The following is a 115,343-nucleotide window of genomic DNA, read 5'->3' as shown; positions in this document are numbered from 1 at the left end:
TCCTCGACGCCGACGACGAGTTGTTACCCGACTACCTCGAGGCGCTGACGAGCGCCTGCGACGCGGATACCGACATCGTGGTGTGCGGCCACGTCGTCTCCGTCGACGGTTCCGAGGATCGCCCACGAGCGAGCCGCGACGCCGGACGGATGGATGGGCGCACGGCACTGCGCGCGGCACTGGCGGACCGCATCACGCCGTTCCCCTGGGACAAGCTGTACCGCCGGAGCCTGTTCGACGGCCTCCGCTACCCGGAAGGCCTCAAGCGGTTCGAGGACATGGTGGTGAACCTCGCCCTCTACCCCAGGGCCCGGCACGTCGTCGTTCTGCAGCGCCCCCTCTACCGCTACCGGATCTCCGCAGGCTCCCTCACCTGGGGCCGTGTGCCGTCCAGGGACGACGTAGGGCGGGCCCTCTCGTACCTCGATCTCCATCTCGACGCCGCCTTCCGGCACGGCCGGTTCCAGGCGCCGTACCAGGCGACTTTGACGCTCCTGACGCTCCTGACGGCACAGAGCGCCGCGACGTCCGGCTCCACCGCGACGGGGAGACTCGACCTCCGGCAGTACGGCGCTGACCTGACGCTCGGCCGCCTGGCCGGCTGCGCCAGGGCGCGTCCCGACCTCGCCGCGGCGGGGATACTCCTCAAGGTGGCGCCCGCGCTGTTCGGGGCGGTATACCGGCGCTACGCGCGGCGTTCCTACGGCGCGGAGTAGACGGAGCGCACACCCGACCAGCCGGGTACGCGCGCCGCGGTGGGGTAGATTAGAGGTCATGCCCAAAGCGCCCTATTCCCGCGCCCTCGTCATCATGCCCGCGTGGAACGAGGCCCAGACCGTAGGCAACACGGTCCGTGAAACGCTCGCCATGGAGCAGCAGTACGACGTGCTCGTCGTCGACGACGGATCTACGGACGGGACCGCGGCGGAGGCGGAGGCCGCCGGCGCCACCGTCCTGCGGCTGCCCTTCAACCTCGGTGTCGGCGGAGCCATGCGGGCCGGCTTCAAGTACGCCGCCCGCACCGGCTACGACGCCGTCGTCCAGGTGGACGCCGACGGCCAGCACGACCCCCGTGATATCGAGCGGGTACTCCGCGGGCTGGAGAACGCCGACATCTCCATCGGTGCGCGCTTCGCCGAACGCGGCGAATACCGGGTCTCCGGGCCTCGCAAATGGGCCATGCAGTTCCTCGCGGGGGTCATCTCGGCCCTGGCCAGGACGCGCCTGACGGACGTGACCAGCGGTTTCCGGGCCGCCAACACCCGGGCGATCGCCCAGTACCTGGACCACTACCCGGCCGAGTACCTCGGCGACACCATCGATTCGCTGGTCGTCGCCATCAAGTCGGGCTGCCGGGTGGTCCAGGTCCCCGTGGAGATGCGCGTCCGCCAGGGCGGCACTCCCAGCCACAATCCGACCAAGGCGGCCATCTACCTCGGCCGCTCCGTCTTCGCCCTGCTGTTCGCCCTGACACGCAGGAAATCCGGCCCAGTTCACCTCATGGGAGCCTGACTCTTGGAAACCATCGCCGCCTTCGTGCTGGCCATCATCATCGTCGCGGTCATCCTCGACCTCCTGCGGCGGAAGAAGATCCGGGAGAAGTACGCCGCCCTCTGGCTGATCGTGGGCGCAGCGACCGTGGTGCTCGGCGCATTCCCCCAGCTGCTGGCCATCGCCGCGGAAACCGTGGGCGTCGAGGTCCCGTCGAACCTGCTGTTCGCCCTCGGAATCCTCTTCGTGCTCGGCGTGCTGCTGCACCTCTCCGTCGAAATCTCCTCGGTCGAGGACGAGACACGGGCCCTCGCCGAGGAAGTGGCGATCCTGCGGGCCCAGCTCGAGGCCCTTGCCCCTGAGCGCGCCCTGCCTTCCGACAAGGGAGCCGCCGGGACCCTCGCCGCACCGGCGAAGAACCGCGTCCCGGACCACGGATCTGCAGTCCCGGAGCATGGATCTCCAGGAGGGAAGGGCGCATCCGCCGCGCACCCTCCGCAGAAGCAAAAACACCCCTGACATCACGATGACCGGCGGAACCCTCCGCCCACCCACCACGGAAGGCCTGCCTACCCATGCCACTGGACATTTTCATCCCCTACTGGGGAGATCCCGGCTATCTCAAGGAGACCGTCCGGAGTGTCCTGGCGCAGGACTCCGGCGACTGGCGCCTGACCGTCGTCGACGATGCCTATCCCGACCTCACGGTGAAGGAATACTTCGACGGGATCGATGACGAGCGGATCACCTACATCCGCAAGGAGCAGAACGAGGGCATCACCGCGAACTACCGGACCTGCGTCTCGCTGGCGACGGAGGAGCTGATGACGATCCTCGGCTGCGACGACGTCCTCCTGCCGAACTATGTCGACACGATCCTCGCCGCGCACCGCCGGTTCCCCGAAGCAGCGATCATCCAGCCGGGCGTGCAGATCATCGACGAGGCGGGCACCGTCGTGACGACCCTCGCCGACACGGCCAAGCAGAAGCTGGTCCGCCCGCGCGGTACCGGACTCCAGCTCGTCTCGGGTGAGGCCATCGCGGCGAACCTGATGCACGGCGACTGGTTGTACTGGCCCTCCCTCGCTTTCCGCACCGCCAAGATCCGCGAGGTCGACTTCCGCGAGGGCTTCCCCATCATCCAGGACCTCGCCCTGGTCATGGACATGATCTACAAGGGGGACCAGCTGCTCATCGAGCCCACGCTGTGCTTCTCCTACCGGCGCCACTCCGCCAGCGCCTCGTCCTCCAAGCTCGTCGACGGCTCCCGGTTCGCCGGGGAGCGCGAGTACTTCAGCCTCGCTGCCGGCCAGGCGAAGGAACTCGACTGGAAGCGCGCCGAACGCGCCGCCCGGCTCCGCCTCACCTCCCGGGCCCACGCTGCGACCCTGCTGCCCGGCGCCCTCCTCAGCCGCAACCACACCGCAGCGAAGGCGCTCGCGCGCCACATCTTCGGCCTCTAACGGCCCCTTCAGGAAGGCTCACATGACCCACCCCCCACGTTCCGGCGAGCCGGAACAGACAGTCCTCGTCACCGGCGGAGCCGGTTTCATCGGAACCGCCATCTCCAGCGGCCTGGCGGCCTCCTTCGGCCGCGTCGTCGTCGTGGACAACCTGCACCCCCAGATCCACGCCACGGGTGAGCGGCCGGCGGAACTCCACGCATCGGCGGAGCTGGTCCGCGGCGACATCACCGACGCCGAGGTCTGGGACAGCGTCCTTGCCACGGTGACTCCCGACGTGATCATCCACCTGGCCGCCGAGACCGGCACGGGGCAGTCCCTCGAGGAGTCGACGCGGCACACGATGACCAACGTCGTCGGCACCTCGCAGATGCTCGATGCGCTCAACCGGCACAAGAAGCTGCCGCGCCGCATCGTGCTCTCGAGCAGCCGCGCCGTGTACGGGGAGGGCGCCTGGCGGCGCACGGGAGCGGACGCACTCTTCTACCCGGGCCAGCGCACCAGCGCGACGCTCGACCAGGCCCAGTGGGACTTCCCCGACGCCGAGCCCACTGCGATGAAGGCCTCTGACGTCTTCCCCGCCCCGGTGAGCGTGTACGGGGCCACCAAGCTCGCCCAGGAGAACATCCTCGTGGCGTGGGGCAAGTCCTACGGTGTCGAGACGGCCGTCCTCCGGCTCCAGAACGTCTACGGGCCGGGCCAGTCGCTCATCAATCCCTACACCGGCATCATGTCGCTGTTCTGCAGGATGGCGAAGTCCGGCACCTCCATCCCCCTGTACGAGGACGGAGAGGTCCGCCGCGACTTCATCCTGATCGACGACGTCGCCTCGGCCCTCGTGGCCGCAGCCACCTCCCCGACCGTCAGCGACACGCCCCTCGATATCGGCTCCGGTGAGTTCCAGACGATCGGAACCGCGGCGGCGATCATCGCCGGGTACTACGGCGCCCCGCAACCCCACGTCACCGGCCAGTACCGGCAGGGCGACGTGCGGCACGCCTGGGCCGACGTCAGCGCGGCCAACGAGGTGCTCGGCTGGACCCCGCAGTACAACCTGGAGCAGGGCATCTCCCGGCTCGCCCAGTGGATCGATTCCCAGGCCAACGTCCAGCCCGCCTGACCTGTACGGCAACGAGGGCAGGGCCCTCGAGGAAAGCCTCCGCGTAGTAGAGCGCGGGGGCTTTCCTGCTGTTCCGGGGCTTTCCTGCTGTTCCGGGCCTTTCCGCTGTTCCGGGTCTCTCCGTCGTCCGGGACGACGCCGACCTGCCGGCAGCCGAAGCTCCGCAGGACGCGCTATGTGCCTGTCGCTCGGGTCCCGACGATCGAGGACCGCTGCGGGACGAGCGGGTCCCCCTGCAGCCCCGGTGACGTCGTCTCCCCGGCCGCCGCAGTTCCCCCGACCGGCACGTTCTCCTCAGCCGGCGCAGTTCCCCCGACCGGCTCGACCCCCTCGACCGGCGCTGTTTCCGCTGACGCGGTTTCATCGGCCGGTGCTGTTCTCTCCGGTGCAGCAACGGCCACGGGTGCGAGAGCCGGTTTCTTCCCGTGCCGGCGAACGGCGCGCATCACGGGCCGCTCGACGAGCAGCCAGCTGGCGATACCCGCCGCGACCGTGAGGACAGCGGCCACGAGCATGTACACGACGAGCCCCCGCTCATGGACCCCGTGCACCGCGAGCAGCTGCTGGATCGGGAAGGCGTAGATGTAGACGCCGTAGGAGACGTCGTTCTTCCGGATCAGCATCGGCGAGGGCAGCAGCGTCGAGATCCAGAGGGTGGCGTACGCGATGAAGACAGCCGACGCGGCGCCGCCCCAGCCCGGCACCAGGGCCGTGACCACCACGGCGGCCACGGCGGAGGCGGCCCCCGGGAGCCAGTGGATGCCGATCCGGTCCTTCCATGCCAGGACGACGGCTCCGCCGAGGAAGAAGGGCAGCAGGCGGAACAGCAGGTCGAAGTCGAAGTTCCCCTGGGTGTAGGGAGCGACATCCTCGATCGACGCGTGGGCGATCACGCTGGCGACGAAGAGGATGGTCAGGGGCCAGGGAGACTTGCGGATGATCGCGAAGATCCCCAGGAAGGCGAGGATCGCGTAGCAGTAGAACTCGTAGTAGAGGCTCCACAGTGAGCCGTTCCACGCGCCCGGGTAGGGGACGCCGGCAGGGGTTCCTGCCACGTCGTATCTCAGCATCTTCAGCCCGAGGTTCGAGAAGACGTAGTTGAACGGCGTCGTACCTGTCGTGAAGAAGCCGTCGAGGCTGCCCTTGGCGGCGAGATACCCGAGCGGGGCGAAGAAGCCCGCGACGACGACGAGGCAGACGATGAAGGCCGGCATGATGCGGGCGACGCGGTGCACCAGGTACTCCCCCAGGGAGTGGCTGAACCGGCTTGCGGCGATGAGGTAGCCGCTGATGACGAAGAAGCCCGCCACGGCCCACCCTCCGAGGGTGTCCCCGGCGAAGGCGGGTTCCTCGGGGCGTCCTGACAGGGGCCAGCTGTGATGCACGAGCACTGCCAGCGCAAGCACCAGGCGGATCAGGTTCAGGCTGTTGTTCCGGGTATCGAATGGTCGGCCGAACCACAGTCCGGACGGGTTTTTCCTCCGTGGCACAATCTCTCCATCAGCACGACCGACACTAGGGCAACCCAGTCATCCTACCCCGGAGCCCTCGCGCGGCCGCTGGAGCGATTTGGCGCCGCAGTGCCGCCGGGCAATAATTCGCAGTATGCGTGGAATCATCCTTGCCGGGGGTACCGGATCCAGACTGCACCCGATCACCCTGGGAATCAGCAAACAGCTTGTACCCGTGTACGACAAGCCGATGATCTATTATCCGCTGTCCACGCTCATCCTTGCGGGCATCAGGGACATCCTCATCATCACGACGCCGCAGGATGCGGACCAGTTCCGGCGCCTGCTGGGCGACGGGAGCAGGTTCGGTGTCTCCCTCACCTACGTCCAGCAGCCCTCCCCCGACGGTCTCGCCCAGGCGTTCATCCTCGGCGCGGACCACATCGGGGATGATTCCGTGGCCCTCGTCCTGGGGGACAACATCTTCTACGGGCAGGGCATGGGAACGCAGCTGCGTCGTTTCGCGCAGGTGGACGGCGGAGCCGTGTTCGGCTATTGGGTCGCCGACCCTTCGGCCTACGGAGTCGTCGAGTTCGACGAGACGGGAAAGGCCCTCTCCCTCGAGGAGAAGCCGGCCCACCCGAAGAGCAATTACGCCGTGCCCGGCCTGTACTTCTACGACAACCACGTGGTGGAGATAGCCGGCGCTCTCAAGCCCTCACCCCGCGGGGAACTGGAGATCACGGACATCAACCGCGTGTACCTGGAGGCCGGGAAGCTGCAGGTGGACATTCTCCCCCGCGGCACCGCCTGGCTCGACACCGGTACGTTCGATTCCCTGAGTGACGCATCGAACTTCATCCGGACGGTGGAGCATCGGCAAGGGCTGAAGATCGGAGCCCCCGAGGAGATCGCGTGGCGGCAGGGTTTCCTGGACGATGCCGAACTCGAGGCGATCGCTACGCCGCTCGTGAAGAGCGGCTACGGATCCTATCTGCTGTCCCTGCTCGCGACGTCGTCCAACTGACCGCCCGCGGCGCTCGCCGCCCTCGATCCGGCAGCCTTCGACCCCGGCAGGCCTAGTCCTGGCAGACGGTGACCTCGTAGAGCTTCGCTTCGCCCTGCTCGTCGATGAGCCGCACCGCGTCGGAGTCCTCGAGGTCGTCGAACCCGGGGAACAACCGGGACGCCCCGTTCTCGACGAGGTACTGGGTACCGAAGTCGAGGACGTAGGACACGCCCGTCTCACGGATGGCGGCGCAGGCCTCCTCGTCCGTGGCGGCGTCGTTCAGGGACTCCGCGACCTCCTTCACCGCCGGCGACTGGGTCTCGAAGAGATGATAGGAGAGCACCTTGCGCCCGGTGAACGCGAAGGCGAGGGTGCTGCCGTTCCACGGGTTGCCCGCGATGACCGCATCCTCCGGAAGGGTCTCCTCGGCGCGTTCGAGGAGGGTGTACTCGTCGGAGGAGACGATGGACGTCGGAGTGTCCCGGAGGTAGTAGAGCTCTCCCCCTTCCAGATACGTGTCGAGCGGCTTCGTCTGGGTCGCCGAGGCCACCAGGACGGCGACGACTCCCAGTCCCACCAGCGACGCAGCCCCGCGCACCAGGGCGGGCCGCGAACGGACTCCGCGCGCGAGCGGCGTACCGACGGATGTGCGCCGCACGACGTCGCCCAGCCAGGCCAGCACGGCACCTGTCCCGATCGCACCGAACACGACGCCGAACATCGGCAGCAATGCCGCGAGGCGGTTCGTGTCCGCATACCAGATCCCGGTGAGCATGGCGCGCCAGAGTCCCCGCTCCAGCCCGGCGTCGACGACGTAGAGGTACCCGACCAGCGCGAAGCTCACCAGCAGCCACCGCTGGTCCCCGCGACGCAGGAGGTGGATCATCCCGGCACCCGCGAGCAGGGACACGGCGAGCGACACCAGGGGGAAGCCCATGGGTGAGTACGCCAGCACCTCTCCGACGGCGCCTCCGGGGGTCTGATGCGGCCCCCACACGTCGTAGGGCACCGGACGGAGCTTGAGCCACAGGAGGACGGACACGCCCAGCGCGACCAGGCCGAGGACCGCCCTGAGGACGGCGCTCGCCCTCGCCGAGCGGATCCTGCTGCCGGCACTCCTCTTCGTGACGAGGGCGACGACGAGTGCAGGGAAGCTGAACAGCACGAGGCTGTTGACCGAGCTCATGTGCGACAGCGCCAGCGCGGCGACCGCGACGAGGACCACCAGGACCGCCGGGAGCGTGGGGACGGCCAGGTGCCGGCCCATCCCCAGGAAGAGGAGGACCGCCCCGAGAGCGGCCGGCAGGAGTGCAACGGACAGCATGTAGGGGAAGAGGGGCCCCCACACCATCATGAGGTAGGGGAACCCGATGAAGGCCGCCGAGAGGACCCCGGCGGAGAGGAGGACGGCCCGGCTCCGGCCTGCGACCACCCTCGCCAGGAAGACGACGGACAGGGGCCACACGACCGCCGCGACGACGATGTTCAGCGCGTTGACGGCCACCGGGACGGAGGTGCCCGTCAGCTGCACGACCAGGGCGGCCAGGGAATGCCAGGCAGCGGGATAGACCGCCGCCGCACCCGTGTTGCCCGTCATCTCCCCGAGGGTGAGTGATGAGCCGTCACCGGTGGTGACGATGTACTCCACGGCGTTGAGGTGGAACACGTTGTCGAAGCGCTGGGCGATGTTCTCGGGGTTGCCGATCAGCGTGACCGTCCGCCAGGCGATGAGGCCGGAGCCGACCAGGAATCCCGCCCCTGCCGCCACGAGGACTCCCCACCCGTCGGGGGCCGGAGCGCCTGCCTCAGCCGCGACCCGCGAGCGTCGTGTCAGGAAGTAGCCTGCAGCGGAGAAGACCAGCGCTGCCCCGGCTACGAGCCAGATCGACCAGGGGATGCCGACCAGTGAGCCGAGCACCGCTGCCACGCCCGCCGTGGCCACTGTCAGGAGCGGCGCCACACCGACCGCGGCCAGCCGGCGGAACCCGAGCGAGAGCGCCAGAAGCAGTCCCGGCAGCACCGTCACCAGGACGGTCACCGCCAGGATCGGCGCGATCGACCACCAAGACACATTTCCTCCATTGGCAGCACGAAGGCCGCATTGTTTCAACCGGGCGGCCCTACGGGCGCACGGCGCTCTCGCTCTTGCCGCCAGGGACTAGTTGGACCGGAGCCGCTCGATGACGTCGCGGACCGGGCCGTCCATCAGCACGTTGCCGTGGTCCAGCAGGACGCCCCGCTCGCAGATCTTGGCGACCATGTCGAGGTCATGGCTCACGACGACGAGCGTCTTGCCCTCCGCCGCCAGCTCCCGGATCCTGGCGATGCACTTCTTCTGGAACGGTTCATCGCCGACGGCGAGGATCTCATCGATCAGGAACACTTCCGGATCGGTGTGGACTGCCACCGCGAACGCCAGCCGGAGGTACATGCCGGACGAATAAAACTTGACCTCGGTGTCGATGAACTGACCGATCTCCGAGAACTCGACGATCGAGTCGAACTTGGCCTCGATCTCGTCGCGGTCCATCCCGAGGATCGCCCCGTTGAGGTAGACGTTGTCCCTCCCGCTGAGATCCGGGTGGAATCCTGCTCCGACCTCGATGAGGCCGGCCACCCTGCCCCGGGTCCGCACGGACCCCGAGTCCGGCCGCATCACTCCGGACATGTGCTTGAGGAGCGTGGACTTGCCCGACCCGTTGAACCCCAGGAGCGCGACGGACTCCCCCTGTTCGACCGTCAGGGACACGTCTGACAGCGCGTGGAAACGCTCGGACAGGTCCCCCTTGCGCCCCTTCATGAGCCAGACAAACGCTTCCTTCATGGAACGGGTGTGGCGGAGGACGAACTGCTTGTTGACGTTGCGTATCTCGATGGCGGTGGTCATCACAACTCCTGGGCGAAACGGCCCTCGAGCCGACGGAAGACGAGCTGGCCGATGATCAGCATCAGCCCCGACGTGACGAGCGCGACCGGGATCCACAGCGAGAGGAGGTTCGGCGGAATCGCTTCGGCCCGCTCGGTGGTCGGTAGCCAGAAGGCGAAGTGGAACGTCTCCACCGCCACGGTGATCGGATTGAGCTGGTAGATCAGAAAGAAGGTCTCGCCCAGCTTGTCCCGGACCAGCAACCACGGGTACAGGACCGGCGAGGCCCACGTGGCCACCATCAGCAGCATGTCCACGAGGTTCTCCGCGTCCCTGAAGTACACGTTCACCGCGCCGAAGAGAAGCCCGAGCCCGATCGCGAACATCGTCACGATGAGGAAACCGGCGCACGCCGCTGCCAGCTGGAGGATGGTCGGCGACCATCCGGAGAACAGGCAGGCCACGACGAGGATGATGATCTGGGGCACGAAGTGCACCGCCGACACCCAGGTGGACGCGATCGGGAACAGCTCACGCGGAAGATAGATCTTCTTGATGAGCCCGCCGTTCGACACGATCGCCCGCGATGCGTTGCCGAGCGCCTCGTTGAAGTAGTTGATCAGGACGATCCCGGAGAACAGGTAGATGGCGTAGTTCGGCAGGCCGGCCGGATTCCGCTCACTCTGTTCGAGGCCGAGGAACACGCCCAGTGCGACGTAGAACACCACGAACTGCACACCCGGCTTCACGTACGACCAGAGCAGCCCCAGCACCGATCCCCGGTACCGTACCCGGAGCTCCTTCTGGACGAGCAGCTTCAGCAGGTAGCGGGAGCGGACGACGTCGCGCAGGCCGTGGCCGTAGCCCGGCACCACGAGGTCGGCCCGCGATGCGCCTCCCGATCCGGCCCTGTCCGACACACCAGTCACAGGACCGACTTCCCTACTCCTTCGGCCGGGTGTGCGTTCTCGAAGGTCTGCGCCCAGGCCTGCTGCGACGTGAACTCCGGCAGCGCCTTCTGGTACTCCTCGGCAAGGGTGTCCCATCGGGCGAGGAGACGCTGGTGCAGGATCATGCTGCGCTTCAGCATGGACTGGAACTGGTCCGAGTCCCGCTTGTACCAGGACGCGCCTGACCCGTCGGCCGACGAGACGAGGGCGGAGTCGAGCTGCGACAGCCGCCACCACCGTGCGTCCATGGCGGGTACGTTCGCTTCGGGCTGGACGCCGGCTTCGGGGCGCGCAGGGCGCATCTGCCGCAGTGCGCCCGTACCGGCCTTGATCAGTGCGCCCTTGAGGGTGCGCGGCGGGGCGGGTTTGATGCCCCGTTTCGGCGGCTTGACCCTCTTGACCTCGGGGAACTCGGCGATGTTCTTGCTGACGCGGGCGTCGTCGAACTCGGCCCTGCGCCTGCGGATCTCGGGCAGCTTCGCACCGATGGTGCTGTGGAGGTGCGAGGGTCCGTCGAGGAGGTCCTCCAGCGCGTTGAGACGGAGTGCGACCGCGGAGTACTGCATGGACAGCAGGTGGCGGACGTCGACCATGAAGCTCTCCCGCGGCATCCGGCCACCGTGCTTGTACGGCGAGTAGAGCATGGCGGCGAGCCAGCGGTTGCGCTGGTGGTAGTAGGCCTGCCAGTCGATCGTGTCGTCCTTCTCGGTCCACGGCATGTGCCAGACGGCGGCACCGGGCAGCGAGACGGTGCGGAAGCCGTGCGCCTTGGCGCGGATGCCGTACTCGGCGTCGTCCCATTTGATGAACACGGGCAGCGCCAGGCCGATCTCACGGATGATGCTCGTCGGGATCAGGCACATCCACCAGCCGTTGAAGTCGACGTCGATCCGGCGGTGCATCCAGGGCGTGGTGCGGAGGTTGCTCGCCGAGAAGTCGTGGGCTTCGCGCGTGTTGGTGACGGGCCCCCAGAAGTAGCGGTACTCGTTGATCTCCTCGCCGAAGCTGTGGAGCACGGAGCGCTCGTAGAGGTTGAACATGTGGCCACCGACGATGGTCGGCTTGCGGGTGAAGTCCGCGAAGTTGGCGGCCCTCAGGATTCCCTCGGTCTCGACCAGCACGTCGTCGTCCAGCAGGATCACGTACTTGCTGCGGCCGTCGTTGACCGTCTCGTGCATCCCGCGGGCGAAGCCGCCCGAGCCGCCGAGGTTGCCCTGTTCGAGGAGCGCGAACTTGTCCCCGAGGCGGGCAGCGGCCTCGTCGAATCCGTCCTGGTCCCGCACCTTCTGGGTGCCCTGGTCGGTGATGATGAGGCGGTCGAGCACATCAAGCAGTTCCTGGGACTCGGCGAAGGTCGACAGGTGGCGGACGCAGTAGTCGGGGCGGTTGAAGGTCGTCACCGCGATGGAGATGGTTCCGGGTTCAAAGTCCTCGGGCTGCGGGACGGCCCACTCAGCCCGCTGCAGCGTGACGTCCGTGTCGAGGGCCACGAGGTCGAACCAGTACCAGCCGCCGTCCCCGAAGGCCGTGATGGGCAGGTCGATGCTGGCAGGTTCGTCCGCGCCGACCTGGATGCTCTCCACGCGATTCGAGGTACCGCGTGCGTTGGAGCGGTAGATGACGACGGTCGCGTCTCCATCGACCTCCACCAGCAGGCGCACCTGCGCCACGTCCGTGTGCGCACGCCAGTAGCTCGCGGGGAACGCGTTGAAGTAGGTGCCGAACGAGACCCGGCGGTAGGCCGGAAGCTGCAGCTGACGCCTGTCGACGATGAAATCGGACCGCTGGGCGCGGTGCTGGGCCACGACGGCCGTCGTACCCGCCCCGGTCCGCTCGGTGCGGTGCTGCTCGTCGACGACCCTCTGTGCGGCATTGAAGTCCACGTAGAGGGGCAATGTGTCGGTGTCGCCGTCCGTCGGGAACACGACCCGGTGCACCGTCTTCCAAACCATTGCGCTGTCCTGGTCCATGACGGCCTCCTTGACCTCTGAAGTGGCGCTCATGCGTCCACTCCGCCGCTCTCGAACGTCTGCCCGCTCGTGAAATGGGGGGTGATCTTGTTGTCGAACATGGAGAGGGCCGATCCGATGGCCATGTGCATGTCGAGGTACTTGTAGGTTCCGAGGCGTCCGCCGAAGAGCACCGACTTCTCGCCCTTCGCAAGGTCGCGGTACGCCAGCAGCTTCGCCCGGTCGTCCGAGGTGTTGATCGGGTAGTACGGCTCGTCGCCCTTCTCCGCGAAGCGCGAGTACTCCCGCATGATGACCGTCGCGTCCTTCGTGTAGTCCCGTTCGGGGTGGAAGTGACGGAACTCATGGACACGGGTGAAGGCGGCGTCCTCATCGGGGTAGTTCATGACCGAGCAGCCCTGGAAGTCCTCGATGGGCAGGACCTCCTCCTCGAGGTCGATAGTGCGCCAGGAGAGGTCGCCCTCGGCGAAGTCGAAGTAGCGGTCGACAGGCCCGGTGTAGACGACGGGCACCTGCCCGAGCGTCGTCGACCGTGAGTACTCGTGGCCCTCGTCGAAGAAGTCCGTGTTCAGCTGGACGTCGATGTTCGGGTGATCCGCCATCCGCTCGATCCACGCCGTGTAACCGTTGACCGGCAGGCCTTCGTACTTGTCGTTGAAGTACCGGTTGTCGTAGGTGTAGCGCACGGGGAGGCGGGAGATGATCTCGGCCGGCAGGTCCTTCGGGTCGGTCTGCCACTGCTTGCCCGTGTAGTACTTGATGAACGCCTCGTACAGGGGCCGCCCGATGAGCTGGATGCCCTTGTCGTTCAGGTTCTGGGGGTCCGTGCCGGCGAGCTCGCCCGCCTGCTCCTGGATGAGGGCGCGGGCCTCCGCCGGGCCGAGGGCCGAACGGAAGAACTGGTTGATGGTGCCGAGGTTGATCGGCATCGGGTACACCTCGCCCTTGTGGCGGGTGTAGACCTTGTGCACGTAGTTCGTGAACTCGGTGAAGTTGTGGACGTAGTCCCACACGCGCTCGTTCGAGGTGTGGAAGAGGTGCGCGCCGTACCGGTGCACCTCGATGCCGGTCCGGGCCTCGTTCTCGCTGTACGCGTTGCCCCCGATGTGGTGGCGGCGGTCGAGGACGGCTACTTTGAGGCCGAGTTGGGTGGCCGCCCGTTCCGCTATGGTCAGGCCGAAAAAGCCCGATCCAACGACGACGAGATCAACGTTCACAGAAACTCCTGATTGATTTGAACTACAGACATGCCCGCTCAAGGCTACCCGACACGGCGCGTGGGCTTTCCACCGGCCGCCGCCTCCGGCGGAGGGCCGAGGGTGCCGATGAGGCGCCCCCGGACCTGCGCGGGGTGACCGGGATGGTGGCCTACGCCGCTTTCAGCACCGCGGTATCGGCGATCCGCTCCTCGAATCGGGACACCATCGTGCGCCAGTAGGTGGCACTGATGTGGTTGTTGTCGATGTAGACGTACACGTTGCCGATGATCGGCGGGCAGGCGTTCCCCGGGCACACCAGGTCGTTCATGTCGACGGAGGTGTACAGGGCTGTGCCGGGGTCGAAGGACTCCAGGGGGGAGACGGCCGGAAGCACCTGGTCCTTCGCCGGGGTGCACAGTTCCAGGGCGTCCGCGTGCTCCTCCGTGCACTCGGGCATGTTGAAGTCGAAGCGGGGATTGTCGCGGACCCCGATCACCTCGATGCCACTGTCGGTGAACCGCTGCACGGTGCGTTCGAAGTCGGGCATCAGGGTCTCCGCGTTCGAGCCGAACTGGGTCCGCGTCGCGATGGTGAACACCGCATCAGGGGCCAGATGCTCGATGTAGGCCGTGGACCGTTCGTAGAAGTCCGCACATTCGGGGGTCGTCCCTTCTCCCGCCGGACCGAAGGGGCAACCGAGCGAGATCAGGTCTATCACGGTCCAGTTGTACTTCTCCGCGAGCGCGACGACCGCCGTCGACATGTGCTGGGCGTGGCTGTTCCCCACCACGACCACGGTCTTGCTCGCCTCCCCTTCGGCGAGCCGCTGGGTGCAGGAACCCGCCAGGTCGGAGGGGATGGATGTCGACTCGACGCTGCACGGGTCGAGCCGGGGGAAGTCACCGCGGATGGTGCTCAGTTCCGGCAGGATCACGGCGTCCTCGGAGACCTCGTCGGTGTACCCGGGCAGCAGGGAAACGGCACCGGGATTGTCGGCGCTCGTCTGTGATTCGGCCTGCTCCGCCTGCTGGCGGATGACCTGCTGCCAGCCGGCCAGCGGCGCGGCGACCAGCCCGAGACACACCATCAGGACGATGACGGCACGACGACGACGACGGTCCGCCCACGCCAGTGCGCGCATCGGACGCTCGACGAAACGCATCGTCAGGTATGCCAGGACCAGGGACACGCCGATCACCAGGAACCCGCCCAGCACACCCGGCGCCGCCCTGTCCTGCCAGATCAGGGCCAGCACCAGGACGGGCCAGTGCCACAGGTAGAGGGCGTAGGACAGGTCTCCCACCTTGACCAGCGGCCGGGACGACAGGAAGCGATCCGCTCCCACGGGGCTGTCCGTCTGCCCGGCGACGATCACCAGGGCGGCCGCGACCAACGGCCACAGCGCGACGTAGCCCGGGAACTGGCCCTGCACGTCGAGGACGAACCCGCCGCTGAGCATCGCCGCGACGCCTACCCAGCCCGCGACGACCCGCACGAAGCGCGGCAGCCGGATGAACGGCAGGGCGAGTGCCAGCAGCGTCCCGAAGGCGAACTCCCACAGACGGGCCCGCGTATCGAAATACGCGAAGGCCTGATTGGTGTAGGTCTCCCAGACCGAGAACGCCAACGACCCCACGAAGAGCACGCCGAAGACGAGGAGGACGACGCCCCGGAACTTCAACCGGTAGCGCCGCGCCACCACCGCACTCGCGAGGAACAGGAGCGGCCAGAGGATGAACACCTGGCCCTGGACGGACAGCGACCAGAAGTGCTGCAGCGGGCTGGCCTGGCTGTGGTCGCTGGCGTAGTAGTCGACGGCGTTGGAGGCGAGGACCCAGTTCTGGGCGTAGAAGAGGGAGGCCCAGGACTGCTCGATGACGTCGGACCAGCGCGACTGCGGAACCAGCACGTAGCTGGCACCGAGTATCCCCAGGATCACGACGACGACGGCAGGCAGGAGGCGCTTGAACTGGTGCAGCCAGTGCCGCCCCAGATCCAGGGGACGCCCCGACTCCACTTTGCGGAGGAACGAGAGAGCCAGCAGGAAAGCCGAGATCAGCAGGAAGACATCGACGCCTCCGGATACCCGTCCGAACCAGACGTGGTAGGACACCACCATCAGGACGGCCAGGGCACGCAGGCCCTGGACCTCGGGCCGGAAGCCGCGATCAGCGCTCGTCCCACCGCCACGGGGCGCGGCAGGACGGCTCGCTTCAAGGATTGCCATTGCAGGCTTTCAGAGTAGACACGAGGACCGATTGTACCGGCGGCATCCGGGTAAACCCGGCAGGCAGGGAGCCGACCCGGCGGGCGCCGTCCGGCGATGCAAATGTCGGCGAGGTCCCTGTTGTCCACACAGCCCGCCCGGTTCCGCGGCGCCATCCCCAGGCCCTCTAGCCTTGGATGCAGCCATCGCCCAGGAGGTCTCCGTGGAGTTGCACGTCACACTCGCGAGTGGTCCCCCGACGGCGTTCCCTTCCCGGGAGATCGTCGTCGACACGAACGCCCTCCCTACGGGCGCCGCCCTCGCCGGCCGCCTCGAAGCTGCCGGCTACCTCGGCCCGTTCGCCGTCGAAGGCGTCCCGCTCACCACGTTGGTCCCACACATCGGTGGACTGGTGGACGGCGCGATCATCGTCGCCGGTGGCCGCCCCGAGCCCAGCTGTCCTGCCGACGTTCCCCCTCTGGTCTTCGTCGTCCATTCGGGCCCCGACGCCGGCCAGGTGATTCCGCTCACGCGGGGCAGCTACACCATCGGCCGCGGTGGAAGCGACATCGTGGTCTCAGACCCTGCGGTGTCCAGGAACCATGCCCTCCTCACGGTGACGGAGGACTCCATCGTCCTGGAGGACCTGGGCTCGGTGAACGGGACATTCGTCGACGGCGCAGGCATCACCCGTGCCCCCATCACGGTGGCGGCGAACCTTCGCCTCGGAGCGAGCCGGTGCCGGATCGAACTCATCGACGACGAGGGATGGAAGGCCGTGTCCATCCCCGATCTCCTCGAACCGTTGCCCGTCGGTGCGGATCCACCCCACCAGCCGTCCCGCGTCCTGGTCCTGACGGCACTGTTGCCGCTCGTCGTCGGTGTCGTCCTGGCACTGACCACCGGCATGTGGTTCTTCCTCGCCTTCAGCGCCCTGTCCGCTGTCACGGGCCTGGTTCCCCTGCTGACGTATCGCCGGGCCGCCCGGACCTTCGAGGCCGCCGTGCATCGTGCCGCCGGGCAGGACACGGTACGGCGCGCAGGAGCGGTTCCCGATCCCGGGCAGACGGCCCTCGATGCCCTGCGGGCCTGCCGGCAAGGACCCCGACGACCCGGCGGAGCACCTCCGGCCCCGGACGTGCTCCTGCTGCGGCTCGGGACGGCGCACCAGCCGGCGCACCTCTCGGTCGGCAGGGACGAGGGATCCTTTACCCCTCCGGTCCTTCCCGACCTGCCGTTCGTCCTGCCCTGCACGTGCCGCGGGAAGGACACCGGCAGGCCGGATTTCACCATCGCCGGGGACACGGGGGCGGTGCAGGCGCTGGCGCGCGCCGTCCTGCTCCAGCTGGCCCACCCCGAATCGGGCGCCCCGCCCGTCCTCTGCTGGGGATCTGCAGCGGATGTTCCGCACTCCGCCCGGTTCCTTCCGAACGTACGCCTCACACGGGACGCCGGGGTGCTGGCCCCGCTCATCGGGCAGGCAGGCGTGTGCCTGGTGCTCCAGTTCTCCGGCGACCTCCCCCACCTTCCGCGGGTGCAGGGCGTGTTCGTCCTCCGTTTCGACGGCGGGCGGGGCAGCCCCCCGAACGCGCCGGAAAGCGGTGCAGCAGCCGGAGGGGTCATGGCCGGAGCGGACATGACCCTTGCCGGGGGTCGTGCCCGCGCCCGGATGGATGGGCGGGAGTACGACGTCCTTCCCGATGGAGTGTCTGCCCGGACGTTCGAACGGGCGGCGCGCACCCTTGCTCGGGCAGCCGCGGGCACCGCGCGGCCCGCTGCGCCCGGCGCTGCCGAGGGGAAGGTCGCCGTCCCACCGCGGTCCGCCTCCCTGTGGTCCCGCCAGGGAAGCCCTGATGACCTGGCGACGACCGCTGCGAGCCGGTGGTCCTCGGCCGACGTCCGGCGCCCGGGGGCGTACCTCGGTGAATCAGGCTCCGGCCCGGTGTCCCTCGACCTCGTCCGGGACGGTCCGCACCTCCTGGTCGCCGGCACGACCGGCTCAGGGAAGTCGGAGTTCCTGAGGACGTTCGTGCTCGGACTCGCCCTCGACCAGGCTCCCGAGCATCTGACCCTGCTCCTGATCGACTACAAGGGCGGATCGGGCCTCGGCACCCTCGCGGGGCTGCCGCACTGCGTCGGATGCCTGACCGATCTGTCGTCCGAGTCGACCGGACGTGCCCTGATCTCGCTCCGCGCGGAACTCCGGCGCCGCGAGCAGCTGTGCGCCGAGCATGGCACCGACGGCCTTGCGGAGCTGCGCCGGGTATCCCCGTCCTCGTGTCCACCGAGGCTGGTCGTCGTGATCGACGAATTCCGGATGCTGAGCGATGAGGTTCCGACCGCAGTCCCGGACCTCATGAAGATCGCCGCGCTCGGCAGGTCGCTCGGGGTCCATCTGGTGCTCGCCACCCAGAGGGCGCAGGGTGCGGTCACGCCGGACATCAGGGCGAACATCACCTCGTCCGTGCTCCTGAGGGTCCAGACGGCTGGGGAGTCGCAGGATCTGCTCGGGTCCGGGGCGGCAGCAGACATCTCCATCGATCTTCCGGGCAGGGCGTTCCTGCGCCGAGGGACCGAGCCGCCGATCGCCTTCCAGGTGGCGTCGTGCTCGGACCTGCCTGCACCGGCGGGTTCGCCCGGCTGGCAGGATCTTGCTGCCTATCTCGGAGGCGGCCATCGGCACGGTCCTCGACCCGCGACCGATGGCCCCGCTCCTCCGGGCGACGGCACGGGCGACGGCACGGTCGACAGCACGGGCGAGAGCGCGGCCGGGATCGGCAGCCGCGACCCCTCGGACACCGCGGAGCACAGCGTTCTTCAGCGGGCGGCCGGGAACATCGCCGCTGCCGCACTCGGGTATGCCGGGACGCATGCCCGATCGCACTCTCCATCAGGTCCCCGTCTCCCCGTGCTGCCGCCCCTGCCCGCAACGCTCTCCCCCGCCGAATGTTCGGCGTTCCTGCCTGCCGATCCGCCGTCATCAGCGACCTCTCCGCGTCCCGCCGCCATCGCGCTCGGCGTCGCCGACTTCCCCGACCGCCAGGAGCAGCGCCTCCTGCAGTGGCGGCCCGGGGACCATTCCCACCTGGCGCTCGTCGGGCTCCCCGGCAGTGGAGCGAACAAGGCCCTCGGGTCGGCCGTGGCGTCCCTGCTGTCCGACCCGCACGTCCACCTGTACCTGCTCGACGGGGACGGGACCCTGGCGGACCACGCCTTCAGCCTCCAGGTCGGCGCCCACGTGCAGCCCCACGAGACGAAGCGGGCGGGCCGGGTGCTCGAGCGGCTGTCGGCCCTGCCCGTGGGGCGGCAGGACGACAAACCCTCCATCGTCCTCGTGATCACCGGGTGGGGACGGTGGAGCAGCCAGTTCCGCACCGGCAGGTTCATCCGCGCTGAGGACGACCTGCACGCCGTCGTCCGGGACGGTGCACAGAGCGGAGTGACGGTACTCGTCGACGGCGACCGCGACCTCACCTCGTCACGGTTCTTCGCCCTGCTGCCGAACCGCATCTACCTGCCCCTCGGTGCACATGCGGAAATGACGATGACCTGGCCGAAGATGCCGCCGGTCGACGCCGTGGCAGGGCGGGGCCTCGCGCAGGGAAGGATCACGGGCAGCTGGGGTGACGGCGCCTGCCAACTGGTCCTGGACTCCGAGACCGTCCTGCTTCCGGCTCGCCCTCCCGGCAAGCCGCCGTTTCCGGTACACCCTCTTCCATTCTCCGTCCCCTTCGGACGACTCGCGGCGCGCCGGGAGTCCGGGAACGAGCGCGACGGGCTGCTGCTGGGTGTGTGCGGCGACGACCTGCGCCCCTACTCCGTCGGCGTGCGGCCCGGCGAGGTCTACCTGGTGCTCGGACACGCGTCGTCAGGACGTACCAATGTCCTCCGGGTCCTTGCGGCCTCGGCCGCCCTTCCTCCGCGGCGTACCGTCCTGGCGCCGCCGGAGGGCACCGGGCGGGAGGGGGCGGCGGCGTTCTGGCGGGGACTCGGCGAGCGCCGCGCCGGCCCCGCCCCGCCGGAGCGCTGCATCCTGGTGGTCGACGACGTCGATCAGCTGCCCGGCGACGTCCAGCAGGTACTCTCGGGGCTCGTCGCCTCCGGTGCCGCCGCGGTGCTGTCCGCCACACCGAACCATGCGCTGCTGGCTCGGGTGCCGCTCTCCCTCCTGGCCCGCGGGACGGGGCGCGGCTTCGTCCTGTCGCCGCGATCGCCCGGGGACGGTGACTTCTTCGGGGTACGGCTCGATGTCGACGGGCCCTCGATCCCCGGACGGGGCTATGCCTGCGATCCGGCGCACATCGTCGAGGTCCAGGTGGCGCTTGCTCCGGGCGCCGACGCGGCGGGACCCGACGGACCCGGCGGACCCGGCGGACCCGGCGGACCCGGCGGACCCGGCGGACCTGCCGGACCTGCCGGACCTGCCGGACCTGCCGGACCTGCCGGACCTGCCGGACCTACAGCGTTCTATCGTTCCCGATCGTCCGCGCCGTGAAGTCGACGACGGGTTTCGTGAACAGGGTCATGATGACCGCGGCGGCGGGGACCAGCAGCAGGAGCCCGATGACCGGATTGCCGGAGGAGAAGTAGGGGAAGGCGAGGATGACCAGGAAGAGCTGGACGACGAGGGACGGTGAGCGCGCCCACCGGAAGCCCGCCGCGAGCTTCCGGGCAAGGGCACCCAGGAACGCCGCGACCAGCAGCAGCAGGACGACCAGGAAGGCCGACCCTCCGACCGAGACGGGGTCGGCTCCGAAGATGGCCGCGAGGGAGCCTGCTGCGAGGACGACGAGTGCGACCGCCTCCAGTAGCAGGACTGCGGCGATCAGGAGGACGCCGCGTGGTCGGTTCGAGGGATCCGGGGCTGGGTCTGTGGCCACCATCGAACCCTACCCGACCGCTTCGGGACAGCCCGCGCAGTGTAAAGGATGGGTCGCTGTGACATACCCCTCACGCATCAAGCCAAATAGAACGGTAAAACCCTTGTTTACCCGTTGGTAACGTGACAGCCTTAAATGCAGTGCAAACCCGGGGGCCGAAGTCGGCCCCTTTACTATGAGCCCCCTCGTGAATGTTTTCACAAACACACGAGAAGCGAGGCTAGAGGAGAATGTGATCACCATGGATTGGCGTAGTCGCGCAGCCTGTCTGGACAAGGACCCGGAACTGTTCTTCCCGGTCGGTAACACCGGACCGGCGCTTCTTCAGATCGAGGAAGCGAAGAGCGTCTGCCGCCGCTGTCAGGTGCAGGATACCTGCCTGCAGTGGGCCATCGAATCCGGGCAGGACGCCGGAGTGTGGGGTGGACTGAGTGAGGACGAGCGCCGTGCGCTCAAGCGTCGGGCCGCAAGGGCGCGCCGCGCCTCATGATCGACGCCGGGGCGCACCCGGCGTAACCAGGCAGTTGGACAGATGACGAAGGGCCGCCCTCCGGGCGGCCCTTCGTCGTTTCCGGGAACAACGCCCGCGGGTCAGCTTCCCTGGTTGAGGCGCAGGTCCGTCTCGAGAGTGACGGAGGTACCGCCGCCGGGGCGGGTGCTCCATTCGATCGTCCCGCCCAGCTCGCTCGTGACGAGGGTCCGGACGATCTGCAGGCCCAGTCCCTCCGCGTGCCCGCCGGCGGGCAGTCCGACGCCGTCGTCCTCGATCGTCACGCGGAGGATCTCTTCACCATCGGCCTCGGTCCTGCGGTTGGCCATGAGCCAGACCGTTCCTGCCCGCCCGGACAAACCGTGTTCGACCGCGTTCGTGACGAGTTCGTTGATCACGAGGGCCAGCGGCGTCGCGAGGTCGCTGGGGAGTTCCCCGAAATCGCCGCTCCGTTCGGTGCGCACCGCCTGGGACGGCGACGCGACTTCCGCGGACAGGCGGAACTGGCGGGAGATGAGCTCGTCGAAGTCCACGCTCTGCGCAAGACCCTGCGACAGCGTCTCGTGCACCAGGGCGATGGTCGACACGCGGCGCATGGCCTGTTCGAGGCCGAGCTTGCCCTCCTCGCTGACCATCCTGCGGGACTGCATCCGCAGCAGCGCCGCCACGGTCTGCAGGTTGTTCTTCACCCGGTGGTGGATCTCACGGATGGTCGCGTCCTTGGACACGAGCTCCATCTCCCGGCGCCGCAGCTCGGAGACGTCCCGGCACAGCACGAGTGCTCCGAAGCGCTCCTTCTCGTCCCGCAGCGGGATGGCGCGCAGCGACAGGCTGACGCCGCGGGAGCCGATCTCGGTGCGCCAGGGCATGCGTCCCGTCACGACCAGGGGAAGGGTCTCGTCGACCATCCGCCGATCCTTCAGGAGGGCGGTGGTGATCTCCGCGAGCGGCCGGCCCTCGAGGGTCTCGACGTCGCCCAGCCGGCGGAAGGCGGAGACGCCGTTCGGACTGGCGTACTGGACGATGCCGTCGACGTCGAGCCGGATCAGCCCGTCGCCCACGCGGGGGGCGCCGCGCCGCGACCCCGTGGGGGTCGCGAAATCGGGCCACAGTCCCAGGGTCCCCATCCGCAGCAGGTCGTAGGCGCACTGCCGGTACGTGAGCTCCAGCCGGGACGGCATCCTCGAACTGGACAGGTCCATGTGGGTCGTGACGACGGCGAGCGTCCGGCCGTTGCGGACCATCGGGACGGCCTCGACGCGCATCGCCATCTCCGTTGTCCAGTTCGTCTCGCCAGAGCGCTCGATCTTCTGCGACTCCCAGGCGAGATCGACGAGCGGCTGCAGGTCCGCGCGGATGCGCTCCCCCACGAAGTCGCTGTGGAACACGGTGTGCGAGGTGGACGGCCGGGCGTGGGCGAGCGCCACATAGCCGCCCCCGTCGAGGGGGAACCAGAGCGCGAGGTCCGCGAATGCCAGGTCGGCCACCATCTGCCAGTCCCCTACCAGGAGGTGGAGCCACTCGGCGTCACCGGGCTCGAACCCTGTGTACTCGCGGATGGGGTCAGTGAAGATAGCCATGGAATCTCTCTATTGCTCGGGTGCTCGGGGCCGACACAGCGACGGGCTCCCACGCCCGGCGGCCGACGACGGACCGGACCCGCGGGACGGGGTGCCGCAGGTCCAGTCTGTCACTCCCGATCCCCTGACGCTGACCGGAGGGGGTCCCGGGCTACCGCACGATGGAGCGCAGGAGGCGGAGAGCCACCGAGAGCGACGAGATGTCGTCCTTCTCCAGCATGTTCACCTCGGCGAACATGTTGCTTGCACGCTGCAACTGGTCCGCGTTCTGCTCCTGCCACGCGAGCAGCCGCTCGCCGGCGTCGCGGTCCTGCATGTCGCTGGTGGCCCGCATGACCGCCACGCAGATGTCGGCGACCGTGGAGTAGAGGTCGTCGCGCAGGGCCGCCCGGGCGAGGGCCTGCCAGCGGTCGGTCCTGGGCAGCTTCGTGATCCGCTCGAGCAGGTTATCGACCTCGAAACGGTCGTAGACCGAGTAGTACACCTTGGCGATGTTCTCCACCGGTTCGTCGACCCGGCGTGTGCTGTACGCGATGTCCAGCAGCGGGAAGGACTCGAACTGTTCGGCCCAGTGGCGGCCGAGTTCCTTCGGCAGGTTCCACGCCCTCGCCGTTGCCATGCCGTCGCGTGCCCGCTCGAGGTCGCAGCCGCGCAGGTACTCCGAGAGCCGCGCCCTGAAGGGAGCCACGAGCGGTTTGAAGGCGTCGATGTCCTCGCTCACCGACGAGCCCGGCTCCACATGGTTCACGAACCAGCGCACCGCCCGGTCCAGGAGACGGCGCAGGTCCAGGTGGACCGTGGTCCAGTGATCCGTCGGGAAGTCCGCGGGAAGGACCGCGAGCGCATCGACGGTCTCGTCCAGCGAGTAGATCTCCCGCAGTGCCACGAAGGCCCGTGCCACCACCGGTTCGGGTACCGAGGTCTCCTCGATCACGCGGAAGGCGAAGGTGATCCCACCGAGGTTGATGATGTCGTTGGCGACGACGGTGGAGATGATCTCGCGGCGCAGGGGGTGTGTGTCGAGCAGGTCATCGAACCGCTCCACCAGCTGCCGCGGGAAGTACCGGCGAAGGGTGCCCTTGAAGTAGGGATCGTCGGCGAGGGTGCTGGCGGAGAGGACCCTCGTCAGCTCGATCTTCGCGTAGGCGGCGAGCACCGAGAGTTCCGGCGAGGTGAGCCCCCGCCCGGAGTCGGCCCTCCTGCGGAGTTCGGCCGTCGTCGGCAGCGCTTCGAGGTTCCGGTCGAGGTCCGCCTTCTTCTCGAGCCAGTCCATCATCCGTTCGTAGCTCGGGCTCCATTCGACGACCCTCTGGCGGTCGTTCAGCAGGAGGACGTTCTGGTCGATGTTGTCCTGCAGCACGAGGTGCGCCACCTCGTCGGTCATCGAGTGCAGGAACTCCGCCCGCTCCTCCGGCTGCAGGCGCCCGGCGCGCACCATCCGGTCGACGAAGATCTTGATGTTGACCTCGTGGTCCGAGCAGTCGACGCCGGCACTGTTGTCGATGGCGTCGGTGTTGAGGAGGACCCCGGACAGCGCTGCCTCGATACGGCCCCGCTGGGTCATGCCCAAGTTGCCGCCCTCACCCACGACACGAGCGCGCAGTTCGCTGCCGTTCACCCGGATGGCATCGTTCGCCCGGTCACCGACGTCGACGTTGGTCTCGTCCGTGGCCTTCACGTAGGTGCCGATGCCGCCGTTGTAGAGCAGGTCAGCGGGCGCCCGGAGGATCGCCCGGAGCAGTTCAGGCGGGCTGAGCCTGGTCACTCCGGCGTCGAGTCCGAGGGCCTCGCCCACCTCCGGGGAGATGGGGATGGACTTGGCCTGCCGCGGGAACACGCCGCCACCGGCGCTGATCAGCGTGCTGTCGTAGTCCTCCCAGCTCGACCGGGGAAGGTCGAACAGGCGACGGCGCTCGGCGAAGGACGTCGCGGCATCCGGGTTCGGATCGAGGAAGATGTGGCGGTGGTCGAAGGCGGCGAGCAGCCGGATGTGTTCGGACAGGAGCATGCCGTTCCCGAACACGTCGCCGCTCATGTCGCCGACGCCCACCACGGTGAAGTCGTCGGTTTGCGTGTCGACGTCGAACTCGCTGAAATGCCGCTTCACGGACTCCCAGGCGCCCCGCGCCGTGATGCCCATCGCCTTGTGGTCGTAGCCGACCGATCCTCCGGAGGCGAAGGCATCACCGAGCCAGAAGTCGTACTCGGCCGAGAGCTCGTTGGCGATGTCGGAGAACGACGCGGTTCCCTTGTCGGCCGCGACGACGAGGTAGGTGTCGTCGTCGTCGTGCCGTACGACGCGCGCCGGCGGCAGGACCAACTCGGTCGTGCCGTTCGTGATGACGTTGTCGGTGATGTCGAGCAGGCCGCGGATGAACGTGCGGTAGCTCGCCTGACCCTCCGCGAGCCAGGCCTGACGGTCGACCGTCGGATCGGGGAGCTGCTTCGCGAAGAAACCGCCCTTCGCGCCGGTCGGCACGATGACCGCGTTCTTCACGGTCTGGGCCTTCACGAGGCCGAGCACCTCGGTCCGGAAGTCCTCGCGCCGATCGGACCAGCGCAGGCCACCACGGGCGACCTTGCCGAAGCGGAGGTGCACACCCTCGACCTGCGGCGAGTACACCCAGATCTCGAACTTGGGCCTCGGGAACGGCGCGCCGTCGATCCGGGCGGTGTCGAGCTTGAAACTGACGTGGCGCTTGTCCTGGAAGTAGTTCGTCCGGAGGGTCGCCTCGATGAGGTTCGCGAACGTGCGCAGGACTCGATCGGCGTCCAGCGTCGGGACGGCCTCGAGTCCCGCGTCCAGTGCCGCCCGTGCGGCACCGGCGGCCGCCGCCCGGTCGCCCTCGAGGTCGGGATCGAAGCGCGCCGTGAACAGGGCCACGAGGGCACGGCTGACGACCGCGTTCTGCCGCAGGGTATCGGCGACGAAGCCGTAGGAGTTCGTGTTGCCCATCTGGCGCATGTACTTGGCGTAGGCACGGAGGATCAGCACCTGGCGCCAGCCGAGCTGTTCGCTCAGGACGAGCCGGTCGAACGCGTCGGACTCGCTGTTCCCGGTGACCGCGGCGCCGAACGCCTCCTGCAGCAGGCTCGCCGTCCCGAGGGGCGAGATCTCGGCGGGGTACTTCAGGCCGAGGTCGTAGAGGAAGAACGACCGCCCGTCCGACCGCGTGATGCCGAACGGCCGCTCGTCGAGCACCTCGAGGCCCAGGTTGTGGAAGTAGGGAAGGATCTGCGTCAGGCTCTTCGCCTCGGTGAGGTAGAGCTTGAGCCGCGCATCCTCGGCGCTCCCGGGCTCGCGGCGCTCGGGCACGTACACGTGGAGCCGGGGCACTCCCGCTCCCGCTCCGGCGAGCTGCTCGAAGCGGGCGATGTCCTCCAGCGCGTCCTCGACCTCGTAGTCCACGCGGTAGCTGGGCGGGAAGGATTCCGCCCAGAGGGCGGCGAGCCGATGCGCCGTGTCCTGCTCGAAACGCTCCTGGGCGACCTCGACGACGCCCTCGGGCCACGAGCGGGCGGCCCGTACGAGGCGCCGCTCGAGCTGTGCGGCATCGATGTCGGGGACCTCCGCACCCTTCTGCAGCCGGATGCGGAAGAACAGACGCGCGAGGGCGGATTCGCTCATCCGCGCCTCGTAATCGATCGTGTCGGCGTCGAGCGCCGTCCGCAGTTCCTCCTCGATGCGCAACCGCACGCTCGTGGTGTAGCGGTCACGAGGCAGGTAGACGAGGGCGGACATGAAGCGCCCGTAGACGTCCGGGCGCAGGAACAGCCGGGTGCGCCTGCGCTCCTGCAGCCGGAGGATCCCGAGAGCGGTGGAGACCAGGTCGGAGACCTCGATCTGGAACAGTTCGTCGCGGGGATACGTCTCGAGGATGGACAGCAGGTCCTTCCCGGAGTGGGAGTCGGACGGGAATCCGCAACGCCGCAGGACTTCGGTGACCTTGTCGCGGACGAGCGGCACGTTCCGCACCGAGCCCGTGTAGGCGCTGGTCGCGAACAGTCCGATGAAGCGGCGCTCGCCGTTCACATTCCCCTGGGCGTCGAAGCCCTTGATACCGATGTAATCCAGGTACGCGGCCCGGTGCACCGTCGACCGTGAATTGGCCTTTGTGATGACGAGGACGCGGCGCTCCCGCGCCTTGGCCCTGCCTGCTCCCGTGAGTCGCTGGAGGTGCCCGCCCCCGATTCCGTGCCGGAGCAGTCCGAGGCCGCTACCCTCCCGGACGCGGAGCGCGTCGGCGCCTGCCTCGTCGGTCACGAGGTCGTATTCCTTGTAGCCGAGGAAGGTGAAGTTGCCGCTGTCGAGCCATTGCAGGAGTTCCTGCGCCTGCCGCAGGTCGGGGATGTCCTCCGCGCCCGCGATCGACCCGAGGGACGCTTCGATGGAACGGACCTGGTCGCGCATGGCGGGCCAGTCCTCCACCGCCGACCGGACATCCCCCAGCACGCGGTGGAGGCCGTCGATGACTGACTCCTTGGCAGCGGAGTCCGGAAGACGCGCGACCTCCACCGAGATCCAGGACTCGATGTGCGCGGAGTGACCCGCCAGCCCGGCCAACTCGCCCATGTCGGGGAGCGCGGCCGTGTCGCCGCTCGAGGCTCCCGCCGTCGACGGGACGCGCTCGAGCGCCGCGAGCGTCGACGCTCCGTCCTCCCGCACCGCGAGGAACGTCGGGTGGACGACGAGCTGGATCGCCGCATTCTGGCGGACCAGCTCGGCGGTGACGGAGTCCACCAGGAAGGGCATGTCGTCCGTGACGATCATGACCACGCTCGCATTGCCCTGGTCCATCACGCCGATGGCGGCGGTTCCCGGTTTCCGGGATTCGGCGAGGTCGCGGTGCGCGAAGGCACGCTGGCGGAGGTCGGTCAGGAGGTATCCGGCGGCATCCTCGCGCGCGAGATGCTCGAAGTAGTGCTCTACAAAACCCTCCCGCGCAGTGTCCGAGCTTGACTGATCCGTTGTCCTGGATCCAGACGACATGGGAAGGGCCTCCGTAACGAAATTAAAGGCCGCGCCATTGCGACCTCTTACCGTGGAAGCCTATCCGTGTTGCCCGAAAACTTCACGTTGGGCAGGAGCCGCCCGGGCCGGCGCCGGGACCTCTCCGCGACCGGCACCCCGGCAAGCGCCGCGATCGCGTGGCGCAGCGCCGAGCCGGGCGCCGTTTCGAGCAGCGCGGTGCCGGCCAGGAGAGCCTGGTCGGCGGCCGCGACGTCGACGGGCAGGAAAGCGGAGATCCCGGCGGCCGGCCCGAAGCGCTCCCACGCCTCCCGCAACTGGGTCTCCGGGGCGCGTCCGACGGCGGCGGTCCGCACCTTGTTGAACACCACCCGGGGGGCGGCCGTCGGGACGATGTCGGCGAGTTCGGCGAGCCCCTTCACCAGGCGTGGAACACCGATCGCGTCCGCTACGCCCACGGCGATGACGGTGTCAGCCATCTCCAGGCACCGGAGGGCTGCACCGTTGCGGCGCGGCGTGAGGGTGTCGAAACTCAGTTCCTCGTCGGCCTGATGCAGAAGCCGCAGTCGACGATGGTGACCTCCGCGAGCGACCGGGCGGCCTCCAGGACCCGGCCGAGGGCGGCGGGACGCAGTTCGGGCCAGCGGTCCGGGCGGGTGATGCCGGTCAGCACCCGGAGGCGTCCCCCCTTGATGGCCACACTCACCGCGGTCCGACCGAGTACCGCGCCGCCGAACCCACCCTGGTCTGCGATCCGGCAGGCCTGAGCGAGACCCGCCGATTCATCGAGCAACCCGAGCGAGGCGCCGATACTCGCACCGTACGTGTCGGCGTCGACCAGCAGGACCGACGTTCCCGCCGCGGCGAGTTCCGCTGCCATGTTGATGGCCACGGTCGTGCGTCCCGGACCGCCGGCCGGCCCCCAGACCGCCACGACGCGACCGTCCGCTGGGCCGTCAGCCGGCCCGTGCCCGGTGTCGATGGGCGAGGGCGCCGCTTCCGGGACGTCGAGCGGATCCGCATAGGCGAGGGAGCCCCGGGGCCGCGCCGACGCGTCGAACCTCTCCACCGCCCGCGAGACGGCGTCGGCGAGCGTGGCGGGACCGGCCGTGGACGCGACGTACTCGATCCCCTCGATGGCGGGGGCGATCGGGCCGTCCGTCAGGGCGACGATCACGACGCCTGCGAAGCGCAGCCTGTCGGCCAGGGACGCGGTGAGCTCGACGGCGCCGGGAGCGATGATGGCCGCCCGCGCGAGACCCGTCTGGCACGCAGCCATGAGCTCGGCGAGCTCCTCGCACCGACGCACGACGGTGACCGGTCCGCGGAGCTGCTCGAGGCCCGGGACGAAGGCGTTCGCCAGCGACCCGAGCGTGATGACGGGGATGTTCACGAACCGGCGCCCGGATCCAGGACGACGGCGATGCGGGCGTCGTTGGAGAGGGCGTCGAGCAGTTCGGGCATGGCCTCGTCGTCCACGAGCACCTGCACGAGGGTGGAGGCGCTTGCCCCGAGGGCCGACTCGTCCACCGTCAGTTCGGAGACTTCTGCGGCCTCGAGGAGCAACCGGGGCTCGTCATAGGAGTTCGTGTCTGTGCGGAGAGAGACCCAGACATCGACGCGGTCGCCGGCAGCGGTCCCGGTGGGCAGCGGATCCTCCACGCTCAGGCCGACGGGCTTCCGGTCCAGGTCATCGGCGGTGCCGACGGCGGCCGCGGGAACGAGTTCCCCCTCGGTGACGAGCCTCGTGAGAACGGCGTTCTCGGGTATCCCTTCGGACACCGGGAGGTAGGCACCTATCGAATCGCCGAGGCGCACGGGCACGACGACGAGGTCTTCGGGCGACAGCGCGGTCCCGACAGCGATGTCCTGCCTGGCCGAGTACACGTCGCTGGTCCTGTCCTGGCTGGCGAGGAGGGCGACGACGCCGGCAGTGGAGGCGAGCACCAGGAGCACTCCGATGAGGAGACGGGGGTCCTTCCAGGATGGCTTCCTCAGCCGGGCCGCGCCCTGCGTGTCCGTGCTCCGCGTATCGGTCGTCACTGTCGCCCCCTGAAGGACCTATCCCGCCCCTGATGGGCGTCCCGACGGCAATTCTTGTGGACGACGGGCGCAAAGGGAACCGAGCGGCAGCAAATCGGACGGAAGTGTGGATATCCCCGTCAGACGACACCGCCGGTGGGAGACTGGAGCCGTACCGGAAGAACCAGGAAAGGCGGATCCGTGGCCGAGCGGCGTTTTCTCACCCTCGCCGATGTCGGCGAGGTGCTCAACATCAGCTCATCGCAGACCTACGCCCTCGTACGGTCCGGCGAGTTGCCCGCCATCCAGGTGGGCGGGCGCGGCCAGTGGCGCGTCGAGACACGGGTACTCGAGGAGTACATCGCCAAGGCGTACGAGAAGACCGCATCCGCGCTCAGGACCGAAGCCGACAGCCCCCTCGTCTGACCGTTCCGGCTTCCCTGCTCCCGGCTTACTTCTGCTGCTGTTCGCGGCACCCGGGCTTGTGGCCCTACTCCGTCCGTGCCACTGAGTCGAGTGTGTCAATGGATGCGAAGGGCACCGTGAGGACCTCCCGGATATTCGCCGCACGCCTCTCGTCCCCGGGAGCGACAAGTCCCAGGTCCAGGAAGTCGGCGCCTACCCGGTCGATGACGCCGGCGTAACGCGAGACCGGCGACGCCACCCAGAGCGCTACCTGTGCCCTGTCCCGGGACAGCGCCCGCAGGGCCGATCCCAGTCCGAGCTTCGCCTCGATCCCCGAGAGCGGCTGGCCGACGCTGCGCCCCAGGCTCCGAAGAACCTGCACCGACGACAGCGGTACGATGACCGACCGTTCCTCCACCGCCAAGGCGATCCATTGCGAGCCGACATTCGTCAGGATGCCCGTGAGCGAACGGCCTCCCCTGGTCAACACCCCGACCGGCCGTCCTGCCTGTCCGGCCAACCGCTGCATCAGCGTCACGCGGGACTGCTCCGAGCGCGTGCGCTCCCGGATCTCACTCTCCTGCCGGGCGTCCGTTGCAGCCTGCAACTGCGACTCCAGATCATGGAACAGGGCATCCCACCGCATGCCCACAACGTAGGGCCCCCTTCCGCTGCGGTCAACGGCTTCATAACGCAATACCGAAAACCAAACGTAGACAAATCGCATCAAACTACATCAAACTGAAGGAGGAGAAGGGTCGTCTCATGAAAACCTCGGACGCAGTACAGGCCGGCGTCATCCTGGCGTGCGGAGTCGTGTCGGCCGCTGCCGGAGCAGTCCTGTCCCGTTCCGGGCAGGCGCCAGGGCAAGGGCTGGAAGACGTCCTCGGCGTGGCTCTGTCGCTGCTCGGTGTGTTGATCGTCGGCTTGTGGCTCCTCGCACTGGCGGTCGCGGTCATCGCCGAAATCCTCGAGCGACGGGGCTTGGCGACAGCGGCGGCGTTTGCCCGGCAGTGCGCTCCCGCGTTCATGCGGCGGCTTGCCGCTGCTCTCCTGGGAGTCCAGCTCCTGGCGGTGCCCGCGGTGGCGCAGGCGGCACCCGGCTGCCCCGATGCCGGTCCCGGATCCGGCGTCACCGGGTCCTCGGTTCTCCCTGCACAGTCGGCGGCCGGCGCCGGGACTGGTGCGGACGCATCCGGCCGCGCGGAATCGCCCTACTGGTCGCCCCTTGCTGGCTCCACGCACGGGGACGGAGAGGACGGGGAGCAAGGACCGCCCGCACCGCCGGTTCCCAGGGCGTACTCCTCGCCCACGGTGGAGACGTCACCCGCATCGACCGTCTCGGAACCGGCGCCCGCGTCGGAGCCGGCGCCCGTATCACCGGCGTGGGAGCCGGCACCGATGCCTCTCGAAGGAGGGCTTCTGGTCCGGCCGGACACCAGGAGGACCGCCACGACGGAGGTCGTCGTGGCACCCGGTGACTCGCTCTGGTCCATCGCCGCGCGCCGACTCGGGCCGCTTGCCACCGCAGCCGACATAGCGGAAGCGTGGCCCGCCTGGTTCGACGCGAACCGGCCCATCATCGGCGATGATCCTTCCCTCCTCCTGCCGGGCCAGGTCCTGCAGGCGCCCTCGCCCTGAATCGGCGCCGTCAGGCGCAGCCGCCCAGGACCCATGTCGAGCACCACGTCGCGCAGCAGATCGCGCACCAGATCGCGCACCACCGCATCGAGCATGGCAAGCACACCCGTGCTTCCCGTGCACCCCGCCCATAGGTGGAACCCGGCAGGACGTCGCCTGCCGCAACAGCAAGGAAAGGACATGCCGTGACTTCCGTAACCCGTCTTCGCCCAGCCGCCCTGCTCGCCGAAGCCAGCGGGGCACCTCGCCCGGCCCCGCCTTCCCCTGGCCGGCCTGCCGCGGCCGGCCCGGCCACGATCATCCAGCTGAGGCCGTCAGCCGAACCTGCGGCATCACCGGATCCTCCAGCGCCACCGGATCCTTCAGCATCACCGGAGCCGTCGGCTTCTCCCGCGGGGACCGGGACCACGCCGGACGGGAACCGGGAAGGGACTTGTCCGTGGGAAGCCGACCCGGACCTGTCACAGCGCATCTCGGGGATCGCCCGGTCGGTTGCCCAGGGTGCCCTGGAGGTACTGGGAGGATCGCGTCCCCTGCAGCAGATGGCACGCTGGCTCGACCCCGAGAACTACGAACGGCTCCAGCTACGGGCGAACCTCGTGCGGTGCATCGACGCGGCCCGGAACGCAGGCCACGGGGATCCACGGCCGAGCGCCGACCGGCACGTCGTGGTGCGCTCGGCCCGGGTGTGCCCGATCAGCCCCGGCGTCTACGAGGCCTCTGTCGTCACCTTCGACCAGAAACGGGTCCGCGCCGTCGCTCTTCGGATAGAGCAACGGCGCGGAGCGTGGCGGGTCACCGCCCTCGAGATCGGCTGACTACTTCTTCCGGGACTTCTTGCCCCCCGCAGGCTCGGCCTGCACCTTGTTCCGCTCCACGTGCATCTCGGCATCACCCTGCGCGTTGGGCGCGATGAAGTTGAGGGTGGCCGGCTTCGCCGGTGCGTCGAGTCCCGCAGCCTTGATGGTGGGGGCCTGCACCACGCCCCGCCCGTCCGTCACTCCCGGGAGCCCGGTCTGCGCCGGGGCGGAGACCTCGACGTCGAGGTTGAAGAGATAGCCGATGCTCTCCTCGCGGATCGACTCCATCATCGCCTGGAAGAGGATGAAGCCCTCGCGCTGGTACTCGACCAGCGGATCCCTCTGGGCCATGGCGCGGAGGCCGATACCCTCCTTGAGGTAATCCATCTCGTAGAGGTGCTCCTGCCACTTCCTGCCGATGACGGACAGGACCACGCGTCGTTCCAGCTCACGCATCGTCTGCTCGCCGAGCGCCTCTTCTCGCGCCTGGTATGCGAGCTTGGCGTCGGAGAGGATCTCGTCGTGCAGGAAATCGCGGGTCAGCTTGGACTTGCCGCCCGCCTCCTCGATGACCTCGTCGGCGGTCAGCGTGATCGGGTACAGCGTCCTGAGGTTCGTCCACAGGAGGTCGTAGTCCCAGTCGTCGCCGTGGCCCTGTTCCGTCGCCTCGTCGACCATCGCGGTGATGACGTCCTCGAGGAAGAACTGCACCTTCTCCTTGAGGTCGCCACCCTCGAGGATCCTGCGGCGGTCGCCGTAGATGGCTTCGCGCTGGCGGTTCAGGACGTCGTCGTACTTCAGGACGTTCTTGCGCTGCTCGGCATTGCGCCCCTCGACCTGGCCCTGAGCGTTCTCGATCGCCTTGGAGACCAGCTTCGACTCGAGGGCGACGTCGTCCGGCATGGTGGCGCTGTTCATGATGCGCTCGGCGCCGCCGGAGTTGAACAGCCGCATGAGGTCGTCCGTGAGCGACAGGTAGAAGCGGGACCGGCCGGGGTCGCCCTGGCGGCCCGAGCGTCCACGCAACTGGTTGTCGATGCGGCGTGACTCGTGCCGCTCCGTACCGAGCACGTACAGCCCGCCGAGTTCGCGGACCTCCTCCTGCTCGGCCTTGACCGCTTCCTTCGCCGCCTCGAGGGCCTCGGGCCACCTGGCCTCGTACTCCTCCGGGTTGTCCGCCGGATCGAGCCCCGCCTTCTCCAGCGCTGCGACCGCGTTGAACTCGGCGTTGCCGCCGAGCATGATGTCGGTGCCACGCCCGGCCATGTTGGTGGCGACGGTGACCGCGCCCTTGCGACCGGCCTGGGCGATGATGGCCGCTTCGCGTGCGTGGTTCTTCGCGTTCAGCACCTCGTGGCGGACGCCCGCCTTCGCGAGCTGCTTCGACAGGTATTCGCTCTTCTCGACGCTCGTGGTTCCGACGAGGACCGGCTGGCCGGTCTCATGCCGCTCGACGATGTCCTTCACCACGGCGTCGAACTTGGCGACCTCGTTCTTGTAGATGAGGTCGGAGAGGTCCTTGCGGGCCATCTCCTTGTTCGTCGGGATGGGCACCACGCCGAGCTTGTAGGTGGACATGAATTCGGCGGCCTCGGTCTCGGCGGTGCCGGTCATGCCCGAAAGCTTGTCGTAGAGGCGGAAGTAGTTCTGCAGCGTCACGGTGGCGAGGGTCTGGTTCTCGGCCTTGATCTCCACGCCCTCCTTCGCCTCGATGGCCTGGTGCATGCCCTCGTTGTAGCGCCGGCCGGCGAGGATCCGGCCGGTGTGCTCATCGACGATCATGACCTCGCCGTTGAGGACGACGTAGTCCTTGTCGCGCTTGAACAGCTCCTTCGCCTTGATGGCGTTGTTCAGGAAGCCGATCAGCGGTGTGTTGGCGGACTCGTACAGGTTGGAGATGCCGAGGTAGTCCTCGACCTTCTCGATGCCGTCCTCGAGCACGCCGACGGTGCGCTTCTTCTCGTCCACCTCGTAGTCCACCTCGACGGAGAGCTTCTGGACGACCTTCGCGAACTCGTTGTACCAGCGGTTGACGTCGCCGGATGCCTGGCCGCTGATGATGAGCGGTGTACGGGCCTCGTCGATGAGGATCGAATCGACCTCGTCGACGATCGCGAAGTTGTGGCCGCGCTGCACGAGTTCGGCGGCGCTCCAGGCCATGTTGTCGCGGAGGTAGTCGAACCCGAACTCGTTGTTCGTGCCGTAGGTGATGTCGGCGGCGTACTGTTCGCGGCGCGTCGCGGGATCCTGCTTGGAGAGGATGCATCCGCTCGTCAGGCCGAGGAAGCGGTAGACGCGGCCCATGAGGTCCGACTGGTACTCGGCGAGGTAGTCGTTCACCGTGACGACGTGGACGCCCTTGCCGGTCAGGGCATTGAGGTAGGCGGGCGCGGTCGCGACGAGGGTCTTGCCCTCACCGGTCTTCATCTCCGCGATGTTGCCCAGGTGGAGGGCGGCGCCGCCCATCAGCTGGACATCGAAGTGGCGGAGTCCGAGCGTCCGGCTCGACGCCTCACGCACGACGGCGAAGGCTTCCGGAAGCAGGTCGTCGAGGGTCGCGCCGTCGGCGTAGCGCTTCTTCAGCCGGTCGGTCTCGCCACGCAGCTCTGCGTCGGACATCTCCCGGAATTCGTCCTCGAGGACATTGATCGCGTCAGCGTAGTTGCGGAGTCGCTTCAGTGTCTTCTTATCGCCGGTGCGTAGTACTCGTTCAAGAAGTGATGGCACTGGTATTTACTCCCAATCTGATGCTGCCCAAAGATGGCGTGTCTAGTCTACGTGAGCGACGTTCGGTGCCCCGTTTTGGTTCCCCCGCGCCACGATGCGACGACATGGAACTGCGTGTCCGCTCAGAGTAACCTGCCGACCTGCATGGAGAGCGAGGACGCGAGGTTCCCGCGGTCCTCGACGACGACGGCGTCGAGCCCCAGCCACCGGGCGAGCAGGCACAGTTCCTCGGCGAGTTCCGCGGACGTGTCGGAGGGAGCGCCGGGCTCGGCGTGGCTGGCACGCACCATCAGGCGGCCCGCCGAGCGGTCGGCCTTGAGGTCCACCCGGGCGGCGATGGCATCGCGGAGGAGGAAGGGCAGGACGTAGTAGCCGTGGATGCGCCGCTCGGCAGGGGTGTAGATCTCGATGCGGTAGTGGAAGTCGAAGAGCCTGTGCAGCCGGTCGCGTTCGAAGACGAGGGAGTCGAAGGGACTCAGGAGGGCCCTCCCCCGTGCCTGGCGCGGCAGGGCCGCCGCCGGGTGGAGGTACCACGACTCGGATCCGCCGTCCACGGATGCGGTGTGCAGGGAACCCGCGGCCACGAGGCCGTCGAGGACGGCACGTGTCTCGCGTACCGGGGTGCGGAAATAGTCCGCCACCGAGCGGGCGGGGGCGACGCCGAGGGCTCCTGCCGCCCGCTCGGCGAGCACGGTGAGGGCTTGCGTCCTGTCGGGCTCCTCGACGGCGAGGCCCGGGTCCGGGAGTACGTCGGCGATGGGTGCGTAGAGCCGCTCGAACTGGGCCGTCCGGCCCGCGGACCCCACCGTCCCCCTGGCGAAGAGGTCTTCCAGCACACGTTTGGCCGCCGTCCACCGCCACCCCCAGCCTTCGGCGGGTCGCCCGGTATCGGCACCCAGCAGTCGCTGGATGCTCGATGCGGTGAGCGGCGCGCCGCGATCGAGGAGGTCGAGGATGGACGACTCGAGGTCCTGCCGCAGTGCGGCCGGCACGCTGGCCGCTCCCATCCAGGTCCGGCGCTGCCAGACCCGCAGGTGCGGGAACAGTTCGGGCGCGACGAGGCTCGCCTCATGGGCCCAGTACTCCACCAGCCGTCGGGGAGCCCGGGAGTACAGCGCGTCGAGGTGCGCGGGATCGTAGGAACCGAGGCGGGAGAACAGGGGCAGGTAGTGCGACCGGGCGAGGACGTTCACAGAATCGATCTGGAGGACCTGCAGCCGTTGGACTGCGATGGCGACGGCCCGGCGCGACGACGGCGCCTCGACGCGCGGACGGTGCAGCCCCTGGGCGGCAAGGAGGATGCGTCGGGCCTGGGCGGTCGTGAGGTTCGGCATGGACTCCGGCATGGAACTGCCCCCGCGCGGCGCGTGGAGGCAGTTCCAGGTATGCGGTCGATAGGTTGTCGAAGGGCGGATTACTTCTGGGCGCGACCGGGGTTGCCGGTGCGCGGGGCACTAGGCGGAAGCGGCTTCCTTGGCGCGGTAGGCCAGGAGTTCCTCATGGGGCTCCTCGGTTCCTTCCGCGCATTTCGCGTCGAGCGTGATCACGCCGTAGGTCCACGCCTGCCTCCGGTAGACCACCGAGGGGGCGCCTGTGGCGGAATCGATGAAGAGGTAGAAGTCGTGCCCGACGAGCTCCATGTTGTCGACGGCATCGTCCAGGGTCATCGGTGTCCCCGAGAAGACCTTGCGGCGGATCAGGACCGGCGAGTCCCCGGCAGGAACATCATCGGGGGAGGAATAGGCGTCGAGGTCCTCGGGCTGGGTATCCGGCTCGTGCGACGTCGGTTCGATGGTCGGGGTCTCGAGATAGATGGGCTGCGCCGGGTCTGCCGGCTCCAGACCGGCTGTTGCGGCGCCGACGGCCACCGGCGTGTGCCGGCCGTGGTGGACCTTCCGCCGGTCACGGGCCCGCCGCAGACGCTCGAGGAGTTTGCCGTAGGCGAGGTCGAAGGCAGCGAACTTGTCGGCCGCCGTGGCCTCTGCCCGAACCACCGGGCCCCTGCAGAGCACCGTCAGTTCGACCGTGAGCGAGGTATCCGCCATGCGTGCACTGGTTTCCTTGGTGATCTTCGCATCGATGCGCTGTACCTTGTCACCGAGCTGCTCTATCTTGTCGATCTTCTCCGTCGCGTACTCACGGAAACGGTCCGATACCGCAAGGTTTCGACCATTGATCACAAACTCCATGGTGCCCTCCACATCGCTAGCTGACACGACGGCAGCCGAGGCGTTCATAGAGCCGCCGCCGACGGGTACGTGTCATCACTGTGTCGTACCCGTACTTCACGTTAGATCACGAGTGTCCTTTATTCATCCTTCGGCGCTCGGAATCTTCCGGTAGCTTGCCGGACGTCGGCTGAGGCACTAGGGGCGGCACGTGGAAGGTCCGGAGAGGTGGCGTCCGGGTCAGGACGTCGGGCCGGGAAACGCCTCCGTAGAGCGTCCGGCAGGTGATGACGTCGCGGCGATCACCACGGCTCCGAGCACCTGGGCTCCCTCCTGGACGAGCACGCGATGCACCTCGCCGATGGTGGCTCCCGTGGTGAGGACGTCGTCGACGATGATGCACTCCCGTCCGGTGAGGCGGGTCCGGGTGCACCTGGCCCGGGCCATCGAGCCCAGGACGTTCGCGCGCCGACGCCGACGCCCGAGTCCTTTCTGCCCGCCGCCCCACCCGGCGCGGGCCGCAAGCGCCGGCACTCCGCCGTGGAGGAGGGCGGCAGGAAGCCGAACCAGTGCCGAACGCTGCCGGACGACCGGCGCGAGGACGGTACCCGCGGGCAGTCTGCCGGCGCGGTCCAGCCGGGACAGGAGGAGCATCAGCGGGTCGTACCCGCGCCGCTGCCGGGAGGAAGCCCGGGCCGGAACGGGCACGATCAGGACCGGTTCGGAGGCCCTCCGCCCGTCCGGGACTCCCGGGAGTCCCGAGACTCCCTGATGGAGGACACCGGCCATGGCAGCGGCGACGGGAGCGGCCAGGTCCACGTGGCCATGGTTCTTGTAGGCCAGGAGCACCGCCGACACGGCCCGGCCGTACCGCCCGGCCGCGAGGACGGGCAGCGGGCCGTAGGCAGGCCCGTTCTGGTCCGGCCCGTTCTGGTCCGGCGTGCCGCCCGGGGTCCGCATGCCGGCCTGTGCTGGAACCCGCTCGACGTCGGGAAGGGACTCGGCCCCGGTCTCGGCGGAGAAGGGCCGCGCCGTGGCGCTGCGGAAGATCCCAAGGCATGCCGGGCAGAGCGACGTGTCCCACTGGCCGCAGAGCACGCACGACGACGGCAGGACGAGGGCGCCGAAATCCGCAAGGGCACCCGCTACCCGTTGGTAGGCCCGCCCGAAGACGATCCGATCGAGCCACGAAGCGAAACCGGAGGAACGCATGAGCCAAGGCCATCACGACCGCACGGCGGACCGCGGCCCGACAGCGGCTATGTGGACGGTCCTACCCGGGGAAGGCCGGATCGACGACGGCGAGCTGCTCGTCCACCCAGCTGTTGCCGATGCGCCGGTACAGCGTGTCGCCGGCCTGCGCGTAGAACGTGTCCTCCGCGTCGGACCCGGCGCTGATGCCGAGAACGCCGTCGAGCGCCGCCATCGTTTCCTGTTCGCCGTTCAGCTGCAGGATGACCGGCGTGGCTTCCTCGTTCGCGCCCGTCGAGGACGCCACGATCGCGCTCTGGCCCGCCCACTTGGCCGTGTCGATGGTCCCGTCCGTCGGCAGGGAAAGAGGGGTGGTGAGCGACTGCGGCACTCCTTCGGTGGAGCGGGTGATGCCTGCCACCAGCACCTCGCCGACGCCGTCGCGGTCCGTCACCATCAGGGCGCGCGAGCCGTCACGCGAGATCCGCAGTTCCTTCACCTTCCTGTCCCCGAGCCATCCGGCCGCGAGCTTCGCGGCGTTCGCCTCGGTTCCGCCCGGGGGGATCGCAAGGGCCTCGCTGCGTCCTCCCACTGCCCTGGTGGTCCACACCCAGTTGTCCGGATCGAAGGAGGGCTGGGTGAGGGCGCTGCCCTTGGCGACCGCCCGGGCCTGACTGCCCGGGGCCGTGACGAAGAGGGATGTCCTGGCGGCGTTCAGGAACGCGTAGGCGCTGCCGGAGACCGAGGTGGCCGGGTCGCGCGGCTGGGACTCTGCCACCGAGGGAAGCCCCTCGATCGGCACGACGGCGCCGTTGCGCACCCGCACGAGCTCGTTCCCGGCGATCGCGACCTGCTCGCCCCCGACGTCGGGAGCCAGCTCGGGGACGACGAGGTCGGGGGAAGGGTCACCGAGCTCGATCGGCTGGCCGCTGGTCATCTCCACGGAGGTGACGTCGTTGAGGCCGAGCAGGTTGACCTGGAGTTGCTGGTTCATCTGCTGCAGGCCGAGGCTGGTGGCGTTCTCCAGGACCTCCGAGGAGAGCTCGACCGACGCCGTGCCCGACGTGATCGGCACGGAATCCCGGGCGAGGGTCACCCCTTCGGGGAAGGCGCTGGTCACCGAGCCCTGCAGGTACGGCGCCGGACCGGCCAGCATCGCGCCGACGATCCTCGCCGTCACCCCTGTCCTCCGGACGAACCAGCGGGCATCGGGGACCCAGTACCGGTAGTTGCTGCTGTAGAAGTAGAGGCTGTGGGAGAGCAGGAGGTCCCGGGCACTGCTCTGGGCGAGCATGATGCCGTCCGGGATCTCACCGATCCGCCACTCGCCGTTGACCTGGGCCATCCGAACGCCGAGGGTCTCCGTCGCCGGGACGGGACTGTTGGTCCGCACTCCCCTGGCGTCGATCGTTCCCGTCGTCTCCAGCTGGATCTGGTAGACGCCCTCGGCCTCGCGCTTCTCCACGCGTGGATCGGACCGGAACAGGACGATTCGTTCCTCGGGCTCCCAGGACTGCGCGAGTTCCGGCGTGAGGAACTGGCGAGCCACGCTGTAGCCGTCGCCTGCACCGCTTCCGGCCGTGATGAAATCGCGGAGGATCCGCTCGGGTGTGGCACCCGGCGCCGGGCCCTCGGGATCGAAGGCGGGTGCCACGGCGTCGGCTTCTGCCTCGGTGGCCGCGATCACGCCCACCGGTCCCTTCGTGGGAATGGCCGAACAGCCCCCGAGCACCAGCAGACAGACAGCGACCAGGGCTGCAAGGACAGACGCCGGCACCCGGCGTGCGGGGCTGGGACCACCGGACCGACGATCCGGCCGGCCATCCGGCCGACCATCCGGCATGGTGCTACTGCGTCGCACTGCTCTCCCTCGCTCCGTTGCCCGCATCAGTCCGTGCATCAGTCCGTGCATCAGTCCGTGCATCAGTCCGTTCGTCCGCCCGTTCGTCAGTCCGTTCGTCCGCCCGTTCGTCCGCCCGTTCGTCCGCCCGTTCGTCCTTCGGCGGGTACTGCCCGCCCCCGGTACGCTGCGAGCCCGAAACCGGCGGCAGCGCCAGGGGCGACGACGCCAGGACGATGCCCTGGCGACGCGGCAGCGTGAGCCGGAAGCAGGCTCCCTCGCCGGGCATGCCCCATGCCTCGAGCCAGGCACTGTGGAGCCGCGCGTCCTCCGTCGCGATGGACAGACCGAGTCCGCTGCCTCCCGTGGTGCGCGCCCGCGCGGGGTCGGCCCGCCAGAACCTGTCGAAGACGCGTGACGCCTCGAGCGGGGTCATCCCGATCCCGTAGTCGCGGACGGCGACGGCGACGGCTTCCGGGTTGCACGCTATGTGGATCTCCACCGGCCTAGCTTCCCCGTGCTCGAGGGCGTTCACGATCAGGTTGCGGAGGATGCGGTCGATGCGGCGCGAGTCGGCGTCCGCGATGCAGCTCGTCTCGTCCGACACGATCCGGAGGTTCGACCCGAGCCGTTCGGCGAGCGGATGCGCCCCCTCGACGGCGTGTTCGACGAGCTGGACGATGTCCACCGATTCCGCCTCCAGCACGGCGGCACCGGCGTCGAACCTGGAGATCTCGAGCAGGTCCGCGAGGAGGGCCTGGAAGCGCTCCACCTGGTCGAACAGGATCTCCGCGGACCGCTTGTTCACCGGATTGAACTCGTCGCGCGCGTCGAAGAGCACTTCGGCCGCCATCCGCACCGTGGTCAGCGGGGTCCGGAGTTCGTGCGAGACGTCCGACACGAAGCGCTGCTGCATCTGCGACAACTGCGCCAACTGGGTGATCTGGTCCTGCAGGCTGCCCGCCATGTGGTTGAACGAGGCTCCGAGGCGGGCCACCTCGTCCTCCCCGCTGACCTCCATGCGTTCCTGCAACTGGCCCGACGCCAGCTTCTCCGACACCGATGCCGCGTGACTGACCGGCTGGACCACGCTGCGGGTCACGTACCAGGTGATGGCGCCGATGACGAGCAGCAGCACGAGGCCCGCCAGCCACAGGACGCCGTGGATGTAGTCGAGCGTGGACTGCATGGAGGACAGGTCGTAGTAGACGTACAGGGCATAGGGGCTGCGCTCGGGTGGCAGTTGGACCTGCGTCCCGAAGGCGATACCCGGCGCGTCCTGGTCGCCGTCCTGCGTGACGGGGATGGTCATGGGCGCCCAGTACACGTCCTGGCCGCTGCCGACCGCCGCCTGGAGGTCGGGCGGAAGCATGCCCGCGGTCGCGCCGTCCTGGCTCACCGTCGTCGGGATGAAGAGTCCCTCGCCCCCCGAGATCGGAACCAGGATCGACTGGCGCGGCGCATCTGTCTCGTTGCCCACCAGGGCATTGACCGAATCGAGCACCAGCCGGCTCGTCGTATCGCGGTCGGTGGCCGAGGAATCCCGGAAGACCGCCTTGGTGGAGGTCAGCGCCGAGGTGGCCTCGGCGCTGAACTGGTCGAAGCGCTCGTCGTAGAGCGCGCTGGCGATCTGGTTGGACAGGAAGCCTCCGACGGCCACGAAGGAGACGGAGGTGAGGAGCATCGTCGCGACGACGGTGCGGAACTGGAGCGATCTGCGCCAATGGCTCGCCACCGACCGCAGCAGCGCCTGGGCCCGGGCCAGATCGAAACGGGCCCGGGTAGTACCGGCCGGAGCAATACCGGCCGGAGCCACCGACGTCGTCGGGGGATGCGATGCCGGCGACGCGCCGTCGTCGTCCGGACGGTCCGCGGCCGGGACGGCAGACATGGCCGCAGGCACGGCGAAGGCCGCCGTACCGGATCCGGACGCCGGGCCCGACGGTCCGGATCCGCGATCGGGGTCCGTCAGGGAAGGCAGCGGTACGCCCTGCAACGGAGCGCGGCCGGCGGCGCCCTCCGCGTCAGCCCTGTCCGGCCTTGTATCCGACACCACGCACCGTCAGGACGATCTCGGGTGCCTCGGGATCGCGCTCGATCTTCGAACGCAGCCGCTGCACGTGGACGTTGACGAGCCGGGTGTCGGCGGCGTGGCGGTACCCCCAGACCTGCTCGAGGAGGAGCTCGCGCGTGAACACCTGCCAGGGCTTCCGGGCGAGGGCCACCAGCAGGTCGAATTCCAGCGGGGTCAGCGAGACACGCTCACCAGCCCGCGTGACCTCGTGGCCGGCGACGTCGATGCTCACCTCGCCGATCCGCAGGGTTTCGGGAGCCTTCGATTCGGCGGGCCGAAGCCTCGCCCGCACACGGGCCACGAGTTCGGCCGGTTTGAAGGGCTTGGGCACGTAGTCGTCGGCCCCTGATTCCAGTCCGCGCACGACGTCGGACGTGTCCGACTTCGCGGTCAGCATCACGATGGGGAGATCGGATTCGCTGCGGATCTGGCGGCACACCTCGATACCGTCCATCCCCGGAAGCATCAGGTCCAGCAGCACGAGATCCGGATGGGTGGAGCGGAAGACACCGAGCGCAGCTGCACCATCAGCGCAGAACACAGGGTCGAATCCGTCGTTGCGCAGGACGATGCCGATCATTTCGGACAGGGCTTCGTCGTCATCGATGACTAGTATGCGAGCCTTCATACCCCCATACTGTCCCATCGGGCGCGCAAAGTCCTATCAGCCCCACCGACGGAAGTCCGGAGCGGCACACCACCCCGCCGGGCGCGGCTCGTCCGAATGGTGGCTTGCGTCACTATGATGCTGGAGGGGGATGCCTGCTGTATGCCTCGCGGGAATAACGACCGAGGGAGCGCGATGGGCCAGGGAAGTGATCGACCGAACGACGGGGAACGTGAGGGCGGGCAAGGCGGGCCGCGCGACGGCGGAGCTCCGACTCCCCCGGCAGCAGAGAACCAGCCGGAAGCACGCGGTCCGGCAGCGCCGTGGCAGGCGCCCGGCGAGCAGACGCACGGTGACCGAACGCCGGGTACGCCGGGCAATCCGACGCCCGACGCGTCCGGCCGGCCTGCGTCGACCTGGCCGCCCCAGGGTCCCTCGACCGGCGGCACTCCGTACGGCACCCGCGCACCGAACCAGGCATGGGGCGGCTACGCCTCTCCGGGGATGCAGCAGCCCGCCCCCTACGGTGGCTCGGCCTACCCTCCCCCCGCGTACCAGGCATCCGGCTACCCGGCATCCCGGTACCAGGCACCCCCGAAGCCCGGCGTCATACCGCTGCGGCCGCTCGGCCTCGGCGAGATCCTCGACGGCGCCTTCCAGGCCTGCCGCAGGAACCCGGTCGCCACCTTCGGCAGCGCCATCCTGCTCCAGGCCGTCGTCGCCCTGGTGGTGGTCCTCCTCCTGGGCAACATGCTGTCCTCCTTCGAGGCGCTGGAGTCCTCCGACCCGTCGTCGGAAAGCCTGGACGGCGTGTTCGGCGAACTCGCGGTGTTCGCCTCGGTGTCCGGGGTTGTGTCCGGGGCGGCCCTGCTGATCCTGCAGGGCATCCTCGTGGTCCCGGTCGCCCGGGCCGTGATCAACCAGCGGACGTCCTTCGGACAGGCCTGGCGCCTGGCCCGCGGCCGCATCCTCGCACTCATCGGGTTCGGCATCCTGTCCGTCGCTGCCGGGCTCGTGGGCATGATCCTCCTCGTCGGCATCTCGGCGCTGGCCGTCGCGGGCCTCGAGCAATACTCGGCCCTGCTCATCGTGCCGCTCGTGCTCGGCGCGATCGTGGTGCTGGTCTGGGCGAGCACGAAACTCGTCGTCGCCCCGGCGGCCCTCATGCTCGAGGGCACCGGCCCCTGGACGTCCATCAAGCGGTCATGGCAGCTGACCCGCGGGAACTGGTGGCGGACGTTCGGCATCGTGCTGCTCACGAGCGTCATCGTCTCGATCATCGCGTCCGTCATCTCCATGCCGCTCACCTTCGCAGTGTCCCTCCTCGTCGGCTTCAGTTCCGCGGCGTCGTCCGCTCCCGACGCGATGTCTTCGCTGCCCCTCGTGGCCGCGACCCAGGCCATCACCGCCCTCTTCACGGCCATCGGGTATGCCTTCCAGGCGGGCGTCACGTCCCTGCTGTACGTCGACCTCCGCATGCGGCGGGAAGGGTTCGACGTCGTGCTGCTCCGCGAGCACGAGCAGTCAGGGGCAGGACGGATGGACGTGCTTCCGGGCGGTACCACCTCCTTCGGCCACCGGCCCGGCGGTCCCGCGTGATGCCCCGGTGCGCTGCAGCAGCACCCGGAAGCCCCGGCACGAGCTGCCCGTGAGCACCGGGACGCTCCCGTTCCTGGTACCGGACCCCGACGAAGCCCGCCGGCTCCTCGAGGAGGAACTGGCGAAGCCCGCCTACGTCGAGGCGCAGCCCAATCTCGTCGAACGCATCATCGGTGACGTCCTCCGGAGCATCGTGCGGCTCCTCGACGGCCTCGGCGGCCTCGGGGCGGGGCCGGGGACCCTCATCGTCGCGATCGGCGCCGCGCTCCTCATTCTCCTGGCCATCGTGCTCATCAGGCCGCGCCTCAACGCGCGCGGCAGGAAATCGGAGGCCGGCGTCTTCGACGACGGCGGGAAGCGCTCCGGCGCCCACCACAGGAACAGGGCCGCCGGGCTGGCGCGGAACGGGGACTGGAACGACGCCGTCGCGGAGCTGCTGCGCGCGATCATCCGCTCGGCGGAGGAACGCCTCGTCATCGAGGAGCAGCCGGGCAGGACGGCGACGGAAGCAGGTATCCAGCTCGGCGGTGTGTTCCCGCCCCTGTCCTCCGACGTCGCCTGGCTCGCCGACCTGTTCAACGAGACCCGTTACGGAAGCGGCACGGCCACGGACGAGGACTACCGCCGTGCCGCCGGCCTCGATGCGCGGCTGTCCTCCGAGCGGCCCCTGCGCGCCGAAGGCACGGCTCCGCTGGTGGCCCCGCAGTGACGTCCGGAGCGACGCCCCGAGCGGTGGGCGGGAAGGAGTCGACCGAGCTGCCATCGGCCGCGGGAGGCGCGTCAGCGCGGCCCCGCACCGTGACCGGCGGCGAGGTGACCGGCCGCGAGGTGATGGGTGACGGCGGGAGTGCCCTGGCCACCGCCCGCTCGCGGATGCGGCGCGCCCTCCCCCTGATCATCGGCGCCGTCGTCCTCGCGGTGATCCTCCTCGTCAACCTCCTGCCCGGGTCGGAGGAGGACGACCGCCCGCTGTCCCCCGGCAATCCCGCGCCCGAGGGCGCGCGGGCTGTGGCGGAGGTCCTCGCGGCGCAGGGCGTCGACGTCGTCCGGCCGGATTCGTACGACGACGCGATGGAATCGCTCAGGACCGGGCCGGCGACGCTGTTCCTCAACGACGCGCTCGGATATCTCAGCGCCGGGCAGGTGGCGGACCTCACCGCATCGGCGGACCGCACGGTCCTCGCTGCACCCGGGGACCGCCAGCTGACCGCTCTCGATGATGACTTCTCGCTGCTCGGTCCGCTCCCCTTCGACCTCGGCAACGACTCGCCGGTTCTGGCCGCCGATTGCCCCGACGCCGCCGCGTCTGCCGCCGGTACCGTCTCCGGGACGGGCGCGGCCTACTCCGGCGACACCGAATGCTTCCTGACGACGATCGACGGCGAGACGGGCGGCCTGTATGTCACGAGCGCCGACGGCTCGGTGGCCATCCTGGGCGCACCGGCCATCCTCTCCAACGGATCCATCACCGACGAGGGAAACGCCGCACTCGCCCTGCAGGCGCTGGGTTCCTCCCCAACGCTCGTGTGGTTCGAGCCGACGGGAGCGGACGTCACCTCCAGCGGCGAGGGCGTCGACCCCTTCACCCTCCTGCCGGACTGGCTCGACTACCTGCTCGTGTGGCTCCTCGCCTGCTCGGTCCTCGCCATGGCCTGGCGCGGCCGCCGGCTGGGACCGCTGGCAGCCGAGCCACTGCCCGTCGTCGTCCGCGCCGCCGAAACAGCGGAGGGGCGTGCGCGGCTCTACCAGGACTCCCGCTCCGTGGCGCATGCCGCGGCCACCCTGCGGGCGGCGACACTCACCCGCATGGCCCGACGCCTGCGCGTGGACCGCTCGGCGTCCCCGGGCGAGGTCCTCGAGGCGGCCGCACGCCACGGCGGACGGCCCCGGACCGAGCTGGAACAGCGACTGCTCCACTACACACCGACCACGAATCGCGAGCTTGTGCTCTGGGCACAGGAGATCCTCGACCTCGAGAAGGAGATTCAATGATGAACCCATCCGAAGGCTGGCAGAACGGGACCCCGCAGGCGTCACCGGGAGCCCCGACAGGCGGAGCGCACCAGGCGACCCGCGTCGAGGAGCGGGCACCGGAGACGTCCCGGCGGGCAGCCTCCGACGGCGAATCCGCCCGGGCAGCGCTCCTGCGGGTGCGCGCGGAGGTCGGCAAGTCGATCGTCGGGCAGGACTCGGCCGTCACGGGACTGCTGATCGGGCTCCTGGCCGACGGCCATGTCCTGCTGGAGGGCGTCCCGGGCGTCGCCAAGACGCTCCTCGTGAGGACCCTCGCCACTGCCCTGGACCTCGACACCAAGCGTGTCCAGTTCACGCCGGACCTCATGCCCGGCGACATCACGGGCTCGCTCATCTACGACTCCAGCACCTCGGAGTTCGCGTTCCGGGAGGGACCGGTCTTCACGAACATCCTCCTCGCCGACGAGATCAACCGCACTCCGCCCAAGACACAGGCATCCCTCCTGGAGGCCATGGAGGAACGCCAGGTATCGGTCGACGGCGTCTCGCGCCGGCTGCCGGCGCCGTTCCTCGTCGCGGCGACGCAGAACCCGGTGGAGTACGAGGGAACCTATCCCCTGCCCGAGGCGCAACTCGACCGCTTCCTCCTCAAGCTCACCGTCCCGCTTCCCGGACGTGACGACGAAATCGAGGTCATCCGTCGCCACAGCGTCGGCTTCGACCCCCGCAACCTCGAAGCGGCCGGCGTCCGGTCCGTCGCAGGAGCCGGGGACGTCGAGCGCGCCCGCGCGGCAGTGGCCCGGGTGGCCATCGCGCCCGAGGTGCTCGCCTACATCGTGGACCTCGTGCGCGCGACCAGGTCGTCGCCGTCGTTCCAGCTCGGCGTCTCCCCGCGCGGTGCCACCGCCCTCCTCAACACCTCGCGGGCGTGGGCATGGCTCTCGGGCCGGTCCTTCGTGACGCCCGACGACGTGAAGGCACTCACCCTTCCCGCGCTCCGGCACCGCGTCGCGCTGAGGCCCGAGGCCCAGATGGACGGCGTCGAGGTCGACGACGTCCTCCGCGGCATCCTCGGCACCGTCCCCGTCCCGCGGTAGGGCCCCTCACGCTCCGCCAGCCCTGCCCGATCAGAGAGGAATCGCCTTGGTCATCACCGGCCGCCTCGTCCTCCTGGCGCTGCTCGGCGTCCTCCCCGTGGTCCTGAACCCGGGCGCGACGTCGATCTTGCTGTGGGCGGGCATCCTCGCCGCCCTGGCCGGACTCGACCTGGCCCTCGCCGCCTCGCCGCGCCGGATCGGACTCGTGCGCACGCTGCCCGACAGCGTCCGGCTGGGTGAGCAGTGCCGCAGCACCCTGGTCCTGCGCAACGACACTTCGCGCCGGCTGCGGGTGACGGTGCGCGAGGCATGGCAGCCATCGGCGGGAGCGGCCGACCCCGAGCAGTCCGTAGCCGTGCCCCCGGGCGAGGCGCGACGCCTGACGGTCACCCTGCTCCCTGCGCGGCGCGGCATCCTCCGGGTGGAGACCGTCGCCCTGCGGAGCACCGGCCCGCTCGGCGTCGCGGCCCGCCAGCTCACGGTCCCGGCACCGGGCGTGCTCAGGGTGCTCCCCCCGTTCCACTCGAAGCGGCACCTCCCGTCCAAACTCCGTCGCCTGCGCGAACTCGACGGCCAGTCCGCGGTCCAGATCCGCGGTGCCGGCACCGAGTTCGATTCCCTGCGGGACTACGTCCGCGGGGACGACGTGCGCTCTATCGACTGGCGGGCCACCGCGCGACGACGCGACACGGTGGTGCGGACGTGGCGCCCCGAGCGCGACCGGCGCGTCGTCGTCGTCCTCGACACATCACGTACCTCCGCCGCGCGGATCCTCGACGAGCCGCGGCTGGACACGGGCATCGAAGCCGCCCTCCTGCTCTCCGTCCTCGCCGAGCGCGGCGGGGACAAGGTGCACTTCCTGGCCTTCGACCGCAGGCTCCGTGCACGGGTCGACTCGACCGCCAAGGGGAACCTCCTGGGTTCCCTCGTGAGCGCCATGGCACCCCTCGACCCCGAACTCATCGAGGCGGACTGGTCCCGCGTGCCGGCGCAGGTGCGTGCGGCGTCCGCCCACCGGTCGCTCGTGGTGCTGCTGACGTCGCTGGACTCGGGCGCCGTGGAGGAGGGCCTGCTGCCGGCGCTGCCGGGACTCACCGGACGCCACGTCGTCGTGGTCGCGTCGGTACGTGACCCGCGGCTGGAGGAGATGAGCGCCGACCGGTCGACGGCCGCGGCGACCTTCCGCGCCGCGGCCGCGGAACGTGCCCTGCTGGACCGCGCCGCCGTGGCCCACCAGATCCGCCTCCTCGGCGCCGAGGTCGTGGACGCGGTGCCCGCGGACCTCCCGCCGCAACTCGCCGACACCTACATCCGCCTCAAGGCCGCCGGCCGCCTGTGACGGCCTGCGGCGGCCCGCCGCGTGGTTGACTGGTGGTCCGAGCGAAGGAAGGCGACCCCATGGCCTCGATCTACCAGGATGCGATGGGCAGCGACTTCGGCCGCCTGCAGCCCGAACTGCGCGAGTACTTCGGGCTCTCCGCGGAGAGCGGCCTCTCCGGTCACGGCCGCGGGATCTTCGACGTCGCCGGCTGCCCCGCCTGGTTCGCGCGGCCGGCGTTCCGGCTCACCGCCCTCGAGAACGCCTTCTTCCCCGAGTACAACAGCAACGTACCGTTCACCATCAGCAACTACCCCCACGTCGACCCGTTCGGGCGCCCGGCCCTCACAGCCCGGCGCGAGCTCGACTTCGGCACCACGCGGCGGGTCTTCGAGGACACCACCTCACTGCAGGACGGCGTCCTCACGGACTACGTCGGCAGGCACCGGCGGATGGCGACACTCCTGACGTGCTCCGCCACCGACGACGGGCACATCCGCATGGTCTCCTCACGGACGCGCGTCTTCGCGGGCCTGCGGCTGCCCCTGCCGGACGCCCTCGGCGCGCTCGCGTACGTGGAGCAGTGGTGGGACGAGGCCGCCGGGGAGTTCCGGATCAGCACCCGGGTGGTTCACCGCCAGCTCGGGACGCTGCTCGTCTACGCCGGACGCTTCGGCTACGTCCTCGAGGAGTTCGACGGCGTCCTTCCCGCCGAGGCGAACCCGCGGCGCTGGGAGCGGCGCGTCTGACCGGACGGACCTGCAGGCCGGTGGCGCTCGATCAGCCTTCGGCGCGGACCTGATCCAGGGCATCCGCGACCTGTGCCAGGCGGGTGAGGGCCCGCACGGCGTCCGACGGTGACAGCGCGGCCAGTCCGGGCAACGTCGTCACCGTCACCGCGGCCAGCGCCGACACGGGCAGCCCGACCCGCCGCCACGCGGCCAGCACCGACTCCACGAGGACACGGACCTGCGGAAGGTTCGCCCCGGGCTGCAGGATCGCGAGCTCCAGCTGCCTGCCGGACTCGACGTCCTCCGCGAGCGCTTCCCAGCGCCGGTCGGAGATGCCGTGCAGGGGCAGGGACAGCGCCGAGGCCGTACTGGACCGTGCCGCATCGAGCGCGGTGTCGCCGTTTCCCGCGACCAGGACGGTGCCGGCGGCTCCGGCCGCCACGGCCGACGCCGTCACGAGGTCCCAGGCTTCGGTCGCCTCACGCCGGTCGATCGCGCGGAGGGTGCGGTAACCGCTCGCGGTGGGAACACGCCCCGCCAGGACGGCGTCAGCGTCGGGCTCGTCCAGCTGCAGCAGCAGCTGGGCGCCCCGGGCCACGGAAGCCACCCGGCGCACCAGGTCCGCTGCCCCCGCCGCGAGCGACTCGTAGAGCTCACGCCGGGCGCCGGAGTCGATCAGGACGCGTTCACCGCTGTGCAGGTGGACACCGGCAGCGAGCGACAAAGGCCCGTGCAGGTGCAGTTTCAGGCGGGGCGCGGGACTCTCCTCAGCGCCGGCGATGTCCCCGAGCGCGTTGATGTCGGAGGACAGCGCGGACTCGGCACGGCGCTGGTCCCTGCCCGGCCGCTGGACGAGGCGCCACCCGTGCGGCTGAAGGTCGAAGGGAAGCTCGACGAGGACGCCGAGGGTCCGGCCGACGGCGTCGCTCCCCGGACCGCGCGCGGGCAGTGACGGGAGGAAAGGGAGGTTCGCCGCTCCCCCGAGCTCGCCGCGCACGGCGCGGTTCGCTTCCAGGGGGTCGCTTCCCGGCCAGTCGCCGGCGGCGGTGGCGCCGACTGTGCGGCGCTCGTCATCCGCGGCGTCAGGCACCGGTCTCCTCGGCACTGCGCTGGTCGGCACCGCGCTCGTCGGCGCCGGATCCCTGCGCACCGGATCGCTCGGAACCCGAGGCGTCCGCACGGGGATGTCCGGCCGCCAGGGAGGACGCAGGAGCCTGGGTCGGGTCTGCTGCGGGCCTGCGGTTCTCGGAAATCGCCTGGTGGTGGCGGATCACCTCGGAGATGATGAAGTTGAGGAATTTCTCGGCGAACGCCGGATCGAGCTGCGCCTCCTCGGCAAGCATGCGGAGACGTGCGATCTGGGCGGCTTCGCGCTGCGGGTCGCCCGCGGGCAGGTCGTGCTCCGCCTTCAGGTGTCCCACCCGCTGCGTCGCCTTGAAGCGTTCCGCCAGGAGGTAGACGAGGGTGGCGTCGATATTGTCGATCGAGCTCCTCACCGACAGGAGCTCGGCCATCACCTCGGGGGCTACGCCTCCGGTGAGAGAACTGGCTGCCGGGTCGAAGCCACTGCGTGGGTGCGTCATGACTCCAGTCAAGCAGAACCCGGCGGGCGTCCGGAAACTGCGACTAGCCCTGCGCGGTCGCCAGTTCCGGGCGGAGGACGGAGCGTGCCGAGTCGATGGTCGCCTGCCCCAGCACGCGCGTCCCCTGATACAGCACCACGGTCTGGCCGGGTGCGACGCCGCGCATCGGCTCGACCAGGCGCACCAGGAGCTGCTGCGTCCCGTCCTCGGCCACCTCGACGCAGGCGCGTGCGGCCACGGGATCGCCGTGCGCCCGGACCTGGGCCATGCAGTCGAACTCGCTGCCCGTGCGCACCTCGTCGATGGGCAGCCCGGCCCAGGACACCTTGATGCCCCGCATCTCGTCGATGGCGAGTAGATGCTCGGGCCCCACGACGACCTCGTTCTGCTTGGGGCGGATCTCCAGCACGAAACGCGGCTTCCCATCTGCGGCAGGGGTGCCCAGCTTGAGTCCACGCCGCTGGCCGACGGTGAAGGCGTTGGCGCCGGGGTGGCTGCCGATCCTCTGCCCGTCGACGTCCACGATGTCGCCCTCCGTGAGGTCGATGCGTTCCTCGAGCCAGCCGCGCGTGTCCCCGTCGGGAATGAAGCAGATGTCATGGCTGTCGGGCTTGTTCGCCACGGAGAGGCCGCGGCGCTCGGCCTCGGCCCGGACCTCCGCCTTCGACGGCGTCTCGGCGAGCGGGAACATGGAGTGCCGGAGCTGCTCGTGGGTCAGGACGCCGAGCACATAGGACTGGTCCTTGGCCCAGTCGGCCGCGCGGTGCAGCTCGGGGTTCCCGTCCGCGTCCTCGATGACCTTCGCGTAATGACCGGTGCACACGGCATCGAAGCCCAGGGCGAGCGCCTTCTCGAGCAGGGCCGCGAACTTGATGCGCTCGTTGCACCGCATGCAGGGATTGGGGGTGCGCCCGGCGGCGTACTCCGCGATGAAGTCGTCGACGACATCCTCCTTGAAGCGCTCGGAGAAGTCCCAGACGTAGTACGGGATGCCGAGGATGTCGCAGGCGCGCCAGGCGTCCCGGGAGTCCTCGATGGTGCAGCAGCCCCGGCTGCCCGTGCGGAGCGTTCCCGGCATCCGGGAGAGCGCAAGGTGGACGCCGACGACGTCGTGCCCTGCCTCCACTGCACGCGCCGCCGCCACTGCGGAGTCGACGCCGCCGCTCATCGCTGCCAGTACCCTCATGATGAAAAACCCGTTCCTGCAGTTCGAATGGTTGATGCGTGTCCTGCCATGCCCGCCTTGCGGGCACGGGCGTAGGCGCCTCCGATGGCGGCCACCACGGCGTCAACGTCGGCGGCCGTGGATGTATGCCCGAGGCTGAACCGCTGGGCGCCACGCGCCTCGTCCTCCGTCAGTCCCATGGCCAGCAGGACGTGGGAGGGCCGGGGGACGCCCGCCGTGCAGGCGGAGCCCGTTGAGGACTCGATCCCCGCGAGGTCGAGCAGGAACAGGAGCGAATCCCCCTCGCACCCCGGGAAGGTGAAGTGGACGTTGCCGGGAAGCCGTGTCCCCTCGGGGGCCGGATGCCCGACGCCGCGCAGCACGGCGTCCGGGACCTCCCGGCGGATGCCGTCGATCAGGCGGTCCCTGAGCGCGGCGAGGCGGGGAACCTCCTCGCTCAGGTGGGTGATGGCGTCGTCGGCCGCAGCGGCGAACGCGGCGATGCCGGCGCCGTCGAGCGTTCCCGACCGGATGTCCCGCTCCTGCCCGCCGCCGTGCTGGACCGGTGTGAGGGTGACGGCGCGGCCCACGAAGAGGGCGCCGACCCCCACGGGTCCGCCGATCTTGTGCGCGCTGACGGCCATGGTGGCGAGCCCGGACTCCGCGAAGGACAACGGGACGGAGCCGAACGCCTGCACTGCGTCGCTGTGCACGGGGACGCCGTACCGGGAGGCCTCGGCGACGACGGCGTGGATCGGCTGGACGGTCCCCACCTCGTTGTTGGCCCACATGACCGTCACGAGCGCGGTGCGCTCGGGCGCCTCGGCCAGCGCCTCCCGCAGCGCGTCGAGGGAGACGACGCCGGTCGCGTCCACAGGCAGCCAGACCACCTCGGCACCCTCGTGCCGCTCCAGCCACTCCACGGTGTCCTGGACGGCATGGTGCTCCACCGTGCTGCAGAGAATCCTGGCGCGCGCGGGATCCGCTGCACGCCGCGCCCAGTAGAGGCCCTTGATGGCGAGGTTGTCCGCTTCGGTGCCGCCGGAGGTGAAGATGACCTCCGATGCGTGGGCGCCCGCGGCCGCGGCGATCGTCTCCCGGGCTTCCTCCACCGAACGCCGGGCGCGGCGGCCCGAGCCGTGGAGGGAGGAGGGATTTCCGCTCCGGCTGAGTTCGCGGGTGAGTGCGGCGAGCGCCGGCGCCGAGATCGGCGTGGTCGCCGCGTGATCGACATACACGGGCACATACCGATTCTACGGGCGCCACGCCGTCCCGCCGATTCCCGTGGCGTCCGTCACGGACGTGGCGCCGGCCGGCGCGTCCAGCCTGCGCCGGCGGAGCGGTGGTAGAACTGCAGGGTGGACAGTCAAGCAACGGCTCCTTCCCCCAGCGCCTCCGTTCCCGTGTTCCGGCACGGAGTGCACGCGTTCGGTTCCCGCACCATCGATTTCGACCGGCAGGTCGCCCTCATGGCGGTGATCAACCGGACTCCGGACTCCTTCTACGACGGCGGGGCGACCTTCGGGCTCCAGGCAGCCGTGGACGCGTCCTTGAGGGCGGTCGACGACGGCGCCGACTGGGTGGACATCGGCGGGGCGCCCTTCTCGCCCGGCGACCCGATCCCGGCATCCGAGGAGGCCGACCGGATCGTTCCCGTCATCAGCGCCGTGCGCGCGGCGTCGGACGTCATCATCTCCGCCGATACCTTCCTGCCCGACGTGGCCCGGCAGGCGCTCGCGGCTGGGGCCAACGTGGTGAACGACACCACCGGGCTGCGGGACCCGGACATGGCGGCCGTGGTGGCCGACGCCGGCGCGCACCTGATCATCACCCACAGCCTCGCGGAACCGCGCACGGTGTATCCGAGGCCGTCCTACGACGACGTGGTCCGCGAGATCGTGGAGTTCCTCCTCCGCAAGGTGGACGACGCCGTCCGCCTGGGGATCCCGGAGGACCGGATCCTGCTGGATCCGGGACACGACCTCAACAAGAACACGCTGCACTCCCTGGAGATCACCCGCCGGTTCGCCGAGATCGCTGGACTGGGCTTCCCCACCGTGGCTGCGGTGTCCAACAAGGATTTCATCGGGGAGACCCTGGACCGGCCCAAGCGCGAACGCGTGGAGGGATCCCTCGCGGCAGCAGTGATCTGCATCCTCGGCGGAGCCCGCGTGGTCCGGATGCACAACGTCCCGGCATCACGGGCGGCCATCGACCTCACCGAAGCAGTCCTCGGCTGGCGGCAACCGGCCTACCTGCGCCACAACATGGGCGACGTCAACGCGCCGGCGGAGCCGTGATCACCGCGCTGGTCCCGGCCTCGGCGGACCCCATCGACGACGACGCACTCCACCGGATCTACGCGTATCCCGCCGATCCCTCAACCAACCGGCCGTACGTCCGCTTCAACTTCATCGCGGCAGCCGACGGCGCCGCGACGAGCGGAGGCCTCTCCGCCGGGCTGGGGAACGACGGCGACCAGCGGATCTTCACCGTCCTGCGACGGCTCGCGGACGTGGTCCTGGTGGGAGCCGGGACCATCCGGGCGGAGGGCTACGAGGGCGACCTCGTCGATGACGCCGCACGCGCATGGCGCTCCGCGAGCGGACTCGCGCCGCACCCCGCGATCGCGGTCATCTCCGGCAGCCTCGACCTCGATCCGGGCGCGGGCTTCTTCCGCAGCGCTCCGGTGCGTCCGATCATCCTCACCAGCAGGGACGCGCCGGAGGAGAAGCGGGAGGCGCTCGCAGCTGTCGCCGACATCGTTCCGTGCGGACCGGACACGGTGCAGGTTCCCGCGATCCTCGCCGAACTCGGCCGGCGAGGACTCACGAGGGTCCTCTGTGAAGGAGGCCCGTCCGTCCTGGGGGGCTTCACCCGTGCGGACGCCGTCGACGAACTGTGCCTCTCGATCAGTCCCCTGCTCGCCGGCGGTGACGGTCCCCGGATCTCCGTCGGCGCGAGCCCGGCGGTTCCCGTCGCGCTGACGCTGTCCTCCCTGCTGATGGAGGATGGCGCTCTCTACACGCTGTACCGTCGCGCGGCCTGATCCCGCCCCGCCCACCGGTCTCCACCAATGCCCGTCGGCCCCCGACCGTCGGGGAGTCCCGTGCCCCGAACTCCCCTGCCCCGAACTCCCCTGCTCGGATTCCCCGGCCGGACTCCCTGCCCCGGCACCGCCCCGGGCTCCCGTGTCCGGGCTTCCCCGGCCGGACTCCCCGGCTCCGGACATACCCGCCCGAACGCCCGCTGCCCTGGCTGTTGACCACGGAGTGAACTCTTTGCGTGCGTGCTCCGTTGTACCTGAGCACCTGCGCTCGCCTGTGCGGACTCAAAGCTGCCGCTCGCACCTGGTGGGCGCTCCTCGGCCCTGGCTTTGGTGCGGACCGTCCGGCGCCTTTAGTCTCAGGTGGTATCGCAGCGCTGCAGCACCACAGTGAGCGGTCGCGCTCGGAATCGCAGGACGACCCCCAGGAAAGGCCGGATCGATGGCAGAGGCACCACGGAAGTCGTACTACGACGTCCTCGGCGTGCCCCCGGAAGCCGACATCAAGGTCATCAAGGATGCCTACCGTCGGGCAGCGCGGGCCGCGCACCCCGACCTCGGCGGCAGTGCCGAGCAGTTCCACGACGTCGCCGTCGCCTACGAGACACTGAGCGATGCCCAGCGACGGGAGCGCTACGACGCCGATACCGGACGCACCCGTCCCGCATCGGCCGGCACCGCCTCGGCGGCAGGAAGCAGCCGTACGCCGTCGGGCCCTCGTCCTTCAGCCGGGACACGGGTCGAGGACGAGGACGCCGCAAAATCCCCACCGGACTACCTGCCGCCGTTCTCGCCGTCGGCTCCGCCGGCTGTTCCCCTGATCCTCGCGGGACGCCAGGTCCACGGCTCCCCACGGCAGCCCGGGATGTTCGCGCGCAGGTCCTCCGGCGTCCGCGCGCGCATCGACGGCGAGCTGCGCACTGCAGCCTTGCTCAACCGGGCACTGCTGCCCACGTACCCCGCTGCCCGCCTGGTCAACGGCGTCGAGTTCGACGATCGGGAGAAGACGGTGGCCGGGCACGTCCTGCTCGCCGGGTACAGGATGGCCGTGATCGACTCGTTCACGGCGGCCCCGGGAAACTTCGCCTGGGACGGCCGGTCATTACGCCATCAGGGCCGTTCCGTCGACCTCCAGCTGCCCCGGACCGTCCGCGCGGTGCAGGACCTGTTTCCGGAATGCAACGTCGCCGGGTGGGTGGTGATCCATGGGGCGCCCGACAATCCCTTCGCGCCGGTGATCGACGTCCCCCCGGGATTCGACCGGTCCTCGACCGCCGTCGTGCAGGTCGTGAATGCAGGCACCGCCGTCCGCACGATCCGGTCCTTCCTGTCCTCAGGTCCCGCACCGAACGTGGTGCAGCTGCCGGTGCTCGCGCGCCTGCTGGCGTCCGCCGAGAGCTAGGTCGGCCGGAAGCTAGGATGGAGCAGTGTTCCGCATCCTCTTCCATACTCCAGAAATCCCGGGCAACACCGGCGCAGCCATCCGCCTCGCTGCCGTGGCAGGTGCGGAACTCCACCTCGTGGAGCCGCTGGGGTTCAGCCTCGAGGACTCCAAGCTGAAGCGCGCCGGGCTCGACTACCACGACCTGACGGTGCTGCACGTCCATGCGAGCCTCGACGAGGCATGGACCGCCCTGCAGCCCGAGCGGGTCTTCGCCTACACCTCGGACGGGGACGTCTCGTACACGGACATCGCCTACGAGCCGACCGATGTCCTGCTGTTCGGCCGCGAATCCGACGGCCTGCCGTACGACGTCAAGCACGACAGCCACATCACGTCGCGGGTCCGCGTTCCGATGCTCCCCTCGCGCCGCTCGCTCAACCTCGCCAACACAGCATCCATCGTCCTCTACGAAGCCTGGCGCCAACAGGGCTTCGCAGGCGCCCAGCGATGATCCACTCCTAGGAGCCCCCCATGCCCGCTCGCCATGCCGCAACCCTGCCCGACGGTGGAGCGGAGGACTACGACCGCCTTGCTCCCGCCGTATGGAACCCGGTGAGCAACGCCGTCGTCGCCGCTGCCGACGTGCTCGTGGGCGAGCGCGTACTCGACGTCTTCGCCGGCACCGGCTCGGGAACCGTTCCCGCCGCGCAGCTCGCGGGACCAGACGGGCACGTCGATGCCGTAGACCGCTCGTCGGCGATGCTCGACCTCGCGGAAGCGAAGACCGAGGCACTCGGGCTGGACAACGTGTCCTTCCACCGCGCGGACCCGGCGCACTGGGAGCCGGAAGCACCCTACGACGCCGTCATCAGCTGTTATGGCATCTTCCTTCTGGACGACATGGACGCGGGGATGGACCGCATCGTCCGCCTGCTGCGCCCAGGCGGAAGGGTTGCGCTGAGCGCGTGGGACGACGGCGCCCTCGAGCCGTTCGGCGAGATCCTCCTCGAAACCATCCGGTCCACCCCGCAAGGCGGCCATGCCTCCGCTGATTCCCCTGCGCCGGTCTTCGTGGACAACTGCAGGAGGCTTGCTTCCGTCGACCGTCTCGAGGAATGGCTCGGCACCCGGGGTCTGACGGAGATCACCATCGAGAAGCTGGGGCTGGCCGCGCCCCTGGAGCCGGAGTACGCGTGGTCGCTCGCGCTCGGCAGCGGTTACCGCGGATTGCTCCCGGAGGCGCCCGAGGCCCTCGAGGAGGTCCGGCGTGCCTTCGTGGAGCGCCTCGGTGGGGATTTCGTCCTCAACGCGGACTCCCTCATCGCCGTCGGTTCCTACCTGCCGGAGGGCTAGGTCCGCGACGAACCATCCGGAGGCCGTCCCGCTGCGAATGATAGGTGTCAGCGGAAGAGCGGAACCCGGAAGGGGTGGTGGGATGGCGATTGTGCAGCAGGGACGAGTACGAAACCCACGGCAGGACACTCCCTCCATCGTTCGGTCTGGGCCTCACGGCGCTTTATGCTGGAGCCCTATGGAAACGCCACGAGCAAGCCGGGTCAGCCCTCCAGCGGCCCCAGCGGACGAGTTGGCCGTTGATCCCAGCATCGGTCCCACCCTGACTGATCTGCTGCTGCGGATCGCACGGCAGGACCGTACCGCATTCGCCCTCTTCTACGAGCAGACGTCGAAACGCGTCTACGGGCTGGCCCGGCGGGTACTCATCGACCCCGACCTGAGCGAGGACGCCACGCAGGAGGTGTACCTCCAGGTGTGGAACACCGCCGACCGCTTCAATCCGGCGCTGGGCAGCCCAATGGCCTGGCTCATGACGCTCGCCCACCGCCGCGCCGTCGACAAGGTGCGCTCGGAGCAGAGCGCCACGGACCGGGAAGCCCGCTACGGAGCGGCCACGCAAACCATCGATCACGACGACGTCGTCGACACGGTCACCCAGCGCCTCGAAGCGGAGAGCGTGGTCAGGTGCCTGGACACACTCACTGAGACCCAGCAGGAATCGGTGAAACTGGCCTACTACGGTGGGCTCACCTACCGCGAGGTGGCCGAGAAGCTCGGCGTCGCGGTACCGACCATCAAATCGAGGATCCGTGACGGATTGCTCCGACTCAAGACCTGTTTGGGGGTGAGCTGAGATGCAGGACAAGGACATGAACAGACAATTCGCCGATGACCTCGAGACGGACCTGGCACGCGGCCACGTCCTCGAGTGGGCCGAACTCTACGCGCTGGACGCCATCAGCGCCGACGAACGCCGGGTTCTCGAAGCGTTCCTGGAGGACGTGGATCCGGCGATCAGCGCCACGTTCGCCGATCGCGTCCGTACCGACCGCGAGACGATCACCTCCGCCTATGCCGTCGACCAGATCGAGCCGCCGGCGGACCTGTTCGAGCGTATCGTCGCGCAGCTTCCAGCGATCGCGTACAGCGACGCGGGACCGAGTCAGCCGCTTCGTCCGCAGTCCCCCGGTACGGCCGGCCCTGCCGGGCCGCCGGCGGAGGTGGCGGGTCAGGACGAGCTGGCGCAGCGCCGATCGGCCAAGGCCTCGCTGTCCTCGCGTGCCGGGCGCTGGATCGTCGCTGCAGCCGCGGCAGCTGTCATCGCCATGGGCGGAGTCACCATAGCCCAGAACCTCCAGCAGACCACCGTCGAGCAGGAGGTCCTGCAGGCATCCGATGTGCGGACACAGCAGCTGACCCTGGCGGCCGGCGGTGTCGCCGACCTGGCCGTGTCCGGGGAGAAGAACGCGGCAGTCGTGACCCTGAGCGGCGTTCCCGCCCCGGCCGAAGGTCACGTCTACCAGATGTGGCGCATCCCCGCCGATGGAACGGCGCCGGTCTCCGAGGGCACGATGTCCGGAGAGGACGTCGCGGGAACCAAGGTCACCGAACTCACGGACATCAGCGGATATACCGCGATCGCCATCACGGTCGAGCCCGAGGGTGGTTCGGCGGCGCCGACCCTTCCAATCGTCGCCCAGATCCCGCTCGGAGCCTGATCTCGCTCAGGCCGTGATCCGAACAGTCCGGCCTCCGTCCAAGCATGGACGGGGGCCGGAGTGCTGTCTGGCCTGTTTCCGGCCGGGTCTTCGTACTGTCCTTGCAGGCCATCCCGAGCGCGTCGAGCGCCCTGGCTAGGTGTCCTAAGGCGGGACGTTGGTTCTGGGCAGCTGGGTGAGGATCTCTTGGGCTCGTTGTCACCGCACCGCCAACGATCATGCGGGCCTTCACTCACTGTTCATGGGGCAGTCCGGCTTCTGGCCTGATCTGGCCTGTTCCGGTTGGTTCCAGTCAGGGTTGGCCGGCTCTGTCTGTTCCGGTGGGTTCCAGCCAAGGCCGACCCGGTCTGCTTGTGCGAGCCGGTTCCAGCCGGCGCTGGCTGGCTCTGTCTTTGCGGGCCGGTTCCAGCCGGCGTTGGCTGGCTCTGTCTGTTCGGGCCGGTTCCAGCCCGGGTTGGCGGGCTCTGTCTGTTAGGGCCAATCCCAGTCAGGGCTAGCGGATTCTGTCTGTTCCGGCAGGTTCCAGCCAAAGCTGGTGGGGGTAGCCCGGGGTTGGTCCTCGAGGACTTCGTCGCGTGCCAGCTCTTAGTCGCGTAGTTGGTGGAGTTGGTCGTGGACGATCTGTCCGGCCTGCCAGTAGGTGTTGGTGCGGGGTGTGCCTGCCCGGCCTGGGTGTCCTGGTGCGTGGAACCAGGGGACACCGTCCCGGGGTTCTATCTTCCAGTGGCCTTGGTGGATGAGGTGGTGGTGGCGTGAGCACAGCAGCACTCCATTGCTGATACTTGTGCTGCCGCCCTTGGACCAGGGGTCGATGTGGTGGGCTTCGCACCAGGGTGCCGGGATGGAACAGTCCGGGAAGGCGCAGCCCTTGTCCCGGGCGACCAGTGCCCGGCGCAGGTGCGGTGGGAAGAGGCGCTGGGCTCTCCCGAGGTCCAGGACCTGGCCCGCCCCGCCGAGGACGACCGGGATGATGTCCGCGTCGCAGGCGATCCGCCGGATGCTCCTGGCGCTGACCTGCCCGGCGAAGACCGCCTGCCCCGGACGCTGCCCCGGACGCTGGCCCGGCCGCTGACCTGCCCGCTGACCTGCCCGCTGGGTCCGTCCGGTGAGAACCTGGGCGAGGTCCTGGGTCTGGCCGAGGAGGTCCTGGTAGTGGATGGTGACCATCACCTGGGGTCGGTGACCGCCGGTGGCGGGAAGACCGGTCGTGCTTAGAGCGATCCGGCAGGCGCCGACCAGTCCTTCCAGCAGCAGCTGGGCCCTCGTCGGACCCTCCGGATCACCGAACACCCCCGGGCCTGTGCCTGAGCCCGTGCCTGATCCCGCACCCCAGCCTGAGCCTCTGCCTGATGCGTCGTCTGAGTCTGATCCGGTGTCGCTCTCTGCAGCACCGGCGGCACCGGCGGCACCCGCACCGTTGGTGTGGCCGGGGAGCGCCCTGGGATTCGTGGCGGTGTTCATGACGGTGGCGAGGTGTTCGAACTGCTCGTCGGTGGCACCGATTTCCAGCACGTGCAGTCCGTGGCGCCGGCCCTTGAGGAACACGCCCTGGCGTGCCCGGAGCACTTTCTCCGATGGTTCCTGCCCGTCCTGATCCAGGACACCCTCCCACCGGTGGGCCAGGACCCGCAGGATGTCCTCGTCGGACTCCACCGCCTGCCGGGTCAGGTTCTCCTCCATCGACTCGACCTGCTCCGGAGTCGCGAAGGACTGCACCCGGTGCACGGCCTGGGAGACGATCGTCGCGGCCCGACCACTGACCAGGGCCGCCTGCGCCGCCGCGCCGAGGGTTCCCAGCCGGGCCGGCAGTGCCGCGCCCGTCGGGGACATCCGCGGCAGCACCAGCTCGGCCAGGGCCAGCCGGCGCCGGGCCTCGGCACGGCTGATCCCGAGGGTGCCGCGGAGGAAGTCCGCGCAATCCCGAAACCCATCCGCTGCTGCCCCCGCCCCAGCACCCCGCGTGGACGACAGGGCGCCGTCACGGTCGGGCAATGCGGCGTCCGAGGAAGCGGCGCCCGAGGTCCCCCAGGTACCAGGGGTGCCGGACCATGCCGCATCGAAGGAGGCGGTGCCCGAGGAAGCGGTGCTGGAACCGGCTGGAGCCGGGGCCTCGACACGGATAGCCTGTTCCGCCCGGGCCAGAAGCGATGCGGTCCCGGACGTACTGCCCGGTTCAGGCTCTTCGACCCGGTAGTGCTCTTCGGCCAAGCGTGCGGCGAGGACCTGCAGGTGATCCACGATCCTCGAGGCCTGTTCGACGTCGACGATGAGCTGCAGCGCCTCCGACCGGGACAGCACACGGCCCTGCAGGCTCACCTCCCGGGCACACTCCGTCAACACACCGCACGCCGACTCGACTAAAGACGGGGTCTGCGCGGAGCGCTCGATCGGGGCGATAGTCATACCCCAAATTTATCGAACACACGTACTACTCCAGTGTCCTCGGGAGCGTATGTGGACAACTAAGGACCCTCCTCATCCACACACAAACCGGGGTGTGGACCCACCTCCCCTGAAGACAGCATGACCCCGCCGACTCCACCCGCCTACGCCGCGCGGACAGGACCGGCTGGCTTCTCACCGCGGAACCAACGCCTGTCCCAGTACCGCTAGAAGCCCGCGATGGTCTCATCCGTGTTGATACCGACAACATGGAAGGACTCGGCACTGCGTCCTTCGGGCAGTCCGCCGCGCCGGGCGTTGTCCCGCAGGATGGCCCGAACCCTCGACTGCATTCGCTCGACGTCGGGATGCTGGCTGCGGTGCGCGGTGATGGCCGCGATCTTCCGGTCCTCCGACCCTGTCACGTCGACGTAGCGGTTCTCGAGGTGGGCCGGTCCCCCGTAGAACCACAGCCAGGGAACCCGGAAACTCCTGAGCCCCGCCGCCTCGAGTTCGGGATAGGCGAAGGGGTTCTCCACAGCCGGGTAGATGGCCCTCGTGACAGCCTCCCCACAAGCGAGGTGGTCCGGGTGGCTCTTCTGGATCCGATCCCAGCTCCGTTCCGGGTGCATCGACACCACGATGTCCGGACGGACCTCCCGCATCCGGCGCACGATTTGGCGGATCACGTCGTCCGTCGGCTCGAGGTAGCCGTCCGGCTCCCCCAGGAAGGTGACATCGCTGACGCCGACGATTTCCGCCGCGGCACGCTGCTCCGCGCGGCGGAGGGAAGCGATACCCGGCCGGTCCTCGTCGGAGAACCCGCCGGCGTCACCGTCGGTCAGGATGCAATAGCTGACGGACGTACCAGCGGCGGTCCATCCGGCAATGGTGGCAGCTGCTCCGAAGTCGATGTCGTCGGGGTGCGCGGCGAAGACCAGTACGCGTTCGGGAGCGGATCCCAGGCCATCCATCACGTCCTACAGGCCGCGCTTCCGGATTTCCTCGGTGGCTTGGGGCAGCACCGTGAACAGGTCTCCGACGATGCCGAAGTCGGCGATCTCGAAGACGGGAGAGTCGGCGTCCTTGTTGATCGCGACGATCACCCTGGACGTCTGCATCCCTGCTTTCTGCTGAATGGCCCCCGAGATCCCGGCCGAGATGTACAGCTGCGGCGACACCGTCTTGCCCGTCTGTCCGATTTGTGCCGAGTGCTCGATCCAGCCCGCGTCGGTCGCAGCCCTCGACGCTCCGACAGCACCGCCGAGCGCATCGGCCAGCTCCTCCAGCGGCCCGAAGTTTCCATCGACGCCGCGGCCGCCTGCGACGATGACCCGTGCCTCGGTCAGTTCGGGCCTGCCGCTGACCGGCTTCTCGACACGGCCGGTGACGCGCGCTGCGGCCGGCGGCAGCTCGACGGGGATCCGTACCTCACGCGGCGACGACGGAAGGCCCGCTTCGACTGCCTCCACGCTGTTGGGTTTGATCGTGAGGATCGGGACGCCGGTCGTCACGCGACAGTCGACCGTGTAGGAGCCTGCGAAATCCGACTTCGTGGCCGTAAGGTCACTGCTGAGACCGACGACGTCCGTGATCACGCCGGACTCGAGCCGGACCCCTGCCCGCGCCGCGATCTCCTTCGCCTCGTAGGAGTTGCCCAGCAGGACGATGTCCGCGCCGGCCGCGCGGACGGCGCCCGCAAGGAACGCGGCCTTGCCTGCCACGAGCACCTCGGAGACGGCGGCGTCGGGCCGGTAGACCTCCTGCACACCGTACGACCCGACGCCGTCGAGGTACGCCGGGTCCGCGTCGTCAGCGAGGGCGACGGCGACTTCGCCGAGGGAAGCACCCAGCGAGAGGAGCTCCCTCTCGCTCTTGGCGAGGCTGGCTCCGGGATGGTCCAGGAATACGAGGACGGTAGTCATGGGAAGAGTCTCCTGCAACGGTTGGTGCGGCGAAGGACGGACTAGAGGAGTTTCTGTCCCGCGAGGAAGTCGACGAGCCGGATACCGGCGTCGCCCTCGTCGGTGATGACGATCCCCTGGCTGCGCGGCGGCCTCGGGGCTGCCGCCTCGATCCTCGTCCAGGACCCGGCGAAGCCGACCTGATCGGGCTGAAGCCCCACATCGGCGAGCGAAAGGACCTGGATCTGCTTCTTCTTGGCCGCCATGATGCCCTTGAAGTTCGGATACCGGGGCTCGTTGATCTGGTCCGTCACGGATACCAGCGCCGGCAGGGGCGCTTCGATGGTCTCGGCGAAGGTGTCGTTGTCGCGGCGCGCGGCGAGCTTCCAGCCGCTGTCCTCACGCGTCAGGTCGAGCGACGCCGCGAAGGTCACCTGGGGCAGGGCGAGCCGCTCGGCGAGCTGCGCAGGGACCAGGGAGGTCTCACCGTCCGTGGACGCCATGCCCGTGAGGACGAGGTCGAACGGTCCGGCGTGCTGCAGGAGGGCGGCGAGGGCCCTGGAGGTGGCCGAGGCGTCGGATCCGCGGAGCGCCTCGTCCGTGAGGTGCACTCCGTCATGGGCGCCGATCTGGAGGGACTTCTTGACCGCGCCGACCGCAGCCGCGGGGCCCATCGTAATGGCTGTGACGCGATGGCCGGCCGCCGCTCCCCCATGGGCTTCGACGAGCTGGAGGGCCGCTTCGAGCGCGTACTCGTCCAGTTCTGAGAGGATGCTCTCGGCGCGTACCGTCGTCAGGTCATCGCTGCTGATGTGGCGGTCGAACTGAGCATCAGGAACATGCTTCACGAGGACCGCGATGCGCAGTCCGGGAGCTGGAGCCTCGTCCATTGATGACCTTCCTCGTTCGGGGATCTTCCCATCGACTAGCTAACCATAGGTGACGTCGGCGTCCGCCCGGCGCCGCCGCCGTCGTCCTGCTCCCGGCCCGTGAAGCGATCGAGGCGGTCCCGGATCCGGGACCGCCTCGATCGCGTTGTTCGCCTGCATGCAGACCTGCCGGGTCGACCTACGGGGTCGGCGCCTGCGCGAGCGTGACCTCGACGGTGCGGGAGTCTCCTCCGCGCGTGATCTCCACCGGGACCTGCTGTCCCACCGTCTGGAACCGCACCGCAGCCGTCAGGGACTCCGGGTCGCTGACGGTGAAGTTCCCCACCTTGGTGATGACGTCTCCCACCTGCAGCGCGGCGTCCTCCGCGGGTGAATCCGGCTCCACCGACTCGACGAGCGCGCCGGACGAGAAGGTGGACGTGCTCTGGGATCCGTCGCCTGCGGCCGGCGTGACGCTGACCCCCAGGAACCCGTGGGTCGCCTCACCGTTCGCGATGATCTCCTTCGCGATGCGGTCCGCATAGTTGATCGGGATCGAGAAACCCACTCCGATGTTGCCGGTGGACTCGCCGGAACCGGCCGATGCGATGGCCACGTTCACACCGATGATCTTTCCGTCCGCGTCCACGAGGGCACCGCCCGAGTTGCCCTGGTTGATCGCGGCGTCGGTCTGGATGACGTTGAGGTAGATCGAGCCCTGTGCCTGCGTCTGCTGCGACCCGGATCCGCCCGGCGGCAGGAAGTTGAAGCCTTCGCCGTCCTGGGACTCGGTGCTGTCCGACGAATCCTCCGGCACTGCCGAGGACGCCACGCTGATGGTCCTGTTCAGGGTGGAGACAATGCCGTCTGTGACCGTTCCGCTCAGTCCGAGCGGAGCACCGATCGCGATCGCGGTGTCACCGACATTCAACTCGTCGGAGTTCCCGAGGGTTGCCGCGGTCAGGTCGGGGGCATCGATCTTGACCACCGCGAGATCACTCAGGGGATCCGTTCCGACCACCGTGGCCGGGAAGACGCGTCCGTCATTGAGCTTGACCTCGACGGTCGGGTCCGAGACTTGCCCGCCCAGGGTGACGACGTGGGTGTTCGTGAGGATGTGACCGTCCGTGTCGAGGATGATTCCCGATCCGGAGCCGCTGGCGCTGCCGCCGCTGACGGCGATCGTGACGACGCTCGGCGAGGCCGTCACTGCAGCCCCCGTGATCGTGTTGACGTCCTCGGTGTTGTTCACCACGATCGACTCGGGTGCGCCCTGCGATGTACTGGCGGGCGAGTTGTCATCGAGCGCGTTGTAACCGGCCGTCGCCACGCCGCCGCCGATGAGCCCGGCAACGAGGACTCCTGCGGCGAAGGTCGCGAGCCCCACGCGCTTGCGGTCCCTGGTCCCCGCTCGTCCGCCCGCATGCTGCGGGGCCGACGGGTAGCTGCCGCTCTGTCCGCCGTAGAAGGGCTGGTGCCCCGCATAGGCAGGATGAGGGGCGTCCTGCGGGAAGTCCTGGTGCTGGGCCCCCTGTACAGGACCGGAAACGGCGGGATGCTGCGCGGTCGGCGTAGCAGCGGCCGGCTGGACCGTCGTGTCCGGGGATGCCTCGGACGCCGGTCCCGCGTCGTGCTGCCCGTCGGGACCCGACTGGCCCGCCGCTGCGTGCTGACCGTTCCAGCCCGTTCCCCATGACGGCGGGTTGGACGGCTGGGGAGGAAGGGGGCGATCTGCGGCGCCCGGGGTGCCCGGCTGCTCGTTCATGGGAGGTCCTTTCGTTGCTGTTGACCACATCATGGCAACCTTCGCTGAGCCTCAAGCATGCGTTTGCTGTGCGGTTTCTGAGAAGTTGCTGTCTCTGAATCCAATGCCACCCGACTGCAGAAGGGTCGCGACTCCCCCAGTATCCCCTGCCCACCGCGACGCTGCGGCGGGTGGGGCCGCCCGGCCACGGGCGATCCTGCCGGCCGCCGTCGTGCTAGGGGTGCGGACCATGCCGACGGGAAGCAGAGCTCACCGTCGTCGCGCTTTCGCTAGGGGCATAGGTGCGGTGGTGGACGCTCCCGAACCCCAACCATAGAATCGGGAAGACAGGGAGCCTCCGGCGTCCGCCGACCCCAGTCCTGGGACCGGTAGGGTCCGGGGGACGTGCTGAAGGGTCGAAAATGCGAATGATGAGCAGGCGCATACGCGTCTCTGCTGTCCTGGGCGCCGTCGTGGCGATCCCGTTGGTCTCGAGTGCGGCGGCTTTCGCCGACGAGCCGATCACCTTCCCCTCCGGGGACTATGTCACCGACACTGCGGGTGTCCTCAGCGCGAGCGAGGAGAGCGAGCTCGAGGCGGCGATCGAGGACCTGCGGTCGCAGGAGGGCTTCACGGTCCGGGTCGCCTACGTCGACACCTTCGAGAACCCGACGGATCGTAACCAGTGGGCCACGACCACGGCCCAGCTCAATGACCAGACCTCGAACGAGGGGCTTCTGGCGATCGCCGTCGAGCAGGGAGCCGCGTCCTATGTCGTGGGGAGCGGCTCGGCCATCGGCGGACAGGGCCAGGACATCTACAGCCAGTTCATCGGGCCCGAACTGCAGCAGGGCAGAGACTTCGCAGGGGCCGGACTGGCCGCGGTGCAGGGCACCGAGGAAGCACTCTCGGGCAGTTCCGCCGGTGGTTCCACCCGAGAAGGGAACTCGACGGGAAGCACCGGTTCGACCGGCGGCAGCGCCCTCGGTGGCCTGGCCCTCGTGGGCGGACTCGTCGCCGTGGCCGGCGCCGGCGGGTACATGCTGCTCAAGAACCGCGGCGGCAGGGGCGCGCAGAGGAAACGCGAGGAGTACGGCTACGGGCCGGTGCCGTCCGCGAACGGCGAGGTGGTCGACCCCCTTGCCTCGGTGAGCGTCGAGGACCTGCGCAAGCGCGCCGGGAGCCTCCTCGTCGCCGCCGACGACGCCATCAAGTCCAGCGAGCAGGAACTGGGCTTCGCTGAAGCCCAGTACGGCAGGGAAGCCATCACGACGTTCTCGCAGGACATCGCTGCGGCACGGCAGCACATGAGCGAGTCGTTCAAACTGCAGCAGCAGCTCGACGACCACATCCCCGACACCGAGCAGCAGCAGCGCCAATGGCTCGGCGAGATCATCCGCCGGTGCGAGGACGTCAACTCGTCCCTGCAGGCACACAAGGCGGACTTCGACGGGCTGCGCGAGCTCGAGCGCAACGCTCCGGACGCCCTGCGCCGGGCCCAGACTGCCGCCGGGGAGGCGGGCCGCCGGTTCGCCGCGGCCGAGCAGTCGCTCCGTGCCCTGCAGGGCCGCTACCTCGAGACCGCGACCTCCCAGGTGGCCGACAACATCGAGCAGGCGCGCGAACGGCTCTCCTTCGTCGACAGCGCCGCTTCCGAAGCCCAGTCGCGCATGGCCGCCGGTGACACGGGACGGGCCGTCGTCGCTGTCCGGGCGGCGGAGGAAGCGGTCCACCAGAGCACGGTCCTGCTGGACGCGATCGACAAGCGTGCCGAAGAACTGGCGGCGGCCGAGCGCGAGCTCGAGCATGCCCTCCCCGAGACGGAGCAGGATCTCGCCCAGGCCCAGGCCATGGACCGGACGGGACAGTACCGCGACCTGGCGGGACCGGTCGCGGCCGTGCAGTCCGCGGTAACGACCGTGCGGCAGGAGCTGCAGCGTGGCCGCAGCAACCCCGTGGCGCTCCTGCAGCGACTCGAAGCCGCCCACTCCCAGCTCGACGCAGCCCTCGGTGGCGTCCGCGACCAGGCCGAGAACGTCCGGCGGGCCCAGGACTCCCTCCAGCACGCGATCATCGCCGCGCAGTCGAGCATCTCGGGCACAGCCGACTACATCCGGGCACGGCGCGGCGGAGTGGGCAGCGAAGCACGGACGCGGCTGGCTGAAGCCGAGCGCAACCTCGACTACGCCGTCGACCTCCAGCGCTCCGACCCCGTGACGGCCCTGTCCCACGCCCAGCAGGCGGCCGTGCTGGCCGATCAGGCCGCCCAGCTGGCAGAGCAGGACGTGGACGGCTTCGGCCGGGGCCGCATGGGCATGGGCGGTATGTACGGCGGCAGGGGGGACGGCATGGGCGGAGCCCTGCTCGGCGGCATCCTGCTCGGGTCCATCCTCAACGGCGGCGGCGGGTTCGGCGGCGGGTTCGGCGGAGGCTACGGCGATGGCGGGGGCGGTGGATTCGGCGGCGACGGCGGGAGCTTCGGCGGCGGTGGCTTCGGCGGGTTCGACGGCGGCGGCGGCGGCTTCGGTGACTTTGGAGGCGGCGGAGGCGACTTCTAGGCCGCTTCGCCGGTTCCACCAGCAGGACGCACTATTCCGAAGAATCGAAAGGGAAATCAATGGTAAAGCAGTCAATTTTCGGCAGGATCGCCCAGCTCACGCGAGCCAACGTCAACGCGTTGATCGACCAGGCGGAGGATCCGCAGAAGATGCTCGACCAGATGGTCCGCGACTTCACGAACAGCATCGCCGAGGCCGAGAGCGCCGTCGCGCAGACCATCGGCAACCTCCGCATGATGCAGGACGACTACAACGAGGACGTCGAGAACGCCCGTAGCTGGGGCAACAAGGCGCTCGCGGCCTCCCGCAAGGCCGACGAGTACCGTACCTCCGGCGACACGGCGGATGCCCAGAAGTTCGACAACCTGGCCAAGGTGGCCATCCAGCGCCAGATCGCCGCGGAGAACGAGGCGAAGGGCGCCGAGCCGACCATCGCGTCGCAGACCGAGATCGTCGACAAGCTCAAGGACGGCCTCAACCAGATGAAGGGCAAGCTCAGCGAACTGACGACCAAGCGCGACCAGCTCATCGCCCGTGCGCGCACCGCCCAGGCGCAGCAGCAGGTGCACGACGCCGTGAAGAGCATCGACTTCATGGACCCGACGAGCGAGGTGGGCCGCTTCGAGGAGAAGATCCGGCGCGAGGAGGCGCGGGTCCGCGGACAGCAGGAGCTCGCGTCGTCGAGCCTGGATGCGCAGTTCGAGAGCCTGGAGGACCTCGGCGAGCAGACCGAGATCGAAGCGCGCCTGGCCGCACTCAAGTCCGGCGCCGGCACGCAGTCGGCGATCGGTCAGGGTGCGACCACCGACGCCACGACCGGCGCCCCCTTGACCACGGGCGAGACCACCTACTGACCTGCGGATCCGCTCGGCGGATCGCGTTCACAGATCGGGTGAGGGAACCACGGCCTTTCGGCCGTGGTTCCCTTCCTGTCAACGAGGATCACGGCTGAGGCGCCCGGGTAGATTGAGGGCATGGCCGTGACACTGGTGTGGTTCCGCGACGATCTCCGCATTTCCGACAACCCGGCGCTCGCCGCAGCGGCGGACAGCGGGGACGACGTCGTCGCCTGTTACGTCCTCGACGAGGACACGGAGGGCATCCGCCCGTTGGGCGGCGCCTCGAAGTGGTGGCTGCACCACTCACTCGCCGCGCTTTCGGCGTCGCTCACCGACCTCGGTATACCCCTCGTCCTGCGGCGGGGAGCGGCAGCGGACGTGGTCCCCCGGGTCGTCGCCGAGTCCTCGGCGCACGCCGTCGCCTGGAACCGGCGCTACGGGCTGGCAGAGCGCACCACCGACGCAGCGCTGAAGGCCTCCCTGGCCGACCAGGGGGTCGAGGCGACGAGCTACCAGGCCAACCTGATGTACGAACCGTGGGAGGTCACGTCGGGGACGGGAGGGGCCTACAAGGTCTTCACGCCGTTCTGGCGGGCCTGCCTGGCGTCGCGGACCCCCCGGAAGCCCCTCCCGGCCCCGGACTCCCTGCACGGACCCCAGTTGCCGTCCGACGACCTCGACGCCCTGGGGCTCCTCCCGTCTCCCGACTGGGCACAGGGCCTCCGCGACACGTGGACACCCGGCGAGGCGGGGGCACACGCCCGGCTGGACGACTTCCTCGACAGGGCCCGCGGCTACAAGGACAACCGCAACCTGCCCGGCGTCAAGGGCACCAGCATGCTCTCGCCCCACCTGCGGTTCGGGGAGATCAGCCCGTTCGAGGTCTGGCATGCCGCCCAGGACTCCAGGGACCCTTCGACGGCCGAGGACATCCGCGTCTTCGGCTCCGAGCTCGGCTGGCGGGAGTTCAGCTGGCAACTGCTGTACTTCCATCCCGAGCTGGCGACCGTGAACTACCGTCCCGAGTTCAACGCCTTCACGTGGGAGACCTCCACGAGGTCCGAGCTCGAGGCGTGGCAGCGTGGACAGACCGGCTACCCGCTGATCGACGCCGGGATGCGCCAGATGTGGGAGATCGGCTGGATGCACAACCGCGTCCGCATGGCGACGGCGTCCTTCCTCATCAAGAACCTCATGATCGACTGGCGCGTCGGTGAGAAGTGGTTCTGGGATTGCCTGGTGGATGCGGACGCCGCGTCGAACGCCGCGAGCTGGCAGTGGGTCGCGGGCTCCGGTGCCGATGCCAGCCCCTACTTCCGCATCTTCAATCCGGTGCTGCAGAGCAAGAAATTCGATCCCGACGGGAAGTACCTCGTGCGGTTCGTGCCAGAACTGGCGGACGCGGACAACGTCCACGAACCGTGGAAGGGCGCGGCACCCGGGTACCCGGAACCCGTCGTCGATCTCAAGGAGAGCCGGGAGCGGGCACTGAGCGCGTACAAAGCCCTGTCGGAGAGCTGAAGCCCGGCGCTTCCTTCCAGGGCCGGCACCGGGGCCCGCACCGTAACCCGCACCGGGCTTGGCGCTGGGCACAGGAGAAGCGGGCACAGCAAAAAGTCCGGCCCACCAGTGGTGGGCCGGACTTTTCTTCGTTGCGGGGACAGGATTTGAACCTGTGACCTCTGGGTTATGAGCCCAGCGAGCTACCGAACTGCTCCACCCCGCGGCGTGTAACCAACGTTACCGGCCGCGGGGCGTGAAGGCAAATCGAGCTGCTACCTGCCCCTCCGGGCTACTGCCCGGTGCCCGCCGAGACGCGTTCCTCGGCGTCGAGCGCCCGCTGGAGTGCGTCCTGCAGGCGGTCCTGCGCTTCACCGTAGGCAGCGAAGTCGCCGGCCGCGAGCGCGGCGTTCCCATCCTTGATCGCCGTGTTCGCATCGTCGAGCGCGGTCCGGAGGTCCGCCGCCGGATCGTCCGTCCCGGGGGTTCCCCCTGCGGACGGGGTGGGGGTCGGCGTCGGCGTTGCACCTTCGCCGCCTTCCTCCGCAGGGGGCGCTGCCGGATCCTCGGGCGTCTCGCCGACGTTCTCGCTGTCGCCCGTGGTCGCTCCGGAGTCGCCGCCGAAGACCTGGTCGAGCGCCTCGTCGAGCGTCGGTGCGAACCCGACGTTGTCGCCGAAGCTCACGAGGACCCTCCGCAGGACGGGGAAGGACGAGCTGCCCGAGGACTGCACGTACACGGGCTGCACGTAGGCGATCCCGCCACCGATCGGCAGGGTCAGCAGGTTGCCGTTGATGACCTCCGATGCACCCTGGCGCAGCAGGTTGAGCTCCTGCGACACCGTGGTGTCCGAGTTGAAGAGGTTCTGCGCCTGGCCGGGGCCGACCACGGAGTCCTGGCCCGAGCTGTCGAGGAGTGTGAGGCGCCCATAGTTCTCGCTCTTGACGCCGTCCTCGCCGGTGCCGGCATCTCCGTTGGCCGCGAGGAAGCCGTACAGCACGTTCCTCGGGGTCTGGCCCGTGGGCACGAAGGGGATGTACGGCGTGGTCAGCGAGAACGCGGCCTCGTCCTGGTTGGGCATCTGCAGTGTCAGGTAGAACGGCGGCTGGCGGTCGGTCGTCGCGGTCGTCGCCGCACCGTCCGCGCTCTCCTCCGGATCAGCGGGCACGTTCCATGCCTCGCTGTTGTTGTAGAACTCGTCCGTGGAGGTGACGTGGTAGCGGGCGAGGAGTTCGCGCTGCACCTTGAAGAGGTCCTCGGGGTAGCGAACGTGCGCCATGAGGTCCGCCGACATCTCGCTGTAGGGCTTCAGCGAGGACGGGTACACGTTCTGCCAGGACTTCAGGATCGGGTCCTGGTCGTCCCAGGCGTACAGGTCCACCGAGCCGTCGTAGGCGTCGACCGTGGCCTTCACGGCATTGCGGATGTAGTTGACCTGCTCGGCCGGAAGAGCCGTCGCGAGGCCCTCGGCCGTCTGCGAATCCTGCGTCGCGGACTCCAGCTCCTGCTGGGTCGAGTAGGGGAAGTTGGCGCTGGTGGTGTACCCGTCGATGATCCACTTCACCCTGCCGTCGACGATCGCCGGGTAGCTGTTGCCGTCGAGCGTCAGGTAGGGAGCCAGCTTGCGGACGCGCTCCACGGGGTCGCGGTCGTAGAGGATCTGCGACGCGCTGTTCACCTGGTTGGACAGCAGGAGGTCGGTGGACTGGAACTTCAGCGCGTACACGAGGCGGTTGAAGGCGTTGCCCACATCCGGTCCGCCGTCTCCGTCGAACGTGGTGCGGGACTCGTCCTCGGAGTTCTCGTTCTGCGGGCGGTCGATCTCGGCGGGAGCCTGTCCTTCCGGCGCTCCGACGACCGAGTACTCGGGAGAGTCCTCCCCGAAGTAGATGCGGGGCTCGTAGGTGGACTCGTCACCGAGCACACCGGTCGAGGGGATACCGGACTGCAGGAAGGACGGCCGGCCGTCCGGCTCCACGGTCGAACCGGCCGCGGCGACCACGCCGTAGCCGTGGGTGTAGAAGGCGTGCTCGTTGACCCACCCTTCCGGTACACCGTTGGTGTCCAGTTCCCGCACCGCGATGACCGCGTCCTGGACTTCGCCGTCGATCTCGTAGCGGTCCACGTTGAGCGTCTCGGGGAACTGGTAGTACTGGCGGAACTGCTGGAGTTGGCTGAAGGCGTCGGACACGAGGTTCGGGTCGAGCAGGCGGATGTTCGCCGTGGTCTCCCCGTCGTCGCCCAGTGCACCGGCCTGCGGGACCGCCTCGGGGTTGTACGCCTCGACCTCGACCTGGTCGAGGCCGTATGCCTCCCGGGTGAGGTTGATGTTCCGGTCGATGTACTCGCCCTCGAGGCTGAGCTCGGACGGGCGCACCTGGAAGCGCTGCACAATGGCGGGGTAGACGCCACCTGCGAGCAGGGCCGTGATGATGAGCATCGCCGTACCGATCAGCGGCAGACGCCAGCGGCCGATGAAAGCCGATGCGACGAACAGGACCGCCACGATGACGGCGGCGACGGCGAGGATCGCCTTGGTGGGGATGACCGCGTTGACGTCGGTGTAGAGCGCGCCGGCCCAGGTGCCCTGGTTCAGCAGTGTGTCGTAGCGGTCCAACCAGTAGTTGACGCCCTGCAGGACCAGGAAGAGGGCCGCGACGACGGCGATCTGCACGCGGGCGGCCTTCGTGGTGAACAGGCCCTTCTCCTCGAGCCGGATCCCGCCGTACAGGTAGTGGGTGAGGACGGTGGCGATCGCGCTGATGATGACCACGCTGATGAGGAAGCCCGTCACGAAGCTGAGGAACGGCAGCGTGAACATGTAGAACCCGTAGTCCATCCCGAACTCGGGGTCGGTCTTGCCGAACGGCACCCGGTTCAGGAAGAGCAGCACCTCCTGCCACTGCGAGGAGGCGGCGGTGCCCGCGAAGGCGCCGAGGACCACGGGGATACCGAGCATCAGCAGGCGCCGGATCGGCTCGAGCTGCGCCTGGTAGCGGTTCAGGTTGTCCTGGATGGCACTGTCCGGCGCGTAGATGGGCCTGCTGTGGAACGCGATGCGCAGGCTGAAGTACACGGCACCAGCCATGATGAGGAACGCGACGACGAACAGCACGATCCGGGACAGGTTCTCCGTGACGAAGACCTCGAGGAACCCGAGCTGCTGGTACCAGAGAACGTCCGCGTAGACCTGGGACAGGTAGACGAAGGCGATGACGATCACCGCCACGACGATGATCGTCGGGATCAGCGGGCTGCGGCGCCGGCCTAGTGAAGCACTTGCGGGGCTCGGCCTACTGCCGAACGGACGGTCTGGTCCGGATGTCACATCTACCTCATCGTTAGCTGCTGCGGGTCACGATGACCGGTAATCCCCTTCGCTCCCCAGCCCGGGACGGGCAGAAGACAGCGCGCAGGTCCGCCCTTCGTGTTTTCATTCTGCCCTGTTCACGCTCAGGCGGACCAATTAGGTTCCCGCGGGCGGCCGACCGGTCAGGATCGTCATCCAACCGTGTCATCCGTGGGTCCGGCCTGCTGCGATCCGCCCGTCCTGCCGGTTCAGCAGGAGGGCAGCTCCGCCGGGTCCCCGCCTGCACCCAGCGCCTCGACGGAATCGAAGGCCTCGTCGAGGGTCGCCACCTTCACCACGGTCAATCCGTCGGGGATGTGGCCGACGACCTCATCGCAGTTCCCCTCGGGAGCCAGGAAGAAGTCCGCGCCACCGGCGCGTGCTGCCACGAGCTTCTGGGCGATCCCGCCGATACGGCCGACCGCACCGGTGGAATCGATCGTCCCGGTCCCCGCGAAGTGCCTGCCGCCGGTGAGATCCCCTTCCGTCAGGGTGTCGATGATGCCGAGCGCGAACATCATGCCGGCGGACGGACCTCCGACATTGTCGAGCTGGATGGTCACGTCGAACGGGAAGTCGAAGGTGGACGCCAGCAGGATGCCCAGCTGGTAGTTCCCTTCCTCCGACTGCCGGGGCGTCACGGAGACCTCGTCCTCGACTCCGTCCCGGACGATCGACAGGGTGGCCGGCGCTCCTTCGGCGTCGCGCAGTGCCGAACGCAGGGTCTCGATGTTCTCGATCTCCTTCCCGTCGACCGCGCGCAGGACGTCCCCTTCCTCCAGGACCCCGTCGGACGCGGAGTCAGCGGCAAGTCCCGCGACCGACAGCTCCTCGGTGTAGGCGATGTCCTCGTGGGACAGCGCGGCGGCGATCGCGGATTCCTGCGACGACGTCATCGCCACCGCATTCTGCTCGGCGACGTCGGACGACGTCGTTCCCTCCGGATAGACCAGCTGCTCGGGCCGGACGTTCTCATCGGGATCCACCCAGGCGCGGAACGTGTCGAGGACGTTCACCTGGCCGTTCGGTCCGCCGCTCACGTACACCGTCGTGAGGTCCAGTTCGCCCTGCGGCGGGAAGCTCTCCCTGCCCTCGACGTGGATGAGGGGCTGTCCGTTGATCTCACCGATGGTGTTGAACGTCGGCCCGGGCGACTCGATGACATAGGGCGACGGCAGGAGCACCGCGGCTGCGCACAAGCCGACGGCGAGGCACCCGGACACCGTCATCGCGCGGAAGCGCGGGTCCCTGGGCCGCGAGGGCTCCTCGGGGGTGTAGGTCTCGAAGTGGACAGACTGCGTCACTGTGCTTCTCTCTGTAGGGCGCGGATCTCTGGAGGGCGCGGAGGCCGCATGCCGTGCGCTGGGCGACCAGCACCATACCGGCACCACCAGAGTAGCCCTGCACCGACCCTGGTGCCCCGGACACCATCCGTCAGCACGCACAACTCCCGCGAACTGCCCGGCACGGCTCCGCGCGGCTTTGCCCTCAGCGAACGGTCCACGGCACGAGGGACACCGGCACGGCCCGGCCGGTAGCGTGTCTTCCACAGCCGGGCAGGAGTGGTCACGCCCTCCCGCCCGGACCCGCCAAGCTACTCCCAGGACCGGTGGTATCAGTGACCAACCCATCCAACCCCTCGAACGGCGACGACGACACGCCTCAGGACCCCCTGTCCGAGATGCTGTCGAAGATGTTCGGCGGCGGAGCCGGGGGCTTCGACCCCCAGGAGATCGCGAAGATGTTCGGCGGCGGGGCCGGCGGCTTCGACCCCCAGGAGATCGCGAAGGCGGCAGGCCTGCCCTCCGACCCGGCCGCCATGGCCATGATGATGCAGCAGGTCCAGGCGATGTTCTCCACGCCCAGCGAGGGCCCGGTGAACTGGCAGATGGCCCACGACCAGGCGCGCCGCGTGGCCGCGTCGGACAACGACCCCTCGGTCACCTCGCTGCAGCGCCGGAGCGTCGATGAGGCCCTGAAACTCGCCGAGCTGTGGCTGGATCCGGTGACCGACTTCCCGAGCACGGGCCAGCTCGGACGCGCCTGGTCGCGCGCGGAATGGGTCGAGGCCACCATGTCCACGTGGCGCCGTCTCACCGAGCCCGTCGCCACGAGCATCGCCAAGGCCCTGTCCGACGTCATCTCCGAGCAGCTTCCGGAGGAGATGAAGTCGATGATGGGCATGATGGGCGGCCCTGCCTCGATGCTCCAGAACGTGGGCGGCGCGATGTTCGGCATGCAGCTCGGGCAGGCCGTGGGCGCGCTCTCCAAGGACGTCGTCGGGTCGACGGATATCGGCGTCCCCCTCGCCGAGGGACGGATGGCGCTGCTGCCCGCCAACGTCGCGGCCTTCGGTGCGGGCCTCGACATCCCCGAACAGGAGGTCCAGCTCTTCCTTGCAGTCCGCGAGGCGGCCCACGTCCGGCTGTTCACGCACATTCCGTGGCTCACAGGTCACCTCCTCGGCAGCATCGAGCGATACGCGAGGGGCATCCACATCGACATGGGCAAGATCGAGGAAGCTGCGCGGGACATCGACCCGACCAACCCCGAGAGCCTGCAGGGCGCCCTCTCGCAGGGCGTGTTCATGCCCGAACGGACCCCCGAGCAGGACGCCGCACTCGTGCGCCTCGAGACCACGCTCGCCCTCGTCGAGGGCTGGGTCGACCAGCTCACGGCGGCCGCAGCAGCCAACCTCCCCTCCGCCGACGCGCTGCGCGAGATGGTCCGGCGCCGCCGTGCGACGGGTGGACCGGCCGAGCATGCGTTCGCATCGCTCGTCGGGCTGGAGCTGAGGCCGCGCCGCCTGCGCGATGCCTCGGTGCTGTGGTCGCTCCTGACGGAGGAGCGCGGCGTCGAAGGGCGCGACGCCCTGTGGCAGCACCCCGACCTTCTTCCCACCGCCGAGGACCTCGACGACCCCGCCGGCTTCTCGGAGCGCCGTCGGCTGATCGAATCCTCCGACGCCGACGTCGATGCAGCACTGGAGCGCCTCCTGTCCGGCGGCTTCGAGCCGCAGGACGAGGACACCGCTGGCGGCGAGGGCTCCGGCGAAGCAACCAAGGGAACGCCCGCAGCGGATACCGACAGCGACACTGGGCCGTCGAGCGTCTCCGACGAAGGGTCGGACACCGAGGACGGGCCTGCGGACGGCAGCCGCTGACGCAGGCGTCGGTCCTGCCGGCGTCCGTCCAACCCGCGTCCGTCTGACCCGCGTCGGTCTGACCCGCATCGGCGCTACCCGCGTCCGTCCTGGGGCTGGACGAGACGCGGGTCCGTGCACCGCGTCCGGTCAGAAGTCCTCCTGCCCACCCGTCAGGCTGCGCTGGGCTGCGAAGGCCGCCCCGTCCAGGAAGGCCTTGGCCGTCTCGGTCCGCGGGTAGGTGGTGAGCAGGTCCCAGAAGGCGGCGTTGTGCGAGGGTTCGATCAGGTGTGCCATCTCGTGCAGGATCACGTAGTCCACGACCCAGTCGGGCATCCCCTGGAGCTTGTGGGACAAGCGGACGGAACGGTGGGCAGGGGTGGCGGACGCCCACCGCGAATTCTGGTTGGTCACCCATCCGATGGTCGCCGGCACTCCCCTGCCGCCCAGGTACTGCACCGCGAGCCGCTCCGCCCGCTGGAGCAGCGCGGGCACGGGCCGGTCGTCGTCGATCGCGGGGGCGTCGAAGTACTTGGCCGACATCCGCTCCACCATGCGCTCGACCCAGTGGCGCTCCTGGCTGGCGGAGAAGTGGCCTGGGATGGAGACACGGAGGACGCCGTCCCGGATGTCGGCGCTCACCGTCCGCTTGCGCCGGGCTGACCGCCTGACCTCGACCGGCAGCCGCGCCGGGCCCCGCGGTCCGGCGGCCTCAGGCGTTGTCACTGATGATCTCGAGCACGGCCTCGCCGTACCGCTCGAGCTTCGCGGATCCCACGCCTGCCAGGTCGCCGAGTTCGTCCAGCGTCTGGGGTTTCGCCTCCGCGATGGCGACCAGCGTGGCGTCGGTGAAGACGACGAAGGCGGGCACGTCCTTCTCGCGGGCCTCCACGAGCCGCCAGGCGCGGAGCGCTTCGAACGTCTGTTCCTCGTAGCTCGCGGGGCAGTCGTTGCAGCGGCCGATCTTCCGCTCCGACCCCGTGAGGAGGGGCCGCTTGCACACCCGGCAGACGGCGGGAGACGACGCCTTGCGATTTGTCTTCGCCCGCGGCTGGCGGAAGGATGCCTGACCGGCGGTTGCCGGGCGCAGCGCATCGAGGAACCGTGAGGGCTTCCTGCTGGCCCGTCCGCCCGGCGAGCGCGAGGTCGACCAGGAGAGGAAGAGATGGATGCGGGCGCGGGTGATACCGACATAGAGAAGCCGGCGTTCCTCGTCGATGCCCTCCTGGGTGTCGGCGAACGAGATGGGCATGAGCCCTTCGCTCAGCCCGACGAGGAAGACGGCGTCCCACTCGAGCCCCTTGGCGGAGTGCAGCGATGCCAGGGTGACTCCCTGCACCGTCGGAGCGTGCTGGGCCGCTGCCCGCTCCTCGAGTTCGGCGACGAACAGCTGCAGGGTGAAGGCCTCCGGTCCGCGGACCCTGTTGAGTTCGTCGGCCAGCCCGACGAGGGCGGCGAGCGACTCCCACTTCTCCCGGACGGCGCCGGAGTTCTGGGGTGCGACGGAGGTGTACCCGAGCGAGGCGAGGACGTCGCGCACCTGCTGGGGGACGTCGTCGTCGCCCTGGGTACGTGCCGCAGCGCGCAGCTGCAGCAGGGCGTCGCGGACCTCGCGGCGCTGGAAGAACCTCTCGCCGCCGCGCAGCTGGTAGCCGATGCCCGCACTCGCCAGTGCCTGCTCGTACGCCTCAGACTGGCCGTTGGTGCGGTAGAGGATGGCGATCTCGCTCGCCTTCACGCCCTGGTCGAGCAGGACGCCGATGCGCCGGGCGCACTCCGCGGCCTCGGCCTCGTCGTCGCTGCACTCGGTGAAGGCCGGTTCGGGACCCGCCGGGCGCTGCGCGACCAGCTCCAGCGGGGCGGACCACGTGGTTCCCACCGCATGCCGGTCGGCCTCGCTGCTTCGCGCCGCCAGTAGGGTGTTGGCAGCACGCACTACCTGCGGGGTCGACCGGTAGTCGCGGACCAATCTCACCACCTGCGCGCCCTCGTAGCGCTTGGTGAAGTCGAGCAGGTGCCGCGACGTCGCTCCCGTGAACGAGTAGATGGTCTGGCTCGCATCGCCGACCACGCACAGCTCACGCCGTTCCCCCAGCCAGAGGTCGAGCAGGCGCTGCTGGAGCGGCGAGACGTCCTGGTACTCGTCGACCACGAAATGCCGGTACTGGGCCCGGACCGTGGCCGCGACCTTCTCATCCTCTTCGAGGATGGCGACCGTGGTCAGCAGGACGTCCTCGAAGTCGATGAGGTTGCGGTCGATCTTGAGGTCCTCGTAGGCCGAGAAGATACGGGAGACCGTGGTGAGGTCCATCCCCGCCGGTTCCGCCCGGCCCGCGGCTGCAGCCGAGTACGCGTCCGGTGTCAGCATGGAGACCTTTGCCCATTCGATCTCCGCCGCGACGTCCCGGATGGCGGCGCGGTCGGTCGACAGGCGCAGTCGCCGCGCCGATTCGGCGATCAGTTGTGCCTTGTGGTCGACCAGCGCCGGCAAGGGACCCCCGACAGCCTGCGGCCAGAAGTACTGCAGCTGGCGAAGCGCCGCGGCATGGAAGGTCCTGGCCTGCACTCCGCCCGCTCCGAGGTCACGGAGCCGTGTGCGCATCTCGGCGGCCGCACGCGCCGTGAACGTCACGGCGAGTACCTGCTGCGGTTTGTAGACCCCGGTGTGGACGCCATAGGCGATGCGGTGCGTGATGGCGCGCGTCTTGCCCGTGCCTGCTCCGGCGAGCACGCAGAGCGGTCCCGTGAGCGTGCTCGCCACCGTCCGCTGTTCGTCGTCGAGCCCCTCGAGGATGCTGTCCTCGAGCAGTAATCCGGACACTAGGGACGACCCTCCGACGGCTCCTCGTCGAGCGGCCCGCCGTACCAGCGCTCGATCAGGGCGCGGGCAATGGACACACCACCGGCGACCGCGATCTTCCCGTCGCGCACCTCGGTGAACAGTTGCTCCCGCGTGAACCACCGCACTGAGCGCATCTCCTCGCGGTCGGGTACGGCATCGGTCGTGACGGCCCGCGCGGTGAAGCCCAGCATGAGCGACGCGGGGAAGGGCCAGGGCTGCGACCCGAGGTACTGCGGGGACTGGACCTCGATACCGGACTCCTCCCCCACCTCGCGGATGACCGCGGCTTCGAGCGACTCGCCCGGCTCCACGAAACCGGCAAGGGTAGAGAACCGGTCCTCGGGCCAGGCGACAGCGGACCCGAGCAGCAGCCGGTCGTCGTCGTCGATGACGGACACGATGATCGCCGCGTCGGTGCGCGGGTAGTGCTCGGAATCGTCCTTCGGGCACAGGCGCACCCACCCGGCGGCACGTAGCTCCGTTGGGGTGCCGCACCGGGGGCAGTGGGTGTGCGTGCTGTGCCAGTTGGCGATGGCGGCGGCTTCGACGAACAGGCCCGTGTCGCGGGCGTCGAGGGACGCGGCGATCTCCCGCAGCCCCAGCCACTGGTCGACGGGGGCGATAGCCGGATCTTCTTCTGCGAAGACCGCGAGTACGACACTGCGTCCGGCATCCGCTGCGCCCTCGTTGATGCGGCCGAGATAGACGACCACCTCGGGACGCTGGACGTCATCAGGCGGAACGAGCCGGAGCGCGCTCCCCTCCACCGGCGCCTTCCCGCGAGCAAGCGGGAGGATCAGGGTGTCGGGTGAGGCCCACAGGGTGTCGAGGAAGTCCTCGGTGGTCCTCGAGTCGCCGTCGCGGTCGGAATCCGCCCGTGAGAGCGGAAGCGATCCGAGGGGTGGCAGCACAAGGGTCCGGAGCGGATCGGTCATGGTTATACGGTACGTTCTTGCTCTCCCAAAACCCATTTCGAGGGGCGGGTGTGGAGTACTGGTGCGGCCGTCAAGACGAGTAGTGCATCTGGCGACTCGCCGCACCGGAACGGTGTGGCCCGGGCGCAGACGGCCTACGGTGGATCTTGTGAAACGGACACCCATGGAACTTGCTGCCATCGCCAGCGCCGCGGTACCTGGCCTGGCTCCGACAGGCGTCGCCGGTGCTCCCGACGATGCAGCCGATTTCGACTCCGCGCTGCTGGTCGACGACGCAGGGAAACAGTGGAGGGTCCGCTCACCCAAGCACCCCGAGGCCAGCATGCGCCTCGAAACCGAACTGCAGGCCCTCCGTGCCTTCACGCCTGCGGTCAAGGCGGAGCTGCCCTTCCTGATCCCCCACATGGCCGGAAGCGTGCGCCAAGGCGAGCTCAGCACCTTCGTCTACTCCCATCTCACCGGGACCACGCATTCGCTGGAGGCGCTTACCGCCGGCGGACGGCGGATGGCTCACGAACTCGGGCGCGTCATCGCCGCGATCCATGAGTTGCCGAAGGACATGGTGCAGCGTGCGGACCTGCCCAGCTACGAAGCGAACGAGTACCGCCAGCGCAAGCTGAACGAACTCGACCAGGCGGCCACGACCGGGAAGATCCCGTCCATCCTGCTGCGCCGGTGGGAGCACGCCCTCGAGGACGTCGCCCTGTGGCGGTTCAGCCCGACAGTGGTGCACGGCGACCTGCACGAGGACCACCTCCTGATCGCTGCCAGCCGGGTATCCGCCGTAACCGGCTGGACCGACCTGTGCATCGGTGATCCCGCCGAGGACTTCGCGTGGCTCGCCGCTGCCGAGGACACCGCCTTCGTCGACGCGGTCTACGCGGCATACGTCGAGGCACGGGCGACCGCCGTGGACCCCCATCTGTCCCGCCGTGCCGCACTCGCTGCCGAGTTCGCCCTGGCACAGTGGCTCGTGCGCGGGGTCGCCCTCGAGGACGCCGTGATGATCCACGAGGCGGAGGACATGCTCGCCACCCTCGAGGAGGATGTCGAGTCGATCGAGCACGAACAGCGCGAGGCTGCCGAGCGCGCACGGCAGGCCCACGAGGAGCGCCTCGAGTGGGGCAACGAGCTGGGAACCGACGACCACTACCCCGCAGGGCAGCAGGAGCTGTCCGGAGCCTACGAGGTGTCGGGGCACCCCTCCCCCGCATTCGGGGCCGCTATCGACAGCGACTCCGGGCACCGTTCGGGCGACGGCGACTCCGGGCACCGTGCGATCGACAGTGGTGAGGGCCGCGATGCGTCCCCGCGCGGAGCACTCGCGGGGACGACGGACGACGGGTCGATGGTGGACGTCGCCGGGCACGAGGACATCGACGGCCCCGAGGGAGCCCAGCCTGGACGGACCGGCAGCTCGGCCTACGATCCCGACGCAGACCACGCGCCGCACCGCACGACCGGCCACACATCGCTTCACCACGCGGCCCACTCGGACACGTACACCGACGACCATACGGACAACCACCCGGACGACCGCCAGGACGACCACCCCGACCGTTCGGGCCGCAGCGGCGATGACCACGGGACGCCGTCGGGATCGTCCCTCGCCTATGCGCGCCTCACCGCCGGACGCCAGCGGACCATCGGCACGTCCTCCAAGGTCACGCTGCTGAGGAGCAGCGACGCCGGAGCGGGCTCGCCCGACGACACTGCGACGACGGCCCTACCCATCGTGTCCTTCGGCAGGTGATCAGGACGTCGCCGCGGCATCCGCGGCGGCGATAATCCTCTCCAGTTCCGCCGCGTCGGCGAGGTCGTGCGGCCGCACGACCAGGTTGTCCGCCACGTAGAAGAACGCTGCGCGCACCTTCTCGAGCGGGACATCCTTCAGTCGGGACCAGGCCAGGCGGTAGACGGCCAGCTGCACGGCCTTGGCAGCGCGCCGGTCCGGAGCGGGAGGACGGCCCGTCTTCCAGTCGATCAGGTCCCAGCCGCCGTCGGCATCCCGGAAGACCGCATCGATGCGCCCGCGCACGACGATGCTGCCGATCTTCGTCTCGATCGGGGCCTCGATCGCCGCCGGTTCCCGCAGCGCCCACTCGGACTGCTCGAAGATCGCGGCCATGTCGTTCAGCCCGAGCGTCTCGTCGACGTAGGCATCGGCGCCGCCCGGGTACTCGCCGAGGTCGAGCATCCCTCCGGACCCGTAGAACTCCTCGATCCAGGCATGGAACGCCGTGCCCTTGCGCGCCGCCGATCCCGGCCTGCGCGGAAGTGGCCGCCGCAGCTGCTGCATGACCGCGTCCGGGTCCTCGCGCAGTTCCACGAGCGTCGATGCGGAGATGTGTGAGGGCAGCGTGAGCGGCATCCGTTCGCGTTCGCGTGCCTGCCGGGCCAGCGCGAGGCGGACCTCCCGCCCCCAGCGCCCGTCGTCGTCTGCGTCGACGCCGCCCTGCGGGCTTGGTGTGGCTGCCTGCTCGAGGACGGCCTGTGCGGCGCGCTCCATCGGACCCCGCCGGGAGCCGAGCGGATCGAAGGGCCAGGTCGCCCTCTCGGGGCTGGCATTCGCCGGATTCGCGTCGCCCTCGTGGTCCTCCGGAAGCCAGTACGGCATGGTGTAACCAGCGGTTCCCGCCTCCGCGAGGGCAAGGAGTTCCACCAGGTAGGACGAGGGCCCCGACGGCCGGGAGCGCCCGCCGCCCCACGCCGACGATGTGCAGACCAGCGCGTGCTTGGCGCGCGTGAACGCGACGTATGCCAGCCTGCGCTCCTCCCGCTCCGCATGCGCCCGGGCTTCGTCGGTGAAGTCCTTCTCGCTGGCAAGCCACTCCTTCTGGTCCTGCTGTTCCCAGTCCCACTGCGGCAGCTCGGGTGCATCGCCCCGCAGCGGCCAGGGGATGGACGAATCGCCGCTGCTCCAGCGGGAGTCCTTGCCGCTCGGGAACGAGCCGTCATTGAGGCCCGGCACGAAGACCACGTCCCATTCCAGGCCTTTCGAGGCGTGGACGGTCAGGAGCTGCACAGCGTCCCTGCTCGCTTCGAGCTGCGTCACGGGCAGGCCGTCCTCCTCCTGGTCCGCCGCCTCCAGCCAGGCGAGGAACGCCGGAAGATCCACCCGCTCCGCTGTGGACACGAAGCCCGCGACGGCCTCGGTGAAGGCGTCGAGGTTCCGGCGTGCCTCGTGGATGCCCACGCCCGGTTTCGCCGCCACCTCGATGTCCAGCAGGATGGTGCGCTCCACTTCCCCGATCATGCTGCCGAGGTCGTCACCGACGAAGCCCCGGAGGCTCCGCAGCTCGTGCCGGAGGACATCGAGGCGCTGGCGCGCCGTGTCACTGAGGGTCCTGCCCGCGGACGACACCCAGCCCACCGGGGGCAGGTAGTCCACGGCTTCGACCAGGCTCCCCGCCTCGGCCAGGTCGGGAGCGACGACGGCGTCGCGGCTCTGGTCGTCGTCGAACTCCTCCTCCGCTCCGCTGCCGCGCCGGAACATGGCCTCCCGCGTGCGGGCGAGCTGCCTCGACCAGTCACCCAGCGCCATCAGGTCGGCCGGTCCCAGCCGCCAGCGTGCCCCCGAGAGGAGCCTCAGCATCGAGTCCGACCTGTCGGGGTCGCCGAGGACCCGCAGGGTCGCCAGCAGGTCGACGATCTCCGGTGTGCGCAGCAGCCCGCCGAGACCCACCACCTGCACGGGGACCCCGGCACGTTCCAGTTCCCGCCGGATCGGGTCGAACTGCTTGCGTCCCCTGCAGAGCACGGCCATGGTCGGCCGGAGGGGCGTGCCGTCGTCGTCGGTCTCGAAACTGCGCCTGCGCTGGCGCAGCACCTCCCGCGCCACGGCCTCGGCTTCACTCAGCGAGGGAGCGCGCCCTCCCGGAGCGCCCTCCTCGCGGACCCCACCGGCCACGGGGGCGTCGGTGAGGAAGCGCCCGAGCAGGACCTCGCCGAGGGGAGCCTTAGGGCGCGCCACCAGCCCGGGGACCTGCTGGACCGCCGTGTTCCTGAGCCAGGGCGCCGGCACGTTGAGGGGGGCCGAGACCGTGTTCGCCGCCTCGAGGATCGACGTCGAGTTCCGCCAGGCGACCGAGAGGTGCGCTACGTCGGACGGTGCCCGCCCATCCGCGGCCACCCGCGGGAAGGCTGTCCGGAACGTGGCGAGCTGTCCCGCCGAAGCTCCCCGGAATCCGTAGATCGACTGGTGCGGATCGCCCACCGCGGTGACGGACCGGCCGTCGGCGAACAGCCTTGAGAACAGCACCATCTGGGCGTGCGACGTGTCCTGGAACTCGTCGAGCAGCACCACCCTGTACTTCTCGCGTTCCATCTCCCCCGCCTCGGGGATGTCCCGGGCGATCCGCGCCGCCAGGGACACCAGGTCACCGAAATCGAGCTGCCGGCGGGCGAGCTTCGCGGCGGCGTAGCGTTCCGCGAGTTCGGTGACCGTGATGCGCGTGCGCAGCTTGTTGATCAGGTCGTGCACCTTCTGGACCGCGGCCCGCGTGGAACCCGCGACATAGGGCTGGGCGAGGACGTACTCGATATGGCGGCGGAGTTCGTCGCGCACGGTGGACGGACTGACGAGGTGCTCGGCACACTCGCCCGCCATGTCGAGCACCGCCTTCACCAGGGTGCTCTTCGCGGCGGTGAAGTGCTCCCACTCGCCGTCGTAGGCCTCGACGACGGAATGGGCCAGTTGCCAGGACTGGGCGGTGCCGAGCATCACGGAGTCGCGTTCCACCCCGATGCGCAGGCCGTAGTCCTGGACGATGCCGTTGGCGAAGGAATGGTAGGTGGAGATGGCCGGGTCGAGGCGGTCGAGCGCATCGGCGCCCGACGCAGCGGCGTCCTCCTCGCCCAGCGCGGCGTAGAGCTGCGCCAGCCGCTGCCGGACGCGTGATGCCAGCTCGCCGGCGGCCTTGCGGGTGAACGTGACTCCCAGGATCTGCTCCGGGCGCACGAGGCCGTTGGCGACGAGCCAGACGACCCTGTCCGCCATGGTCTTGGTCTTGCCCGAACCCGCCCCGGCAATGACCAAAAGGGGTTCCAGGGGCGCCTCGATGACGCGGGCCTGGTCCTCCGTGGGGTACTGCACCGGAGCATCCGGATCGGTGTGCAGCAGTTCCGCCAACTGGCGGGCGGAGTATGCCGGGGTCTGGTGGACACTGCCCATTACTGGGTCACCTGCTTGCCTTCTTCGCACAACGGACAGATCTCGGGAAGGCGGCAGCCGCTTCCACCGAATCCCGAGCGTTTCGGGTCATGGATCGTGTCGAACGTCGCGGCCGCCATGAGGGATGCGGCGTCCTCGATCATGGTCCTCGCCCAGCTGTCCTCCGGCCCCACGGGCGGCTGCTCCTGCACGGCGATGCCCTTGGACTTGGTACCCAGCTGGACCAGGGACGCCCCTCCCGGCACCGTGGGCGCGCTTTCCCCCGCAGCCTTTGCTGCGGCTTCGCCGCCATCCGGCTCCACCCCGTCGAGGAGCGCGCCGGAGGCCACGGCAGTCTGATAGGCCGCAAGCTGCGGGTGCCGCGCGATCTCGGCTGCCACAGGCGAGCTCTTCCCCGTCTTCAGGTCGACGACGACGAAACGGCCGTCCGCATCGAGCTCGAGCCGGTCGATCTGGCCGCGCAGTCGGGCGATCCTCTCCGCGCCGTCGATGCGCACGTCGAGGTCCACGGAGAAGTCGACCTCCGTGGCCTTCAGGGACCGTCCGGCCTGCCGCATCCACAGCACGTACGCGGCGAGCTTGCGCACCATGCCCTCCGCGCGCCGGAAGTCGGCCTGGCCTTCCCAGGTGTCCCGGATGCCCAGCTGGGGCCAGCGCCGTTCGAGTTCCCGGACGTACTCGTTTCCGGTGGCGTCCGGCATGTCCTGCGCGATCTGGTGAACGAGGGTGCCGAGCGACCGGGCAAAATCGGTGGTGCGTTCCCCCCCTGCCGCGGAGACGAACCAGCTCAGGGGCGAGGTGAGCACGGACTCGACCTTCGAGGGGGACACGGGGATGGGCTGGTCCTGGGAGACGACGGGCTCGTTGCTGCTCATCCCCAGGACACCCCACCACTGCGCGGGATGTGCTCCCGGCACCGGCGGCTCCAGCGATGCCATGCGCCCGAGGTGGCGCACGGCCTCGCCGGACAGCGCCGTGGCAGCGGAGGGGTCCTGGGCGAACTTGCGCAGCTCGGCGACCAGTGCGCGCAGCGTCACCGGACGCAGCACCTCGGTGCGGGCCCTCTCGGCGGTACCGGCGGGCAGGGGGTCGAGCACGTCGAGGAACTGGGAGGGCTGCTCGTCCTGGGAGGAGACGGCGCAGCACACCAGCTCCTGCGTGGCACGGGAGACGGCGAGGGAGAACGTGCGCAGCTCGTCGAAACGGATGTCCTGCAGCAGCGACACGGGATCTCGGGTGCTGCGGAACGATTCACCGAAGTCCAGCAGCGCCCGCAGCTCCCCCGACCCGAGGAGTTCGCCGCGCAGTCTCAGGTTCGGCCAGACGCCGTCCTGCACTCCCGCGACGATCACCAGCGGCCAGTGCCGGCCCGCGGCGCTCGCGGGCGTGAGCACCGACACCGACGCCTGGCGGGTGGTGCGCTGCGTGAGGGTGTCCATCGGGATGTCCTGGCTGAGGATGTAGTCGAGGAACAGCTCCGGGTCCGCTCCCGGCATCTGCTCGACGAAGCGCTCCGCCGTGTGGAACAGGGCCATCATGGCGTCGAGGTCGCGATCCGCCCTGGCTGATGAGGGCCCCTCTGACAGGGCGGCCCCGGACCACTGCTGCGCCAGGCCGGACGTGGACCAGAGCGCCCACAGGACGGCCTCAGGGTCGCTCCCGGGGTCGTCGACGGCTGCCTTCCCGGCCTCGAGCATCCGGTGGAGCCGCCGGACCGGCGCCCCCTCGGAGGGCAGGGCGGCGATCTCCTCGGGCGCGGCGAACAGGGCCGTCAGCAGTTCGTCGCTCGTGCGGCCCCCACCCTGCTGCAGCTCGTTGCGGCGCAGAATCTGGCGCAGCCGGCGGAGCTCGAGGCTGCCGGCGCCGCCGATCCGTGACGTGAGCAGGGAGATACACAGCTCGGTATCCAGGTCCGCTCGTCCCACGACCACCGCATACAGGTCCAGCAGCGGACGGACGGCAGGTTCCTCGCGGATCGCGGTCTCGGCGGCCGGCACGTTGACGGCGATGCCCTGCGCGGTCAGGAAGCGCTGGACCGCGGACACCTGCGCACCGTTCCGCACGATCACGGCGATGTCATCCAGGCTGCGCCCACCGAAAAGATGTGCCTCGAGCACGCGCTGCGTGATGAAACGCTGCTCGTGGAAGGCGCTGTCGAGCACGTGGGCGGACACCGTTGCCTCCTCCCGCGCCGGGTCCCCCTCCGTGCCCTCGAGGGGGCCGCCCGGCTGCGACCGGTAGGCGGTGCTCACGCCCGTTGTCGCGATACGGGCGGCGACGTTGCCCCAGGCATCGGCCAGGCGGCCCTGCAGGGTCAGTGATGCCGGCAGGGTCACCGTCGTCAGGGCGCGACGCCGGAACAGGGTGTCCAGGCGTCCCGTGAGTTCGGGACGGGCACCACGGAAGCCCTGCGCCACCGTGTCGGGGCAGGAGGTGACGACGACGTCCTTGCCTGTTCCGATCAGTCCCAGCAGTGCGTGGACGGCCGGGTTCGCCTCCTGGTAGTCGTCCACGAGGACGAGCTGCAGGCGTGTTCGCTCCTGGTCGAGGAAATCGCGGTCGGTCTCGAGGATCTCCCGCGCGGCCGTGAGGATCCCGGCGGGGTCGAAGGCCTCGGGCATGCGGAGATCGAGGACGTCGCGGTACTCGCGGTAGAGCGCCGCTGCCGCTACCCAGTCCGGCCGGTCGAAGCGCTCGCCCCAGGCGGCCAGGTCGTCGGCGGGTACACCGTACTCGCTCACGCGGTCGAACAGGTCACGGATCTCCTGCCGGAAGCCCCGCGTCGGCAGGGCGAGGGCGAGGCTCGCCGGCCACTCGAGCCCGGGAGCGCCGTCGCGTCCATGTCCGGACAGGAGTTCCTTGATGATGAGGTCCTGCTCCGCCCCCGAGAGCAGGCGCGGTGCACGCGTAATGCCGGGGGTCCGTCCCTCGGCCTTGGCGCGCCGGATGAGGTCGAAGGCGTAGGAGGCCCAGGTGCGGGCAGGGGCGGTACTGATGCTGCGGTCGAGCTTGGCGGTGAGTTCGTCGCGCAGCCGCGTCGCCGCCGCACGCGTCGGACCGAGGAGGAGCAATCCTTCGGGCTCGACGGTCCCCGCCCCGATCCGGCGCACCGCGAGGTCCGTGAGCAGGGAGGACTTCCCGCTTCCGGGAGCACCGAGGACCAGCACCTGGCCCGGAACGTGCACCAGCGACTCGAGGACGTCCCGGTAGCCCGTCGAGGGATCGGGGGCCCCGCCCGGAACGTCGCCGGAGAGCGACGGAGGAGCGTCGTGGAGAGTGCTGGTCATGTACCTAGATCATCACATCCCACGGACAAACGAAGGACACGCAACGGGTGTCCCGCGCTACAGTCCGGCGCGTCGGAGGGACGCGCCGAGGTCGGCGATCCGTCCCTGGTCCTCCGGAGCGGGCCACCACCGGGCGGCCGAGAGGTCGACCCGGTAATCCCCCGAGTCCGCCGAGCCCGAGGGTAGGGACAAGGGGGTCCCCTCCTCGTCATAGCGGTGCCGGGCGGGCAGTGCCAGCCCCTGGGGAGGATGACCGCCGGCCCGCAGGATGCGCCACCAGGGAACGTCCCGCGTGCTCCGGGACAGGGCCCGTCCGACCTGGCGCGGTCCGCCGCATTCGAGGAGTTCCGCCACGTCACCGTAGGTCAGGACCCTGCCTCCGGGAACCAGCTCCGCGACGGCCAGGACGGCCTCGGCATAGGCCTCCGGATCGATGCGGGGGGCGCGTACAGGGCGCAGGGCGGAACCGGCGTGCAGATCGATGGGAGAGGCGCCCGCAGGGCCGGCGTCGACGACGCCCTGGCTGAACCCCTGACCGCCGGCTCGTGGATGCATGGGCCAACCCTAGCCCGTCGGCACGCGCCGGAGGGGCGGCATCAATTGGTCGGACCCTGCCGATACCGTGATGCCATGACGAGCTGGCATGAGGGTCCACACGCCGCGTTCGACCTGGAGACGACGGGACGTGATCCGCTGACGGCGCGCATCGTCACCGCGACCATCATCCTCGTCGACGGCGACGGCGAGGTACTGGAACACCACGAGTGGCTGGCCGATCCGGGTATCGACATCCCGGACGGTGCCGCCGCCATCCACGGCATCACGACGGACCATGCACGATCCCACGGGCTGCCCGCCGTCGACGTGGTCCACGGCATCTCGGCGGTCCTCGCGAGGCTCTTCACGGCCGGCGTCCCCGTGCTCGCCTACAACGCCCGGTACGACTTCACGGTGCTCGCCCAGGAGGGCCGGCGCCACGGCGTGGAGACGCCCCGACCATCGCCCGTCGTCGACCCGTTCATCATGGACAAGCAGGCGGACCGCTACCGGCGCGGCAAGCGGACGCTGACCGCGCTCTGTGAGCACTACGGCATCCGCTTCGAGCATGCACACACCTCAGCCGCCGACGTGCTCGCGACGCTTCAGGTGGGGCGGGTCCTCGCGGAGCAGTACGCGTTCCTGCGACGGCCCGCCGCGGACCTGCACGCGTCGCTGATCGTCTGGGCGGACCGTCAGGCGGCAAGCTTCGAGGAGTACCTCCGGAGGACGGAACCCGACGCCGTGATCGAGCGTGCCTGGCCTGTCATCGAACCAGCCCTCCAACCGACCGGCGGGTCCGCCAGCGAGTCCGGCCGTGACCCGGTCAGCGGATCCCGTGGCGCCGGCAGCACGCCGGCCGGCGGACCCGGCAGCGAGTCCGTCATCGGACCCCTCAGCGGATCCCGTGGCGCGCCGCAGGGCCGGCCGGCCCCGGCCGCCGCGACGGCCGCCCGACCCGCTGCTCGCCCTGCCTAGTCGACCGGTACCGCTGCCGCTGCCGCCTGCGCCGCTGCTGGAAGTGCCGCGTGGACGCGCTCCATCGCGGCGTCGTCGTGCGCTGCCGAGAGGAACCACGCCTCGTACACCGACGGCGGCAGGTAGACGCCGGAGTCGAGCATGGAGTGGAAGAACGGCCCGTAGCGGAAGGCCTCCTGGCCCTGCGCGTCGGCATAGTTCCGGACGCCGTGCTCCGCGGTGCCGAACGCGACACTGAAGAGGTTCCCGGCCCGCTGGATGGAATGGTCGACGCCGGCCCTGGAGAGCTCCGCGGACAGTGCCTCGCTGACCTCGAGCGAGCGTGCATCGACGTGGCGGTAGACGTCGTCGGTGGCTGCGGTGAGGGTGGCGACGCCTGCGGCCATGGCGAGCGGGTTGCCCGACAGGGTGCCCGCCTGGTAGACGGGTCCGATCGGCGCGAGGTAGTTCATGACGTCGGCGCGGCCACCGAGTGCCGCGGCGGGGATGCCGCCGCCGATGACCTTGCCGAAGGTCAGCAGGTCAGGTGTCCAGGGGTGCTCGGCGTCGTCGGCCCCGCCGGTGAGTTTCCAGTACCCGCCCGCGTGCGTCCGGAAGCCGGTCATGACCTCGTCCACGATGAACAGGGCGCCGTGCTCGGAGGTGATGCGGCTCAGGAAGGCGTTGAACCCGGGCGCCGGCGTCACCACGCCCATGTTGGCGGGGGCGGCCTCCGTGATGACGGCGGCGATGTGCTCGCCGTGCGTGCGGAAGGCCTCCTCGACGGCTTCGACGTCGTTGTAGGGCAGCACCAGGGTCTCCGCGGTCGTGGCCTCCGTGACTCCGGCGGACCCGGGCAGCGCCAGGGTCGCGACGCCCGATCCTGCCGACGCGAGCAGGCTGTCCACGTGCCCGTGGTAGCAGCCGGCGAACTTCACGATGAGGTTGCGCGAGGTGAAGCCGCGGGCCAGTCGTACCGCCGTCATGGTCGCCTCGGTGCCGGTGGAGACCATGCGCAGGAGTTCGACGGCGGGCACGCGCTCCTTCACGAGCTGCGCCAGGTCCGCCTCGGCGGGCGTCGAGGCACCGAAGGTGAGCCCGTGGTCGACGGCGCGGTGGACTGCCGCGATCACGTCGGGGTGGGAGTGGCCGAGCAGGGCGGGTCCCCACGAGCAGACGAGGTCGACGTACTCCTGGCCGTCGGCGTCGGTGACGTACGCTCCGTGCGCGTCGACGAGGAAGCGGGGGGTCCCGCCGACCGAGCCGAAGGCACGCACCGGCGAGTTGACGCCGCCGGGCATGAGGGCGCGGGCGCGTTCGTACAGGTTCTCAGAGGTGGTCATGGCGGTCCCTTAGCTGCAGTTCTGGTTCTAGTGGTTGGTCTCGCCGAGCCAGAGCGCAAGCTCCGAGGCCCAGTAGGTGAGGATCATCTGTGCGCCGGCACGCTTGATGCCGAGGACCGATTCCTCGATGGCACGCCGCCGGTCGATCCACCCGTTCGCGGCAGCGGCCTCGATCATCGCGTACTCCCCCGAGATCTGGTACGCCGCGACGGGAACGGGTGACATGGCGGCGACGTCGGCCAGGATGTCGAGGTAGCTCATCGCGGGCTTGACCATCACCATGTCGGCGCCCTCCTCGATGTCCAGCTCCACCTCGAGGATCGCTTCCCGGCGGTTCGCCGCGTCCATCTGGTAGGTCCGGCGGTCGCCGGTGAGCTGGGAGTCGACGGCCTCCCGGAAGGGCCCGTAGAAGGCCGAGGCGTACTTCGCGGCGTAGGCCAGCACCACGGTGTCCTGGTGTCCGGCTCCGTCCAGCGCCTGCCGGATGACGGCGACCTGGCCGTCCATCATGCCGGACGGTCCCAGGACGTGGGCGCCGGCCCTCGCCTGCTCGACGGCCATCTGCGCGTAGAGCGCCAGCGTCGCGTCATTGTCCACCGAACCGTCGTCGGCCAGCACCCCGCAGTGGCCGTGGTCGGTGAACTCGTCGAGACAGACGTCGCTCATCACGACGAGCGAGTCCCCCACTTCGGCACGGACGTCGGCGATGGCCCTGTTGAGAACGCCGTCGGGGTCGATGCCGGCACTGCCGGTCGCGTCCCGGTGTTCCGGGATGCCGAAGAGCATGATGCCGCCGACCCCGCGCTCCACCGCCTCCGCCGCCGCCCGCTTCAGCGAGTCCGTCGTGTGCTGCACGACGCCCGGCATGGAGAGGATGGGTGAGGGCTCGCTGAGGCCCTCCCGGATGAACGCCGGCAGGATGAGCTCGGACGGGTGGACCCGGTACTCGGCCACCATGCGCCGCAGCGCAGGTGTCGAACGCAGCCTCCGTGGCCGGTGCTGGGGAAAACTCATGGCTGATCTCCGTTCAGTGGTGCGGGTACGGGTCCGGGTCGATACGACGGCCCCGCGAGAAGGCTTCCCCGACGGCCAGGGCGATTCCCTGCGGTGTCGGGTCCGCTGCCGTCGCTTCCGGCTCCCAGCCCTGCGTCCGCAGGGCCGAGGCCGTCGTACGCCCGATGGCGACCGGAAGGAAGGCCAGCGGCCCGGCGTCCAGCCTTTCATGAAACTGCCGGACGGCGCTCGGTGCGGTGAACACGACGGCGGGCTGGACACCGGCCGCCGCAAGCGCCGCGAGCTCCGTCCAGGTCATCAGCGGCGGCCTCGCTCCGGACTCCTCGACACCGGGGACACGCCGTCCCGCGTGTCCGGGATAGGGCACGGTGCGGTACGCCTCGACCCTGCGGACGGACCACCCGCGGTCGGCGAGGCCGGCGCGGAGGTCGTCGGGAGCGAGGTCGGCCTGCGGGACGAGCACGGCGCCGTCCCCGCGCGGGAATCCGCGCAGGAGACCGGCTGCCGACGCGTCCTCAGGCACCAGCTGCACCGGGATGCCGGCGTCCGCCAGCAGGCGCGCGGTGGTGGAGCCGACGGCGGCGACGCGCACCCGTCCGGAGCGGACCAGGTCGGCGAGCACCGTGCCGCGGGAAGCTGCGACCATGCCGAGTGCCTGGACGGCGTTGCCGCTGGTCACCACGAGCCACTGGTACGCGCCCCTGCCGAGGGCCTCCAGTTCGGTGGCCACGGCGTCCACGTCGGAGGGCAGTTCGGTGTCCGTCAGGGGCAGTGCGTAGGTCGCCATACCTGCTGCGGAGAGCGCGGCGGCGATGCGGACGGCCCGCGCGGGATGCCGGAGGACGATCACCGTGTCCCGATCCTTCGCCACGGCCTCCCTAGCTGTTCAGGGGCGCGATGGCGGCAGCACCTGCGGCGAGCAGGTCCTCGGCGAGGTCGAGCCCCAGCTGCGCGGCGGCGACGGCATCCGTGGCGGGCGCGGAGCGGGTTCTCCGGAGGATCGAGCGGCCGTCCGGGCTGCAGACCACGGCCTCGAGCGCGAGTTCGTCACCCCGCAGGTGCGCGAGGGCCCCGATCGGCGCTGCACATCCGGCCTCGAGCTGCAGCAGGACCGCGCGTTCCGCGGTCACCGCCAGCCGTGTGGGCAGGTGGTCGTAGGCGGCGAGGGCTTCGCGTACCCGCGGCGTCGCCTCGGTCTCGCGGCATTCGACGGCAAGGGCGCCCTGCCCGGCCGCGGGCAGCATGACGTCGGTGTCGATCAGTTCGGTGATGGCGTCGTGGCGTCCCAGCCGCCGCAGTCCCGCTGCGGCGAGGACGACGGCGTCGAGGTCGCCCGGCGCCCCGGGGACGAGTCCGGCGACGCGCCCCAGGCGGGTGTCCACGTTGCCGCGGATGTCGACGACGTCGAGCCCCGGCCGTGCGGCGCGGAGCTGCGCGGCGCGGCGCGGCGACCCCGTGCCCACGCGGGCCCCGTCGGGGAGGGTGGCCAGTGTGAGCCCGTCGCGTGCGCACAGGGCGTCACGGACGTCCTCACGCTCGGGCACCGCTGCCACGGTGAGCCCGGGTGCCGGAAGGGTGGGGAGGTCCTTGAGCGAATGCACGGCGACGTCGCACCGCTCCTCGAGCAGCGCGTCACGGAGGGCTGCGACGAAGACGCCGGTGCCCCCGATCTGCGAGAGCGATCCCTTCAGGACGTCTCCCTCGGTCCGGACCCGCACGAGTTCGTAGGGAAGGCCGGCGAGGCCGGAGACCTCCTCCGCCACCGTCGTCGTCTGCGTCATCGCGAGGGCGCTGCCCCGCGTTCCGACCCGGATACCTGCAGCCATCACATCTCCGGGTTGGGAAGCGGCGTCCCCACGGTCGAATCGACGGCCGCGATCGTCGGCTTCTCACCGCGCCGGTTGGCGCAGCAGTTCGGCCGGCAGACGTCGTACCAGGGGCCGAGGGTCGTGGCGGCCGGGCGGTCGGCGATGTTGTTGTCGATGGTTCGCTCGAGGATGAGGTCGATCAGGCCCTCGACGAACTTCCGGTGGGTTCCGGGGGTGGGGACGCGGTCGGCGACGATACCGAGTTCGCCGCAGGTCTCCAACGCCTCCGTGTCGAGGTCCCAGGCCACCTCCATGTGGTCGGAGACGAATCCGAGCGGGACGATGACGACGCCGCGCGTGCCGTCCTCGTAGCGGTCGCGGAGTGCGTCGCTGATGTCCGGCTCCAGCCACGGGATGTGCGGCGCGCCGGACCGGGACTGGTACACGAGGGACCACTCGACGCCTGCGGCATCCGGGATCCGGTCGAGCACGGCCTGCGCCGTCGCGAGGTGCTGCGCCACGTAGGCGCCCTCCTCGTGGACGGGGCCACCCTCGCCGTTCCGCGGTCCCGCGGCCTCGGCGTCGCCCATCGGGATCGAGTGGGTGGAGAACATGATGTGGATGGGGGCGTCCGGCGTGCCCTGCCCGGCGAGGCCGGCGCGGACCTTGGCGAGGCCCTCGGTCACGCCTTCGACGAAGGGCTCGACGAAGCCCGGGTGGTCGAAGTACTGGCGGACCTTGTCCACCTCCAGGCGGCCTTCGAGGCCGGTCTTCACGAGCGCCATGCCGAGGTCCTCACGGTACTGGCGGCAGCTCGAATAGCAGGAGTAGGCACTCGTGGTGACGGCCAGCACCCTGCGGTGGCCGGCGTCGTACGCCTCCTGCAGGGTGTCCGCGATGAAGGGTTCCCAGTTGCGGTTGCCCCAGTAGACCGGCAGGTCGATGCCGCGCCGGCGCAGTTCGGCCTCCATGGCCGCCCGGAGCGCCCGGTTCTGCCCGTTGATGGGGCTCACGCCGCCGAAGGCACGGTAGTGGTGCGAGACGGCCTCCAGGCGCTCGTCGGGGATGCCGCGCCCGCGCGTCACGTTGCGCAGGAAGGGGATGACGTCGTCCTGCCCCTCGGGTCCGCCGAAGGAGGCGAGCACGATGGCGTCGTACGCCTTCGGCGCCATCCGGCCGGACTCATCCACGCCCTCGAGGGGGTCGAATGCCTGCGCGGTCATCGGAGCACCTCGGCGATCTCGCTGAGCTCGATCCGCCTGCCGGTGTAGAAGGGGACTTCCTCACGGACGTGGCGGCGCGCCTCGGTCTCCCGGAGGTAGCGCATGAGGTCCACGAGGTCCACGAGCTCGGGAGCCTCGAGTGCGAGGATCCACTCGTAGTCGTTCAGCGCGAAGGACGAGACCGTGTTCGAGATGACCTGGGGGTACTTGCGGCCCTTCAGCCCGTGGTCCGTGAGCATCTGGCGGCGCTCGTCCGTGGGGAGGATGTACCAGTCGTAGGACCGGACGAACGGGTACACGCAGACCCATTCGGCGGGGGCCACGCCGCGGGAGAACGCCGGGCTGTGGGACTTTGAGAACTCGGCGTCGCGGTGGACGCCCATCGCCGACCACACCATGGTGGTGCCGGCGAACATCGCGGTGCGGCGCAGCGCGCGGACCGCGGACTGGAGGTCCTCGGGGCGGGGACCGTGCAGCCAGACCAGGACGTCGGCGTCGGCCCGCATCGCGGAGACGTCGTAGAAGCCGCGGAGCACGACGCCGTCCTCGGCAAAGGAGGCGACGACGTCGTCGAGCGCGGTGCCGGAATCCGTCGGTGCGGTTCCCCGCTGGAAGACGGTCCAGAGCGTGTAGAACAGCTCACCGGGGGCTTCGGCGCCCTCTCCGGTCTGCTGTGGAGCGTGGGCGGGGTTGCTACCGGTGAGCTCAGTCATGGCACTAGTTTGCCTCCTGCCCGGAGGCGAACCGAAATCCTCCACTTCTACAAAGCGTAGAAGAGAGGAACGTCACACCTGACCGACCGGTCCGTCCCCTGTGGGGGTCTCGGCGGCGGTCTCGACGGGCACATCGTCGAGGGCATCCGCGAGGGCCGTTGCGCGCGCCCGGGCATCGTCGATGACGGACACCAGACCAGTGCCGGCGAGCCATCCGCCGGTCACGGCGAGGGACGCCGACCGGCCGGCGACGAGCGCCCGGATCCGGCCGACCCGCTCCCGGTGGCCGACGGATGCGTGGGGCAGGGCCCCGGCCCAGCGCACGACGTCCCAGTCGAGCACGTCCGCGTCGTGGATGGGGACGCCGAGCAGGGTCGAGGCGTCGGCGAGCGCATGCCGGTAGAGGACGTCGTCGGGCGTGACCAGTCCGACGTCGGCGGGGGTGTCCCCCACCCGGCCGAACGACAGGCGCAGGACATGCGAGCCGGGGCCGGCCTCGTCGCGCAGCCACGCCCACTTGGCGGTCGCGTGGGTCAGGGCCTTGGCGGCGACGCCCTGGACGCCGCGCGCCACGAGGACACCGGTGCCGCGCGGACGGGCGTCGAGTTCCGGGACGTCGACGATCAGGGTGACGAGCGCGACGCCGGGTACCGGGTCGGGCCGCTCGGTGGCGATGGCGGGGATGACCGGGGCGAGGAGGTCGACGGCGGCCCGGCCCTCCGTGGCGACGAGGATGCCGTCCGCCCGGATGTGGCGCGTCAGCGTCGAGTGCTCCGTCGTCACGGTCCAGCCCGCGCCGGAGGAGGAGATCGCCGTGACCTGCTCGCCGGTGCGCAGGTCCGCGCCGCTCGCGCGGAGCTCCTGCACGAGGGCGTCCCGGAGCTGGGCCATGCCTCCGACGAGGCCGCCGACCGCGGCACCGGCGGGAGCCGCCGTCCGGAGCGCCCCGGCTGCCGCCCCCAGCGACCCGAGGCGTGCCATGGTGGCACGCAGGCCGGGCGCCACGGAATCGACGTCGAGGTCGTCGGGGTCGGCGGAGAAGACGCCGCCCGCGACGGGCGCCACGAGCCGGTTGAGGACCTCGTCCCCCATGCGGGTCCGCACGAGTTCACCGAGGCTGACCTTGCTGCGGGTCGCGAGGGGCCCCACCGGCAGGACCCGGTCGAGGGATGCCCGCAGGGCTCCGGCGCGGCCGATCACGGCAATGATCGCGGGATCGGAGGGGTCTGCGGGAATGCCGAGCACGCCCGACGTGGGCAGTGGCTGCGCGGACGCCCGGAGGTCCTTGCCTGGGAGCTGCACCCAGGCACCGCTGGCGTCGGGAGACACGATGCGGCCGCCCAGCCCCAGTTCGTCCGCGAGCGCCGGGACGGTGGCGGACCGCGTCGAGAAGGACTCGGCGCCGCTGTCGAGCTGCAGGCCCCCGAGCATGCGTCCGTCCACCGTGCCGCCGAACCGGCCGGATCGCTCGAGCAGGGTGACATGGACTCCCCGCTGGAGGAGCGTCCGCGCGGCGACCAGGCCCGAGATGCCTCCGCCAACCACCACCGCGGTGCGGCGCCCCGTCCGCTCCGGAGCCCCGGCGTCCCCGTGCGGTTCCGCCTGCGGACCCTCGCCCCCGGTGCCGCGGGCCACGGCTACGGCTCCACCGAGTGGATGAGCTCGACGACGCGCGTGAGGACTGCCGGGTCCGTGTCCGGCGGTACGCCGTGGCCGAGGTTCACCACGTGCCCCGGAGCCGATGCGCCGGCGGCGAGCACGTCCCGCACGTGCTGTTCCAGGACGGGCCAGGGAGCGGTCAGCAGCGCCGGGTCGATGTTGCCCTGGAGCGGCACGCCGCCCCCGAGGCGACGGCTGGCCTCGTCGAGGGGCAGGCGGTAGTCGACGCCGATCACGTCCACCCCCACCTCGTGCATGGCCACGAGCAGTTCGGAGGTGCCGGTGCCGAAGTGGATCAGGGGTGCGCCGAACCCGCGTACGTGGTCCAGTGCCCGGCGCGACGCCGGCGCAACGTGGCGGCGGTAGTCGGCCAGTCCCAGCGAGCCGGCCCAGGAGTCGAACAGCTGGGCCGCACTGGCCCCGGCCTCCAGCTGCGCGCGGAGGAACATGCCGGAGGCGTCCGCCGCCCAGTCGGTTAGGGCACGCCAGGTTCCGGGGTCGGCATGCATCATGGTGCGGGGGCCGAGGTGGTCGCGGGACGGCCTGCCCTCGACCATGTAGGCGGCCAGGGTGAACGGTGCCCCGGCGAACCCGATGAGCGGCGTGGAGCCGAGCTGGGCGACGGTGAGTGCGACGGCCTGGCGGATGGGTTCGAGCGCCTCGTCCGTCAGCGTGGGAAGGGCGGCGACGTCGGCCGCGGAACGGATGGGCGCGCCGAGGACGGGACCCACGCCCGGCACGATGTCCACATCGACTCCGGCGAGCTTGAGCGGGATCACGATGTCGGAGAAGAAGATGCCTGCGTCGACGTCGTGCCGGCGCACGGGCTGGAGCGTGATCTCGGAGGCCATCTCCGGATCCAGGCATGACTCGAGCATGTTGGTGCCCTCGCGGAGCGCACGGTACTCGGGGAGGGACCGGCCTGCCTGCCGCATGAACCACACGGGGCGCCGGTGCGGGGTCTGCCCCCGGTAGGCGGAGATGAGGGCCGAGCCGGACGTGCGTCCGTCGACCAGCGGGTGCGATGCTCCAAGGTCCATACCGCCGATTCTGCCGAAGATCGCCGCGGATGGTTAACCGGAGGCCGGCGCGCGACGGCGCGCGTGGCTAACATCACCTCTGCAGCGGAGGGGCAGAATCCCGCAGGAATCCGCGGATTGCAAGCCCTGGTAAGGATTGCCTGTCCGGTGGGGAGGCCCTGTTCTCGGTATGATTGCAGGGTTGTGGTACTTCTTTCACTTGTAGCGACACACTCGAACGTGGACCTGGAAACGGTCGCCCGACTCAGCGTCGGGGCACCCCAGGTCCCTTCCGCCGTGCTCGCCGACCACAGGGCCGTCTCCGGCGCCGTCGTCCTGGCGACGTGCAACCGCTTCGAGATCTACGCCGAGGCCCCCTCCGACGACGACGTGGAGGCCGCCCGGTCCGCGATCGTCTCGACCATCAGCGAGTACTCCGGTATCCCCGAACAGTCCGTGTCCTCGTCCTTCGAGACCCACACCGGCCAGGACGTCGCCGAGCACCTGTTCGCCGTCGGCGCCGGGCTCGACTCCGCCGTGATCGGCGAACGCGAGATCGCCGGCCAGGTCCGCCGCGCACTCATCGACGCCCAAGGTTCCGGTGCTGCCAGCGGCGGCCTCGTACGACTCTTCCAGGCCGCCTCGAAGACCGCCAAGGACGTCGGAGCCCAGACGGCGCTCGGCAGCCGGGGCCGCTCGATCGTCTCCGTGGCCCTGGAACTGGCCGGGGACATCTCCGAGGACGCCGACTGGTCGGCCAAGACCGTGGTCGTGTTCGGCACCGGAGCCTACGCAGGTGCGACGATGGCCGCCCTCAGGGAGAGGGGCTGCACGGATATCTCCGTCTTCTCCTCCTCCGGACGCGCCGAGGCCTTCGTCGCGACCCGGGGCGGGACGGCGGTGGCCGCCGCGGACCTGCCCGGCGCCATGGCCCGCGCCGACGTGGTCATCGGCTGCAGCGGCAGCGACGCACGCATCGACGCCGCGGACATCGAACGCGTCCGCACCGGCAGCACCCATCCGCTCGTCATCATCGACCTCGCCCTCAGCCACGACTTCGACCCCGCCGTCGGGACCCTCGAGGGCGTGGAACTCATCACCCTCGAATCCGTCCGGGCCGCCGCCCCCGAGGAACAGGCCGATGCGCTCACCCAGGCCAGCGACCTGGTGCGGGAGGCCGCGCGGTCCTTCCAGGAGCAGCAGAACACCCGCGCCATGAACGCCGCGATCGTCGCGCTGCGCCGGCACACCCAGGCCGTCCTCGACTCCGAGATGGAACGCGTCCGGGCCCAGCACGGGTGCACCGCCGCTGCCGAGGAAGTCGAGTTCGCCCTGCGGCGCATGGTCCGCCAGCTCCTGCACGTGCCGACCGTCCGGGCACGCGAACTCGCCGCCGAGGGACGCCAGGACGACTACACCGCAGCCCTCGAGGCCCTCTACGGGATCGACGTCGCACCCGCCGGGAAGGCACCCGCCGAGCAGCTTCCAGCAGCAACCGGTTCAGCAGCAACCGGTTCAGGATCGGCCGTTCTGTCCGACGCCATCGTCCTGGCCGCGCCCCACGCCCAGCACGTCCACGCGCCCACCGATGGCGCCGCATGTCCCGTGGACCACGAACGGCCCGCCGAGAGCGCCTAGCCGCCCGCCCTGCACTCCCCTGCATGACTCCCTGCACGACGGGACCGGGACGGGACTAGTAGGTCAGTTTCTCCGGTTCGATCCTGCGCACCCACTCGAGAATCCCGCCGTCCACGGACCGCACGTCCGGGTGGCCCTGTGCGCGGAGGAACCGGACGACGTCGGCGGAGCGGACACCCGACTTGCAGTGGACCAGGACCGTCCGGGTGCTGTCGACCGCCGCGTCACCGTCGAGGATGGAGTTCTTCGGGACCAGCACCGCGCCGTCGATGCTCACGATCGCGTACTCCTCGGGATTGCGGACATCCAGCAGGTCGAAGTCGGCCTCCCCGACCGCCCGTGCCGCGAGGAGTCCAGCGAGCTCGTCCACCGACACGGTCGGGACCGGATCCTCGGCCGTGCCCGCGTCCGCAGCACCGGCGGCGGGCATGCCGCAGAACTGCTCGTAGTCGATGAGCTCGGTGACCCGGGTGGCCGTCGGGTCCGGCCGTACCCGCAGCTCCCGCCAGCTCATGTCCAGCGCGTTGAAGACCAGCACCCTGCCGAGCAGCGTGGTTCCCACTCCGGTGATCAGCTTGATCGCCTCGTTGACCATGACGGACCCGATCTGAGCGCACAGGACGCCGAGCACCCCGCCCTCCGCACAGGACGGCACGGATCCGGGCGGGGGTGCTTCCGGGTAGAGGTCGCGGTAGGTGGGGCCGTGGTCCTGCCAGAAGACGCTCACCTGCCCGTCGAAGCGGAGGATGGAACCCCACACGTAGGGCTTGCCGAGGATCGCCGCGGCGTCGTTCACGAGGTAGCGCGTGGCGAAGTTGTCCGTGCCGTCGACGATCAGGTCGTACCTGCCGAACAGCGCCAGCGCGTTCGACCGGTCGAGCCGTTCCTGGTGCAGGATCACCTCGACCAGCGGATTGAGCTCCAGAATGCTGTCCCGCGCGGACTCCGCCTTCGACCGGCCGAGGTCCGGCATGCCGTGGATCACCTGGCGCTGCAGGTTCGAGAGCTCGACGTCGTCGTCGTCCACGATGCCGAGCGTGCCCACTCCCGCAGCCGCGAGGTAGAGCAGCGCCGGCGAACCGAGCCCGCCCGCGCCGATCACGAGCACGCGTGCATTCCGGAGGCGCAGCTGCGCGTCGACGCCGAAGCCGGGGATGATGAGGTGCCGCGAGTAGCGCAGCGTCTCGTCCTGGGTCAGGGTCCCGCTCGCGTCCACGAGGGGCGGCAATCCGTCCGGTCCCGACAGCGACGACGGCGGAGCCGCGGGGCTCTCCGTGGCGGAGGCGCCCGCAGTCGCTGGGGCCGGTGGGGACGGGAAAGCAGTCATGCCCAAGGGTATTCCGCAGGACAGCGGGCGGCCAGCGCAGGGCCCGCGAGGCCGCCCGGCGTCGGCAATGGCCGTCCGCAGTAGCCGCCGCAGTCGCCGCAGCCCCCTCCCGCCTGCTACGTCCGGAGCGCCGATGCCGCGTGGGAGTCGGTGGGTAAACTGGGCGGACGTCCCTGACCTTTGAACCGAGGATCGCCCCCCGTGAGTGATGAACCGACCGCCGCCGGAAAAGCCCCCCGGCTGCCACGAGACGAACGCCGGCGCCAGCTCCTGGCGGCTGCGCAGGAGGTCTTCGTGGGCAACGGGTACCACGGTGCGGCCATGGATGACATCGCCGTGGCGGCCAAGGTCAGCAAGCCCGTGCTCTACCAGCACTTCCCCGGCAAGCGTGACCTCTACCTCGCCCTGCTCGACAGTCATCTCGCGGAGCTGACGCAACTGCTCGTCGACGCGATCCGCTCGACGGACGACAACAAGCTGCGCGTGCACGCGACCATGCGGGCCTACTTCCAGTTCATCGCCCAGGACAGCAAGGCGCACCGGCTCGTCTTCGAATCGGACATCAGCAACGAACCCGATGTCAGCCGCCGGCTCGAGGAGTTCAATGCGCACTTCGCCAACGCGATCGCCGGCGTGATCGCCGGTGACACCCAGCTGTCCATGGTGGAGGCGACGCTGCTGGGACGCGGCCTCGCGGGCATGGCCCAGATCAGTGCGCGCTACTGGCTGGAGACCGACGGCAGCCTCGACATCGATGCCGCGGCGGAGCTGATCTACCGTTTAGCTTGGCGCGGAATCAGCCGCTTCCCCAAGGAGATCTAGGGTAGGTTTCGGTACGAATCACAGGTTCACTACACAGGAGGCATGCGCCGTGGAAATCAAGATCGGTATCCAGAACGTCAACCGGGAGATCATCCTCGAGTCCTCCGAGAGCGCGGACGCGATTGCCGAGCTGGTGTCCCAGGCGATGAGCAGCGGTTCCGAGCTGCGCCTCAAGGACTCCAAGGGCCGCCAGGTCATCGTCCCGACATCCGTCCTCGGCTACGTCGAGATCGGTGCGGAGGAGACCCGGCGCGTCGGCTTCGGCGCGCTGTAGTCCCAGCAGTCCCGAGGAGACCCGCGGTGGACGGCGTATGCCGCCGCCGCGGGTTTTTTCGTGTTTGCCCTAGTGTTTGCCCTAGTGCCTGCCCTAGGCGGTGAGCCCCAGTGCGCTCATCCGGCGCGAGTGGTTGCGGGTCAGCTGGGAGAAGAGGGCTGTCGTGTGCTGCGTGGTGTGCGCCTCGTCCTCGAACAGCAGGCCGGCGAGGTACTCGCGTTCAATGCCCACCCGCTGAGCCTGCGTGAGAGCTTCCCCCACGAGCCTGCGCCCCCAGAGCGCCAGCCGCGAGGCGAGCCGCGGGTCCTCGGACAGGGCTTCCTTCAGGCGCCGCTGCAGGTGTACGGCGCCCTCGCCCGAGTTGATCGTGCTGATGAGCTCGCGGGTGCGCGGGTCCAGGCTGTCCGCCAGGGCCCGGTAGAAATCGCCGGAGAAGGCGTCCAGGACGTAGGCCTTCATGAGGGACTCGTACCAGTCCCCGGGGCGCGTGCGCTCATGGAAGGCATCGACGGACGCCTGGAAGGGCCCCATGGCATCCTCCACAGGGACACCGAGCTGCGCGAGGAAGCGGCCCACCAGTTCGAAGTGCTCGAATTCCTGCACCGCGAGGCGCGCCAGGTTCGCCCGGTCCGCGAGGCTGGGTGAGAACCGCGCATCCGACGAGAGCCGCTCGAAGCCCGACAGCTCGCCGTAGGCGATGACACCGAGCAGATCGGCGACGAAGCGCGCGTAGCGGGGGTCGGTGAGGGCGTCCCCGGCAACCCCTGCCGATCCGGCAGGAGCAGATCCGTCAGCAGCCGATCCGTCAGCAGCCGATCCGGCAGGAGCCGATCCAGCTGCACCTGATGCGGCAGCATCCGGCTCAGCGTCCGCCGGCGCAGGCGCTCCCGGCGAGCCGAAGGACGCGGTGCGGTGCGGCTCGGTGGCGGAGAGGGCCGTGCCGTCGGAGGAGCCGTTGTTCATTCTGCAAGAGTACGCAATCGAAGGCCCGGGGCAACCTGCAGCACGGCGTCCGGGTCTGTTGCGGGACGCTGTCCGCGGTCTATGCTCGCGGTCCGGGCCGCGGGGATTCCGCGCTCCCAGCACAGATCCGATGACAGATCCGGCCGCAGCAGGAAGGCAGCACCCATGGACTTCTCCACCGTCCTCGAACTCTCCGGCCGCACGGCCACCGGTCTCGAAGTGCCGGAGGACGTCCTGGCCGCGCTCGGCGGAGGCAGGCGCCCTGCCGTGCGGGTCACCATCGGCAGCTATACGTACCGCACCACGATCGGGTCGATGAACGGCCGGGCGATGATCCCGGTCAGCGCGGAGCACCGCGAGGCCTGCGGGATCGAGGCCGGCCAGACGGTGGTGGTGCGCCTCGAACCCGACACCGAGGAGCGCACCGTCGACGTGCCCGAGGACCTCGCCGTCGCCCTGTCCGGTGATCCCGCGCTGGTGGGTGCGTTCGACGCGCTGTCCGTCAGCCGCAGGAAGGCCCTCGTGTTTCCCATCCTGCAGGCGAAGGGCGCCGACACGCGACAGCGACGGGTCCTGAAGGCCGTCGAGTCCCTCCGCACATCCGCCTCCTGACTGCACGTCCGGGCTCCCGCGCGGCGGAGCGTGCCCGATGTCCGGAACGTGCATTACCGTAGGCCTGTGCCAGCACAGCATATGGACCTTCGGGACCGCGAGTCCCACCAGCGCCTCGCCGAGTCGCTCCGGGCCCTGCGCGAGGAACTCGACATCCGCGAGGACTTCCCGGAGGCAGTCCTGCAGGAGGCTGCGGACGCGGTAGCGACCTCCCACCTCCCGTCCGCCGACCTGCGGGACGTTCCATTCCTCACGATCGATCCGCCGGGCTCCACGGACCTGGACCAGGCCGTGCATCTGGCACGCGGCAGTGCGTCCGACGGCGCGTCCGGTGGAGGGAGCGACGCGGGCTACGAGGTCTGGTACGCCATCGCCGACGTCCCGCTGTTCGTCCGCCCGGGCGGTGCCATCGACGGTGAGGCCCGGCTCCGGGGCCAGACCATGTATGCGCCGGACGGCCGCATCTCGCTCCACCCCGAGGTCATCTCCGAGGACGCGGCGAGCCTGCTTCCCGGCAGGGACCGCCCCGCATTCGTGTGGCATTTCCACCTGGACGCCGACGCCATCGTCCGGTCCGCCTCGGTGCGCCGGGCCGTGGTGCGCAGCCGGCGCCAGCTCACCTATGCGGAGGTCCAGGCGGACATCGATGCCGGTACCGCCGACGAGCAGCTCAGCCTGCTCCGCGAGATCGGGATCCGGCGCCTCCAGCAGGAACTCGACCGCGGCGGAGCGAGCCTCAACCTGCCGCGCCAGGAGATCACGCACGACGGCGAGACCTACGGCATCCTCACCGAGCCTGCCCTCCCGTGCGAGGACTGGAACGCCCAGATCTCGCTGATGACGGGGATGGCCGCGGCGCGCATGATGATCGACGGCGGCATCGGCATCCTGCGTACGATGCCCGAGCCCGACGAGGGGGCGCTCGGCAAGTTCCGCCGCCAGTCCGAAGCGCTCGAGCACCCATGGCCGGCGGACATGCCCTACGGCGCCTTCCTGCGCACGCTCGACGTCACAGACCCGCGGCAGCTCGCGCTGATGCACGCCGCGGCCTCGCTCTTCCGGGGTGCCGGCTACACCGCGTTCGACGGCGAGGTGCCGGACGCCGTCGTGCAGTCGGCCATCGCCGCGCCCTACGCCCACGCCACCGCTCCCCTCCGCCGCCTCGTGGACCGCTTCGTGCTCGTGACCTGCGCGTCACTGTGCGCCGGCGAGGAGGTGCCCGGCTGGGTCCGGGCCGCCCTTCCGGACCTCAACGCGCTGATGGCGTCCTCCAACCAGATCGCATCCCGGCTGGATTCCGGGGCGATGGATGCCGTGCAGGCCGCGCTGCTGAGCAACCGGATCGGCGAGGCATTCTCGGCCGTCGTCCTGCAGGGGTCGCCGCCCGCCGTCGAGGACGCACCCGGCAAACAGGCACCGCGCCTGTCCGGGACGGTGCAGGTCACCGAACCGCCGCTCGAGGCGAAGTGCTACGGCGAGCTCGTGGCGGGTGAGCGCGTCACGGTGGTGCTCGTGGAGGCCGACATCGTGCGCCGGCGCCTCCGCTTCGAGGTCAAACCGACGGACGCGCCCCTCCGGGGCCTGGAATGACGCCGGACAGGGACGGGCAGGGTAGTCTTTAACGCGTAGTAATGGATGCCCGGTCGTTATCATTCGTCGATAACCCGCAGTACCTACTCGATCCCGAGTTTTCCCGCAGGCGCAGGTCTCCCTCCGCAGCCCGCACGCAGTTGCAAGCCCGCGATCGGCTTCCACTGGACGCCCTGCGCCCGCCGATACGCTCCGCACGGGACATTCTCCCGGCGTCGAGCCTCAGCGGCCGCAGAGCCTGAATGAACGGTAGAACGTGCACAACACACACCACACAGACACGACGGCCACCGACGCGCACCACCTCGTCGCCGACAACTCCTCCGACGTCATCGACGTCGAGGAGACCCTGGTCACCACCGAGGAGCCGCACGCGGCCGTCGCCGAGACCTTCGCGGACTTCAACGTCCGCCCGGACATCGTCGAGTCCCTCGCGGACGCCGGCATCACCCACCCCTTCCCCATCCAGGCCATGACCCTGTCGATCGCCCTCGGCGGCCACGACATCATCGGCCAGGCGAAGACGGGAACGGGCAAGACCCTCGGCTTCGGCATCCCCGCCATCCAGCGCGTCGTCGGCCCCGATGACGAAGGCTACGACAGGCTCCCGGTTCCCGGCGCACCGCAGGCCCTCGTCGTCGTCCCGACGCGCGAGCTCGCCGTCCAGGTCGCCAGCGACCTCACGACGGCGGCCAGGAAGCGCAACGCGCGCATCGTCACCATCTACGGCGGCCGCGCCTACGAGCCGCAGATCGAGGCCATCAAGAAGGGCGTCGAGATCGTGGTCGGCACGCCCGGCCGCCTGATCGACCTGTACCGGCAGAAGCTGCTGGTCCTCAAGAACGTGAAGATCGTCGTGCTGGACGAGGCCGACGAGATGCTGGACCTCGGCTTCCTGCCCGACGTCGAGACCCTGATCGCCGCGACGCCGCCGGTACGCCAGACCCTCCTGTTCTCCGCGACCATGCCCGGCCCCGTCATCGCCATGGCGCGCCGCTACATGACGCAGCCCACGCACATCCGCGCCGCGGATCCCGAGGACGAGGGCATCACCAAGAAGGACATCCGCCAGGTCATCTACCGGGCGCACAACCTGGACAAGGCCGAGGTCGTGGCCCGCATCCTGCAGTCCCGGAACCGCGGACGCGCCATCATCTTCTGCAAGACGAAGCGCACCGCCGCGAAGCTCTCCGAGGAACTCATCGACCGCGGCTTCGCGGCCGGAGCCATTCATGGGGATCTCGGACAGGGCGCGCGCGAGCAGGCACTGCGTGCCTTCCGCGGCGACAAGATCGACGTCCTCGTGGCGACGGAGGTCGCGGCACGCGGCATCGACGTCGAGGACATCACGCACGTCATCAACTACCAGTGCCCCGAGGACGAGAAGGCCTACCTGCACCGCGTGGGCCGCACGGGACGCGCCGGCAAGAAGGGCACCGCGGTCACCTTCGTCGACTGGGACGACGTCCCCCGCTGGGGCCTGATCAACAAGGCGCTCGGGCTCGACACCCCGGAGCCTGTGGAGACCTACTCCTCGTCGCCGCACCTGTACACGGACCTGGACATTCCCGAGGGCACCAAGGGACGCCTCCCCCGGAAGGACCGCAAGCTCGCGGGCATCGATGCGGAGGTCCTCGAGGACCTCGGCGAGACCGGCAAGCGCGGCGGCGGACACTCCGACGGAACCAGGAACGACGGCGGCCGGAACGACGCCGGTCGCGGACGTTCCGGTGACCGCGGACAGCGACGCGACGGCGCTGCCGGCGAGGGCTCGCGCGGATCGCGGGGCCGTGGACGCAGCGACAGCCGCAGCAGCGATGCCCAGGCCCCCGCAGCGCCCGCAGCGTCGGCCGATGGCGAGGGCGGACGGCGTCGCCGCTCGGCCGGCGACGGCGAGGCCCCGGCGGGCGACCGCCAGCGCCGCAGCCGCACCCGCCGACGCAATGGCGAGGTCGTCGCGAAGCCTGCCGGCGGCGCAGAGGACTAGCCCTCGGTGACCGAGCTTCCTGCGCCGTCCGTACTGCCCGACTGGAGTGCGGACGGCGCCAACCTCGTGGTGCACGCGGACAATGCGGAATACCTGGCCACCCTGCCCGATGCGGCGTTCACGATGATCTACGTCGACCCGCCTTTCAACACCGGCCGCGTGCAGCGCCGCCAGCAGACCACGATGGTCCGGGCGGCCGGAGGCACGGGCGATCGTGTGGGCTTCAAGGGCCTCTCCTACTCGACCGTCAAGGGCATGCTGGCGAGCTACGACGACGCGTTCGAGGACTACTGGGACTTCCTCGCGCCTCGGCTCGCCGAGGCATGGCGGCTCCTCGCGGACGACGGCACACTTTACCTGCACCTCGACTACCGCGAGGTGCACTACGCCAAGGTCATGCTGGACGCCCTGTTCGGGCGCGACTGCTTCCTCAACGAGATCATCTGGGCCTACGACTACGGTGCACGGGCCAAGCGCAAGTGGCCCGCCAAGCACGACAACATCCTCGTGTACGTGAAGAACCCTTCGGGCTACTACTTCAACAGCGACGAGGTGGACCGGGAACCCTACATGGCCCCCGGCCTCGTGACCGCCGAGAAGGCTGCGCTCGGCAAGCTGCCGACCGACGTGTGGTGGCACACCATCGTGTCCCCGACCGGCCGCGAGAAGACTGGTTATCCGACGCAGAAGCCCGAGGGCCTGCTGCGGCGGGCCGTTGCGGCGAGCAGCCGGGAGGGCGACTGGGTGCTGGACTTCTTCGCCGGGTCGGGGACGCTCGGAGCGGTCGCGGGCAAGCTCGGCCGGCGCTTCGTCTGCGTGGACCGCAATCCCCAGGCCATCGACGTCATGCACGCCCGCCTGGCCCCATGGCTCCAGGTCCCGGGCAGTACGGCTAGCTGATCGGGGTCCCGGTGGCCAGCGACACGATGGCCTCGAGGACCTGGCCGCTCGTGACGTTCTCCCCGAGCAGGTTCGGCTTCCCGCTGCCGTGGTAGTCGCTGGAGCCCGTGACGAGGAGGCCGTTGTCGCGTGCGATCCTCCGCAGCTCCACCCGGGCGTCCTCCGGGTTGTCCCGGTGATCGATCTCCAGGCCCAGCAGCCCGGCGTCGATCATCTCGTCGATGACCGCGCCGCCCACCACGGCCCCGCGGTTGAACGCGGAGGGGTGCGCGAAGACGGGGACACCGCCCGCCTCCCGGATGAGGGACACCGCCTCCGCGGGGTGCGGCGCGTAGTGGCTGACCCAGTAGGGTGAGCGCGCCGTCAGGACGCGCTCGAACGCTTCCGACCGTGTACTGACGATGCCCAGTGCGATCAGCGCATCCGCGATATGCGGGCGCCCCACGGTCGCCCCCTCGGTCACGTGCTCCTCGACCAGGTCCCAGGTGATGGGGAAGTCCGCGGACATGAGCTCGACCATGCGCCGGGCCCTCGTGAGCCGCGCGGTACGGGATTTCGCGATCTCCTCCCGCAGGCCGGCGTGCTCCGGGTCGTGCAGGTAGGACAGCACGTGCACGCTGATGCCGGTGTCGGTGCGGCAGGAGACCTCCATGCCGGGGACGAAGGTGATGCCGTGCGCTGCGGCCGCCGCGGCGGCGCGCTCCCAGCCGGCCGTGGAGTCGTGGTCGGTGAGTGCGACGGCGTCGAGGCCTGCGGCCGCCGCGGACGCGATCAGGACGTCGGGGTCCTCGGTACCGTCCGAGACGTTGGAGTGCGTGTGCAGATCGATTCTCACCGGACCCAATCTACGCGCCGTCGCCGGCTCCGTCCGGCACCGGCGCCCCGCCCTGCGGGAGGGACGGACTTTCCTGCTGCGCGGCGACGGTGAGACGATGGCGGGATGAGCACCGATGACACCGCATCCGCAGCCCGAAATCCCACCGACTCACCGGAGGGCCAGCCGCTGTCAGACCGCAATGACAACCGCTCCCAGCGGCCCGACTCCGACGCCTTCAAGGCGTTCATGGCCGGCAGCTGGGCGCCGGCCTCGGACGAGCTCCCTGCCACGGCGCCCGTCGCCGCCCATGCGGCCCGCCGTCGTCGTGCCATCTCCGACCGCTTCCCCGGCGAGCGCCTCGTCATTCCGGCCGGGCCCTTCAAGGTCCGCTCCAACGACACCGACTATCGATACCGCCCGCACTCCGGCTTCGCGCACCTGACCGGCCTCGGACTCGACCACGAGCCCGACGCCGTCCTCGTCCTCGAGCCCGTCGATCCGGGAACGGGCGACGACGGCGGGAACCACGCGGCCACGCTGTACTTCCGGGAACTGGCAGGCCGCGACAGCGCCGAGTTCTACGCGAATTCCCGCTACGGCGGCTTCTGGATCGGCGATCGCCTCTCGATGGCGCAGATCCGGGCACAGCTCGCCCTCGAGACGGCGGACCTCGCCGACCTCGAGGTCGCCATCACCAAGGACGCCGGTGTCGCCGCGATCGGCGGCGTGAGCATCCGCCTGCTGCGCGAGGTCGACTTCAACGCGGATGCGCTCGTCGACACCTCCCGCATCAACACGGGCGTGGACCTCGAGAAGGCCGACGCCCTCGACGCCGTGCTCGCCGAAGCCCTGTCCGAGCTGAGACTCATCAAGGACGACTGGGAGATCGAGCAGATGGAAGCCGCCGTCGCGGCCACCGTCAACGGTTTCCACGAAGTCGTCCGGACCCTTCCCCGCGCCATCACACACCCGCGCGGCGAGCGCGTGGTCGAGGGCGCGTTCTTCGCCCGGGCCCGCGAGGAGGGCAACGACCTCGGCTACGACACCATCGCCGCGTCGGGGAACAACGCCACCACGCTGCACTGGATCCGCAACACGGGCTCCCTCAGGGCCGGCGAGCTGCTCCTGCTCGACGCCGGGGTCGAGGCGGAGAGCCTCTACACCGCCGACATCACCCGGACCCTGCCCGTCAACGGGCGCTACACGGACATACAGCGGAGGATCTACCAGGCCGTGCTCGACGCCGCCGACGCCGGCTTCGCCGCCGCGCAGCCCGGCCGCAGGTTCCGCGAGGTCCACCTCGCGGCCGTCACCGTGCTGGCGGAGAACCTGGACCGCTGGGGTCTCCTGCCCGTGTCCCTCGAGGAGGCACTGGCACCGGAGGGCCAGCACCACCGCCGCTGGATGCCGCACGGCACGAGCCACCACCTCGGCATGGACGTCCACGACTGCGCACAGGCCAAGCGCGACCTGTACCTGGACGGCGTCCTCACGGAGGGCATGGTGTTCACCATCGAGCCCGGCCTGTACTTCAAGGCCGAGGACCTCGCCGTCCCGGAGGAGTACCGCGGGGTCGGCGTGCGCATCGAGGACGACATCCTGATGACGGCGAACGGCCCCGTCAACCTCAGCGCGGCCCTTCCCCGCACTCCGGACGACGTCGAGGACTGGATGGCAGGCATCTGGGGAAACGAGTAGGGCGGAGGGCCGGACACGGCGCAGCCCGGGCCGGAGACGGCCGGAACGGAAAAGGCAGGGACCCGAGGGTCCCTGCCTTTTCCGTTCCGGCGTGTTGTCCGACCCTCAGCGGGTCAGCGCGGGCCGCCGGCGGCTGAGGAGCCGTGCGGGCCGGGTTCCTGGCCGTCGGCCGCGGGTGCCGCGGGTGCCGCGGGTGCACCGGGCTCCGACGTCGGCCCGACGGGAGAGTCCTCCACGCGCACACCGTACTGGGGCCGTCCGTCCGGAAGGTCGGGGAACTGTCCCCTGCGGGGCCCACCGGTGCCGGCACCGGCAGTCTCACCCTCCGCCGTCCCGGGCTGCTGCGGCTGCGGCTGCTGCTGTCCGGAGTAGGGGTCGTTCCACGACGCCGGGCGCTCGGGCGCCTGCTGCGGAGCACGGCCCGGGGCGGTGCCCCAGGGCGAGGAGTTCGCCCCGGGGTGCTGCGCCTGCCCGTTCATCGGGAGCTGCTGGAGCAGGCGACGGGCGTCCGCTGCAAGGCTCGGGTCCACGATGACGTCGTAGCTCGTCGCGATCACCTGGCTCGTGGAGGTGAAGTCGCGCTTGCCGCGCTGGAACGCATAGGTGATGACGCCGAAGAGCAGCCAGAAGATGGCACCCAGTGCGATCGAGGAGGAGATGGTGCTGCCCGCCTCGCTGCCGGCGAAGAGGCTCAGGATCAGTCCCACGAACAGTCCGAACCAGGCTCCCGTCGCGGCGCTGGCGAGCGCCACCCGCGGGTAGCTGAGGCGACCCGTGACGCGCTCCACCGTCTTCAGGTCGTTGCCGATGATGGCTACGCGCTCCACGGCGAACTTGTTGTCGGCGAGGTAGTCCACGGCTTTCTGCGCGTCGAGGTAGCTGGTGTACCGGCCGATGGTCTCGCCCGAGGGCAACACCCTGCCCAGGTCGCGGGATGCAGTGGTTCCAAGTGGTGGTGTCGACATGCGTCCATTCTCCCGTACCGCTCCCGCCGATGGGAGGCGTATCGCCGGGGGTGAACTCCAGGGCCGCCGGACGCCCGCCTGCAGGACGCCGGAAGCATGGGTCCGCCGGCCGGCGTCGTGCGTCTTCCGCAGGGCCGATACCCTCCCGGCGCGCCGCGCCGGATAGCCTAGAGCAGTGACTACCAACCCGACCCGCGTCTTCGTCGCCCGACTGCTGGGCCTCGATGTGTTCGATCCGCTGGGCGACCGCCTGGGCCGCCTGCGGGACGCCGTCGTGCTCGACCGCGGCCCGACCAAGGCCCCGCAGGTGGTAGGCCTCGTGGTCGAGGTCCCCGGCAAGAAACGCGTCTTCGTGCCCATGACCCGCATCACCTCGATGGACCCATCCCAGATCATCTGCACCGGCCTCGTCAACCTCCGCCGCTTCGAGCAGCGCGGCGCGGAGATGCTGGTCGTGGCCGAGCTCTTCGACCGCCGCCTCACCCTGCGCGACGGCAGCGGCAGCGCCGTCGTGGAGGACATCGCCATGGAGCGCAACCGTGCAGGCGACTGGCACGTCTCCCAGCTGTTCGTGCGGCGCGGCGGGTCCACCTCCCCCCTCCGCGGACTCCGTCGCGGCGGCGAGCGCCTCATCATCGGCTGGCTCGACGCCTTCCACGGGACCACGAACGAACCGCAGGGCGCGACCCAGTTCGTCGCCCAGCACGACGACCTCAAGCCCGCCGACTTCGCCGACGCGCTGCACGAGATGAACGACAAGCGGCGCATCGAGGTGGCCGGAGAACTCCAGGACGACCGCCTCGCGGACGTCCTCCAGGAACTGCCCGACGACGACCAGGTCCAGATCCTCCAGTCCCTGACGCGCGAGCGTGCGGCGGACGTCCTCGAGGAGATGGACCCCGACGACGCGGCCGACCTCCTCA

Annotated in this window: 88 protein-coding genes, 1 tRNA gene and 1 pseudogene (2 of these 90 cut by a window edge); 39 read left to right on the top strand and 51 right to left on the bottom strand. The window is 69.7% G+C overall.

Going from position 1 to position 115,343, the window contains the following annotated elements; genetic code table 11:
- The 5 genes in view from P5G52_RS09250 to P5G52_RS09230 are tightly spaced (at most 58 nt apart) and all read left to right on the top strand, a layout consistent with a single transcriptional unit that may run on beyond the window.
- Nucleotides 1–716: the 3' portion of a glycosyltransferase family 2 protein gene (locus P5G52_RS09250; RefSeq protein WP_301226736.1), read on the top strand. It extends 277 nt beyond the left edge of the window; only the last 716 of its 993 coding nucleotides appear in the window; its start codon lies beyond the left edge, outside the window; the stop codon is at nucleotides 714–716.
- 58 nt (nucleotides 717–774) lie between these two features.
- On the top strand, nucleotides 775–1,512 hold the full coding sequence (locus P5G52_RS09245) for a glycosyltransferase family 2 protein (RefSeq protein ID WP_301226734.1): 738 nt from the start codon (nucleotides 775–777) through the stop codon (nucleotides 1,510–1,512).
- Between the two features lie 3 nt (nucleotides 1,513–1,515).
- Complete coding sequence (locus P5G52_RS09240; protein WP_301226732.1) at nucleotides 1,516–2,010, top strand: DUF2304 domain-containing protein; 495 nt, start codon at nucleotides 1,516–1,518, stop codon at nucleotides 2,008–2,010.
- A gap of 56 nt (nucleotides 2,011–2,066) precedes the next feature.
- Nucleotides 2,067–2,954 (top strand): glycosyltransferase family 2 protein, encoded by an 888-nt coding sequence (locus P5G52_RS09235; protein WP_301226730.1) that lies wholly within the window; start codon nucleotides 2,067–2,069, stop codon nucleotides 2,952–2,954.
- A 22-nt stretch (nucleotides 2,955–2,976) separates the two neighbouring features.
- Nucleotides 2,977–4,074 (top strand): NAD-dependent epimerase/dehydratase family protein, encoded by a 1,098-nt coding sequence (locus P5G52_RS09230; RefSeq protein WP_301226728.1) that lies wholly within the window; start codon nucleotides 2,977–2,979, stop codon nucleotides 4,072–4,074.
- A 173-nt stretch (nucleotides 4,075–4,247) separates the two neighbouring features.
- Here P5G52_RS09230 and P5G52_RS09225 read toward each other — a convergent pair whose 3' ends face one another.
- The gene (locus P5G52_RS09225; protein ID WP_301226726.1) at nucleotides 4,248–5,564 is read right to left on the bottom strand and encodes an acyltransferase family protein; all 1,317 of its coding nucleotides are present in this window, start codon (nucleotides 5,562–5,564) and stop codon (nucleotides 4,248–4,250) included.
- A gap of 115 nt (nucleotides 5,565–5,679) precedes the next feature.
- On the opposite strand from P5G52_RS09225, the gene rfbA reads away from it, so the two are divergent.
- Entirely contained in the window at nucleotides 5,680–6,552 is an 873-nt protein-coding gene (gene rfbA, locus P5G52_RS09220) for a glucose-1-phosphate thymidylyltransferase RfbA (RefSeq protein WP_301226712.1), read from the top strand.
- A gap of 52 nt (nucleotides 6,553–6,604) precedes the next feature.
- Here rfbA and P5G52_RS09215 read toward each other — a convergent pair whose 3' ends face one another.
- The 6 genes from P5G52_RS09215 to P5G52_RS09190 form a co-directional block, all read right to left on the bottom strand.
- Complete coding sequence (locus P5G52_RS09215) at nucleotides 6,605–8,605, bottom strand: DUF6541 family protein (protein ID WP_301226710.1); 2,001 nt, start codon at nucleotides 8,603–8,605, stop codon at nucleotides 6,605–6,607.
- 87 nt (nucleotides 8,606–8,692) lie between these two features.
- Nucleotides 8,693–9,421: an ABC transporter ATP-binding protein gene (locus P5G52_RS09210; RefSeq protein ID WP_301226709.1), complete on the bottom strand. Its 729-nt coding sequence runs from the start codon at nucleotides 9,419–9,421 to the stop codon at nucleotides 8,693–8,695.
- Nucleotides 9,421–10,329, bottom strand: a complete 909-nt coding sequence (locus P5G52_RS09205; protein WP_301226707.1) for an ABC transporter permease — start codon at nucleotides 10,327–10,329, stop codon at nucleotides 9,421–9,423. The genes P5G52_RS09210 and P5G52_RS09205 overlap by 1 nt, the downstream gene beginning before the upstream one ends.
- Nucleotides 10,326–12,353 (bottom strand): glycosyltransferase, encoded by a 2,028-nt coding sequence (locus P5G52_RS09200; RefSeq protein ID WP_301226705.1) that lies wholly within the window; start codon nucleotides 12,351–12,353, stop codon nucleotides 10,326–10,328. The genes P5G52_RS09205 and P5G52_RS09200 overlap by 4 nt, the downstream gene beginning before the upstream one ends.
- On the bottom strand, nucleotides 12,350–13,537 hold the full coding sequence (glf, locus tag P5G52_RS09195; RefSeq protein WP_301226703.1) for a UDP-galactopyranose mutase: 1,188 nt from the start codon (nucleotides 13,535–13,537) through the stop codon (nucleotides 12,350–12,352). Before glf ends, P5G52_RS09200 begins: the two co-directional genes overlap by 4 nt.
- Before the next feature lie 151 nt (nucleotides 13,538–13,688).
- Nucleotides 13,689–15,746 carry an acyltransferase family protein gene (locus P5G52_RS09190; RefSeq protein WP_301226701.1) on the bottom strand — a complete coding sequence of 686 codons (2,058 nt, stop codon included), beginning with the start codon at nucleotides 15,744–15,746 and terminating at the stop codon, nucleotides 13,689–13,691.
- A gap of 172 nt (nucleotides 15,747–15,918) precedes the next feature.
- Here P5G52_RS09190 and P5G52_RS09185 point away from each other — a divergent pair, with 172 nt between their 5' ends.
- The gene (locus P5G52_RS09185; RefSeq protein WP_301226699.1) at nucleotides 15,919–20,220 is read left to right on the top strand and encodes an FtsK/SpoIIIE domain-containing protein; all 4,302 of its coding nucleotides are present in this window, start codon (nucleotides 15,919–15,921) and stop codon (nucleotides 20,218–20,220) included.
- Here P5G52_RS09185 and P5G52_RS09180 read toward each other — a convergent pair.
- Nucleotides 20,183–20,605: a hypothetical protein gene (locus P5G52_RS09180; RefSeq protein WP_301226697.1), complete on the bottom strand. Its 423-nt coding sequence runs from the start codon at nucleotides 20,603–20,605 to the stop codon at nucleotides 20,183–20,185. The genes P5G52_RS09185 and P5G52_RS09180 overlap by 38 nt on opposite strands.
- Nucleotides 20,606–20,846: 241 nt before the next feature.
- Here P5G52_RS09180 and P5G52_RS09175 point away from each other — a divergent pair, with 241 nt between their 5' ends.
- A complete protein-coding gene (locus tag P5G52_RS09175) occupies nucleotides 20,847–21,095 on the top strand; it encodes a WhiB family transcriptional regulator (RefSeq protein ID WP_055769355.1) in 249 nt (82 codons plus the stop codon).
- A gap of 101 nt (nucleotides 21,096–21,196) precedes the next feature.
- Here the strand turns inward: P5G52_RS09175 and P5G52_RS09170 are convergent, their stop codons facing one another.
- From P5G52_RS09170 to P5G52_RS09155, 5 genes are all read right to left on the bottom strand, one after another.
- Entirely contained in the window at nucleotides 21,197–22,675 is a 1,479-nt protein-coding gene (locus tag P5G52_RS09170; protein WP_301226695.1) for a sensor histidine kinase, read from the bottom strand.
- Nucleotides 22,676–22,826: 151 nt separating this feature from the next.
- Nucleotides 22,827–27,665 carry an NAD-glutamate dehydrogenase gene (locus tag P5G52_RS09165; protein ID WP_301226693.1) on the bottom strand — a complete coding sequence of 1,613 codons (4,839 nt, stop codon included), beginning with the start codon at nucleotides 27,663–27,665 and terminating at the stop codon, nucleotides 22,827–22,829.
- Nucleotides 27,666–27,712: 47 nt separating this feature from the next.
- Entirely contained in the window at nucleotides 27,713–28,123 is a 411-nt protein-coding gene (locus P5G52_RS18305; RefSeq protein ID WP_363321878.1) for a MinD/ParA family ATP-binding protein, read from the bottom strand.
- Nucleotides 28,124–28,176: 53 nt separating this feature from the next.
- Complete coding sequence (locus tag P5G52_RS18300; protein ID WP_363321877.1) at nucleotides 28,177–29,037, bottom strand: CpaE/TadZ family protein; 861 nt, start codon at nucleotides 29,035–29,037, stop codon at nucleotides 28,177–28,179.
- Nucleotides 29,034–29,687 (bottom strand): CpaB family protein, encoded by a 654-nt coding sequence (locus P5G52_RS09155; protein ID WP_301226691.1) that lies wholly within the window; start codon nucleotides 29,685–29,687, stop codon nucleotides 29,034–29,036. Before P5G52_RS09155 ends, P5G52_RS18300 begins: the two co-directional genes overlap by 4 nt.
- Nucleotides 29,688–29,867: 180 nt before the next feature.
- Between P5G52_RS09155 and P5G52_RS09150 the strand changes: the two genes are divergently transcribed.
- On the top strand, nucleotides 29,868–30,092 hold the full coding sequence (locus P5G52_RS09150) for a helix-turn-helix domain-containing protein (protein WP_225437410.1): 225 nt from the start codon (nucleotides 29,868–29,870) through the stop codon (nucleotides 30,090–30,092).
- Nucleotides 30,093–30,156: 64 nt separating this feature from the next.
- Here the strand turns inward: P5G52_RS09150 and P5G52_RS09145 are convergent, their stop codons facing one another.
- A complete protein-coding gene (locus tag P5G52_RS09145) occupies nucleotides 30,157–30,717 on the bottom strand; it encodes a hypothetical protein (RefSeq protein ID WP_301226689.1) in 561 nt (186 codons plus the stop codon).
- Between the two features lie 119 nt (nucleotides 30,718–30,836).
- Here P5G52_RS09145 and P5G52_RS09140 point away from each other — a divergent pair, with 119 nt between their 5' ends.
- Nucleotides 30,837–31,712, top strand: coding sequence for a LysM peptidoglycan-binding domain-containing protein (locus P5G52_RS09140; RefSeq protein WP_301226687.1), 876 nt, complete (start codon nucleotides 30,837–30,839; stop codon nucleotides 31,710–31,712).
- A gap of 134 nt (nucleotides 31,713–31,846) precedes the next feature.
- Nucleotides 31,847–32,530, top strand: a complete 684-nt coding sequence (locus P5G52_RS09135) for an Rv3235 family protein (RefSeq protein ID WP_363321876.1) — start codon at nucleotides 31,847–31,849, stop codon at nucleotides 32,528–32,530.
- Here P5G52_RS09135 and secA read toward each other — a convergent pair whose 3' ends face one another.
- The 7 genes from secA to mtrA form a co-directional block, all read right to left on the bottom strand.
- Complete coding sequence (secA, locus tag P5G52_RS09130; RefSeq protein WP_301226685.1) at nucleotides 32,531–35,239, bottom strand: preprotein translocase subunit SecA; 2,709 nt, start codon at nucleotides 35,237–35,239, stop codon at nucleotides 32,531–32,533.
- 122 nt (nucleotides 35,240–35,361) lie between these two features.
- The gene (locus P5G52_RS09125) at nucleotides 35,362–36,573 is read right to left on the bottom strand and encodes a winged helix-turn-helix domain-containing protein (RefSeq protein ID WP_301226684.1); all 1,212 of its coding nucleotides are present in this window, start codon (nucleotides 36,571–36,573) and stop codon (nucleotides 35,362–35,364) included.
- 120 nt (nucleotides 36,574–36,693) lie between these two features.
- Nucleotides 36,694–37,428 (bottom strand): ribosome hibernation-promoting factor, HPF/YfiA family, encoded by a 735-nt coding sequence (gene hpf, locus P5G52_RS09120; protein WP_301226683.1) that lies wholly within the window; start codon nucleotides 37,426–37,428, stop codon nucleotides 36,694–36,696.
- Nucleotides 37,429–37,647: 219 nt separating this feature from the next.
- Nucleotides 37,648–38,619, bottom strand: coding sequence for a ComF family protein (locus P5G52_RS09115; RefSeq protein ID WP_301226682.1), 972 nt, complete (start codon nucleotides 38,617–38,619; stop codon nucleotides 37,648–37,650).
- Between the two features lie 61 nt (nucleotides 38,620–38,680).
- The gene (locus P5G52_RS09110) at nucleotides 38,681–40,285 is read right to left on the bottom strand and encodes an LpqB family beta-propeller domain-containing protein (protein ID WP_301226680.1); all 1,605 of its coding nucleotides are present in this window, start codon (nucleotides 40,283–40,285) and stop codon (nucleotides 38,681–38,683) included.
- 160 nt (nucleotides 40,286–40,445) lie between these two features.
- The gene (mtrB, locus tag P5G52_RS09105; protein ID WP_301226678.1) at nucleotides 40,446–42,329 is read right to left on the bottom strand and encodes an MtrAB system histidine kinase MtrB; all 1,884 of its coding nucleotides are present in this window, start codon (nucleotides 42,327–42,329) and stop codon (nucleotides 40,446–40,448) included.
- A 133-nt stretch (nucleotides 42,330–42,462) separates the two neighbouring features.
- Nucleotides 42,463–43,140: an MtrAB system response regulator MtrA gene (gene mtrA, locus P5G52_RS09100; RefSeq protein WP_087076444.1), complete on the bottom strand. Its 678-nt coding sequence runs from the start codon at nucleotides 43,138–43,140 to the stop codon at nucleotides 42,463–42,465.
- A 174-nt stretch (nucleotides 43,141–43,314) separates the two neighbouring features.
- Between mtrA and P5G52_RS09095 the strand changes: the two genes are divergently transcribed.
- Genes P5G52_RS09095 through P5G52_RS09070 form a run of 6 tightly spaced genes read left to right on the top strand, consistent with a single transcriptional unit; the run spans nucleotide 43,315 to nucleotide 49,856 of the window.
- Entirely contained in the window at nucleotides 43,315–44,718 is a 1,404-nt protein-coding gene (locus tag P5G52_RS09095) for a DUF7847 domain-containing protein (RefSeq protein WP_301226676.1), read from the top strand.
- Nucleotides 44,719–44,767: 49 nt separating this feature from the next.
- Nucleotides 44,768–45,427 carry a DUF4129 domain-containing protein gene (locus tag P5G52_RS09090; protein ID WP_301226675.1) on the top strand — a complete coding sequence of 220 codons (660 nt, stop codon included), beginning with the start codon at nucleotides 44,768–44,770 and terminating at the stop codon, nucleotides 45,425–45,427.
- On the top strand, nucleotides 45,424–46,710 hold the full coding sequence (locus P5G52_RS09085; protein WP_301226674.1) for a DUF4350 domain-containing protein: 1,287 nt from the start codon (nucleotides 45,424–45,426) through the stop codon (nucleotides 46,708–46,710). Before P5G52_RS09090 ends, P5G52_RS09085 begins: the two co-directional genes overlap by 4 nt.
- Nucleotides 46,707–47,789 (top strand): AAA family ATPase, encoded by a 1,083-nt coding sequence (locus tag P5G52_RS09080; protein ID WP_301226672.1) that lies wholly within the window; start codon nucleotides 46,707–46,709, stop codon nucleotides 47,787–47,789. The genes P5G52_RS09085 and P5G52_RS09080 overlap by 4 nt, the downstream gene beginning before the upstream one ends.
- Before the next feature lie 46 nt (nucleotides 47,790–47,835).
- Nucleotides 47,836–49,128, top strand: coding sequence for a DUF58 domain-containing protein (locus P5G52_RS09075; RefSeq protein WP_301226670.1), 1,293 nt, complete (start codon nucleotides 47,836–47,838; stop codon nucleotides 49,126–49,128).
- A 59-nt stretch (nucleotides 49,129–49,187) separates the two neighbouring features.
- Nucleotides 49,188–49,856, top strand: a complete 669-nt coding sequence (locus P5G52_RS09070) for a DUF4166 domain-containing protein (protein WP_301226668.1) — start codon at nucleotides 49,188–49,190, stop codon at nucleotides 49,854–49,856.
- A gap of 31 nt (nucleotides 49,857–49,887) precedes the next feature.
- Here the strand turns inward: P5G52_RS09070 and P5G52_RS09065 are convergent, their stop codons facing one another.
- From P5G52_RS09065 to P5G52_RS09050, 4 genes and pseudogenes are all read right to left on the bottom strand, one after another.
- The gene (locus tag P5G52_RS09065) at nucleotides 49,888–50,928 is read right to left on the bottom strand and encodes a uroporphyrinogen decarboxylase/cobalamine-independent methonine synthase family protein (RefSeq protein WP_301226667.1); all 1,041 of its coding nucleotides are present in this window, start codon (nucleotides 50,926–50,928) and stop codon (nucleotides 49,888–49,890) included.
- A gap of 130 nt (nucleotides 50,929–51,058) precedes the next feature.
- Nucleotides 51,059–51,421 (bottom strand): annotated as a pseudogene (locus P5G52_RS09060) (chorismate mutase); the annotation flags it as partial.
- Nucleotides 51,422–51,464: 43 nt separating this feature from the next.
- Complete coding sequence (mnmA, locus tag P5G52_RS09055) at nucleotides 51,465–52,607, bottom strand: tRNA 2-thiouridine(34) synthase MnmA (protein WP_301226666.1); 1,143 nt, start codon at nucleotides 52,605–52,607, stop codon at nucleotides 51,465–51,467.
- Entirely contained in the window at nucleotides 52,604–53,830 is a 1,227-nt protein-coding gene (locus tag P5G52_RS09050) for a cysteine desulfurase family protein (protein ID WP_301226664.1), read from the bottom strand. Before P5G52_RS09050 ends, mnmA begins: the two co-directional genes overlap by 4 nt.
- Nucleotides 53,831–53,944: 114 nt before the next feature.
- On the opposite strand from P5G52_RS09050, the gene folP reads away from it, so the two are divergent.
- The 7 genes from folP (at nucleotide 53,945) to P5G52_RS09015 (ending at nucleotide 60,030) form a co-directional block, all read left to right on the top strand.
- The gene (folP, locus tag P5G52_RS09045) at nucleotides 53,945–54,886 is read left to right on the top strand and encodes a dihydropteroate synthase (RefSeq protein WP_435868662.1); all 942 of its coding nucleotides are present in this window, start codon (nucleotides 53,945–53,947) and stop codon (nucleotides 54,884–54,886) included.
- Nucleotides 54,883–55,635 (top strand): pyrimidine reductase family protein, encoded by a 753-nt coding sequence (locus P5G52_RS09040; RefSeq protein WP_301226662.1) that lies wholly within the window; start codon nucleotides 54,883–54,885, stop codon nucleotides 55,633–55,635. Before folP ends, P5G52_RS09040 begins: the two co-directional genes overlap by 4 nt.
- Before the next feature lie 439 nt (nucleotides 55,636–56,074).
- Nucleotides 56,075–57,034 (top strand): J domain-containing protein, encoded by a 960-nt coding sequence (locus tag P5G52_RS09035; protein ID WP_301226660.1) that lies wholly within the window; start codon nucleotides 56,075–56,077, stop codon nucleotides 57,032–57,034.
- A 25-nt stretch (nucleotides 57,035–57,059) separates the two neighbouring features.
- Complete coding sequence (locus P5G52_RS09030; RefSeq protein ID WP_301226658.1) at nucleotides 57,060–57,527, top strand: tRNA (cytidine(34)-2'-O)-methyltransferase; 468 nt, start codon at nucleotides 57,060–57,062, stop codon at nucleotides 57,525–57,527.
- 20 nt (nucleotides 57,528–57,547) lie between these two features.
- Nucleotides 57,548–58,369, top strand: coding sequence for a class I SAM-dependent methyltransferase (locus tag P5G52_RS09025; protein ID WP_301226656.1), 822 nt, complete (start codon nucleotides 57,548–57,550; stop codon nucleotides 58,367–58,369).
- Nucleotides 58,370–58,547: 178 nt separating this feature from the next.
- A complete protein-coding gene (locus P5G52_RS09020; protein WP_087076469.1) occupies nucleotides 58,548–59,165 on the top strand; it encodes a sigma-70 family RNA polymerase sigma factor in 618 nt (205 codons plus the stop codon).
- A 16-nt stretch (nucleotides 59,166–59,181) separates the two neighbouring features.
- Nucleotides 59,182–60,030 carry an anti-sigma factor gene (locus P5G52_RS09015; protein ID WP_301226653.1) on the top strand — a complete coding sequence of 283 codons (849 nt, stop codon included), beginning with the start codon at nucleotides 59,182–59,184 and terminating at the stop codon, nucleotides 60,028–60,030.
- Nucleotides 60,031–60,615: 585 nt separating this feature from the next.
- Here the strand turns inward: P5G52_RS09015 and P5G52_RS09010 are convergent.
- The 5 genes from P5G52_RS09010 to P5G52_RS08990 form a co-directional block, all read right to left on the bottom strand.
- Nucleotides 60,616–62,433: an HNH endonuclease signature motif containing protein gene (locus tag P5G52_RS09010; protein ID WP_301226652.1), complete on the bottom strand. Its 1,818-nt coding sequence runs from the start codon at nucleotides 62,431–62,433 to the stop codon at nucleotides 60,616–60,618.
- 206 nt (nucleotides 62,434–62,639) lie between these two features.
- Nucleotides 62,640–63,386, bottom strand: a complete 747-nt coding sequence (locus P5G52_RS09005; RefSeq protein ID WP_301226650.1) for a PIG-L deacetylase family protein — start codon at nucleotides 63,384–63,386, stop codon at nucleotides 62,640–62,642.
- A 6-nt stretch (nucleotides 63,387–63,392) separates the two neighbouring features.
- Nucleotides 63,393–64,337: an electron transfer flavoprotein subunit alpha/FixB family protein gene (locus P5G52_RS09000; protein WP_301226647.1), complete on the bottom strand. Its 945-nt coding sequence runs from the start codon at nucleotides 64,335–64,337 to the stop codon at nucleotides 63,393–63,395.
- A gap of 41 nt (nucleotides 64,338–64,378) precedes the next feature.
- The gene (locus tag P5G52_RS08995) at nucleotides 64,379–65,206 is read right to left on the bottom strand and encodes an electron transfer flavoprotein subunit beta/FixA family protein (RefSeq protein ID WP_301226645.1); all 828 of its coding nucleotides are present in this window, start codon (nucleotides 65,204–65,206) and stop codon (nucleotides 64,379–64,381) included.
- A 178-nt stretch (nucleotides 65,207–65,384) separates the two neighbouring features.
- The gene (locus P5G52_RS08990) at nucleotides 65,385–66,950 is read right to left on the bottom strand and encodes a S1C family serine protease (protein WP_301226643.1); all 1,566 of its coding nucleotides are present in this window, start codon (nucleotides 66,948–66,950) and stop codon (nucleotides 65,385–65,387) included.
- A gap of 410 nt (nucleotides 66,951–67,360) precedes the next feature.
- Here P5G52_RS08990 and P5G52_RS08985 point away from each other — a divergent pair, with 410 nt between their 5' ends.
- From P5G52_RS08985 to P5G52_RS08975, 3 genes are all read left to right on the top strand, one after another.
- Nucleotides 67,361–69,487 carry a TPM domain-containing protein gene (locus P5G52_RS08985; RefSeq protein WP_363321875.1) on the top strand — a complete coding sequence of 709 codons (2,127 nt, stop codon included), beginning with the start codon at nucleotides 67,361–67,363 and terminating at the stop codon, nucleotides 69,485–69,487.
- Nucleotides 69,488–69,546: 59 nt separating this feature from the next.
- On the top strand, nucleotides 69,547–70,341 hold the full coding sequence (locus P5G52_RS08980; protein ID WP_301226641.1) for a PspA/IM30 family protein: 795 nt from the start codon (nucleotides 69,547–69,549) through the stop codon (nucleotides 70,339–70,341).
- A gap of 120 nt (nucleotides 70,342–70,461) precedes the next feature.
- Entirely contained in the window at nucleotides 70,462–71,847 is a 1,386-nt protein-coding gene (locus tag P5G52_RS08975; RefSeq protein ID WP_301226639.1) for a cryptochrome/photolyase family protein, read from the top strand.
- Between the two features lie 131 nt (nucleotides 71,848–71,978).
- On the opposite strand, the gene P5G52_RS08970 is transcribed toward P5G52_RS08975, so the two are convergent.
- The 3 genes from P5G52_RS08970 to P5G52_RS08960 form a co-directional block, all read right to left on the bottom strand.
- Nucleotides 71,979–72,052, bottom strand: a tRNA-Met gene (locus tag P5G52_RS08970).
- A 66-nt stretch (nucleotides 72,053–72,118) separates the two neighbouring features.
- Nucleotides 72,119–75,154, bottom strand: a complete 3,036-nt coding sequence (locus P5G52_RS08965; RefSeq protein ID WP_435868661.1) for a UPF0182 family membrane protein — start codon at nucleotides 75,152–75,154, stop codon at nucleotides 72,119–72,121.
- Nucleotides 75,155–75,384: 230 nt separating this feature from the next.
- Nucleotides 75,385–76,479, bottom strand: coding sequence for a YlbL family protein (locus P5G52_RS08960; RefSeq protein WP_301226637.1), 1,095 nt, complete (start codon nucleotides 76,477–76,479; stop codon nucleotides 75,385–75,387).
- Between the two features lie 377 nt (nucleotides 76,480–76,856).
- Here P5G52_RS08960 and P5G52_RS08955 point away from each other — a divergent pair, with 377 nt between their 5' ends.
- Nucleotides 76,857–78,338, top strand: coding sequence for a zinc-dependent metalloprotease (locus P5G52_RS08955; protein WP_301228735.1), 1,482 nt, complete (start codon nucleotides 76,857–76,859; stop codon nucleotides 78,336–78,338).
- Nucleotides 78,339–78,467: 129 nt separating this feature from the next.
- On the opposite strand, the gene P5G52_RS08950 is transcribed toward P5G52_RS08955, so the two are convergent.
- From P5G52_RS08950 to nudC, 3 genes are all read right to left on the bottom strand, one after another.
- On the bottom strand, nucleotides 78,468–78,959 hold the full coding sequence (locus P5G52_RS08950) for a M48 metallopeptidase family protein (protein WP_301226635.1): 492 nt from the start codon (nucleotides 78,957–78,959) through the stop codon (nucleotides 78,468–78,470).
- Between the two features lie 70 nt (nucleotides 78,960–79,029).
- Nucleotides 79,030–81,138 (bottom strand): ATP-dependent DNA helicase UvrD2, encoded by a 2,109-nt coding sequence (locus P5G52_RS08945; protein ID WP_301226633.1) that lies wholly within the window; start codon nucleotides 81,136–81,138, stop codon nucleotides 79,030–79,032.
- Nucleotides 81,138–82,094, bottom strand: a complete 957-nt coding sequence (nudC, locus tag P5G52_RS08940; protein WP_301226631.1) for an NAD(+) diphosphatase — start codon at nucleotides 82,092–82,094, stop codon at nucleotides 81,138–81,140. Before nudC ends, P5G52_RS08945 begins: the two co-directional genes overlap by 1 nt.
- 163 nt (nucleotides 82,095–82,257) lie before the next feature.
- On the opposite strand from nudC, the gene P5G52_RS18360 reads away from it, so the two are divergent.
- Entirely contained in the window at nucleotides 82,258–83,847 is a 1,590-nt protein-coding gene (locus P5G52_RS18360) for a phosphotransferase (RefSeq protein WP_435868660.1), read from the top strand.
- On the opposite strand, the gene P5G52_RS08930 is transcribed toward P5G52_RS18360, so the two are convergent.
- From P5G52_RS08930 to P5G52_RS08920, 3 genes are read right to left on the bottom strand one after another with little or no spacing between them, the layout of a single operon-like run.
- Complete coding sequence (locus tag P5G52_RS08930; protein WP_301226629.1) at nucleotides 83,848–87,267, bottom strand: ATP-dependent helicase; 3,420 nt, start codon at nucleotides 87,265–87,267, stop codon at nucleotides 83,848–83,850.
- Nucleotides 87,267–90,554 (bottom strand): ATP-dependent helicase, encoded by a 3,288-nt coding sequence (locus tag P5G52_RS08925; protein ID WP_301226627.1) that lies wholly within the window; start codon nucleotides 90,552–90,554, stop codon nucleotides 87,267–87,269. Before P5G52_RS08925 ends, P5G52_RS08930 begins: the two co-directional genes overlap by 1 nt.
- A 57-nt stretch (nucleotides 90,555–90,611) precedes the next feature.
- Nucleotides 90,612–91,109: an MGMT family protein gene (locus P5G52_RS08920; RefSeq protein WP_301226625.1), complete on the bottom strand. Its 498-nt coding sequence runs from the start codon at nucleotides 91,107–91,109 to the stop codon at nucleotides 90,612–90,614.
- 75 nt (nucleotides 91,110–91,184) lie between these two features.
- Here P5G52_RS08920 and P5G52_RS08915 point away from each other — a divergent pair, with 75 nt between their 5' ends.
- Complete coding sequence (locus P5G52_RS08915) at nucleotides 91,185–92,069, top strand: 3'-5' exonuclease (protein WP_363321874.1); 885 nt, start codon at nucleotides 91,185–91,187, stop codon at nucleotides 92,067–92,069.
- Here the strand turns inward: P5G52_RS08915 and hemL are convergent.
- The 8 genes from hemL to hemE form a co-directional block, all read right to left on the bottom strand.
- Nucleotides 92,066–93,391, bottom strand: coding sequence for a glutamate-1-semialdehyde 2,1-aminomutase (gene hemL / locus P5G52_RS08910; protein ID WP_301226623.1), 1,326 nt, complete (start codon nucleotides 93,389–93,391; stop codon nucleotides 92,066–92,068). The genes P5G52_RS08915 and hemL overlap by 4 nt on opposite strands.
- Nucleotides 93,392–93,418: 27 nt before the next feature.
- Nucleotides 93,419–94,405: a porphobilinogen synthase gene (hemB, locus tag P5G52_RS08905; RefSeq protein WP_301226621.1), complete on the bottom strand. Its 987-nt coding sequence runs from the start codon at nucleotides 94,403–94,405 to the stop codon at nucleotides 93,419–93,421.
- Nucleotides 94,406–94,418: 13 nt separating this feature from the next.
- Nucleotides 94,419–95,276 (bottom strand): uroporphyrinogen-III synthase, encoded by an 858-nt coding sequence (locus P5G52_RS08900; protein ID WP_301226619.1) that lies wholly within the window; start codon nucleotides 95,274–95,276, stop codon nucleotides 94,419–94,421.
- A 7-nt stretch (nucleotides 95,277–95,283) separates the two neighbouring features.
- Complete coding sequence (gene hemC, locus P5G52_RS08895) at nucleotides 95,284–96,231, bottom strand: hydroxymethylbilane synthase (RefSeq protein ID WP_301226617.1); 948 nt, start codon at nucleotides 96,229–96,231, stop codon at nucleotides 95,284–95,286.
- A complete protein-coding gene (locus P5G52_RS08890) occupies nucleotides 96,231–97,436 on the bottom strand; it encodes a ferrochelatase (protein ID WP_301226615.1) in 1,206 nt (401 codons plus the stop codon). The genes hemC and P5G52_RS08890 overlap by 1 nt, the downstream gene beginning before the upstream one ends.
- Nucleotides 97,433–98,149 carry a hydrogen peroxide-dependent heme synthase gene (gene hemQ / locus P5G52_RS08885; protein WP_301226613.1) on the bottom strand — a complete coding sequence of 239 codons (717 nt, stop codon included), beginning with the start codon at nucleotides 98,147–98,149 and terminating at the stop codon, nucleotides 97,433–97,435. The genes P5G52_RS08890 and hemQ overlap by 4 nt, the downstream gene beginning before the upstream one ends.
- Nucleotides 98,150–98,221: 72 nt before the next feature.
- On the bottom strand, nucleotides 98,222–99,784 hold the full coding sequence (gene hemG / locus P5G52_RS08880) for a protoporphyrinogen oxidase (protein ID WP_363321873.1): 1,563 nt from the start codon (nucleotides 99,782–99,784) through the stop codon (nucleotides 98,222–98,224).
- 2 nt (nucleotides 99,785–99,786) lie between these two features.
- Nucleotides 99,787–100,848 carry a uroporphyrinogen decarboxylase gene (hemE, locus tag P5G52_RS08875; RefSeq protein WP_301226611.1) on the bottom strand — a complete coding sequence of 354 codons (1,062 nt, stop codon included), beginning with the start codon at nucleotides 100,846–100,848 and terminating at the stop codon, nucleotides 99,787–99,789.
- Nucleotides 100,849–101,031: 183 nt separating this feature from the next.
- Here hemE and P5G52_RS08870 point away from each other — a divergent pair, with 183 nt between their 5' ends.
- Nucleotides 101,032–102,465, top strand: coding sequence for a glutamyl-tRNA reductase (locus P5G52_RS08870; protein ID WP_301226609.1), 1,434 nt, complete (start codon nucleotides 101,032–101,034; stop codon nucleotides 102,463–102,465).
- 55 nt (nucleotides 102,466–102,520) lie between these two features.
- On the opposite strand, the gene moeB is transcribed toward P5G52_RS08870, so the two are convergent.
- Nucleotides 102,521–103,792, bottom strand: coding sequence for a molybdopterin-synthase adenylyltransferase MoeB (gene moeB / locus P5G52_RS08865; RefSeq protein ID WP_301226607.1), 1,272 nt, complete (start codon nucleotides 103,790–103,792; stop codon nucleotides 102,521–102,523).
- A gap of 201 nt (nucleotides 103,793–103,993) precedes the next feature.
- Between moeB and P5G52_RS08860 the strand changes: the two genes are divergently transcribed.
- Nucleotides 103,994–104,614, top strand: a complete 621-nt coding sequence (locus P5G52_RS08860; protein ID WP_301226605.1) for a TetR/AcrR family transcriptional regulator — start codon at nucleotides 103,994–103,996, stop codon at nucleotides 104,612–104,614.
- A 49-nt stretch (nucleotides 104,615–104,663) separates the two neighbouring features.
- A complete protein-coding gene (locus tag P5G52_RS08855; protein ID WP_301226603.1) occupies nucleotides 104,664–104,888 on the top strand; it encodes a DUF3107 domain-containing protein in 225 nt (74 codons plus the stop codon).
- A 93-nt stretch (nucleotides 104,889–104,981) separates the two neighbouring features.
- Here the strand turns inward: P5G52_RS08855 and P5G52_RS08850 are convergent, their stop codons facing one another.
- Nucleotides 104,982–105,851, bottom strand: coding sequence for a ferritin-like fold-containing protein (locus P5G52_RS08850; protein WP_301226601.1), 870 nt, complete (start codon nucleotides 105,849–105,851; stop codon nucleotides 104,982–104,984).
- Between the two features lie 165 nt (nucleotides 105,852–106,016).
- On the opposite strand from P5G52_RS08850, the gene P5G52_RS08845 reads away from it, so the two are divergent.
- The 4 genes from P5G52_RS08845 (at nucleotide 106,017) to P5G52_RS08830 (ending at nucleotide 110,940) form a co-directional block, all read left to right on the top strand.
- Complete coding sequence (locus P5G52_RS08845; RefSeq protein WP_301226599.1) at nucleotides 106,017–106,463, top strand: YdeI/OmpD-associated family protein; 447 nt, start codon at nucleotides 106,017–106,019, stop codon at nucleotides 106,461–106,463.
- Between the two features lie 66 nt (nucleotides 106,464–106,529).
- Nucleotides 106,530–108,053: an RNB domain-containing ribonuclease gene (locus P5G52_RS08840; protein WP_363321872.1), complete on the top strand. Its 1,524-nt coding sequence runs from the start codon at nucleotides 106,530–106,532 to the stop codon at nucleotides 108,051–108,053.
- A 331-nt stretch (nucleotides 108,054–108,384) separates the two neighbouring features.
- Nucleotides 108,385–110,040 (top strand): DEAD/DEAH box helicase, encoded by a 1,656-nt coding sequence (locus P5G52_RS08835; RefSeq protein WP_435868696.1) that lies wholly within the window; start codon nucleotides 108,385–108,387, stop codon nucleotides 110,038–110,040.
- Nucleotides 110,041–110,046: 6 nt separating this feature from the next.
- Complete coding sequence (locus P5G52_RS08830) at nucleotides 110,047–110,940, top strand: DNA-methyltransferase (protein ID WP_301226595.1); 894 nt, start codon at nucleotides 110,047–110,049, stop codon at nucleotides 110,938–110,940.
- On the opposite strand, the gene P5G52_RS08825 is transcribed toward P5G52_RS08830, so the two are convergent.
- Nucleotides 110,933–111,775, bottom strand: coding sequence for a PHP domain-containing protein (locus P5G52_RS08825; RefSeq protein ID WP_301226593.1), 843 nt, complete (start codon nucleotides 111,773–111,775; stop codon nucleotides 110,933–110,935). The genes P5G52_RS08830 and P5G52_RS08825 overlap by 8 nt on opposite strands.
- Nucleotides 111,776–111,880: 105 nt before the next feature.
- Here P5G52_RS08825 and P5G52_RS08820 point away from each other — a divergent pair, with 105 nt between their 5' ends.
- Complete coding sequence (locus P5G52_RS08820; RefSeq protein WP_301226591.1) at nucleotides 111,881–113,455, top strand: aminopeptidase P family protein; 1,575 nt, start codon at nucleotides 111,881–111,883, stop codon at nucleotides 113,453–113,455.
- Between the two features lie 113 nt (nucleotides 113,456–113,568).
- On the opposite strand, the gene P5G52_RS08815 is transcribed toward P5G52_RS08820, so the two are convergent.
- On the bottom strand, nucleotides 113,569–114,420 hold the full coding sequence (locus P5G52_RS08815) for a YflT domain-containing protein (protein ID WP_301226589.1): 852 nt from the start codon (nucleotides 114,418–114,420) through the stop codon (nucleotides 113,569–113,571).
- A 175-nt stretch (nucleotides 114,421–114,595) separates the two neighbouring features.
- Here P5G52_RS08815 and P5G52_RS08810 point away from each other — a divergent pair, with 175 nt between their 5' ends.
- Nucleotides 114,596–115,343, top strand: the 5' portion of a protein-coding gene (locus P5G52_RS08810; protein ID WP_301226587.1) for a magnesium transporter MgtE N-terminal domain-containing protein. The gene runs 536 nt beyond the window's last position; 748 of the gene's 1,284 nt are visible here — the first part of the coding sequence; it begins with the start codon at nucleotides 114,596–114,598; the stop codon falls past the right edge of the window.

This window comes from Arthrobacter burdickii (genome assembly GCF_030433645.1).
Lineage (GTDB): Bacteria > Actinomycetota > Actinomycetes > Actinomycetales > Micrococcaceae > Arthrobacter_D > Arthrobacter_D burdickii.
Note: the sequence above shows the minus strand (reverse complement) of the source record. Positions and strands in the feature narration are given on the sequence as shown.

Coding starts and splice junctions, on each gene's coding strand:
- P5G52_RS09190 (WP_301226701.1), bottom strand. CDS start 15,746: ATGGCAATCCTTGAAGCGAGCCGTCCTGCCGCGCCCCGTGGCGGTGGG.
- P5G52_RS09175 (WP_055769355.1), top strand. CDS start 20,847: ATGGATTGGCGTAGTCGCGCAGCCTGTCTGGACAAGGACCCGGAACTG.
- P5G52_RS09025 (WP_301226656.1), top strand. CDS start 57,548: ATGCCCGCTCGCCATGCCGCAACCCTGCCCGACGGTGGAGCGGAGGAC.
- P5G52_RS08815 (WP_301226589.1), bottom strand. CDS start 114,420: ATGTCGACACCACCACTTGGAACCACTGCATCCCGCGACCTGGGCAGG.
- hemL (WP_301226623.1), bottom strand. CDS start 93,391: ATGACCACCTCTGAGAACCTGTACGAACGCGCCCGCGCCCTCATGCCC.
- P5G52_RS09115 (WP_301226682.1), bottom strand. CDS start 38,619: ATGCGTTCCTCCGGTTTCGCTTCGTGGCTCGATCGGATCGTCTTCGGG.
- P5G52_RS08975 (WP_301226639.1), top strand. CDS start 70,462: ATGGCCGTGACACTGGTGTGGTTCCGCGACGATCTCCGCATTTCCGAC.
- P5G52_RS09080 (WP_301226672.1), top strand. CDS start 46,707: ATGATGAACCCATCCGAAGGCTGGCAGAACGGGACCCCGCAGGCGTCA.
- P5G52_RS09020 (WP_087076469.1), top strand. CDS start 58,548: ATGGAAACGCCACGAGCAAGCCGGGTCAGCCCTCCAGCGGCCCCAGCG.
- P5G52_RS08915 (WP_363321874.1), top strand. CDS start 91,185: ATGACGAGCTGGCATGAGGGTCCACACGCCGCGTTCGACCTGGAGACG.
- P5G52_RS09005 (WP_301226650.1), bottom strand. CDS start 63,386: ATGGATGGCCTGGGATCCGCTCCCGAACGCGTACTGGTCTTCGCCGCG.
- mtrB (WP_301226678.1), bottom strand. CDS start 42,329: ATGTCTGCCGTCCCGGCCGCGGACCGTCCGGACGACGACGGCGCGTCG.
- P5G52_RS08990 (WP_301226643.1), bottom strand. CDS start 66,950: ATGAACGAGCAGCCGGGCACCCCGGGCGCCGCAGATCGCCCCCTTCCT.
- P5G52_RS18305 (WP_363321878.1), bottom strand. CDS start 28,123: ATGGCTGACACCGTCATCGCCGTGGGCGTAGCGGACGCGATCGGTGTT.
- rfbA (WP_301226712.1), top strand. CDS start 5,680: ATGCGTGGAATCATCCTTGCCGGGGGTACCGGATCCAGACTGCACCCG.
- nudC (WP_301226631.1), bottom strand. CDS start 82,094: ATGACCGATCCGCTCCGGACCCTTGTGCTGCCACCCCTCGGATCGCTT.
- P5G52_RS08820 (WP_301226591.1), top strand. CDS start 111,881: ATGAGCACCGATGACACCGCATCCGCAGCCCGAAATCCCACCGACTCA.
- P5G52_RS09010 (WP_301226652.1), bottom strand. CDS start 62,433: ATGACTATCGCCCCGATCGAGCGCTCCGCGCAGACCCCGTCTTTAGTC.
- mtrA (WP_087076444.1), bottom strand. CDS start 43,140: ATGAAGGCTCGCATACTAGTCATCGATGACGACGAAGCCCTGTCCGAA.
- P5G52_RS09015 (WP_301226653.1), top strand. CDS start 59,182: ATGAACAGACAATTCGCCGATGACCTCGAGACGGACCTGGCACGCGGC.
- P5G52_RS08955 (WP_301228735.1), top strand. CDS start 76,857: ATGCTGTCGAAGATGTTCGGCGGCGGAGCCGGGGGCTTCGACCCCCAG.
- P5G52_RS08925 (WP_301226627.1), bottom strand. CDS start 90,554: ATGACCAGCACTCTCCACGACGCTCCTCCGTCGCTCTCCGGCGACGTT.
- P5G52_RS18360 (WP_435868660.1), top strand. CDS start 82,258: ATGGAACTTGCTGCCATCGCCAGCGCCGCGGTACCTGGCCTGGCTCCG.
- P5G52_RS09200 (WP_301226705.1), bottom strand. CDS start 12,353: ATGAGCGCCACTTCAGAGGTCAAGGAGGCCGTCATGGACCAGGACAGC.
- moeB (WP_301226607.1), bottom strand. CDS start 103,792: ATGACTGCTTTCCCGTCCCCACCGGCCCCAGCGACTGCGGGCGCCTCC.
- P5G52_RS09140 (WP_301226687.1), top strand. CDS start 30,837: ATGAAAACCTCGGACGCAGTACAGGCCGGCGTCATCCTGGCGTGCGGA.
- P5G52_RS09210 (WP_301226709.1), bottom strand. CDS start 9,421: ATGACCACCGCCATCGAGATACGCAACGTCAACAAGCAGTTCGTCCTC.
- P5G52_RS09235 (WP_301226730.1), top strand. CDS start 2,067: ATGCCACTGGACATTTTCATCCCCTACTGGGGAGATCCCGGCTATCTC.
- P5G52_RS09035 (WP_301226660.1), top strand. CDS start 56,075: ATGGCAGAGGCACCACGGAAGTCGTACTACGACGTCCTCGGCGTGCCC.
- P5G52_RS09165 (WP_301226693.1), bottom strand. CDS start 27,665: ATGTCGTCTGGATCCAGGACAACGGATCAGTCAAGCTCGGACACTGCG.
- P5G52_RS08845 (WP_301226599.1), top strand. CDS start 106,017: ATGGACTTCTCCACCGTCCTCGAACTCTCCGGCCGCACGGCCACCGGT.
- mnmA (WP_301226666.1), bottom strand. CDS start 52,607: ATGAGGGTACTGGCAGCGATGAGCGGCGGCGTCGACTCCGCAGTGGCG.
- P5G52_RS08920 (WP_301226625.1), bottom strand. CDS start 91,109: ATGCATCCACGAGCCGGCGGTCAGGGGTTCAGCCAGGGCGTCGTCGAC.
- hemC (WP_301226617.1), bottom strand. CDS start 96,231: ATGGCTGCAGGTATCCGGGTCGGAACGCGGGGCAGCGCCCTCGCGATG.
- P5G52_RS09170 (WP_301226695.1), bottom strand. CDS start 22,675: ATGGCTATCTTCACTGACCCCATCCGCGAGTACACAGGGTTCGAGCCC.
- P5G52_RS09245 (WP_301226734.1), top strand. CDS start 775: ATGCCCAAAGCGCCCTATTCCCGCGCCCTCGTCATCATGCCCGCGTGG.
- P5G52_RS09095 (WP_301226676.1), top strand. CDS start 43,315: ATGGGCCAGGGAAGTGATCGACCGAACGACGGGGAACGTGAGGGCGGG.
- P5G52_RS08980 (WP_301226641.1), top strand. CDS start 69,547: ATGGTAAAGCAGTCAATTTTCGGCAGGATCGCCCAGCTCACGCGAGCC.
- P5G52_RS09070 (WP_301226668.1), top strand. CDS start 49,188: ATGGCCTCGATCTACCAGGATGCGATGGGCAGCGACTTCGGCCGCCTG.
- hpf (WP_301226683.1), bottom strand. CDS start 37,428: ATGGAGTTTGTGATCAATGGTCGAAACCTTGCGGTATCGGACCGTTTC.
- P5G52_RS09145 (WP_301226689.1), bottom strand. CDS start 30,717: ATGCGGTGGGATGCCCTGTTCCATGATCTGGAGTCGCAGTTGCAGGCT.
- P5G52_RS08890 (WP_301226615.1), bottom strand. CDS start 97,436: ATGACCGCGCAGGCATTCGACCCCCTCGAGGGCGTGGATGAGTCCGGC.
- P5G52_RS08930 (WP_301226629.1), bottom strand. CDS start 87,267: ATGGGCAGTGTCCACCAGACCCCGGCATACTCCGCCCGCCAGTTGGCG.
- P5G52_RS08850 (WP_301226601.1), bottom strand. CDS start 105,851: ATGAACAACGGCTCCTCCGACGGCACGGCCCTCTCCGCCACCGAGCCG.
- P5G52_RS08985 (WP_363321875.1), top strand. CDS start 67,361: ATGAGCAGGCGCATACGCGTCTCTGCTGTCCTGGGCGCCGTCGTGGCG.
- P5G52_RS09125 (WP_301226684.1), bottom strand. CDS start 36,573: ATGCCGAACCTCACGACCGCCCAGGCCCGACGCATCCTCCTTGCCGCC.
- P5G52_RS08995 (WP_301226645.1), bottom strand. CDS start 65,206: ATGGACGAGGCTCCAGCTCCCGGACTGCGCATCGCGGTCCTCGTGAAG.
- hemE (WP_301226611.1), bottom strand. CDS start 100,848: ATGGACCTTGGAGCATCGCACCCGCTGGTCGACGGACGCACGTCCGGC.
- P5G52_RS09000 (WP_301226647.1), bottom strand. CDS start 64,337: ATGACTACCGTCCTCGTATTCCTGGACCATCCCGGAGCCAGCCTCGCC.
- hemB (WP_301226621.1), bottom strand. CDS start 94,405: ATGAGTTTTCCCCAGCACCGGCCACGGAGGCTGCGTTCGACACCTGCG.
- P5G52_RS09230 (WP_301226728.1), top strand. CDS start 2,977: ATGACCCACCCCCCACGTTCCGGCGAGCCGGAACAGACAGTCCTCGTC.
- hemQ (WP_301226613.1), bottom strand. CDS start 98,149: ATGACTGAGCTCACCGGTAGCAACCCCGCCCACGCTCCACAGCAGACC.